Source organism: Mycoavidus sp. SF9855, assembly GCF_024582735.1.
Taxonomy (GTDB): Bacteria; Pseudomonadota; Gammaproteobacteria; order Burkholderiales; family Burkholderiaceae; genus Mycoavidus.
The window spans coordinates 230,686-335,000 of record NZ_CP102085.1; the positions used below are offsets into that span (position 1 = coordinate 230,686).

At 49.0% G+C, this 104,315-nt stretch carries 103 protein-coding genes, 5 tRNA genes and 4 pseudogenes (2 of these 112 only partly in view); 90 read left to right on the plus strand and 22 right to left on the minus strand.

Going from position 1 to position 104,315, the window contains the following annotated elements; all coding sequences use genetic code 11:
• Window positions 1-434 carry the 3' portion of an NUDIX domain-containing protein gene (locus NQD60_RS00960; protein ID WP_257101219.1) on the plus strand. 4 nt of this gene lie to the left of the window's left edge, so 434 of the gene's 438 nt are visible here — the last part of the coding sequence; its start codon lies off the left edge, out of view; it ends in the stop codon at window positions 432-434.
• Between the two features lie 37 nt (window positions 435-471).
• Here NQD60_RS00960 and NQD60_RS00965 read toward each other — a convergent pair whose 3' ends face one another.
• The 9 genes from NQD60_RS00965 to NQD60_RS01005 form a co-directional block, all read right to left on the minus strand.
• A complete protein-coding gene (locus tag NQD60_RS00965; protein WP_257100713.1) occupies window positions 472-660 on the minus strand; it encodes a DNA gyrase inhibitor YacG in 189 nt (62 codons plus the stop codon).
• Window positions 661-758: 98 nt separating this feature from the next.
• Window positions 759-1,517, minus strand: a complete 759-nt coding sequence (gene zapD, locus NQD60_RS00970) for a cell division protein ZapD (protein ID WP_257100714.1) — start codon at window positions 1,515-1,517, stop codon at window positions 759-761.
• Window positions 1,518-1,695: 178 nt separating this feature from the next.
• On the minus strand, window positions 1,696-2,319 hold the full coding sequence (coaE, locus tag NQD60_RS00975) for a dephospho-CoA kinase (protein WP_223693238.1): 624 nt from the start codon (window positions 2,317-2,319) through the stop codon (window positions 1,696-1,698).
• 126 nt (window positions 2,320-2,445) lie between these two features.
• Complete coding sequence (locus tag NQD60_RS00980) at window positions 2,446-3,441, minus strand: A24 family peptidase (protein ID WP_257100715.1); 996 nt, start codon at window positions 3,439-3,441, stop codon at window positions 2,446-2,448.
• A gap of 53 nt (window positions 3,442-3,494) precedes the next feature.
• Window positions 3,495-4,721, minus strand: coding sequence for a type II secretion system F family protein (locus tag NQD60_RS00985; RefSeq protein WP_257100716.1), 1,227 nt, complete (start codon window positions 4,719-4,721; stop codon window positions 3,495-3,497).
• Window positions 4,722-4,729: 8 nt separating this feature from the next.
• Window positions 4,730-6,001 carry a GspE/PulE family protein gene (locus NQD60_RS00990; RefSeq protein ID WP_257101220.1) on the minus strand — a complete coding sequence of 424 codons (1,272 nt, stop codon included), beginning with the start codon at window positions 5,999-6,001 and terminating at the stop codon, window positions 4,730-4,732.
• 227 nt (window positions 6,002-6,228) lie between these two features.
• Window positions 6,229-7,524 (minus strand): HlyC/CorC family transporter, encoded by a 1,296-nt coding sequence (locus tag NQD60_RS00995; protein ID WP_257100717.1) that lies wholly within the window; start codon window positions 7,522-7,524, stop codon window positions 6,229-6,231.
• A gap of 53 nt (window positions 7,525-7,577) precedes the next feature.
• Window positions 7,578-8,507, minus strand: coding sequence for a polyprenyl synthetase family protein (locus NQD60_RS01000; RefSeq protein WP_257101221.1), 930 nt, complete (start codon window positions 8,505-8,507; stop codon window positions 7,578-7,580).
• Between the two features lie 150 nt (window positions 8,508-8,657).
• Window positions 8,658-9,467, minus strand: a complete 810-nt coding sequence (locus NQD60_RS01005; protein ID WP_257100718.1) for a cytochrome c oxidase assembly protein — start codon at window positions 9,465-9,467, stop codon at window positions 8,658-8,660.
• A 100-nt stretch (window positions 9,468-9,567) separates the two neighbouring features.
• On the opposite strand from NQD60_RS01005, the gene NQD60_RS01010 reads away from it, so the two are divergent.
• The 51 genes and pseudogenes from NQD60_RS01010 (at window position 9,568) to NQD60_RS01255 (ending at window position 59,052) form a co-directional block, all read left to right on the plus strand.
• Window positions 9,568-9,653, plus strand: a tRNA-Tyr gene (locus NQD60_RS01010).
• 33 nt (window positions 9,654-9,686) lie between these two features.
• Window positions 9,687-9,760, plus strand: a tRNA-Gly gene (locus NQD60_RS01015).
• Window positions 9,761-9,779: 19 nt separating this feature from the next.
• Window positions 9,780-9,854, plus strand: a tRNA-Thr gene (locus NQD60_RS01020).
• Between the two features lie 76 nt (window positions 9,855-9,930).
• Entirely contained in the window at window positions 9,931-11,121 is a 1,191-nt protein-coding gene (gene tuf / locus NQD60_RS01025) for an elongation factor Tu (protein WP_223693252.1), read from the plus strand.
• A 91-nt stretch (window positions 11,122-11,212) separates the two neighbouring features.
• A tRNA-Trp gene (locus NQD60_RS01030) sits at window positions 11,213-11,288 on the plus strand.
• Between the two features lie 92 nt (window positions 11,289-11,380).
• Complete coding sequence (gene secE / locus NQD60_RS01035; RefSeq protein WP_223693254.1) at window positions 11,381-11,761, plus strand: preprotein translocase subunit SecE; 381 nt, start codon at window positions 11,381-11,383, stop codon at window positions 11,759-11,761.
• A 3-nt stretch (window positions 11,762-11,764) separates the two neighbouring features.
• Window positions 11,765-12,325, plus strand: a complete 561-nt coding sequence (gene nusG / locus NQD60_RS01040) for a transcription termination/antitermination protein NusG (protein ID WP_257100719.1) — start codon at window positions 11,765-11,767, stop codon at window positions 12,323-12,325.
• A gap of 190 nt (window positions 12,326-12,515) precedes the next feature.
• Window positions 12,516-12,947 (plus strand): 50S ribosomal protein L11, encoded by a 432-nt coding sequence (gene rplK / locus NQD60_RS01045; protein WP_223693258.1) that lies wholly within the window; start codon window positions 12,516-12,518, stop codon window positions 12,945-12,947.
• Window positions 12,948-13,643, plus strand: a complete 696-nt coding sequence (rplA, locus tag NQD60_RS01050) for a 50S ribosomal protein L1 (protein WP_223693261.1) — start codon at window positions 12,948-12,950, stop codon at window positions 13,641-13,643. It begins immediately after the preceding gene.
• Between the two features lie 302 nt (window positions 13,644-13,945).
• Window positions 13,946-14,467, plus strand: coding sequence for a 50S ribosomal protein L10 (rplJ, locus tag NQD60_RS01055; RefSeq protein ID WP_223693263.1), 522 nt, complete (start codon window positions 13,946-13,948; stop codon window positions 14,465-14,467).
• 57 nt (window positions 14,468-14,524) lie between these two features.
• The gene (gene rplL / locus NQD60_RS01060; protein WP_223693265.1) at window positions 14,525-14,899 is read left to right on the plus strand and encodes a 50S ribosomal protein L7/L12; all 375 of its coding nucleotides are present in this window, start codon (window positions 14,525-14,527) and stop codon (window positions 14,897-14,899) included.
• 312 nt (window positions 14,900-15,211) lie between these two features.
• Complete coding sequence (rpoB, locus tag NQD60_RS01065; RefSeq protein WP_257100720.1) at window positions 15,212-19,318, plus strand: DNA-directed RNA polymerase subunit beta; 4,107 nt, start codon at window positions 15,212-15,214, stop codon at window positions 19,316-19,318.
• A gap of 21 nt (window positions 19,319-19,339) precedes the next feature.
• Complete coding sequence (rpoC, locus tag NQD60_RS01070; protein ID WP_257100721.1) at window positions 19,340-23,554, plus strand: DNA-directed RNA polymerase subunit beta'; 4,215 nt, start codon at window positions 19,340-19,342, stop codon at window positions 23,552-23,554.
• Between the two features lie 181 nt (window positions 23,555-23,735).
• The gene (gene recQ / locus NQD60_RS01075) at window positions 23,736-25,601 is read left to right on the plus strand and encodes a DNA helicase RecQ (RefSeq protein WP_257100722.1); all 1,866 of its coding nucleotides are present in this window, start codon (window positions 23,736-23,738) and stop codon (window positions 25,599-25,601) included.
• 265 nt (window positions 25,602-25,866) lie between these two features.
• Complete coding sequence (locus tag NQD60_RS01080; RefSeq protein WP_306438074.1) at window positions 25,867-35,451, plus strand: hemagglutinin repeat-containing protein; 9,585 nt, start codon at window positions 25,867-25,869, stop codon at window positions 35,449-35,451.
• Window positions 35,452-35,461: 10 nt separating this feature from the next.
• Window positions 35,462-36,253, plus strand: a complete 792-nt coding sequence (locus NQD60_RS01085) for a hypothetical protein (protein ID WP_257100723.1) — start codon at window positions 35,462-35,464, stop codon at window positions 36,251-36,253.
• Window positions 36,254-36,595: 342 nt separating this feature from the next.
• Window positions 36,596-36,973: a 30S ribosomal protein S12 gene (rpsL, locus tag NQD60_RS01090; RefSeq protein WP_223693277.1), complete on the plus strand. Its 378-nt coding sequence runs from the start codon at window positions 36,596-36,598 to the stop codon at window positions 36,971-36,973.
• Window positions 36,974-37,150: 177 nt separating this feature from the next.
• Window positions 37,151-37,621 (plus strand): 30S ribosomal protein S7, encoded by a 471-nt coding sequence (gene rpsG, locus NQD60_RS01095; protein ID WP_223693280.1) that lies wholly within the window; start codon window positions 37,151-37,153, stop codon window positions 37,619-37,621.
• Window positions 37,622-37,711: 90 nt separating this feature from the next.
• Window positions 37,712-39,814, plus strand: coding sequence for an elongation factor G (gene fusA, locus NQD60_RS01100; RefSeq protein WP_257100724.1), 2,103 nt, complete (start codon window positions 37,712-37,714; stop codon window positions 39,812-39,814).
• A gap of 47 nt (window positions 39,815-39,861) precedes the next feature.
• Window positions 39,862-40,176, plus strand: coding sequence for a 30S ribosomal protein S10 (gene rpsJ / locus NQD60_RS01105; RefSeq protein ID WP_026922071.1), 315 nt, complete (start codon window positions 39,862-39,864; stop codon window positions 40,174-40,176).
• Between the two features lie 168 nt (window positions 40,177-40,344).
• Complete coding sequence (gene rplC, locus NQD60_RS01110) at window positions 40,345-41,004, plus strand: 50S ribosomal protein L3 (RefSeq protein WP_223693284.1); 660 nt, start codon at window positions 40,345-40,347, stop codon at window positions 41,002-41,004.
• On the plus strand, window positions 41,004-41,624 hold the full coding sequence (rplD, locus tag NQD60_RS01115; protein ID WP_223693286.1) for a 50S ribosomal protein L4: 621 nt from the start codon (window positions 41,004-41,006) through the stop codon (window positions 41,622-41,624). Before rplC ends, rplD begins: the two co-directional genes overlap by 1 nt.
• Window positions 41,621-41,935, plus strand: a complete 315-nt coding sequence (gene rplW / locus NQD60_RS01120) for a 50S ribosomal protein L23 (RefSeq protein WP_223693288.1) — start codon at window positions 41,621-41,623, stop codon at window positions 41,933-41,935. The genes rplD and rplW overlap by 4 nt, the downstream gene beginning before the upstream one ends.
• A gap of 2 nt (window positions 41,936-41,937) precedes the next feature.
• Window positions 41,938-42,765: a 50S ribosomal protein L2 gene (gene rplB, locus NQD60_RS01125; RefSeq protein ID WP_257100725.1), complete on the plus strand. Its 828-nt coding sequence runs from the start codon at window positions 41,938-41,940 to the stop codon at window positions 42,763-42,765.
• A 14-nt stretch (window positions 42,766-42,779) separates the two neighbouring features.
• Window positions 42,780-43,055, plus strand: a complete 276-nt coding sequence (gene rpsS / locus NQD60_RS01130) for a 30S ribosomal protein S19 (protein WP_223693292.1) — start codon at window positions 42,780-42,782, stop codon at window positions 43,053-43,055.
• An 11-nt stretch (window positions 43,056-43,066) separates the two neighbouring features.
• Window positions 43,067-43,399: a 50S ribosomal protein L22 gene (rplV, locus tag NQD60_RS01135; RefSeq protein WP_223693295.1), complete on the plus strand. Its 333-nt coding sequence runs from the start codon at window positions 43,067-43,069 to the stop codon at window positions 43,397-43,399.
• 13 nt (window positions 43,400-43,412) lie between these two features.
• A complete protein-coding gene (rpsC, locus tag NQD60_RS01140) occupies window positions 43,413-44,213 on the plus strand; it encodes a 30S ribosomal protein S3 (protein WP_257100726.1) in 801 nt (266 codons plus the stop codon).
• A gap of 2 nt (window positions 44,214-44,215) precedes the next feature.
• Window positions 44,216-44,632 carry a 50S ribosomal protein L16 gene (gene rplP / locus NQD60_RS01145; RefSeq protein WP_223693299.1) on the plus strand — a complete coding sequence of 139 codons (417 nt, stop codon included), beginning with the start codon at window positions 44,216-44,218 and terminating at the stop codon, window positions 44,630-44,632.
• 11 nt (window positions 44,633-44,643) lie between these two features.
• Complete coding sequence (rpmC, locus tag NQD60_RS01150) at window positions 44,644-44,838, plus strand: 50S ribosomal protein L29 (protein ID WP_223693301.1); 195 nt, start codon at window positions 44,644-44,646, stop codon at window positions 44,836-44,838.
• Entirely contained in the window at window positions 44,835-45,104 is a 270-nt protein-coding gene (gene rpsQ, locus NQD60_RS01155) for a 30S ribosomal protein S17 (protein WP_223693304.1), read from the plus strand. Before rpmC ends, rpsQ begins: the two co-directional genes overlap by 4 nt.
• A 203-nt stretch (window positions 45,105-45,307) precedes the next feature.
• Window positions 45,308-45,673, plus strand: coding sequence for a 50S ribosomal protein L14 (rplN, locus tag NQD60_RS01160; RefSeq protein ID WP_223693306.1), 366 nt, complete (start codon window positions 45,308-45,310; stop codon window positions 45,671-45,673).
• A 14-nt stretch (window positions 45,674-45,687) separates the two neighbouring features.
• Window positions 45,688-45,996 (plus strand): 50S ribosomal protein L24, encoded by a 309-nt coding sequence (gene rplX, locus NQD60_RS01165; RefSeq protein WP_257100727.1) that lies wholly within the window; start codon window positions 45,688-45,690, stop codon window positions 45,994-45,996.
• Window positions 45,997-46,012: 16 nt separating this feature from the next.
• The gene (rplE, locus tag NQD60_RS01170; protein ID WP_223693310.1) at window positions 46,013-46,552 is read left to right on the plus strand and encodes a 50S ribosomal protein L5; all 540 of its coding nucleotides are present in this window, start codon (window positions 46,013-46,015) and stop codon (window positions 46,550-46,552) included.
• 7 nt (window positions 46,553-46,559) lie between these two features.
• Window positions 46,560-46,865 (plus strand): 30S ribosomal protein S14, encoded by a 306-nt coding sequence (gene rpsN / locus NQD60_RS01175; RefSeq protein WP_257100728.1) that lies wholly within the window; start codon window positions 46,560-46,562, stop codon window positions 46,863-46,865.
• Window positions 46,866-46,878: 13 nt separating this feature from the next.
• On the plus strand, window positions 46,879-47,274 hold the full coding sequence (gene rpsH / locus NQD60_RS01180) for a 30S ribosomal protein S8 (protein WP_257100729.1): 396 nt from the start codon (window positions 46,879-46,881) through the stop codon (window positions 47,272-47,274).
• A gap of 31 nt (window positions 47,275-47,305) precedes the next feature.
• The gene (gene rplF, locus NQD60_RS01185) at window positions 47,306-47,839 is read left to right on the plus strand and encodes a 50S ribosomal protein L6 (RefSeq protein ID WP_257100730.1); all 534 of its coding nucleotides are present in this window, start codon (window positions 47,306-47,308) and stop codon (window positions 47,837-47,839) included.
• A gap of 11 nt (window positions 47,840-47,850) precedes the next feature.
• Window positions 47,851-48,216 carry a 50S ribosomal protein L18 gene (gene rplR / locus NQD60_RS01190; protein ID WP_257100731.1) on the plus strand — a complete coding sequence of 122 codons (366 nt, stop codon included), beginning with the start codon at window positions 47,851-47,853 and terminating at the stop codon, window positions 48,214-48,216.
• Between the two features lie 14 nt (window positions 48,217-48,230).
• Entirely contained in the window at window positions 48,231-48,749 is a 519-nt protein-coding gene (rpsE, locus tag NQD60_RS01195; protein ID WP_223693323.1) for a 30S ribosomal protein S5, read from the plus strand.
• A 24-nt stretch (window positions 48,750-48,773) separates the two neighbouring features.
• Window positions 48,774-48,956 (plus strand): 50S ribosomal protein L30, encoded by a 183-nt coding sequence (rpmD, locus tag NQD60_RS01200; RefSeq protein WP_223693325.1) that lies wholly within the window; start codon window positions 48,774-48,776, stop codon window positions 48,954-48,956.
• Between the two features lie 21 nt (window positions 48,957-48,977).
• Window positions 48,978-49,409, plus strand: a complete 432-nt coding sequence (rplO, locus tag NQD60_RS01205) for a 50S ribosomal protein L15 (RefSeq protein WP_223693327.1) — start codon at window positions 48,978-48,980, stop codon at window positions 49,407-49,409.
• A gap of 51 nt (window positions 49,410-49,460) precedes the next feature.
• The gene (secY, locus tag NQD60_RS01210) at window positions 49,461-50,801 is read left to right on the plus strand and encodes a preprotein translocase subunit SecY (protein ID WP_257100732.1); all 1,341 of its coding nucleotides are present in this window, start codon (window positions 49,461-49,463) and stop codon (window positions 50,799-50,801) included.
• A gap of 38 nt (window positions 50,802-50,839) precedes the next feature.
• Window positions 50,840-51,058, plus strand: coding sequence for a translation initiation factor IF-1 (infA, locus tag NQD60_RS01215; protein ID WP_026922050.1), 219 nt, complete (start codon window positions 50,840-50,842; stop codon window positions 51,056-51,058).
• Between the two features lie 15 nt (window positions 51,059-51,073).
• Window positions 51,074-51,190: a 50S ribosomal protein L36 gene (gene rpmJ / locus NQD60_RS01220; protein ID WP_223693332.1), complete on the plus strand. Its 117-nt coding sequence runs from the start codon at window positions 51,074-51,076 to the stop codon at window positions 51,188-51,190.
• A 13-nt stretch (window positions 51,191-51,203) separates the two neighbouring features.
• Complete coding sequence (gene rpsM, locus NQD60_RS01225; protein WP_223693334.1) at window positions 51,204-51,569, plus strand: 30S ribosomal protein S13; 366 nt, start codon at window positions 51,204-51,206, stop codon at window positions 51,567-51,569.
• A gap of 34 nt (window positions 51,570-51,603) precedes the next feature.
• On the plus strand, window positions 51,604-52,008 hold the full coding sequence (gene rpsK / locus NQD60_RS01230; protein WP_223693336.1) for a 30S ribosomal protein S11: 405 nt from the start codon (window positions 51,604-51,606) through the stop codon (window positions 52,006-52,008).
• A gap of 99 nt (window positions 52,009-52,107) precedes the next feature.
• Entirely contained in the window at window positions 52,108-52,737 is a 630-nt protein-coding gene (rpsD, locus tag NQD60_RS01235; protein WP_257100733.1) for a 30S ribosomal protein S4, read from the plus strand.
• A 112-nt stretch (window positions 52,738-52,849) separates the two neighbouring features.
• Window positions 52,850-53,827: a DNA-directed RNA polymerase subunit alpha gene (gene rpoA, locus NQD60_RS01240; RefSeq protein ID WP_223693341.1), complete on the plus strand. Its 978-nt coding sequence runs from the start codon at window positions 52,850-52,852 to the stop codon at window positions 53,825-53,827.
• Between the two features lie 150 nt (window positions 53,828-53,977).
• Window positions 53,978-54,382, plus strand: coding sequence for a 50S ribosomal protein L17 (gene rplQ, locus NQD60_RS01245; protein ID WP_257100734.1), 405 nt, complete (start codon window positions 53,978-53,980; stop codon window positions 54,380-54,382).
• 101 nt (window positions 54,383-54,483) lie between these two features.
• Window positions 54,484-56,169, plus strand: a complete 1,686-nt coding sequence (gene dsbD / locus NQD60_RS01250) for a protein-disulfide reductase DsbD (protein ID WP_257100735.1) — start codon at window positions 54,484-54,486, stop codon at window positions 56,167-56,169.
• A 1,000-nt stretch (window positions 56,170-57,169) separates the two neighbouring features.
• Window positions 57,170-57,259: pseudogene (locus NQD60_RS09145) on the plus strand (maturase); the annotation flags it as partial.
• Window positions 57,260-57,636: 377 nt separating this feature from the next.
• The gene (locus tag NQD60_RS01255) at window positions 57,637-59,052 is read left to right on the plus strand and encodes an ATP-binding protein (RefSeq protein WP_257100736.1); all 1,416 of its coding nucleotides are present in this window, start codon (window positions 57,637-57,639) and stop codon (window positions 59,050-59,052) included.
• Between the two features lie 215 nt (window positions 59,053-59,267).
• On the opposite strand, the gene NQD60_RS01260 is transcribed toward NQD60_RS01255, so the two are convergent.
• From NQD60_RS01260 to yihA, 3 genes are all read right to left on the minus strand, one after another.
• A complete protein-coding gene (locus NQD60_RS01260; RefSeq protein WP_257100737.1) occupies window positions 59,268-59,534 on the minus strand; it encodes a hypothetical protein in 267 nt (88 codons plus the stop codon).
• Between the two features lie 146 nt (window positions 59,535-59,680).
• Complete coding sequence (gene hemB, locus NQD60_RS01265) at window positions 59,681-60,679, minus strand: porphobilinogen synthase (protein WP_257100738.1); 999 nt, start codon at window positions 60,677-60,679, stop codon at window positions 59,681-59,683.
• 185 nt (window positions 60,680-60,864) lie between these two features.
• Complete coding sequence (gene yihA, locus NQD60_RS01270; protein ID WP_257100739.1) at window positions 60,865-61,503, minus strand: ribosome biogenesis GTP-binding protein YihA/YsxC; 639 nt, start codon at window positions 61,501-61,503, stop codon at window positions 60,865-60,867.
• Window positions 61,504-61,706: 203 nt separating this feature from the next.
• On the opposite strand from yihA, the gene NQD60_RS01275 reads away from it, so the two are divergent.
• Window positions 61,707-62,351, plus strand: a complete 645-nt coding sequence (locus NQD60_RS01275; RefSeq protein ID WP_257100740.1) for a cytochrome c — start codon at window positions 61,707-61,709, stop codon at window positions 62,349-62,351.
• On the opposite strand, the gene NQD60_RS01280 is transcribed toward NQD60_RS01275, so the two are convergent.
• Window positions 62,348-63,877, minus strand: a complete 1,530-nt coding sequence (locus tag NQD60_RS01280; protein WP_257100741.1) for a Fic family protein — start codon at window positions 63,875-63,877, stop codon at window positions 62,348-62,350. The two genes, NQD60_RS01275 and NQD60_RS01280, sit on opposite strands and share 4 nt — an antisense overlap.
• Window positions 63,878-64,265: 388 nt before the next feature.
• On the opposite strand from NQD60_RS01280, the gene NQD60_RS01285 reads away from it, so the two are divergent.
• The gene (locus NQD60_RS01285; RefSeq protein ID WP_257101223.1) at window positions 64,266-66,326 is read left to right on the plus strand and encodes a cytochrome c biogenesis protein ResB; all 2,061 of its coding nucleotides are present in this window, start codon (window positions 64,266-64,268) and stop codon (window positions 66,324-66,326) included.
• 84 nt (window positions 66,327-66,410) lie between these two features.
• Window positions 66,411-67,529 carry a c-type cytochrome biogenesis protein CcsB gene (gene ccsB, locus NQD60_RS01290; protein ID WP_257101224.1) on the plus strand — a complete coding sequence of 373 codons (1,119 nt, stop codon included), beginning with the start codon at window positions 66,411-66,413 and terminating at the stop codon, window positions 67,527-67,529.
• Between the two features lie 121 nt (window positions 67,530-67,650).
• Here ccsB and lysA read toward each other — a convergent pair whose 3' ends face one another.
• Together lysA and NQD60_RS01300 are read right to left on the minus strand one after the other, a co-directional pair.
• On the minus strand, window positions 67,651-68,919 hold the full coding sequence (lysA, locus tag NQD60_RS01295; protein WP_257100742.1) for a diaminopimelate decarboxylase: 1,269 nt from the start codon (window positions 68,917-68,919) through the stop codon (window positions 67,651-67,653).
• A gap of 102 nt (window positions 68,920-69,021) precedes the next feature.
• Window positions 69,022-69,126: pseudogene (locus NQD60_RS01300) on the minus strand (lipoprotein); the annotation flags it as partial.
• Between the two features lie 36 nt (window positions 69,127-69,162).
• Between NQD60_RS01300 and cyaY the strand changes: the two are divergent.
• Window positions 69,163-69,486 (plus strand): iron donor protein CyaY, encoded by a 324-nt coding sequence (gene cyaY, locus NQD60_RS01305; RefSeq protein ID WP_257100743.1) that lies wholly within the window; start codon window positions 69,163-69,165, stop codon window positions 69,484-69,486.
• 52 nt (window positions 69,487-69,538) lie between these two features.
• Here the strand turns inward: cyaY and NQD60_RS01310 are convergent, their stop codons facing one another.
• Complete coding sequence (locus NQD60_RS01310; protein WP_257100744.1) at window positions 69,539-71,929, minus strand: penicillin-binding protein 1A; 2,391 nt, start codon at window positions 71,927-71,929, stop codon at window positions 69,539-69,541.
• A 266-nt stretch (window positions 71,930-72,195) separates the two neighbouring features.
• Here NQD60_RS01310 and NQD60_RS01315 point away from each other — a divergent pair, with 266 nt between their 5' ends.
• From NQD60_RS01315 to NQD60_RS01340, 6 genes and pseudogenes are all read left to right on the plus strand, one after another.
• Window positions 72,196-73,239, plus strand: coding sequence for a hypothetical protein (locus NQD60_RS01315; protein WP_257100745.1), 1,044 nt, complete (start codon window positions 72,196-72,198; stop codon window positions 73,237-73,239).
• The gene (locus tag NQD60_RS01320) at window positions 73,236-73,775 is read left to right on the plus strand and encodes a hypothetical protein (RefSeq protein WP_257100746.1); all 540 of its coding nucleotides are present in this window, start codon (window positions 73,236-73,238) and stop codon (window positions 73,773-73,775) included. Before NQD60_RS01315 ends, NQD60_RS01320 begins: the two co-directional genes overlap by 4 nt.
• Entirely contained in the window at window positions 73,775-75,133 is a 1,359-nt protein-coding gene (locus tag NQD60_RS01325) for a type IV pilus secretin PilQ (protein ID WP_257100747.1), read from the plus strand. Before NQD60_RS01320 ends, NQD60_RS01325 begins: the two co-directional genes overlap by 1 nt.
• A gap of 13 nt (window positions 75,134-75,146) precedes the next feature.
• Entirely contained in the window at window positions 75,147-75,680 is a 534-nt protein-coding gene (locus tag NQD60_RS01330; RefSeq protein WP_257100748.1) for a shikimate kinase, read from the plus strand.
• 109 nt (window positions 75,681-75,789) lie between these two features.
• Window positions 75,790-76,899 carry a 3-dehydroquinate synthase gene (gene aroB, locus NQD60_RS01335; protein WP_257100749.1) on the plus strand — a complete coding sequence of 370 codons (1,110 nt, stop codon included), beginning with the start codon at window positions 75,790-75,792 and terminating at the stop codon, window positions 76,897-76,899.
• Window positions 76,900-77,023: 124 nt separating this feature from the next.
• Window positions 77,024-78,151: pseudogene (locus tag NQD60_RS01340) on the plus strand (deoxyguanosinetriphosphate triphosphohydrolase); the annotation flags it as partial.
• Window positions 78,152-78,263: 112 nt separating this feature from the next.
• Here NQD60_RS01340 and NQD60_RS01345 read toward each other — a convergent pair.
• A complete protein-coding gene (locus NQD60_RS01345; protein ID WP_257100750.1) occupies window positions 78,264-78,995 on the minus strand; it encodes an OmpW family protein in 732 nt (243 codons plus the stop codon).
• A 313-nt stretch (window positions 78,996-79,308) separates the two neighbouring features.
• Here NQD60_RS01345 and NQD60_RS01350 point away from each other — a divergent pair, with 313 nt between their 5' ends.
• The 17 genes and pseudogenes from NQD60_RS01350 to tatC all read left to right on the plus strand — a co-directional run bounded on the left by NQD60_RS01350 (window position 79,309) and on the right by tatC (window position 90,405).
• On the plus strand, window positions 79,309-80,130 hold the full coding sequence (locus NQD60_RS01350; RefSeq protein ID WP_257101225.1) for an ABC transporter ATP-binding protein: 822 nt from the start codon (window positions 79,309-79,311) through the stop codon (window positions 80,128-80,130).
• The gene (mlaE, locus tag NQD60_RS01355; RefSeq protein WP_223693393.1) at window positions 80,127-80,897 is read left to right on the plus strand and encodes a lipid asymmetry maintenance ABC transporter permease subunit MlaE; all 771 of its coding nucleotides are present in this window, start codon (window positions 80,127-80,129) and stop codon (window positions 80,895-80,897) included. Before NQD60_RS01350 ends, mlaE begins: the two co-directional genes overlap by 4 nt.
• 13 nt (window positions 80,898-80,910) lie before the next feature.
• Window positions 80,911-81,429 carry an outer membrane lipid asymmetry maintenance protein MlaD gene (gene mlaD / locus NQD60_RS01360; protein ID WP_257101226.1) on the plus strand — a complete coding sequence of 173 codons (519 nt, stop codon included), beginning with the start codon at window positions 80,911-80,913 and terminating at the stop codon, window positions 81,427-81,429.
• On the plus strand, window positions 81,430-82,374 hold the full coding sequence (locus tag NQD60_RS01365; protein WP_257100751.1) for a VacJ family lipoprotein: 945 nt from the start codon (window positions 81,430-81,432) through the stop codon (window positions 82,372-82,374).
• 69 nt (window positions 82,375-82,443) lie between these two features.
• Window positions 82,444-83,073 carry a phospholipid-binding protein MlaC gene (locus NQD60_RS01370; RefSeq protein ID WP_257100752.1) on the plus strand — a complete coding sequence of 210 codons (630 nt, stop codon included), beginning with the start codon at window positions 82,444-82,446 and terminating at the stop codon, window positions 83,071-83,073.
• A complete protein-coding gene (locus tag NQD60_RS01375) occupies window positions 83,073-83,345 on the plus strand; it encodes a lipid asymmetry maintenance protein MlaB (protein WP_257100753.1) in 273 nt (90 codons plus the stop codon). The genes NQD60_RS01370 and NQD60_RS01375 overlap by 1 nt, the downstream gene beginning before the upstream one ends.
• 172 nt (window positions 83,346-83,517) lie before the next feature.
• The gene (locus NQD60_RS01380; protein WP_257100754.1) at window positions 83,518-84,438 is read left to right on the plus strand and encodes an ABC transporter ATP-binding protein; all 921 of its coding nucleotides are present in this window, start codon (window positions 83,518-83,520) and stop codon (window positions 84,436-84,438) included.
• Window positions 84,439-84,450: 12 nt separating this feature from the next.
• Window positions 84,451-85,206, plus strand: coding sequence for an ABC transporter permease (locus NQD60_RS01385; RefSeq protein ID WP_257100755.1), 756 nt, complete (start codon window positions 84,451-84,453; stop codon window positions 85,204-85,206).
• A gap of 18 nt (window positions 85,207-85,224) precedes the next feature.
• Window positions 85,225-86,520, plus strand: coding sequence for a UDP-N-acetylglucosamine 1-carboxyvinyltransferase (murA, locus tag NQD60_RS01390; protein ID WP_257100756.1), 1,296 nt, complete (start codon window positions 85,225-85,227; stop codon window positions 86,518-86,520).
• 126 nt (window positions 86,521-86,646) lie between these two features.
• Window positions 86,647-86,751 (plus strand): annotated as a pseudogene (gene hisH / locus NQD60_RS01395) (imidazole glycerol phosphate synthase subunit HisH); the annotation flags it as partial.
• Window positions 86,752-86,772: 21 nt separating this feature from the next.
• Window positions 86,773-87,513, plus strand: a complete 741-nt coding sequence (gene hisA / locus NQD60_RS01400; RefSeq protein WP_257100757.1) for a 1-(5-phosphoribosyl)-5-[(5-phosphoribosylamino)methylideneamino]imidazole-4-carboxamide isomerase — start codon at window positions 86,773-86,775, stop codon at window positions 87,511-87,513.
• A 91-nt stretch (window positions 87,514-87,604) separates the two neighbouring features.
• A complete protein-coding gene (locus tag NQD60_RS01405) occupies window positions 87,605-87,982 on the plus strand; it encodes a phosphoribosyl-ATP diphosphatase (protein WP_257100758.1) in 378 nt (125 codons plus the stop codon).
• Window positions 87,983-88,068: 86 nt separating this feature from the next.
• Window positions 88,069-88,443: a hypothetical protein gene (locus NQD60_RS01410; protein ID WP_257100759.1), complete on the plus strand. Its 375-nt coding sequence runs from the start codon at window positions 88,069-88,071 to the stop codon at window positions 88,441-88,443.
• A 50-nt stretch (window positions 88,444-88,493) separates the two neighbouring features.
• The gene (locus NQD60_RS01415) at window positions 88,494-88,856 is read left to right on the plus strand and encodes a histidine triad nucleotide-binding protein (RefSeq protein ID WP_257100760.1); all 363 of its coding nucleotides are present in this window, start codon (window positions 88,494-88,496) and stop codon (window positions 88,854-88,856) included.
• 46 nt (window positions 88,857-88,902) lie between these two features.
• Window positions 88,903-89,145: a Sec-independent protein translocase subunit TatA gene (gene tatA / locus NQD60_RS01420; RefSeq protein WP_257100761.1), complete on the plus strand. Its 243-nt coding sequence runs from the start codon at window positions 88,903-88,905 to the stop codon at window positions 89,143-89,145.
• A 26-nt stretch (window positions 89,146-89,171) separates the two neighbouring features.
• Complete coding sequence (tatB, locus tag NQD60_RS01425; RefSeq protein ID WP_257100762.1) at window positions 89,172-89,624, plus strand: Sec-independent protein translocase protein TatB; 453 nt, start codon at window positions 89,172-89,174, stop codon at window positions 89,622-89,624.
• 28 nt (window positions 89,625-89,652) lie between these two features.
• Window positions 89,653-90,405 carry a twin-arginine translocase subunit TatC gene (gene tatC, locus NQD60_RS01430; RefSeq protein WP_257100763.1) on the plus strand — a complete coding sequence of 251 codons (753 nt, stop codon included), beginning with the start codon at window positions 89,653-89,655 and terminating at the stop codon, window positions 90,403-90,405.
• On the opposite strand, the gene NQD60_RS01435 is transcribed toward tatC, so the two are convergent.
• The gene (locus tag NQD60_RS01435) at window positions 90,398-91,606 is read right to left on the minus strand and encodes a trypsin-like peptidase domain-containing protein (protein WP_257100764.1); all 1,209 of its coding nucleotides are present in this window, start codon (window positions 91,604-91,606) and stop codon (window positions 90,398-90,400) included. The two genes, tatC and NQD60_RS01435, sit on opposite strands and share 8 nt — an antisense overlap.
• A gap of 20 nt (window positions 91,607-91,626) precedes the next feature.
• On the opposite strand from NQD60_RS01435, the gene NQD60_RS01440 reads away from it, so the two are divergent.
• From NQD60_RS01440 to NQD60_RS01470, 7 genes are all read left to right on the plus strand, one after another.
• Window positions 91,627-92,373: a Nif3-like dinuclear metal center hexameric protein gene (locus tag NQD60_RS01440; protein ID WP_257100765.1), complete on the plus strand. Its 747-nt coding sequence runs from the start codon at window positions 91,627-91,629 to the stop codon at window positions 92,371-92,373.
• Window positions 92,374-92,560: 187 nt separating this feature from the next.
• Entirely contained in the window at window positions 92,561-93,181 is a 621-nt protein-coding gene (petA, locus tag NQD60_RS01445) for a ubiquinol-cytochrome c reductase iron-sulfur subunit (RefSeq protein WP_257100766.1), read from the plus strand.
• Window positions 93,182-94,600 (plus strand): cytochrome bc complex cytochrome b subunit, encoded by a 1,419-nt coding sequence (locus tag NQD60_RS01450; RefSeq protein ID WP_257100767.1) that lies wholly within the window; start codon window positions 93,182-93,184, stop codon window positions 94,598-94,600. It abuts the gene before it with no gap.
• Window positions 94,601-94,627: 27 nt separating this feature from the next.
• Window positions 94,628-95,368: a cytochrome c1 gene (locus NQD60_RS01455; protein ID WP_257100768.1), complete on the plus strand. Its 741-nt coding sequence runs from the start codon at window positions 94,628-94,630 to the stop codon at window positions 95,366-95,368.
• A gap of 158 nt (window positions 95,369-95,526) precedes the next feature.
• On the plus strand, window positions 95,527-96,138 hold the full coding sequence (locus NQD60_RS01460) for a glutathione S-transferase N-terminal domain-containing protein (RefSeq protein ID WP_223693438.1): 612 nt from the start codon (window positions 95,527-95,529) through the stop codon (window positions 96,136-96,138).
• Between the two features lie 96 nt (window positions 96,139-96,234).
• Window positions 96,235-96,711: a ClpXP protease specificity-enhancing factor gene (locus NQD60_RS01465; protein ID WP_257100769.1), complete on the plus strand. Its 477-nt coding sequence runs from the start codon at window positions 96,235-96,237 to the stop codon at window positions 96,709-96,711.
• A gap of 154 nt (window positions 96,712-96,865) precedes the next feature.
• Window positions 96,866-96,941, plus strand: a tRNA-Thr gene (locus NQD60_RS01470).
• 275 nt (window positions 96,942-97,216) lie between these two features.
• On the opposite strand, the gene ychF is transcribed toward NQD60_RS01470, so the two are convergent.
• Complete coding sequence (gene ychF / locus NQD60_RS01475; protein WP_257100770.1) at window positions 97,217-98,311, minus strand: redox-regulated ATPase YchF; 1,095 nt, start codon at window positions 98,309-98,311, stop codon at window positions 97,217-97,219.
• A gap of 76 nt (window positions 98,312-98,387) precedes the next feature.
• Here ychF and NQD60_RS01480 point away from each other — a divergent pair, with 76 nt between their 5' ends.
• From NQD60_RS01480 to NQD60_RS01490, 3 genes are all read left to right on the plus strand, one after another.
• Window positions 98,388-99,551 (plus strand): UbiH/UbiF family hydroxylase, encoded by a 1,164-nt coding sequence (locus NQD60_RS01480; protein ID WP_257100771.1) that lies wholly within the window; start codon window positions 98,388-98,390, stop codon window positions 99,549-99,551.
• Window positions 99,548-101,338: a M61 family metallopeptidase gene (locus NQD60_RS01485; RefSeq protein ID WP_257100772.1), complete on the plus strand. Its 1,791-nt coding sequence runs from the start codon at window positions 99,548-99,550 to the stop codon at window positions 101,336-101,338. The genes NQD60_RS01480 and NQD60_RS01485 overlap by 4 nt, the downstream gene beginning before the upstream one ends.
• Window positions 101,339-101,414: 76 nt before the next feature.
• On the plus strand, window positions 101,415-101,858 hold the full coding sequence (locus NQD60_RS01490) for a CCDC90 family protein (RefSeq protein ID WP_257100773.1): 444 nt from the start codon (window positions 101,415-101,417) through the stop codon (window positions 101,856-101,858).
• 29 nt (window positions 101,859-101,887) lie between these two features.
• Here the strand turns inward: NQD60_RS01490 and NQD60_RS01495 are convergent, their stop codons facing one another.
• The 3 genes from NQD60_RS01495 to rpe form a co-directional block, all read right to left on the minus strand.
• Window positions 101,888-102,625: a uracil-DNA glycosylase gene (locus tag NQD60_RS01495; protein ID WP_257100774.1), complete on the minus strand. Its 738-nt coding sequence runs from the start codon at window positions 102,623-102,625 to the stop codon at window positions 101,888-101,890.
• Window positions 102,626-102,631: 6 nt separating this feature from the next.
• Window positions 102,632-103,207 (minus strand): aminodeoxychorismate/anthranilate synthase component II, encoded by a 576-nt coding sequence (locus tag NQD60_RS01500; RefSeq protein ID WP_257100775.1) that lies wholly within the window; start codon window positions 103,205-103,207, stop codon window positions 102,632-102,634.
• An 83-nt stretch (window positions 103,208-103,290) separates the two neighbouring features.
• A complete protein-coding gene (gene rpe, locus NQD60_RS01505) occupies window positions 103,291-103,965 on the minus strand; it encodes a ribulose-phosphate 3-epimerase (protein ID WP_257101227.1) in 675 nt (224 codons plus the stop codon).
• 266 nt (window positions 103,966-104,231) lie between these two features.
• On the opposite strand from rpe, the gene apaG reads away from it, so the two are divergent.
• Window positions 104,232-104,315, plus strand: partial view of a Co2+/Mg2+ efflux protein ApaG gene (apaG, locus tag NQD60_RS01510; RefSeq protein ID WP_257100776.1) — the 5' portion only. 291 nt of this gene lie beyond the right edge of the window; 84 of the gene's 375 nt are visible here — the first part of the coding sequence; its start codon is at window positions 104,232-104,234; its stop codon lies beyond the right edge, outside the window.

A 104,315-nucleotide genomic window follows, 5' to 3' on the forward strand; every position in this document is an offset into this window, starting at 1 on the left:
CGCAACAGCGGGCAGAATATATGCCGGATGGTCGGCTTGTCACGCAGGTGGCGGTTGGGATACTGGTGCGCAACGATGGACGTTTTTTGCTCGCGCAGCGTCCTTCTGGCAAACCCTATGAAGGCTATTGGGAGTTTCCTGGCGGCAAGCTGGAGGCCGGCGAATCAGTCGAAGCCGCATTAACGCGTGAGTTACACGAGGAGCTTGGGATTCAAGTAGAGGCGTGCCAGCGTTGGCGAGTGCTTGAGCACGATTATCCCCATGCTTACGTGCGGCTTTTCTTCTGCAAAGTAACTGCATGGCAGGGCGAGCCAACTGGGCGAGAAGGGCAAGCGCTTGCTTGGCAGCAGACACCGGTTGAAGTGGCTCCTGTGCTCCCTGCGACGATGCCGGTGCTTGACTGGCTTGAGGCCGATACTACATCCAGCCTATGACAGGCTGAGACTCAGTTAAAGCAATGACCGCATAGATTTAATCTAAGTCGTCGTTTGAGTCAGCTGTAGCGGGCGCTTCCTGCGTGCCGCCAATCACATACTTCTCGGCGGCCCAGGTGCCAAGATCGGTTTTTTTGCAGCGCTCTGAGCAGAATGGCCGATAACGATTCTCTGGCTTCCATTCAACTTTGATGCGGCAGATAGGGCAGTTAACGAGAGTGTTCATAGATAAGAGTGTATCTGAAATCTGGTGTGTGAAGCTAGCCTGAGTATTCAGGTTATGCCCCGGTCTCATTGCGACTTTTTATGCCGTTCTTAACCCAGTTATAAATTACACAAAGCGAGCTGAAAGGGCACATCCGTATCAACCGGCTGTGGACGCATATCGCCGTCTTGCGTGGTAAAGCGTACCCATAGCATGTATTTATTGGCGCTGGCCTCAGGAATGACGCCCAGCTCAGCGGGTACGCGTATTTGCATCAACTGGGAGGTGCGGCCAGATAGCATTTGCTGGTAGCGACCTTGGGTGGCGATGACTTTGGTGACTTGGCTGGATTCACGGGCGAATTTTAAGACAATCGCCATGGCATCGCGTAGCGGCAATAACGGTATGGCCCACTGTGCAATATCATGCCGACGGTATTCGAGCGGCCCCTGTTGCCATGCATAATAAGAAGGTAAATCAAAGCGGCAAGTGCCACCTGGGATGCTTGAGCGGCTGCGGATACTGCTGAGCCATTCATTATCCGCCAGATGTTGGCCTGCCTTACCGTGCATTTGGTTTAGCTGAGCAAGTGTCTGCGTAATTTCTACTAGCACGGTCTCTAACGTCGTTTGGTCAATCCCTGGATTATCTCGATATGAAATAAGGGTTTGGCGTTGACGCTCGAGTTCCTTGCTGAGATCAGATTTGAGATCAGCTCGGCCTGCTACGTCTGCAATTTCAAACAGCGTCATCAATGCGATATGGTGTTCCTTTGCATCTTCGCGAGACAAAAAGAACGTAAACCGGTCAAAAAGATCTTCAAACCGCAACAGTGTTCGGATGCGCTCGTTGAATGGGTACTCGTAGAGGAGGGTCAAGCTTAATGCCTATTAAAAGGAGCAAAGTGGCTAATAATGGTGTCTATTCTAGTCTGCATATTTAAGCGCCGCAATCTTAACCTGAATTTACCTGATATTCATTCATAGGCAGAAGCTAGATGCGGTCCACCCATTAAGTTTTTAGCTATGAAATAATCCCTTAATCGACATACACGGCCTAAGTTAGCTTGAGATAATATTGGTGCAATGCATCAACTTCATTATATAGGAAAGTCAGCGGCGTATCCTCGTCGTTAGAAATCACATCGTCAGCATGCGCTAGGCGTGTTGCTCGGTTTGCCTGGCGCGCGATGATGGCTTGCACCTGCTCGCGTGTTAAACCGTTGCGTTGCATCACGCGCTTAATTTGCGTGGCAGGAGAGCAATCAACCACCAGTATCCGATCGACACGGTCTTGCCAACTGCTGGATTCAATCAATAAAGGTACGACAAACATCAAATATTGACCGCTTGCGGCGTGCGCCGCGGATTCACATTCAAGGCGGATGAGTGGGTGCAGGATAGCTTCGAGGCGCAATTTGGCTTGTTCATCATTAAAGATGGTGGCGCGCATCTTTATGCGCTCAAGCGAGCCGTCTGGGGCGATGAAGGTTTGGCCGAAATGTTCAGCAATCAGCGGCATGGCCGCTCCGCCAGTTGCGGTTAGTGTATGCGCGATATGATCGGTATCGATAACGGCCACGCCGTGCTCGGCGAAGCGATTTGCAACGGCTGTTTTGCCACACCCGATGCCCCCCGTTAAGCCAACTGAAAATAAATTAAATTTTTGCTGATTCATCATCTTTGTTGTTAATTAAATGATAGGCGCCGTTTTAAGAACCGTGATGAGCTGGATCATTTTACTGTTGCACGTTATGTGGCAAGAAAATATTACATAATGCACAAACGCTATCCTTTTAAAGTGGCGTTAACTAGCAAAAAATGGTGTGCCACAAAATAGCGTGATCATTCCTGCTGCAACAAGAAATGGGCCAAATGGTAAAGGTTGTCCTTTTTTTAGGTGGCCGCAGGCCATTGCAGTGAGACCAAATAATGCACCTGTAGCAGAGGCCAGGAGCACGATTTGAGGTAGCGCCAGCCAGCCAAGCCAGGCGCCGAGCGCGGCCAGTAATTTGAAGTCGCCATAGCCAATCCCTTCCTTGCCGCGCAGCAAGCGAAACCCCCAATAGACTAGCCACAACGTAAGATAGCCGGCCGCCGCACCAATCACTGCGCTGTGCAGTGACGTAAAACTGGCGTCAAGGTTCACTAAAAGCCCGGCCCAAATCAGGGGGAGGGTGAGCGTGTCAGGCAGCAAGTGAGTGTCCATATCAATGAAGGCAAGCGCCAATAAGGTCGTGGCCAGCCCGAATGCGGCGAGGGCTTGCCAGCTTGCGCCAAATTGCCACAGCGCGCCTGCTGCTAAGCAGGCGCTGAATAGCTCAAGGGCTGGATAACGTAGGCTAATTGGAATGTGGCATGCAGAGCAGCGGCCACGGCACAGAAGATAGCCCAATAGAGGCAGGTTCTCAGTTAGAGTGAGAGTATGTTGGCATGATGGGCAATGAGAGCGCGGCAGGCAAAGGTTATAGGCGTGCTTGTCCCCAAGGCTTTTACCTGCCATCGGGGGGGGCGTGATGGCCTGGTCTATCATTTCGTTTGAAACGGCCGCGTGCGTCGCAGCGGCCGCTGCTTTGGCAGTGATGTTTGCATGAGCCGCAAAACTATGCCATTCGGCTTGCCATAGCCTATGCAGCATAATTGGCACTCGATGGACGACAACACTTAGAAAGCTGCCGATAATCAGGCCAAATAGCACGGTGCAGATATATTGAAAGCTGACGGGCAAAGCCGCGAAACTAGCCGCCCAGCCATTAAAGATGGCGGCAATCGGCTGAATTAGGATAGGGGCGGGTAAGGACATTTGGAAAAAGCGGCACAGAATATGAATAAATGAGTATCTATGCTACACCATCACTAGATGACATTGCCGAGTTCAATGATGGGTAGATACATTGCGACCACAAGGCCGCCAACTAATAGGCCAAGCACGATAATCATCAGGGGTTCGGCGCTATTGGCTAAAGTGGCGATGCGCATATCCACTTGCTGCTCGTTGAGGGTGGCGAGGTCGTTAAGCATCGTGTCAAGAGAACCAGATTCTTCAGCAATTGCAATCGGTTGCAAGACGGTTGGCGGAAAGCAGCCAGTAGCGCGCATGGCATTGGCCAGACGCTCGCCGCGCCGCACACGGTGCGAAATATTAAGCGTGGCCTGATCGAATACTGCATTGTTGGTGACCTTCGCCATAATATTAAATGCATCGGCCAGCGGCGTTCCGGTTTTTAATAGAGTTCCGAGGGCGCGGCTCCACCGCGTGATGGCGAGTTGCTGCAGCAGGGGGCCAATGATCGGTGGCATTAATATAAAGTGGTCATAGGCGGTGCGCAGCGTCGTTGAGCGGCGCAAGCCGATCCCAGCTAGCAGGGTTCCTGCGCTGATCAATAGGGTGATAGGCACAATGCAGTGTGCCATGGCTGACGAAAGAGATAATACAACCCGGGTTGGGACCGGAAGTGGTGTACCAAAACCATCGAAGATTTGCTTGAAAGTCGGCACCACCCAGATCATTAATGCGGTTGTAATCAGTAGAGATACGATCAATATGCCTGCTGGGTAACTGAGTGCCGCCCGCAATTTTGCTCGTTGCGCCGCGGCGCGCTCGCGTTGATCGGCAAGTTGCGCCAGCAAAGGCGCGAGTGCGCCCGAGGCTTCGCCAATCGCCACCAACTGGCAGTACATCGCGCCAAATTGCGGATAGTGTGCCAGCGCTGCTGAAAAATGTTGGCCTTGTGCAATTGCGCGCGCGAGTGCATGAATCACTCTAACTAAGGTTGGCCGCGTATTGCTGCTGGCCATAACGTCTAAGGCAGCTACCAGCGGCAGGCCGGCGTGTAAGAGGCCGGCGAGTTGACGTGAGAAGGTGGTGATATCCGCCGCGCGCAGCACAGCAGGCTTGGCGGGTCCTTGGTTAATGATTTTAAAAGCGGTAATGCGTTGTTGCTTGAGCAGCGCGCGTGCCGCGCCAATTCCAGTGGCGATTAAGACGCCATTCTTAGTGCCGCCTGTGGCGTTTATTCCTCGCCAGCTAAAGCGAAATTCTTGCCCCTGATGAACTGTAATCGGCGCCTCTGATTCGATCATGGCGTTTTTTAGAAAGTAGCCGGGCTGGCATCTGTGACGGCTAGAATTTCTTCGAGGCTGGTTGTGCCGGCGCGTACTTGCGCTAAGCCTGCCTCTCGTAAGCTTTTTACGCCTTCACGCAGCGCTTGTTGAGCGATTGCATCGGTGCTGCTTCGTGCCATGATGAGCCCGCGTATCGCAGCGGTAACCGGCATCACTTGATGGATGCCAATGCGGCCGCGATAACCAATGCCATGACACGCAGCGCAGCCGACGGCTCGATAGGGTTGCCAATCTTCTGCTAGGGTTGTTTCGTCAAAGCCCGCGCTACGCAGCATCGCCTCAGCAGTTGTCTGATGGGTGAAAGCTGGGGCGCGACAGGCTAAGCAGAGTTTTCTGACCAGTCTTTGCGCGATAATTAAGCGCATGGCGCAAGCCAAGTTAAAAGGCGCTATGCCCATATCAAGTAAGCGTGCGAGTGTGGCGGGAGCATCATTGGTATGCAGGGTGGATAAGACAAGGTGACCCGTTTGTGCGGCTTGTAGTGCAACACTGGCGGTTTCAGTGTCACGAATTTCTCCAACCATAATCACATCAGGATCTTGTCGTAAAAAGGCGCGCAGTGCGACGGCAAAGGTAAGGCCCGCTTTGTCGCGTACACTGACCTGATTAACGCCTGCTAATTGTATTTCAGCTGGGTCTTCGACCGAGCAGATATTGATTGATTCTCGATTTAAGTGCTGTAAAAAGCAATATAACGATAAAGTTTTGCCGCTCCCCGTTGGGCCTGTAACCAATACCATGCCGTGCGGGGCGTGAATAGCTGCGGCCAGAGTGGCTTGTTGTTTGAGGTCAAAACCGAGGTCAGTCAGAGTAAGCGTGGCTGGGAGGGTGTCAAGTCGCCGCAAAACGAGTTTTTCGCCCCACAAGGTGGGTAGTGTATTAACTCGGAATTCTTCAAATTTGTCTGCTGCAACGGATAGTTTGAGGCGTCCGTCTTGAGGTATGCGCCGCTCGGCAATATCGAGGCGAGCTAGCACTTTCACGCAACAGATGAACGGATCTCTTAGATAGGGCGGCGGGCGCATGGTTTCATGCAGCACCCCATCGATGCGTAGCCGAATGCGCCAATCATGCTCGCTAGGCTCAATATGCACGTCAGATGCGCCATGGGTGGCAGCATCAAGTAAAAGTTCACGCAATAGTCGCACAGCTGGAGCATTATCGTCCTCTTTGGGTCCAGTAGAGGATAAGGCGTTCGGAGGTGGTACCGCAGTTGCTGAATCCGCAAGCGTATTCATATCAGCTGTTTGCGATACGGTTTGGCCTAGATGAGAGGACATAACTAGAAAGGGCGGCGCCGTCCTTGATGAATAAAAATTAATCGTCGCCCACCGCGCTTAAATTTGCTATTCAGCCATTTGGCGAATCTTCATCCGAATATTATTTTTATTGCTGCAATGCTTTGTCAGAGCAAGTCAAGCGGCTTGCCTTATTGGTGTATGTCAGGGCCGCCTGCCGTTTTTTACTAGGGGGGGCTCATTTCATCTGCGTTGCTTTCTTGGGGGCGGAATAATTTGATCGTTTTAACCGTTTGATGGTCAATCTGCATGACTTCCATCCGGCAGCCGTTGATTTGTAAGCTTACATCTCCATCTGGGATTTCACGCAGTACTTCAAGGATTAGACCGTTGAGTGTTTTTGGTCCTTGTACCGGTAACTGTAGAGTGAGTAAGCGATTTAGCTCACGCAATGGGATGCTGCCCGCGACAATGCATTCGCCTTTAGCGTTCCAGCCAGCGCGTGTACCGCTTGTGCGTGGCATTGTCGTGGTAAATTCACCAATTAATTCCTCGATAATGTCTTCGGGCGTCACTAACCCTTGCACTTCGCCATACTCGTTGACGATGAGGCCCATTCTTTGCTGGTTTTCTTGGAAATAGTGGAGTTGCTGAAATACCGGCGTGCCGCTGGGTACAAAATAAGGCTCGTTGAGTAATTCGCGTATTGTTTCGTGTTTGAGGGTGTGACCATGCCTTGCGGCCAATGCTTTGCGTACCTGTAACACACCGAGGATATGGTCGGTATCGCCTTGATAAACAAGTAATTTGTTGTGATAACACGTATCAAGCTGCTGCAGCATAGTCTCAAGCGGCGCGTCAAAATCAAGTGCTTCAATCCGTGTGCGAGGCACCATCACATCATCGACAGTGATGTTTTCCAGATCAAATAGATTAAGCAAAATGCTCCGGTGTTTATGAGGTGCAAAATTAGCCGACTCAAGTACGATGGTGCGCAATTCGTCCATCGACAGGCGGTGTTCCTTTGCCTTGCGGGTATCGAGGTGCAATATACGGAGTAGCGCCGAGACAAATAAATTGACAAACCATACGAGTGGGCGGGTGACCCGCATCAAAGGGCTGAGCACTAGGCTTGCGGGTAAGGCAATTTTTTCTGGCCAGGCGGCGCCGATGATTTTCGGGGTAATTTCACTAAAGATAATGATCAGAAACGCGATGCCGCCGGTAGTCATCGACAAGGCTAAATTATTCGTGCCAAAGGTGCGCAATGCAATTGCGGTGGTGAGCACAGGAATAATCGTGTTAAGCAAGTTATTGCCAATCAGAATAACGCTTAATAATTTTTCTGTGCGTGCTAATAAGCGAGATGTCGTGCGCGCGCCGAGCGTGCCTTGTTTCACAAGGTGCTTGAGCCGGTGGCGGTTAAGCGCCAGCATCGAGGCTTCAGAGATCGAAAAAAAGCCAGATAGCAGTAGCAAGAAAGCGATTACGCTAAGCTGCGCCCATAAAGGAAATGATTCCACGTGGAATAAGGTTAAGTAGGGTTGAGAATTCGATTAAATTTGGCAAAACAGAGTTAACACCGGCGCGCGGTTGAATACGTACATAATTCTAGCAAGCTTTTTTTGTAAATAGAGTCTGGCAACGGTTGCAACGCCTTAGCTGCGGCGCTGGCTTCGCGCTGTGCGCACGCTAGCGTGTAGTCGAGCGCGCCGGAGGTGTGCATGGCGGCGAGAATTGTTTCAGCGTGATCGGTGCCGCCTTGTTCAATGGCTGCGCGGGCCAGCGCTTGTTGCTCAGTTGTGCCTCGTTCAATAAGATAAATCAGCGGCAGGGTAGGTTTGCCTTCATATAAATCGCAGCCGGCATTTTTGCCCATTGACTCAACATAGCCAGCATAATCGAGCCAGTCATCCATCAATTGAAAGGCGGTCCCTATGCGCTGGCCAAATTCCATGGTTGCCGCCTCAAGCGGGGGCGGCGCATCTGCCAAGATTGCGCCAAGTTGCGCGGAGGCCTCAAAGAGCCTTGCGGTTTTATAGCAAATCACCTGCATATAGCGAGTCTCATCGACTTTGGGGTCATGCATATTCAATAATTGCAACACTTCCCCCTCAGCGATCATATTGGTCGCATCTGACAAAATTTGCATCACGCGTGGACGGCCGACCTCCACCATCATTTGAAACGCGCGTGAGTATAAAAAATCCCCAACGAGTATGCTTGCCGCGTTGCCAAATAGCGCATTTGCCGTTTTTTTGCCACGCCGCAAATCAGATTCGTCAACGACATCATCGTGCAAAAGGGTGGCGCTGTGAATAAACTCAATGATTGCGGCGAGTTCATGGCATGGTTTGCCATGCGCGCCCAGGGCATTCGCTACAAGCAGTAAGAGCGCTGGCCGCAGCCGTTTGCCACCAGCGTTAATTAAATGTTCGGCAATCTGGTTGATAAGCACAACTTCGGAAGCCAAGCGCTGCCGGATGACATGGTTAAGTTGCTGCATATCGCCGGCGATTGGCGCGAAAATGCTCGAGCTATTTGGAGTGGTGTCAGTTGTAGTCAACGCAAACGGAAAAAATAAATAATATTGAATTATAAAGCGAATGGCCGCGAGTGCGAATAATAAAGGCCAACCTTAGCATAAAGTTCAGCCTTAGTGCGGGCGGTTTTTTTGTGAAAGCCGCGTCCAATGTCGCAAAGCGAGTAGACCACCGATTCCCTCTAGTAATGAGGCGGGTACCCACATAATTAACCCACCGATACTCTGATCGGTTAGCGCGGGTAAACCAAAAGCCCGGCCGCACAGATCGAAAATTGGATACAAGTCTCGTTGGGTAAAGGTAATAATCGCGCCGGCAAGGATTTGTGGCGTCATCGTTAAAAGCGGTGATAAGACGCGCAAGCCTGCTCCTAGGCGCGCGGGGGGGGCTGGCCGGTGATCCAGTAATAGCCACCAATATAGAAGGCCAGTCACGGCGACTGACCAATTCATGAACAAATACAAGCGCCAGTTAATCATCGATATAAACTGCACGGACGGAATTAACCAGACTAATACCGACGCGACAAAAAGCAATGAAATAAGTGTGGGGTGTAAGCAGATCTTGGCAAGTATCCGTATTCCCGCCTTTTTGCCTGTGGCTCGCAAGCGAGTGCGCCACGGGATGGGCAAGCCGGCACGCAGTACACTACCTGGATAAGATGCCATGACTAATAATGGCGCTAGGTGATGTAAAACAAGATGTTGCAGTCGATGCGCGAAAAACTCATGTTCTGCATAGTAGTCCACGCGTGTATGGAGGGCAATGTAGAAAAGGGCCAAACCGAACCAAAATGCCAATTGCCGCGCAACGCTTACGCGCGCGTGCCGCGTGCCGCGCAAATACAGCCCGCAGGTTATGGCAAAAATCGCAACAAGTAAGATAGATGGCTCCCAAGGAGCCAGAAAATGTAGCAATGACACGGTTATGAATAGAAAGATAAAATCAGCGTTGCTACAGGATTTTTTAGTATACAGCAGTTGACAATAAGGGGTCTCTACTTGATAATGCCCAATTCTCCGTGGAGGGGTGCCCGAGTGGCTAAAGGGGGCAGACTGTAAATCTGTTGGCTTACGCCTACGTTGGTTCGAATCCAACCCCCTCCACCAGGCTATTATGTATGGAGTCTGCTGAGTTAGGCTGCGGGTGTAGCTCAATGGTAGAGCAGAAGCCTTCCAAGCTTACGACGAGGGTTCGATTCCCTTCACCCGCTCCAAGTTGGATAGGCTAGGCGAGCCCATGTGGCTCAGTGGTAGAGCACTCCCTTGGTAAGGGAGAGGTCGGCAGTTCGATCCTGCCCATGGGCACCAGTAAATTTTAGTAATTTTGTTTTGATACGATTTGCGCGCGGCGCAATGAATGGAAATCCTATTTAGGAGTTGAGGAATGGCCAAAAGTAAGTTTGAACGAAGCAAGCCGCACGTGAACGTAGGAACGATCGGTCACGTGGACCATGGTAAGACAACTTTAACAGCGGCAATTACCACTGTGTTGTCAAGAAAGTTTGGCGGTGAAGCCAAAGCGTATGATCAAATTGATGCGGCGCCAGAAGAAAGAGCGCGCGGGATTACGATCAATACAGCGCACGTGGAATATGAAACGGAAGCTCGTCACTACGCGCACGTTGATTGCCCAGGGCATGCTGATTATGTAAAAAACATGATCACCGGCGCAGCTCAAATGGACGGTGCAATTTTAGTCTGTTCAGCCGCTGATGGCCCAATGCCACAGACTCGTGAGCACATTTTGCTCGCGCGCCAAGTGGGGGTGCCTTACATCGTCGTATTTTTAAATAAATGCGATATGGTTGATGATGCTGAGTTGCTTGAATTGGTTGAAATGGAAGTGCGCGAGTTACTCTCCAAATATGATTTCCCTGGCGATGACGTGCCAATCATTTGTGGTTCGGCAAAGTTGGCGCTCGAGGGCGATGAGAGCGAGTATGGCGTGCCAGCGGTAATGAAGTTGGCCGATGCGTTAGATTCATATATTCCAACCCCTGAGCGGGCGGTTGAGGGCGCATTTTTGATGCCAATCGAAGATGTATTCTCAATTTCCGGGCGTGGCACTGTGGTGACTGGCCGGGTTGAGCGTGGTGTAGTTAAGGTTGGCGAAGAGCTTGAAATCGTTGGTTTCAAAGACACTGCAAAAACCATTTGCACCGGCGTTGAAATGTTTCGTAAGCTGTTAGATCAAGGTCAGGCAGGCGATAACGTTGGGATTTTGTTACGCGGTACAGCCCGTGAAGACGTCGAGCGCGGTCAAGTGTTGGCTAAGCCTAAGTCTATTACGCCGCATACCCACTTTACGGCTGAAATCTATGTGTTGAGTAAAGATGAAGGCGGCCGTCATACGCCATTCTTCAGTAATTACCGGCCACAGTTTTATTTCCGTACGACAGACGTAACCGGCTCGATCGAATTGCCAGAAGGCAAAGAGATGGTGATGCCTGGCGATAATGTGAGTATCACTGTAAAATTGATTGCTCCAATCGCGATGGAAGAAGGTCTACGCTTTGCTATTCGTGAAGGTGGCCGTACTGTCGGCGCGGGTGTGGTTGCAAAGATTCTTGATTGAGTAAAATCGATATAAGCTGCACAGGCATGTTGCTGTGAGGCTTTCGGGGCTGGTTAGTTGATTGACTAGCCAAGTCCCGGATTTTTTGTTTAGGGGTATAGCTCAACTGGCAGAGCGTCGGTCTCCAAAACCGAAGGTTGGGGGTTCGATTCCCTCTGCCCCTGCCAATCTGAGATAATGCAAAATACAGTGAGCAGGCTTTGGTAGTTGCTTAATGGTTTTGTGATGATCTCATGTTTTATTTATTTTTCTGGCTGTGATGGCAAATCCTTCCGTTGATAACGTCAATACGGCGCAAAGCAAATTAATGCTTACGCTGGCAGTCTTGTTGGCGGTCGCCGGAGGCGCCGCCTTTTATTTCTGCGGCAATCAGCCATGGTATATACGTGGCGCATTGCTGTTTAGCGGCCTTGGTGCAGGCAGCGTTGTTGCGCTGTTTTCATCAGCTGGCAAAAATTTTATCGGCTTCACAAAAGAAGCTTGGCGTGAAATTCGCAAAGTAGTTTGGCCAACGCGCAAAGAAGCCGGTCAGACTACGCTCATTGTGTTTGTTTTTGTATTGCTGATGGCAGTTTATCTGTGGATTGGCGATAAAATAATTGAATGGGCGGTTTTTTCGCTGATTTTGGGCTGGAAATAATATATGAGCGATACCGCGGTAACTCCTGCCAGCAGTAAACGTTGGTATGTTGTGCACGCTTATTCCGGGATGGAAAAAAGCGTGCAACGTGCATTACAAGAACGTATTGACCGCGCAGGCATGCAGGACAAGTTCGGCCAGATTTTGGTGCCGACTGAAGAGGTTATTGAAATTCGTGGCGGCCAAAAAACCGTCACTGAACGGCGTTTCTTTCCGGGGTATGTGCTAGTTGAAATGGACATGACCGATGAAACCTGGCATCTCGTAAAAAATACGGCGAAGGTGACAGGTTTTGTAGGGGGCACGCGTAATCGTCCAAGCCCGATCTCGCAGCTTGAAGTTGACAAAATCATGTCTCAAATGCAAGAGGGCGTTGAAAAGCCTCGGCCGAAAACGCTTTTCGAGGTGGGCGAGCTAGTGCGGATCAAGGATGGTCCATTTACTGATTTCAATGGCAGCATTGAAGAGGTCAACTACGAGAAATCTCGTCTCCGAGTGTCGGTCACTATCTTTGGACGAGCGACACCAGTTGAGCTTGAATTTGGACAAGTTGAGAAGGTGTAATTGTTTTTGCGTACAGTCCGCTTAATGACTGAAGAGGAGCACTGAGAGAGGGGAAATTAAGTGTTGCCCCTATCGAGGATGCGCTACCACTCACCGAACGCTATGCGTTCAGCTTGAAAATTGCAAGATCGATGATACGTGCTGTGGCATAGCATCGTTAGTAATTTTTAAGTTTAACCGAGGTTTTAAAATGGCAAAAAAAATCATCGGCTTTATTAAATTGCAGATTCCTGCAGGTAAAGCCAATCCATCGCCACCGGTCGGCCCAGCTTTGGGTCAGCGTGGCTTAAACATCATGGAGTTTTGCAAGGCGTTTAACGCGCAAACTCAGGGCATGGAGCCAGGTTTGCCGGTGCCGGTGGTGATCACCGCTTTTGCTGACAAGAGTTTCACTTTTGTTTTGAAAACACCGCCAGCGACTGTCTTGATCAAAAAAGCAGCTAAAGTGGATAAAGGTTCACCAAAGCCGCATACGGATAAAGTCGGGCAAATCACGCTTGCACAAGCTGAAGAAATTGCTAAGGCTAAAATGCCTGATCTCACCGCTGCTGATTTGGCCGCCGCAGTCAGGACTATTGCAGGCAGCGCTCGCTCAATGGGCATTACGGTAGAGGGTCTATAAATGTCAAAGCTTTCAAAACGCCTACGTTCATTAGCGGGCAAAGTTGACCGAGCAAAACTCTATTCAGTCGATGAAGCGCTTAATTTGGTAAAAACCTGTGCTACAGCTAAATTTGATGAATCCATCGATATTGCTGTACGGTTAGGTATTGATGCTAAAAAATCTGATCAAGTTGTACGTGGCTCTGTTGTGTTGCCAGCAGGTACCGGTAAGGTAACGCGGGTCGCTGTTTTTGCGCAAGGTGAAAAGGCCGAACAAGCGCGTGCTGCTGGCGCCGATATTGTTGGCATGGAAGATCTCGCTGAGCAAATTAAAGCGGGTAACCTTAATTTCGATGTGGTTATTGCTTCACCAGACACGATGCGTGTCGTTGGCGCACTAGGGACAATTCTGGGTCCCCGTGGCCTGATGCCGAATCCAAAGGTTGGTACCGTAACAGCAGATGTTGCGACCGCAGTCAAGAATGCGAAGGCTGGACAAATTCAGTTCCGCGTCGACAAAGCGGGTCTGATTCATGCCACCATTGGCCGTGCATCATTCGAGCCGCTAGCCTTGCGGACCAACCTGGTCGCGTTAGTCGAGGCGTTGCAAAAAGCTAAACCGGCAACGAGCAAAGGGGTTTACCTGCGTAAGATCGCTTTATCAAGTACGATGGGCGTTGGTGTGCGGGTTGATCAAAATACGTTAGCCGCTTAAGCGTTACACAATTTTCTCAGGGTATGAGCTGCGTAAGGTTAATTCAATACAAAGCAGTATCCTGTAATCTAGGCTTTGGGCAGTCACGGTACGGCAAGTAATGAGTATCGTGCTGGTTATCAAAGACCGTTGGTGGACAAGTTGTAGTCAAGCAAGTTCTTAATTTTTTAGCCAACGCAGATGGCGACCCCGAAAAAGTTTCTGAATATTGAAACCGGTGGCATTAACGCTTAACCTCGGACGCCGATTTAACGTGGTGCGCAATGCTTTAGGTATTGTGCATTCAATTTGGAGTTTAAACCGTGCCACTTAATAAAGAAGATAAGCAGGCCGTCGTAGCTGAGGTCGCAGCGAAAGTTGCACAAGCTCAGACGATGGTCCTGGCTGAATATCGTGGAATTGCGGTAGGTGATCTCACCCGGTTACGGGCGAAAGCACGTGAGCAAAAGGTATATCTGCGTGTCTTAAAAAATACGCTGGTGCGCCGCGCCGTTGCGGATACGCCATTTGCCTCGTTGACCGAACAGATGACTGGTCCGTTGATCTACGGTATTTCTGATGATCCTATTTCTGCTGCAAAGGTCATTCATGACTTTGCCAAAAGCAACGATAAACTGGTGATTCGATCGGGTGTCTACGAAGGTAAGCTGATGGACAAAGCGGCGGTGCAAGCATTAGCTAGCATTCCAAGCCGTGATGAACTACTCGCTAAGCTGTTGGGTGTGATGCAAGCGCCGATTTCCGGTTTTGCACGTGCACTGGCTGCATTAAGCCAGCAAAAGCAAAGTGAGACTCAAGGTGAACCTCAAGGCGAACCAGCCTGAGTCCGACCACTATATAAGCTAAGTAGCCGAAGCTGATTTCAATTTAGGAGTTTTTAAATGGCAATAGTACAAGAAGACATTCTCGAAGCCGTTGGCGCGATGTCTGTTTTAGAGTTGAATGAGCTTGTTAAGGCATTTGAAGAAAAGTTTGGCGTATCTGCTGCAGCATTGGCAGTCGGTGGCCCGGCGGGTGGCGGTGCAGCCGCTGCTGCGGAAGAGCAAACTGAGTTTACAGTTACGCTAACCGAAGTCGGCAGCAATAAAGTTTCCGTCATTAAAGCCGTGCGTGAAATCACTGGTTTAGGCTTGAAAGAAGCTAAAGATCTAGTTGATGGCGCACCTAAGCCGGTGAAAGAAAACGTGCCTAAAGCGCAAGCTGAAGAAGCCAAGCAAAAGCTTGAAGCGGCTGGTGCTAAGGCTGAAGTTAAGTAATGTAGAGTGGTGCTTTCAGCGATTGCTGATATGAGCAGAAAGCACTACTAAGAATCGCATCAAGGCTGGCAGTTTATTCTGCCGGCCTTTTTGTCCGTGGTAAGTATTTTTGAGAAATTAAATTAAAGTAACGTGGATACATTCAAACACGGTATTTTTCTTTAATTTTTAAGCTAGAAATTGCGGTAAAGAGTAAGTTTGGTCGGGCAACGGATGAGTCCTTCGTTGCCGTCAGCCAGCGGTTGGTAGTGGCCAACCACCAAGCGATTATTTCGTTCATTTGTTGGCTGTCTTGATAGCGGATCGTATCATATGCAATATTCTTTCACCGAGAAAAAGCGTATTCGGAAAAATTTTGCGAAGCGCGTGAATGTTCACCAGATTCCATTTTTATTATCTACGCAACTTGAGTCCTTTAGTGACTTTTTGCAAGCGGATATTGCGTCCGGAAAGCGCAACCCTGAGGGTTTGCAAGCGGCATTTATGTCCGTTTTTCCGATTGTGTCGCACAATGGTTTCGCCCGTCTTGAATTTGTCAGCTATAGTTTGTCGTCGCCGGCCTTCGATGTTAAAGAATGCCAGCAACGCGGTTTGACTTTTTGCTCGGCACTACGCGCTAAGGTGCGTTTGGTGCTGTTAGACAAAGAGTCGCCAAGTAAGCCAGTGATCAAAGAGGTGAAGGAGCAGGAAGTGTACATGGGCGAAATGCCGCTGATGACACCGACCGGCTCTTTTGTCATCAATGGCACAGAACGGGTTATTGTGTCGCAGTTGCATCGCTCGCCGGGTGTTTTTTTCGAGCATGATAAAGGTAAGACGCATAGCTCCGGCAAATTGCTTTTTTCTGCGCGGATTATTCCCTATCGTGGTTCATGGCTAGATTTTGAATTTGATCCAAAAGACAATTTATATTTCCGGGTAGATCGCCGCCGCAAAATGCCGGTGACCATCCTCCTCAAAGCAATTGGTTTAAATGCTGAAGAAATCCTTGAGCGTTTCTTTATGTTTGACCAATGTACGTTGATGGACGAGGGCGCGCAGATTAAATTTGTCCCTGAAAGGCTGCGCGGAGAAGTCGCGCGCTTTGACATTCTTGATCGAGATGGCAAAGTCATCGTGCAAAAAGAGAAACGGGTCAATGCAAAGCATATCCGTGATCTTGAAAGTGCAAAGACTGAAACCATCTCAGTGCCGGAAGATTATCTCCTGGGCCGAGTGCTTGCTAAAAGCGTAGTGGATGCCCAAACCGGTGAAGTGTTGGCAGAAGCCAATGAAGAAATCACCGACAGCTTGCTCGCGAGATTGCGGGAAGCGGAAATCAAAGAGATTCAAACGTTATACACGAATGATCTTGACCAGGGTCCTTATATTTCGCAAACGCTTCGGATTGACGAAACCATTGATCAAACAGCCGCGCGCATTGCGATCTACCGGATGATGCGTCCGGGTGAACCGCCGACTGAAGAATCCGTTGAAGCGTTGTTTAACAGGCTTTTCTACAGTGAAGATACTTACGATCTGTCGAAAGTAGGTCGCATGAAGTTTAATCGTCGTGTGGGCCGTGAAGAGATCACTGGCCAAATGACGCTTGATAACGCCGATCTTCTTGCCACGATTCAAATTCTTGTTGAATTACGCAATGGTAAAGGCGAAGTTGACGATATCGATCACCTTGGTAATCGCCGGGTGCGTTGTGTCGGCGAACTCGCAGAGAATCAATTCCGCACGGGCTTAGTGCGTGTCGAGCGCGCGGTTAAAGAAAGGTTGGGACAGGCAGAAAGTGAAAATCTGATGCCGCATGATCTGATTAACTCGAAGCCGATTTCGTCGGCCATTCGTGAGTTTTTTGGCTCATCGCAGCTGTCGCAGTTTATGGACCAAACCAACCCATTGTCCGAAATCACGCACAAGCGCCGCGTCTCTGCGCTTGGGCCGGGTGGTTTGACGCGCGAGCGCGCCGGCTTTGAGGTGCGCGATGTGCATCCAACGCATTATGGCCGCGTGTGTCCAATTGAAACGCCGGAAGGACCTAATATTGGTCTGATTAATTCGCTCGCCTTGTATGCTCACCTTAACGAATATGGTTTTCTAGAAACGCCCTATCGTAAGGTTGACGAGGGCAAAGTAAGTAACAAGATCGATTATCTATCTGCGATTGAAGAGGGCCGTTATGTGATTGCGCAAGCAAACGCAGCGGTATCCAGTGACGGCACGCTCACGGATGAGCTGGTCTCTGCGCGTGAAGCGGGTGAAACGCTGATGGTAACCCCAGATCGTGTGCAATATATGGATGTTGCGCCATCTCAGATTGTCTCGGTGGCGGCTTCGTTGATTCCATTTCTCGAGCACGATGATGCTAACCGCGCGTTGATGGGATCGAACATGCAGCGGCAGGCGGTACCTTGTCTGCGTCCTGAAAAAGCGGTCGTCGGTACGGGTATTGAACGTACGGTGGCAGTCGATTCTGGGACAACCGTACAAGCCTTCCGTGGTGGTGAGGTTGATTACGTTGACGCAGGCCGGATTGTGATTCGGGTCAATGATGATGAAGCGGTGGCAGGCGATACTGGGGTGGATATTTATAACCTCATCAAATACACGCGCTCAAACCAAAACACGAATATCAATCAGCGCCCGATTGCGAAGGTTGGCGACCGGATCGTGCGGGGGGATGTACTGGCTGATGGCGCTTCGACAGATATTGGCGAACTTGCGCTCGGGCAGAATATGTTGGTTGCCTTCATGCCTTGGAATGGCTACAACTTTGAAGATTCGATTTTGATTTCTGAGAAAGTTGTCGCTGATGATCGCTATACCTCAATTCATATCGAAGAGTTGAATGTGGTGGCGCGCGATACTAAGCTGGGCTCAGAAGAAATCACCTGTGATATCTCTAACTTAGCTGAATCGCAGTTGGGTCGACTGGATGACTCGGGGATTATTTATATCGGTGCTGAAGTTGAAGCAGGCGATGTACTCGTGGGTAAAGTCACGCCAAAGGGTGAAACTCAACTCACGCCGGAAGAAAAACTACTGCGCGCGATTTTTGGCGAGAAAGCCTCTGATGTAAAAGATACATCGTTGCGTGTACCTTCGGGCATGAGCGGCACAGTGATTGATGTGCAAGTGTTCACGCGTGAAGGCATTGAGCGTGACAAGCGTGCGCAGCAAATTATTGATGATGAACTTAAGCGCTACCGCCTCGATCTCAATGACCAGTTGCGCATTGTTGAGGGAGATGCATTTCAGCGGTTAGAAAAAATGCTGGTTGGCCGGGTTGTCAATGGTGGTCCTAAAAAGCTTGCAAAAGGCGCAAAAATCACCGCTGATTATCTAGCTGAGCTGGATCACTACCACTGGTTTGATTTGCGTCTAGCGGACGAAGAGGCAGCCGCACAGCTTGAAGCGATTAAAGAATCGATTGCGCAAAAACGCCATCAGTTTGATCTGGCCTTTGAAGAGAAGCGTAAAAAGCTGACGCAGGGTGATGAATTGCCGCCAGGCGTTCTAAAAATGGTCAAAGTCTATCTTGCGGTCAAGCGTCGCTTGCAGCCCGGTGACAAAATGGCCGGCCGCCACGGTAACAAAGGCGTGGTGTCGAAGATTGTGCCGGTCGAAGATATGCCGTATATGGCAGATGGTACCCCTGCCGATATCGTCTTGAACCCATTAGGTGTTCCATCACGGATGAACGTTGGTCAGATTCTTGAGACCCATCTTGGCTGGGCCGCGAAAGGGTTGGGGCATCGCATCGGCGATATGCTGCGCGCACAAGCCAAAGCGACCGAGCTGCGAGAGTTCTTGAGTACCATTTACAATGAAAGTGGCCGCCGTGAAGCGTTAGATGAGCTCAGTGATAAAGAGGTGCTAGAACTGGCTTCTAATCTGAAAGAAGGGGTACCGTTTGCGACTCCTGTCTTTGATGGCGCCACCGAAGACGAAATTGCACGAGCACTTGAACTGGCTTGGCCGGATCATATTGCTAAGCAATTGGGGATGACCAAGTCAAAAAATCAAGTCACATTATATGACGGGCGCACAGGTGATGCGTTTGATCGCCCAGTCACCGTAGGCTACATGCATATGTTGAAATTGCACCATTTGGTCGATGACAAAATGCATGCTCGCTCAACCGGTCCTTATTCACTTGTCACGCAACAGCCGCTCGGTGGTAAAGCCCAGTTTGGTGGTCAGCGTTTCGGTGAAATGGAGGTATGGGCGCTTGAGGCCTATGGCGCAGCGTATGTGTTGCAAGAAATGTTGACTGTGAAATCAGATGACGTGGTAGGCCGCACGAAGATTTATGAAAACCTGGTCAAGGGCGAACATGTCATTGATGCAGGTATGCCCGAATCATTCAACGTGCTAGTGAAAGAAATTCGCTCGCTCGGTATTGACATCGATCTTGACCGGAATTAAGCCGACTTACGGAGAAAAGCCATGAAAGCTTTGCTCGATCTATTCAAGCAAGTTCAGCAAAATGAAGTATTTGATGCCATTAAGATTGGCTTAGCCTCACCAGACAAAATTCGTTCTTGGTCGTTTGGTGAAGTTAAAAAACCTGAAACGATCAACTATCGCACCTTTAAACCGGAACGCGATGGTTTGTTCTGCGCTAAGATTTTTGGCCCGATCAAAGATTATGAATGCCTGTGTGGCAAATATAAGCGCCTAAAACACCGCGGCGTGATTTGTGAAAAATGCGGGGTTGAAGTCACGCTGACTAAAGTACGTCGTGAACGTATGGCGCATATTGAGCTTGCCTCGCCGGTTGCTCATATTTGGTTTTTGAAATCGTTACCATCGCGTTTAGGCATGGTGCTCGATATGACCTTGCGCGATATTGAGCGGGTACTTTATTTTGAAGCCTATGTGGTGATTGAGGCTGGCATGACTCCGTTGAAGCGGGGGCAGATCATGACCGAGGAAGATTATTACAGTAAGGTCGAAGAGTACGGTGATGAGTTTCGCGCCGAAATGGGTGCGGAAGGCGTGCGTGAGCTATTGCGTTCAATCGACATTGATGCGCAAGCTGAAATGCTGCGCGGCGAATTGAAAACCACGGGCTCAGAGGCGAAGTTAAAGAAATTTTCCAAACGTCTCAAAGTATTAGAAGCTTTTCAACGTTCAGGGATCAAGCCTGAATGGATGATCTTCGAAGTCTTGCCGGTTTTGCCACCTGAATTGCGGCCACTGGTGCCGCTCGATGGCGGACGCTTTGCCACTTCGGATTTGAATGATTTGTACCGTCGCGTGATTAATCGTAACAACCGGCTTAAACGCCTGCTTGAACTCAAAGCGCCTGAGATTATTGTGCGCAATGAAAAGCGGATGTTGCAAGAGTCGGTTGATTCATTGCTCGACAATGGCCGCCGTGGTAAAGCGATGACCGGGGCCAATAAGCGCCCATTGAAATCAGTTGCCGATATGCTCAAAGGTAAAGGCGGTCGTTTCCGCCAGAATCTGTTGGGTAAGCGCGTTGATTATTCCGGTCGTTCAGTGATTGTGGTTGGACCTACCCTCAAACTGCACCAATGTGGCTTACCTAAGCTGATGGCGCTTGAGCTCTTTAAACCCTTCATTTTCCATAAACTGGAAGTGATGGGGATTGCCACCACGATCAAGGCGGCTAAAAAAGAAGTTGAAAGCCAAACACCTGTAGTCTGGGATATCCTCGAAGAAGTTATTCGCGAGCACCCAGTGATGCTAAACCGTGCGCCAACCCTGCATCGGCTTGGTATTCAAGCGTTCGAACCGGTCTTAATTGAAGGTAAAGCGATTCAACTGCATCCGCTGGTCTGCGCTGCATTTAATGCTGACTTTGACGGTGACCAAATGGCCGTGCATGTGCCGCTTTCGCTTGAAGCGCAACTTGAAGCACGGACGTTGATGCTGGCGTCAAACAATATCTTGTTTCCGGCAAATGGCGAGCCGTCGATTGTGCCCTCGCAAGATATCGTGCTAGGCCTTTATTATGCAACGCGTGAACATGTCAACGCCAAAGGTGAAGGTCTAACTTTCATCAATGTCAGCGAAGCGATTCTGGCCTATGAAAACAAGCAAGTTGAATTAAGTGCGAGTGTCCACGTACGCATTGTTGAGCAGGTACCTAACCCGGATGCCGCACCTGGAGCGCCGAAGTTGGTGCCAGCGTTGACGCTTTATAAAACAACGGTTGGCCGGGCTATTTTGTCGGAAATCTTGCCGCCAGGCTTGCCATTTTCGGCAATGAATAAGCCCCTCAAAAAGAAAGAAATCTCACGCCTGATTAACCTTTCATTTCGATGCTGTGGCCTGCGTGAGACGGTAATCTTTGCTGATCAACTGATGCAGCAGGGGTTCAAGCTTGCTACGCGCGCGGGTATTTCGATTTGCGTGGACGATATGTTGGTGCCGCCGCAAAAAGAAAAAATCGTTAACGATGCCGCCCAGAAAGTGAAAGAATATGACCGGCAATATATGTCCGGCCTGGTGACTTCGCAGGAGCGTTATAACAACGTCGTTGATATTTGGTCGGCCACTTCGGAAGCCGTAGGTAAGGCGATGATGGAGCAGCTTTCAACGGAAAATGTCATCGATCGCGAAGGCAAAACAGTCAGACAAGAATCGTTCAATTCGATTTATATGATGGCCGATTCCGGTGCGCGCGGTTCGGCAGTGCAAATTCGCCAGCTGGCGGGGATGCGCGGTTTGATGGCAAAACCCGATGGCTCGATCATCGAGACGCCGATTACCGCGAATTTCCGTGAAGGGCTGAACGTATTGCAGTACTTCATCTCAACCCATGGTGCGCGTAAGGGTCTAGCTGATACCGCACTGAAGACCGCGAACTCAGGTTATTTGACGCGCCGTCTGGTCGATGTAACGCAAGATTTGGTCGTGGTTGAGGATGACTGCGGAACTTCCAATGGCGTAGCGATGAAGGCCCTGGTTGAAGGTGGGGAAGTGGTTGAAGCGCTGCGTGATAGGATTCTTGGGCGCGTAGCGGTTGCCGATGTAGTCAATCCAGAAACCCAGGAAACGGTTTATGAAACCGGCACCCTGCTGGATGAAATGGCGGTTGAAGAAATCGAACGTTTGGGCATTGATGAAGTTCGTGTGCGTACCCCGCTTGACTGCGAAACGCGCTATGGCCTATGTGCCCAATGCTATGGTCGCGATCTTGGCCGCGGTGTTCTGGTCAACACGGGTGAGGCCGTCGGTGTGATTGCGGCACAGTCGATTGGTGAGCCAGGTACCCAGCTCACAATGCGTACTTTCCACATTGGGGGCGCTGCCTCGCGCGCGGCAATTGCGTCGAGCGTAGAAGCTAAATCAAATGGTACGGTACGTTTTACTGCAGCAATGCGTTATGTGATGAACGCAAAAGGTGAAGCGATCGCTATTTCGCGTTCTGGCGAAGTCATCATTACGGATGATCATGGCCGTGAGCGTGAGCGCCATAAAGTGCCTTACGGCGCTACTCTGTTGCAGACTGATGGAGCCCAGATCAAGGCCGGCACGCAATTGGCGACGTGGGATCCTCTGACGCGTCCGATTGTTGCCGAATATGGCGGTGTGGCGAAATTTGAAAACGTCGAAGAAGGCGTGACGGTTGCCCGCCAGATTGATGATGTAACGGGTCTATCGACGCTGGTTGTGATCGATCCAAAGCGTCGTGGTTCACAAGCCGCTAAGAGCGTGCGTCCGCAAGTCAAATTGCTCGATGCAAAAGGCGCTGAAGTCAAAATCCCCGGAACTGACCATGCGGTTATGATCGGTTTTCAGGTTGGCGCTTTGATTACGGTTAAAGACGGCCAAATGGTGAAAGTGGGCGAGGTGCTAGCGCGGATCCCAACTGAATCGCAGAAAACCCGTGATATTACTGGGGGTCTGCCGCGTGTAGCTGAATTGTTTGAAGCGCGCTCACCTAAAGATGCGGGTATTCTGGCCGAAGTGACCGGTACCGTGTCATTCGGTAAAGACACTAAAGGTAAACAACGTTTAGTCATTACTGACCTTGATGGCAACCAAAACGAATTCCTGATTCCGAAAGATAAGCAGGTACTCGTGCATGATGGTCAAGTCGTGAATAAAGGCGAGATGATTGTCGACGGCCCAGCCGATCCTCATGATATCTTGCGTTTACAGGGCGTTGAGGCGCTGGCGCGCTACATCGTTGATGAAGTGCAAGATGTCTATCGTCTACAGGGCGTGAAGATCAACGACAAGCATATTGAAGTGATCGTGCGTCAGATGCTGCGTCGGGTGCAAATCACTGATGCTGGCGATACACGCTTTATCCCAGGTGAGCAGGTTGAGCGTTCCGATATGCTTAACGAAAATGACCAGATGAATGCGGACGATAAGCGCCCTGCTAATTACGATAATATCTTACTGGGTATTACTAAAGCATCGTTGTCGACGGATTCTTTCATCTCGGCTGCGTCGTTCCAAGAAACAACCCGCGTCCTAACCGAAGCGGCAATCATGGGCAAACGCGACGACTTGAGCGGTCTGAAAGAAAACGTGATTATCGGTCGCCTGATCCCAGCCGGTACGGGTCTTGCTTTTCATAAGGCACGTAAAAATAAAGAAGCCTCTGATCGCAAGCGATTCGATCAAATAGCTGAAGCTGAATCCGAAACATTTGGGTTTGGGCCACCGGCTGCTTAACACTTAATACACATAAAGTGTATATAACACGGCCCCGCACTATTCATGCGGGGCCGTTTTTTTATGTGCGCGCACATTTTGCTAAGAGGGGCGGCTAACGAAAGTCATACGGCGCGTCTGAGCTATTGCTTTTATAATTCAGGTTTTACTCCCACCTTTTATACCCGCCGTGCGGGATGCTATGTCGCGTTGTCTTGCTATTCTGAATGAAATTTTCGGCTACTCTACCTTTCGTGCTCAGCAAGAGGAGATCGTTGAACATATCGCGGCGGGCGGAGATTGCTTGGTCTTAATGCCAACCGGCGGCGGCAAATCCTTATGCTATCAAATCCCCTCACTGGTACGACGTGAAGCAGGCTTGGGTCCAGGTATCGTCGTCTCACCGTTGATCGCGCTGATGCAAGATCAGGTGGCGGCGCTAACGGAGTGTGGTGTGCGCGCCGCCTATCTGAATTCTGCCCTGTCAGGCAGCGAAGCCGCGGCTACAGAGCGAGCGCTACGCAAAGGCCAAATCGATCTGCTTTATGTTGCGCCAGAAAGGTTGATGACGCCACGTTTTCTTGATTTGCTTGAGAGTATTCAGGTTGGCCTATTTGCGATTGACGAAGCGCATTGTGTTTCACAATGGGGTCATGATTTCCGCCCGGAATACATCCAACTCAGCGTTTTACACGAACGCTTTCCAAACGTGCCACGGGTTGCACTCACGGCTACTGCGGATGAACTCACACGTGCCGAGATCATTCATCGTCTAGCGCTAGATAATGCGCGCGTCTTTATCTCGAGTTTTGACCGACCTAATATTCATTACCGAATTGTTGAAAAGAACAATGCCCGTAACCAGTTGCTTGACTTTATCCGCGCTGAGCATATGGAGCCAGACCCTAGCGCTAAAAGCGGCAGCCAACGGTGTGACGCCGGCATTATTTACTGCTTATCCCGCCGCAAGGTGGATGAGACAGCGCAGTGGCTCCAAACCCAAGGTGTGCGGGCGCTGCCATATCACGCGGGCATGGACGCTGACATGCGGCGTCGGCATCAGCAGATTTTTCAGCAAGAAGAAGGCATTGTGATGGTCGCGACGATTGCCTTCGGGATGGGCATTGATAAACCGGATGTCCGCTTTGTTGCGCATCTAGACTTACCAAAGAGTGTCGAAGGGTATTATCAAGAAACTGGCCGGGCCGGGCGCGATGGACTCCCCGCGAATGCATGGATGGCCTATGGCTTAGGCGATGTCGTGCAACAACGTAGAATGATTGAGGAATCTGAAGCGGATGACGCACATAAGCGGATTGTCACAAGCAAATTAGATGCCCTGCTGGGTTTATGTGAAACGGCGAGTTGCCGGCGCGTCCAATTGTTGGCTTACTTTGGCGAAGCCAGCAGCCCCTGCGGCAATTGTGATACCTGTCTTGAGGCACCAGCGACTTGGGATGGCACGCGCGAAGCGCAAATGGCGCTGTCTTGCGTCTACCGGGTAGAGCGCATGAGTGGTTTTTATTTTGGTGCTGGCCATCTGATCGACATTTTGCGGGGTAATTTGACTGAGCGCGTTAAACAACGTGGACACGACCAGCTTTCAACTTTCGGCATTGGCGCTACGCTCACGGAAACCCAATGGCGACCAATTTTTCGCCAACTCATCGCCTATGGCTTGTTAACGGTTGACCATAACCTGCATGGCGCGCTTACTTTAACCTCGGCCAGCCGTGCTGTGCTCAAAGGCGAACAAAAAGTGACGCTGCGGCGTGAAATCAAGTCAGCCCGTGCGCCTCATGCCCCAGTTAAACAGCGGGCAAACTTAGTCAAAGAATTATCCGCCTCTGCGCGTGAATGCTGGGAAAGGTTGCGTGCTTGGCGCAGCAAGATGGCTAAAAGCGAAGGCGTAGCTGCTTACGTTATTTTCCATGATAGCACCTTAGCTGAAATCGCTCGGCTTGTGCCTTCAACAATTAGCGAATTACGCACAGTATCGGGTGTTGGCGCTCTCAAACTGGAACGCTTTGGGACCCAGCTACTAGAAGTGGTTGCGGGTGGGGATTAAAGCATCGAGAGTAAGCCTTAGAAAATCGCATTTATTAAAAATATTATTTAAATAAATGAAATTATCATACAATTAAAATTAAAAAATTATTTGGTATATTAAAAATCATCATTTAAACTCCTAAATTAATTATTACTAAATGGGGTGAATGATGTTAAAACCAATTAATGGAGTTTCGATTCAACACATTCGATCTGCTTCTATTGCCCCTAACAGACAAGAGCCAATAACACCCCGCTCTAGTGCGGAAGCAGACTCTCCGACTGTGAATACCGCCCAGCCCAATGCGGCAGGCATTTCATATAACGAACACCCAAATTTCAACGTTGATCCACCCGGCGTAACCTTGCAGAACGGCTCTACTGTTCGGATTATTTTGAATCACGTGATAGGGCGCACGCTTTCTCAACTGAATAGCGTGATAAAAATCGCCGGGGAGCCGGCTCAACTCGTTTTCTCCAATGCTAACGGCATTGATTGTTGGGGATGTAATTTTCTCAATACCAAACATCTTGTGCTCACCACAGGCGAGCCTATTTTAAATAGTGATGGCGAGCTTCAGGCCTTTCGCGTAAAGGCAGGTCAAATTACGATCAAAAGCAACACGACACTCAAACAGTTTGAGCAAATTGACCTGATTGCGTACTCTATTAAAGTAGAGGGAGAATTGTCCGCCAATAAGATCAACATTAGCACGGGGACGCACGAAATCAATTACGCGGATACGGGTCTGCCCATGATTACATGGCCACAGGAACTCTCTATCGCAAGTAGCGAGACCCGCCAAGGTTCGCGCCGCGCGAGTCGCTTGCAATTCATCGAGACAGCTAGAGTGTGGGCTAAAGAGCATCTGAATATTCAAGCTGATACGCTAGATAATGCCAGCCATCGGATTCAATCAAACGGTAATTTAACCGTCAAAGCAGTCAGTCTTACGGGGGCGGGAACGCTTAGCGCGGCGCTTGATCTTGCCGCAAAGCTTGAAGAAGACTATACACATAAAAATCAATTGAGTGCCGGCCGTCATCTATCGATTTCGACGACTCAGCGCTTAATCAATCAAGGTACTCTACAGACTCAAGGTGACGTTACACTGGAGGCAAAAGAACTTGAGAATGAATCAAAGTCTTTGATAGACGGCGTTTACCTTACGCTCAAAGCAGGAGAGTTGCTTAGAAACTACGGCGTAATTCGAGGTGGCAGCATAGCCATCGATGCACCAAGCTTGGTTAATGATGGTACGAATAATACCGCGGAGCATCAAGCTGGAGCAATATTGGCGCATCGCCAGCTTACAATTCAAGCACAGAGTCTGCGCAACCAAGAACACGGATTAGTGCGCAGCGATGGCGAACTGACCATAGGAGGTGCCCTCGGTCCCCAACGCAAACTGACTGACTCAACACAAGTGCTGGTGAATTCCGGCTCTTCTATGATTGAGTCAAGAGCAAGACTCTCGATCCAAGTTGGTAAGTTAGACAATCAAAATGGGCACATCACAGCACATTCTGACTTTATCCTAAACAGTCAAGTCATTCTAAACCAGGAGGGGCGCATAGACGCTCAGGGGGATCAAAGCGTGTTAGATGTTTACACCGCTGCGATTAATAATACTTCCGGATGGCTGCTTCATACAGGAATGGGGCCGACTCAGATTGTGGCGCAGGTAACGATAGCGAATTTTAATACTAAAGCGATACCAGGAGCTGGCTTAATCTTTGGTAAAGGTCCGGTTACTATTCACTCCCCCAAAATAGTAAATTATGAAGGTGGAGCAATTATTTCGGATCAAATGCTCAAAATAAAAACCCCCTACTTGGGCAATCAATTGAGCACCTTATCGGCTGGCCAGAAAATAGAGATTGACACCGATAAATTACAGAATGTAGGAGGCTTGATAACTGTTGGCGAAGATGAGAAATTCAAGGCGGAGGCTTCGCATAGCGTACAAGGTCTATCCCGTCACGCTCCTGACGTAGGCGTACTTGAAGTGAATGCGCAGGAGGTTATCAACACTGCGTATACGGGTGAAAAAGCCCAAGAGAGTTTAATTCGTGTTCAGGGCAAGGTAGTGATAGAAGCACAGAAAATCTACAATGCGAATAAAAGTCAGATTTTAGGGAAGGAGGTGGATCTGAACGCAAAAGAACTCATCTCCAACGCTGCGAGCACGGTGTACGCAAGTGACAAATTTTCGCTGAAGGCTCATTCTCTTGTCAATTTAGATAAAGGGATTTTGCAAAGTGAGGGCGATTTCCATATTTCAGTGGATGATGAGTTGGGCAATCTGAAAGGGCAAATCATAGCGAGCTCAGATCTTGTTCTGAAAAGTCAGGTGCTTGACAATCAAGAAGGTCATATCGAAACCAGGGGGGATCAAAGCGTATTGGACGTGCAGGTCAACCTGATTAACAATGCCTCTGGCCGACTGCTGAATACAAGTGCAGGACAGACTCAAATTGTGGCCCGTCAGACAATCCTGAATCGCAATATGGATGCGGTAAAAGGGAGGGGATTCATTTTCGGCAAAGGCCCTGTGAGTGTCACCTCCTCTCAAATAGTCAATGACAAAGGAGGGGTCATTTTTTCGAACCAAACCCTCGAAATAAAAGCTACCGACTATGTGTACAATAAATTTGCTACCTTATCGGCCTGCCAAAAAATCGACATTAACACCAGTAGCTTAAACAACTACGCTGGAGGGCTCATTAGTGTAGGAACGGAAGAAGCAGCCAAGACGGCGACTGCGACTGGCGCCCATAGTCCGGATAACCTTACCCATCACGCGGGCGTGCTTACAGTGCATGCGAAGGAAGTGCGTAACATGCTGGATAAAGGCGAGACGCAAGGTGGTCTGATCCGTTTGCAGGGCAAGATCGAGATGGAAGCAGAAAAAATCTTCAATGGAAATAAAAGTCAGATTTTAGCGAAAAATGTGAGTTTGAATGCAAAAGAGCTTTTTTTCGACGCTGGCAGTACGGTATTTGCAAGCGATACATTGGATTTAATGGCGTACATTTTCAAAATAAAGGGCGAAGTGCAGGCGCAGAGTATTCACCTGCTAAGCGGAGTCAGTCAAGTTTGTGACACGGAGGCAAGCGCTTGGAAGAGTATTGCCAGTACACAGCCTCCTGACAAGGAAGCGCAACCTAGCCAAAGCGGGCTGACTGTATTCCAACAGGCCAAGATGTATGCAAGCGGCAACCTATCGATTTCGAGTTCGGGTAGCTTACTGAATCAAGGGGAGTTAAAAATAGAGGGCGATATTTCGCTTAAGGCGAGATCCCTAGAGAATCAAGCAAGCGCTTTGATCGACGGACGATTTTTGACGCTAATCCTACACGATCAGCTTAGAAATGATGGAGTAATCCAAGGCAGCACTGTAGTTATCAGTGCGCAGAGCCTAGTCAATGATGGTAGCGAGGATACCGACGCGCATCAAGCAGGGGTCATCATGGCGCGCCGCCAGCTTGCCATCGGCGCACAGACCCTACACAACCAAGAACATGGCTTGGTGCATAGCGATGGCGAATTGACGATAGGGGGCTCCCTCAATGCTCAGCACAAAGTAGAAGGTTCAGCACAGACTCTAAACAACACCACGTCTGCCACCATTGCGTCAAGAAATAAGCTATTGATCCAAGCCGATCATTTGGACAATCAAAATGGGCAAATCACAACGAGTGCGGATCTTATTCTGAGGAGTAAAAATCTTGATAATACGCAGGGCCATATAGAAGCCAATGGCGATCAAAGCGTATTAGATATACAGGTCAACATGATTGACAATACCGCAGGCCGGCTGCTCCATACTGGCACAGGACAGGCTCAGATTGTGGCCCACTACGCAATAATGAATGGCGATGATGAAGGTGAAGGTGAAAAAGGAGCAGGTTTAATCTTTGCTCAAGGCCTTCTTTCTGTCACCTCACCTAAAATAGCGAATATTGAAGGTGGGAAAATTCTTTCGAATCAAGCGCTCAAAATAAAAGCCTCCTCTTTTTTAAGTAATCAAGCTGGCACGTTATCGGCCAGCCAAAAAATCGAGATTGACACCATCGGCTTAAATAACCTTAAAGGAAAAATCATTGTAGGGTCGGATGAGGCACACCCGTCGCAACCCACCCATCACGCTAACTTGCTTGAAGTGCATGCGAAGAAAGTGTTAAACCATGATGAAGGTCAGATCATCAACACCGGTATAGGTGAAATAAAGATTTTCTCGGATGCCATCAAAAATGGCGAGAGTATAGATCCAGAAACACAAGGCGGCCTGATCAGTGCTCAAGGCGGAGTCATGCTGGAGGCGCAAGGTATCTTCAATGGGGCTAACAGTCAGATTTCAGGGAAGAATGTCAATCTGCAAGCAGAACAATCCCTCGCCAACCTCAACGGTACAGTGTCTGCAAGCGATAGATTATCGCTGAAAAGTAAAATTTTTTTGAATTGTATAGAAGGGGTCTTACAAAGTGATGGAGATCTCCATGTTTCAGTAAATCGTTTAATCAACGATGGTATTTTGCACGGCAAGGGTCAAGTCTTGATCGAGGGTGACCAGATAGAGAATAATAAACAGGGATGGAACGACAATTACAAAACTATGCAGCCTCCTCAAAGGCACGTGTTGAAACCAGGCTCGGCTTTGATTGTTGGCGATACGGTTTCAATCGGCGCGCATGATCGGCTCAACTCTATGTTGCTTAACATGGCTGGTGTGATCTTCGCGCAAAACAGTCTTAAAATCGGTGTTAAGGAAGTTCAAAACTTAGAGCGCGGCGTGCTCTATAGCGGCGGTAGTTTAGCCATTGGCGGTGAGTTGGATGCTCAGTCCACAGCGCAGGGCAGCAGTGAACGCATCCTCAATAATGGATCAACGATTGATGCGGTAGGCGATCTCTCGATCCATTCAGAAAATCTAATCAATCGGAATTCAAGGTTCGAGACCCAGCAGAGGCTGATCGAAGAGCGGGAGATACACGAATGTCATGATCAGCATACCAACCAACGCTACGATGGATCTCAAATCGGATGGCATGGTGACGTAGGGGGCCTTTACCGAGTGCGCCACTCCGGTACAGAAGTGTTTTGTTTTACTAACTATAACTTTACCCGTCGTGTGTCAACGACCGTGGCCACGCACAGCGAACCCGGTAAAATTCAAGCGGGTGGGGCAATCCGCTTATCGGGAGTGGTCATTAATGATAAAAGCCGGATTATTGCAGGGGGAGCGCTCAGTGACCTCGAAGGTGGACCAGCTCAGATTGATAACCGTGATGTCAACGGTCAGCGTGTCACGACCGATCAGGGAACATCGCAATGGTCAGACAGAGACTGGCATGGTGGAATGTTCAGTCGGGGCTGGACTCGTGATTGGAGCGGGCATGTACCCTACCATCCAGCTCCGGTGATAGAACACCACAATCTGAATGTAGCCGTCTATCAACAACACACCGCGGTTGACCATCAAGCGCCCTCTACAGCGCTAGTGCTGAGCACCTCTGCCCTAACACGCAGCAGCCCTTTCTTAAATAGTGGTTTACAGCACTTTCAGTTCGATCCTGATCGACCGTATCTAATTCAAACCGATCCCCGTTTTACGCGTAACAGCGATACCGTTTCTAGCAATTTTTTGCTGAATTTACTCAATCTCGACCCCCAACGCGTGCCCAAGCGCTTAGGAGATGGCTTTTATGAACAGCAACTGATTCGCGATCAGATCATTGGCTTGACGGGTCACTACTATCTATCCGGCTATCGAAACCCAATTGCTGAATTCAAAGCTTTAATGCATAGAGGCGCAAACTGGGCCAAGCAACACCATCTGACCCTCGGCATGGAGCCCACGCCGCAGCAAATTGCCGCTTTAAGCGCGAGCCCAGTCTGGCTGGTGAATCAAAGCGTCAAATTACCCGATGGCTCAGAACAGACGGTCCTGACACCCAAAGTCTATCTGGCTAACAGAGATGCCAGTCCAGTTCCGCTGGGCGGCTCGCTGATTTCAGCTAACGCCATTGAACTGCACAGCGATCATCCACTCAAAAATGCCGGCACGATGCTCAGCCGCGGCAAGATGGATCTCACCGCACACAATATTGATAACCAGCGCGGCGCAATCGTCAGCTTGGACACCCTATCGATGCAGGCGAGCCATAACATCGATAGTCGCGCTGGCCAGTTGATTGCCGTCAAAAAAATGACTTTAAAAGCCGGACAGGATCTCCATCTGCAGAGCCAAACCCATACGACCCATGCCATCAGCGGCAGCCAGACGGCGCTAGATGGTGTCACCCAAATCCAAGCTGAGCAGTTGGAAGCGTATGCCGAGTCGGATATTCATTTGGCCGCGACTCAAATCAAGGTGGCTGAAAACGCCCGTTTAAAAGCCAAAGGTGACCTCACACTAGGGACGGCCACTGTAGGTGCTCAACGCCAATTAGCCTGGGATGAACGCAATTACTTAAGCCTAAGCAGAAAAACAGAAATCGGCACGCAAATTGAAACGGGCGGCTCACTTGAACTTAAGGCGGGTCGGGATCTCCATGCGGCTGGCGCTTATGTGAATGCTGGAAAAGAACTTTCTGTCAAAGCGGATCGAGATATTAACGTGGAGGCAGCCTATGAAGAGACGGATTTTAAGGAATCTCATTATCATGAATCGAGCAATGCATTTTCTTCTTCGAGTGAATTAACGCAAAACAAACTGTATAAAAAACAAGCATTGAGCAGTACCTTATCCGGGGGCACGGTACAGCTAGAAGCCGGACATGACCTGAATATCATGGGCTCAAACGTGATTGGGATGCACGATGTGGATCTCCATGCGGCCAACAATATCAAGCAAAAAGCGGTCGAGCAGGCTGAGAGAGGCCAGCACTATTCCGTTAAAGAACGCTCAGGCTTATTAGATAGCGGGAAATTCGGGGTGACGGTGGGCACACGGACACAAAAAGACACTCAAGAAAATGAGCACACGCCCCAGATTGGTTCGGTGATAGGCAGCGTATCTGGCCATGTTAGAGCCATTGCGGGTCATGAATACGAGCAAAGCGGCAGTCAGCTGGTTGTGCCGACAGGCGATATCCAGATTCAAGCTGGCAAGGCCAAGATCGATGCGACTTATGAAGAGAGCCGGGTCTGGCAGCGCAGTGAGTGGCAGCAATCGGGTTTGACGGTTTCGGTCAGTGCGCCCGTGCTTGCAGTGGCACAAACGAGTCAGCAGATGTTGCAGGCCAGTACCCAGGTCAGTGATCCACGGATGCAGGCGTTAGCGGCAGGCGCGGGTGCACTGGCGATGAAAAACGCCTACGATGCGATCCAGGCGGATCCCAAAGCGGTGGGTGGCGCGACAGTGAGCGTCATGATTGGCGAAGATCGTTGTGAAACAGAGCAGACGCAACTGAGCAAGACGGCGCTGAACAGCACACTGGCGGCAGGTGGGAATATATCGATCCAGGTCAGTGGCTTAGGAGAAGAGTCCACGCTGGATCTGATTGGCGCTCGCATAGAAGCCAAACAGGATATTACGCTTAACGTAGAAGGTCGACTGAATGTGGAAGCTGCGCCGAATAGCTTGATTGAGCAGAGTCAGCAGCAGAGCCGGAGTTTTGCCGTGGGGATGGCGGCAACGCTTGGCCGCCAGAATTCAGTGGGGGCCTCGCTGGCGGTGAGTGTTGGGCATGGCCATGCAGATGGAGCGCAACTCAGCTATACGCCAACCTTGATCCAAGCGGGTGGCAAGCTGACGCTCAATGCACAAAGCGATGTGCGCCTAAAAGACGCGCAGATAGCTGGAGAGCAGGTCAAAGCGCAGATTGATGGGGATCTTGAAATAGAAAGTGTGCAAAACACGGCGACTTACCATAGCCACTCTCAAAATATCAGCGGCAGCGTAACAGTAGGTCCAGTCTCAGCGGCCAGCCTGCATTTCTCGCAACGTAGGATGGACAGTCATTATCTGAGCGTCGCGGAACAGGCGGGGATTCAGGCGGGAGAGGGAGGCTTTCAGATAACCGTTAAGGGTGATACGAAGCTTGTCGGTGGCGTGATTGCAGGGGCTGAACAGGCAGTGCGGGAAGGGAGGAACACCCTGATGACAGGAACCTTGCAACAGACTGATCTGACGAATCAAGCGAGCTATGCTGCAAGCAGTATCAGTTTAGGTGTAGGGTACAGTCAAAGTGGCAAAGGGGTGGGCTCGAAGCAATCAGGAGAAGTGACAACGCCTGCTCATAGCGGCAATCAGCTGGCGAGCCGGGGTGGCATGAGCGCTGCGATACCGATTGTGATGAGTGCTTCGGGTCAGGCGCAGTCCACAACCCGCAGTGTGATTAGCGGTGCGGAGATTGTGATTACGGATGAGGCCCGGCAAATGGAACTGACGGGTCAAAGTGCGGCAGAGACAATTGCAGACATAAACCGTCATCCGGCACAGAGTCATCAGGCGTTAGCGCCGATTTTTAACCGTACTGAGATTGAGGCTAGCTTTGATATCGTCAATGCATTAGGTCGGGAAGCGGGGACCTTTATCGTCAATAGAGCTAGGGAAGCGGATCATAAGCTTGAGCGAGCCAAAAATATAGAGACGCAGGCTAATGATGAACTTATGCCTGTAGCGCAGCGGCAAGAATTGCTGGCAGCGGCGGCTGAGTTACGTGCGCAGGCACAGACCTTGAATAAGCAATGGGGAGCAGGAGGCACCTACCGTCGCATCGTCACTGCGCTGACGGCAGCGGCATCGGGCAATGTGATTGGGACGACCGCGCAATTCACCCAGGCAGCAGCGCTCAACTACTTGCAAAGCCTGGGTGCCGAAAAAATCAAGTATATTGCAGATAGCTTGCATGATGAAACGGTGCGTGCTGCCTTGCATGGAGCATTAGCTTATGGCGGCGCAGTCGCACGGGGGCAATCGGGTGGCTCAGCGGCCTTGGGCGCGAGTGCAAGTGTATTGGTGAATACTCTGCTAGGTCCTGTAGAAGGCGTGTCTGAAGAGGAGAAAGACGCGCGTAAGAATATAGTCACCAGCCTAGTGGCGGGGCTTGCGGATGCAGGAGGGGTTGATGCGACATCCGCGCAGCATGCGGCGCAGATTGAAACAGAAAATAATGCCATGGTGCTGGCAGCACCGTTATTGGTAACCCCACCTGGACTCGCTTTATTAGGCTTATTAGGCGCAGTGGCTGCAGGTGCGGTGGTGACGAAAGGAGCCATGGATTTTTATGAAGAGTATAAAAAGCGGGCAAACAATACCGAGCAGCCTGGAGAGGACGGTAATCAGTTAGTGCAACCGGCTCCGCCGCCGATGATAACGCTGATAGAACCAGAGCAGCCGCCCCATCTTCCCGGCATGGCATGGCATCAGGACGAAGAAGTGCGGCTTGAAGGCATGCCTAATCAATCTGGGGAGCATATCGTTCAGCCTTTGGCGAGGCCAAGAGAGGTTCAATCAGCAGGTAATGTGATGGAGAGGCCGATTGCCGAAGGGTTGGATATATTTGACACGGTTATTTTCAGTAAGGGGGCGAAAGCCAATAGAGATAAGAATTATGTGCCGAATGCAGGTTCTGTGGATAATATGGAGCAGTTTTTTAATGGAACAGAGTTTGGTAAGGAAGTAAAGCGCGTGACTATTCCTACTAACGAGTTCTATCATGGAGAAAGGATATACAAAGCAACTGAAGGAATTGGAGTCGAAATAAAAGATGGTGATTTGATGTATTTAGATAAGCAGCATAAAAATCATTTGGAGGTATATTCTGGGAATAGAGTTTCTAGAAACGTTTTAAATCTTGATGGAACAATTAATGTTGTTAAAACTAACAAAGCACAGGGCAGAAGATTAGTGAAATAAAGGGAAAGTAATGTTGGATTTTAATAGGTTTAAAGCACGTTTAATGGAATTTCTTCAATCTCATGGTTTGACATATTCTGATCTGAAGACTACGCATAAAAGAACTGGATATGCATCGTATATTGATTGGAGAGCTGACTATAACAAATCTTTTAAGACAGATTTTGAAAAATTAGAGAGAGCGATCGAACTGTATAACAAAGCCTTATCAAAAAAAGATATGCTGGCAGCTAAGGCAAGCTTTGTGTATGCCTATGTAAGAATGGGATCATTGGCAAGTAGTCCATTCGATGCAATTTCACACGATTTAACAAGGGTGCTTAACAATAAAAGTTTCAATTGGCCTTCTTTTAAAAAAGGTTACACTATTCCAAGCAAATATTTCTGTAAAGAAAAAAATGAAATTGCTCAAGAAGGATTAATAGATTTGAATATAATTAGAAATATCTTGATGGATCTAGTTCGGTCTCATGGCGTGGAGGGTGAGGAATTAGAGCGCATGGATAAACGAACGAGGAATTTAATATGGGGCATCAACCTAAAAAGTGACTTTAATCAATTTTTCAATGAGAAGCTGTTAGCTTTGCAGATTGCCTTTGATGCATATGAAAAAGCATCTATACAAGAGGACTGGCGAGCAGTTCGAGCAATCCTTGAGAGAATTAGGTTAGTAAATTTTCAGCTTTATAATTTTGCTAGTGCAATTAGAAAAGCCCTAGTAAATGCCTGCTCAGATGAACGCTTTTGGCCCGATTTCCCGGAAGATTATAAAGTGCCGGCGCATTATAAATTTAGAGAATGAGCTAGGTGTAGAGTTATGATGAGGCCCGCGTTGAGTAAGCAAAGCGAGCCTCCTTGGGCGACATCTCAAAATCAATTGTCTTGTAGAGCGGCAGAACTGCGCGCATAAGCGCTGAATGAGTCATTGGGACCAGGAGGCCTAGAAATGGCGAAGGGGGAGAGATTCGAGTCAATGCGGCTAAGCTAGCATTGCGGTTAGCGCATCGATGCCGACTTCCACGGCCCCGCCACATTCCCTATTGACTACACTCAAGCTTAGGCCTTATTATACGGGGTTCCGGTTTTCTAGGCCATTTGCCTGCTTTGTTCATTGAGCCCGGATCATTTTTTGCAGGATTACATAATGCCAACTACTAATCAGCTGGTTCGTAAAGGTCGCGTCTCGGCTCAATTGAAGAGCAAGAGCCCGGCTTTAGAGAACAGCCCACAGCGGCGCGGTGTGTGCACTCGGGTGTACACCACGACGCCGAAGAAACCAAATTCAGCGCTACGTAAAGTAGCTAAAGTGCGTTTAACGAACGGCTTTGAGGTGATTCCTTATATCGGCGGTGAAGGCCATAATCTGCAAGAGCACTCGGTGGTGCTGATTCGCGGTGGCCGGGTTAAGGATTTGCCTGGTGTACGTTATCACATTGTGCGTGGTTCACTTGATACGCAAGGCGTGAAAGATCGTAAGCAAGCACGCTCGAAATACGGTGCAAAGCGCGCGAAAAAAGCGTAATCTAAGAACTGCTCCATCGTTGTTGGAGTGGTTGAAATAGTTTTGAGAGCGGTAGCATCAGGTTAATGGTGGCTATCGAGTAAGCGGACACTCGACGTTATTTAGAAAAATTATTTTTAATTAACGTAGTTGGTGGCCGAGGGGATTTACCCCAGCTGAAACAGTAAAGGAAAAGAAATGCCACGTCGTCGTGAAGTCCCCAAACGGGAAATACTGCCAGATCCTAAATTTGGCAATGTAGAAGTCGCAAAATTCATGAATGTGCTGATGTTGTCTGGCAAGAAGTCTGTTGCCGAGCGTATTGTCTATGGCGCGTTCAAACACGTTCAAGATAAAAACGGCAAAGAGCCTTTAGAATTATTTAACGGCGCACTGAATAACGTTAAACCAGTGGTTGAAGTTAAAGGGCGTCGCGTCGGTGGTGCAAACTACCAGGTGCCAGTTGAAGTGCGGCCAGCACGTCGCGCAGCGCTAGCCATGCGTTGGTTGTGCGATGCAGCGAAAAAGCGCAGTGAAAAATCCATGGCGTTACGTTTAGCTGCTGAATTGCTCGAGGCTTTCGAGGGCCGTGGCGGCGCCATGAAAAAGCGCGATGAAGTGCACCGGATGGCAGAAGCTAATAAAGCATTTTCGCATTTCCGTTTTTAAGTATAGCTAAACCGTTTACGGTTTAGTCTAAATGATCAATCATCAAAAGCCGCATGCTTCTCCCGTGGCTCATTAAAACAGAGGTTTAAAGTGGCTCGCAAGACACCTATCGAGCGCTATCGCAATATTGGCATTAGCGCCCACATTGACGCCGGTAAAACAACGACTACTGAGCGCATTCTGTTTTACACGGGCGTCAACCATAAAATCGGTGAAGTGCATGATGGCGCTGCAACGATGGATTGGATGGAACAAGAGCAAGAGCGCGGCATCACCATTACATCGGCGGCAACCACAGCCTTCTGGAAAGGCATGGCGGGTAATTATCCCGAGCACCGTATTAATATCATCGATACGCCAGGACACGTCGACTTCACGATTGAAGTTGAGCGTTCAATGCGCGTGTTGGATGGCGCCTGCATGGTGTATTGTGCCGTCGGTGGCGTTCAGCCCCAATCTGAAACAGTTTGGCGGCAGGCCAATAAATACGGCGTGCCGCGGCTGGCGTTTGTCAACAAGATGGACCGCACGGGGGCTAATTTCTTTAAAGTGCACGATCAAATGCGTGCTCGCTTGAAAGCGAACCCGATTCCAATCCAGGTGCCAATTGGCGCGGAAGAAAATTTCAAAGGCGTGATTGATCTCGTCAAAATGAAGGCGATCGTCTGGGAGGACGCGAGTCAGGGTATTAAATTTGAATACCAAGAGATTCCTGCTGACCTCGCTGACCTGGCTCAAGAATGGCACGAAAAGATGGTCGAAGCGGCAGCTGAGTCATCTGAAGTACTGATGGATAAATACCTCAATGGTGAAACCTTGAGCGAAGAAGAAATCATGGCTGCGCTACGTGCTCGCACGATTGCCGGTGAGATCGTCCCAATGTTGTGCGGTTCTGCCTTTAAGAATAAGGGTGTGCAGGCAATGTTGGATGCCGTGGTTGATTATATGCCGTCGCCAGTCGATATCCCGCCTGTTCAGGGTGAGCTTGAAGAGGGTGGCACAACGGAGCGTCGTGCTGCGGATGATGAGAAATTCTCCGCGCTGGCGTTTAAAATCATGACCGATCCTTTTGTGGGTCAGTTGATTTTCTTCCGTGTCTACTCTGGTGTGGTGAATTCGGGTGATAGCATTTACAACCCAATCAAAGGTAAGAAAGAGCGCCTTGGTCGGATTTTGCAAATGCATGCGAACCAACGTGAAGAAATTAGGGAAGTGCGTGCTGGCGATATCGCGGCGGCAGTGGGTTTGAAAGAAGCCACCACGGGCGATACGTTGTGCGATCCTAGTCAGATCATTCTGCTTGAACGCATGGTGTTCCCTGAGCCGGTGATTTCGCAGGCAGTGGAGCCTAAAACTAAGGTTGATCAAGAAAAAATGGGGCTTGCGCTCAATCGTCTGGCACAAGAAGATCCATCTTTTCGTGTGCAGACGGATGAAGAGTCGAGCCAGACCATTATTTCGGGTATGGGTGAGTTGCATTTGGAGATTTTGGTTGACCGGATGCGGCGTGAATTTGGCGTTGAAGCAACGGTGGGTAAGCCTCAAGTTGCTTATCGCGAGACGATTCGTGCGGCCTGTAATGAAGTTGAAGGCAAATTCGTCAAACAGTCTGGTGGCCGTGGTCAGTATGGTCATGTGGTGTTGAAGTTGGAGCCCCAAGAACAGGGTAAAGGCTATGAATTTGTCGACGCCATCAAGGGTGGTGTTGTGCCTCGTGAATATATTCCAGCGGTTGACAAAGGTATTCAAGAAACGCTCAAGGCAGGGGTCTTGGCGGGGTATCCGGTCGTAGATGTCAAGGTCACATTGTTTTTTGGTTCATACCATGACGTAGACTCGAATGAAAATGCCTTCAAAATGGCTGGTTCGATGGCGTTTAAAGAGGGTATGCGACGCGCCAGTCCTACTCTGCTTGAGCCGATGATGGCAGTTGAAGTCGAAACCCCTGAAGAATTTATGGGTAACGTAATGGGCGATCTATCGTCACGCCGTGGGATTGTTCAGGGCATGGAAGATATGATTGGCGGCGGTAAGGTTGTGCGTGCTGAAGTTCCGCTTGCAGAAATGTTTGGTTACTCTACTTCGCTGCGCTCGCTGACCCAAGGCCGTGCTACCTATACGATGGAATTTAAGCATTATTCTGACGCTCCGCGCAATGTTGCGGAAGCAGTGATGAGTGCCAGAGGTAAGTAATAATTTAATCCGGCGGCGTGAGCCGCCTCGCTCTTTAAAGGAAAGTCATGTCAAAAGAACAGAAGATTCGTATTCGCCTAAAGGCGGTTGATAGTCGGCTAATCGACGTGGCATCAGCTGAAATTGTCGATACCGCGAAACAAACCGGCGCTATTGTATGTGGGCCAGTGCCATTGCCGACCTCGATTCAGCGCTTTGATATTTTGCGTTCGCCTCATGTCAATAAAACTTCACGCGATCAACTTGAAATTCGTACACATCTGCGTCTGATTGACATTGTTGATCCGACGGACAAGACAGTTGATGCTTTAATGAGACTTGATCTATCGGCAGGTGTGGATGTCGAGATCAAATTGCAGTAAACAAGACAATCTTTATTGCGGGAAGCGGAAGGCCCAGTTATAATTGAGGGCTTTTCGCGCTTTTGCGTAAATTATTGAGTTCGTTGTGATTAGTTGAGCACAGCGAGCATCGGTTTAATTATCAAGCGATTTAATCCTGGCCAATCGTAGCTGGGAATGGAGAAAATAATGAGCCTTGGACTTTTGGGTCGCAAGGTTGCGATGACGCGTATCTTTACACCGGAAGGCGTTTCAATTCCGGTGACAGTGGTAAACGTATCAAGCAACCGCGTGACACAGATCAAGACCGTTGCATCTGACGGTTATACCGCCGTGCAACTCGCATTTGGCGAGCGCCGCGCTACGCGTGTGACTAAGCCTTTGCAAGGACACTTTGCTAAAGCAGGTGTCGAAGCTGGCCAGTTCCTACAAGAATTTCGTACTGATGAAACTCAAGCCACGGCTTTGTCTATTGGCAAAGTACTCGGTACCGAGTTATTTGAAGTCGGACAAAAAATCGATGTATGCGGACGCTCGATTGGTAAGGGCTATGCGGGCACGATCAAACGCTACAATTTTAGCTCGGGTCGAGCATCCCATGGTAATTCACGCTCACATAACGTGCCGGGCTCAATCGGGATGGCGCAAGATCCAGGTCGTGTCTTTCCAGGTAAGCGTATGACCGGACATATGGGGGACCGCAGGGTTACCACGCAGAATCTAGAGATTGTGCGGATTGATGTAGAGCGTCAATTATTGTTTGTAAACGGCGCAATTCCGGGGGCAAAGGAAGGCTTCGTGGCGATCACGCCAGCGGTTAAGTCACCTGCCCAAAAAGGAGCAAAATAATGGAAATTAAGCTCCTTAATGAAGTCGGTCAGGACGCAGTTGGCATCAATGCATCTGATTCAGTATTTGGCCGTGCCTACAATGAGGCTTTGATTCATCAGGTCGTTGTAGCGTATCAAGCCAATGCGCGCAGTGGTAATCGGGCGCAAAAAGATCGTGAGCAAGTTAAGCACTCGACTAGAAAACCGTGGCGTCAAAAAGGCACAGGCCGGGCGCGCGCGGGGATGACCTCGAGTCCACTGTGGCGTGGGGGTGGTCGTATTTTCCCTAATTCGCCAGAAGAAAACTTCACGCATAAAGTCAATAAAAAGATGTTTCGTGCTGGGCTTTGCTCAATCTTCTCGCAGTTGGTCCGTGAGGGTCGACTCTCGTTAGTTGAGGAGATCACGCTCGAAGCGCCAAAGACAAAATTGCTTGCTCGTAAATTTCAGTCGATGGGCCTTGAATCAGTGTTAGTGATTACTGATAATGTAGATGAAAATCTGTATCTTGCGTCGCGCAACTTGCCTAATGTGGCGATTGTTGAGCCGCGTTATGCCGATCCATTATCGTTGATCCATTTCAAGAACATCTTGGTTACCAAAGCCGGGCTCGCCCAGATTGAGGAGTTGTTGTCATGATCGACGCCCGTAAAAATGACCATCGTTTACTGAAAATCTTGATTGAACCTCGGGTTTCCGAGAAAGCGACGCAAGTTGCTGACAAGAATAATCAGAACGTGTTTGTAGTGACGCCTGATTCGACTAAGCAAGAAGTTAAAGCCGCGGTTGAATTGATGTTTAAGGTTGAAGTGGCTTCCGTGCAAATTTTGAATCAAAAAGGTAAAGTTAAGCGTTCTGGCCGCATCAGCGGACGCCGTAAGACTGTGAAAAAAGCCTATGTGTGTCTGAAGCCAGGACATGAAATTAATTTTGAAGCGGAGGCCAGATAATCATGGCACTCGTTAAAGTCAAACCGACTTCACCCGGTCGCCGGGGAATGATTAAGGTGGTGAATAAGGATTTGCATAAAGGCAAACCTCATGCGCCACTCTTAGAAAAACAAAGCAATACTGCGGGCCGTAATCATAACGGTCATATCACTACGCGTCATCGCGGTGGTGGTCATAAGCAGCACTATCGGATGGTCGATTTTTGCCGTAACAAAGATGATATACCAGCAAAAGTTGAGCAATTGGAATATGACCCAAATCGTAGTGCAAACATTGCCTTGTTGTGTTATGCCGATGGTGAGCGGCGCTACATTATTGCACCGAAAGGTCTGGCAGTAGGCCATCAGCTCTTATCGGGTGCGCAAGCGCCGATTCGTGCGGGCAATACGTTGCCGATTCGCAATATTCCGGTCGGGACCACGATTCATTGTATCGAAATGCAGCCAGGCAAAGGTGCGCAGATTGCTCGTTCAGCGGGTGCTTCAGCGATGCTATTGGCGCGTGAAGGCAGTTACGCACAAGTTCGTTTGCGCTCTGGCGAGATTCGCCGCGTGCATATCGAATGCCGTGCGACTGTCGGCGAAGTGGGCAATGAAGAGCATGGTCTGCGTCAAATTGGTAAAGCAGGTGCTGCCCGTTGGCGCGGTATTCGTCCGACCGTACGTGGTGTGGCAATGAACCCGGTAGATCACCCGCATGGCGGGGGTGAGGGCAAAACTGCTGCTGGTCGTCATCCAGTGAGTCCAACAGGTGTCCCAACTAAGGGCTATCGGACTCGTCGCAATAAACGCACGACCAATATGATCGTGCAGCGTCGCAATAAACGTTAAGAGAGTGTAGATAAATGGCACGTTCTATCAAAAAAGGCCCGTATTGTGAGGCCCACTTGCGGCGAAAGGTTGATGCGGCTATCGCTACACGCGACCGCAAACCAATCAAAACTTGGTCACGCCGGTCGACAATTCTGCCGGATTTTATCAGTTTGACCATTGCGGTGCATAATGGCCGTCAACATATTCCGGTTTATATTTCGGAAAATATGGTCGGCCATAAACTCGGCGAATTTGCCTTGACCCGCACATTCAAAGGTCATGCAGCCGATAAAAAGGCTAAGAGATAAGGGGCAAGAAGATGGTAGCCAAAGCAATTCACCGCGGCGCCCGGATTTCGGCGCAAAAAACACGTTTAGTCGCAGATCAGATTCGCGGCCTAGCAGTTGGTAAAGCCTTAGATTTATTGGCTTTTTCGCCAAAGCAAAAGCCTGCAGGCATTATTAAGAAAGTCGTCCAATCGGCAATCGCAAACGCAGAGCATAATGTGGGCGTGGATATTGACGAGTTAAAGGTGACTAGCATTTATGTCGATAAAGCGACTTCGTTAAAACGTATTATTGCGCGCGCCAAAGGGCGTAGTAATCCGCTCGAAAAGCAATCCTGTCACATCACCGTGACGGTTGGAAATTAAAGGGCCACACACGATGGGACAGAAAATACATCCGACCGGCTTTCGGCTGGCCGTTCGTCGCAACTGGGTTTCGCGTTGGTACGCGAGTAATACTCAGTTTGCAAATATGTTGAAAGAAGACATTAGTGTTCGAGAGTATTTGAAGAAAAAACTCAAGAATGCGTCTGTCGGCAAGGTAATCATTGAGCGACCTGCGAAAAACGCGCGCATTACCATTCACAGTTCGCGTCCAGGTATTGTGATCGGTAAAAAGGGCGAGGATATTGAGCTCCTGAAGGCTGAATTGCAACGCCGCATGGGCGTGCCGGTGCATGTCAATATCGAAGAAATTCGCAAGCCGGAAATCGATGCGCAATTAATTGCAGATTCGATCTCGCAACAGCTTGAACGCCGGATTATGTTTCGCCGTGCAATGAAGCGTGCGATGCAAAATGCGATGCGTCTTGGCGCTCAAGGCATCAAGATCATGAGTTCCGGCCGGTTAAATGGAATCGAAATTGCGCGTACGGAGTGGTATCGTGAAGGTCGTGTGCCATTACATACATTGCGTGCTGATATCGATTACGCAACGTCCGAAGCGCAGACAACTTATGGCATTATTGGCATTAAGGTCTGGGTTTATAAAGGCGATATAGTAGGCCGTAACGAAGCGCCGGTTGTCGATGAAGCACCTGAAGAAAAACGGGGGCGCCGTAATTCCCGTCCGGGCGAACGCCGCGGTCGTGGTGACGGTGGCGATAAGCCGGGCCGTTGGGCGGGTTCGCGTCGTGCGGGAGCTGCCAAATCTGATGGCGATGCCAAGATTGGAGAATAAAGATGTTGCAACCAAAACGCAGAAAATACCGTAAAGAGCAAAAAGGTCGCAATACCGGTGTGGCGACTCGCGGCAACGCCGTATCATTTGGCGAATTTGGCTTAAAAGCAATTGGCCGTGGTCGCCTGACAGCACGTCAAATTGAGTCTGCGCGTCGTGCGATGACTCGTCATATTAAACGTGGTGGCCGGATTTGGATTCGTATTTTTCCGGATAAACCGATTTCCCAAAAACCGGCTGAAGTCCGGATGGGTAATGGTAAAGGGAATCCGGAATATTACGTGGCCGAGATTCAGCCAGGTAAGATGTTGTATGAAATGGATGGTGTAGACGAAGTGTTGGCGCGGGCGGCATTTCGCCTGGCAGCGGCAAAACTGCCAATGAAGACAGCATTTGTCGCGCGCCAGATTAGCGCTTGATGGAGAGATGAATGAAAGCCTCAGAATTCCGAGTAAAAGACCGGACTGAATTGCATAAAGAGTTGTCTGATTTGCTTAAAGCATGTTTTAGCGTGCGTTTGCAATTGGCAACTCAGCAATTAAGTAACAACAGTCTATTAAAGAAAATACGGCGTGATATTGCGCGCGTGCATACTGTATTGACCGAAAAGGCAAGCCAAAAATGAACGATGTTAAAACTTCGCTCAAGCGAACGCTGATCGGTAGAGTTGTCAGCAATAAAATGGATAAAACCGTGACGGTCCTTATCGAGCGTCGTGTCAAGCATCCACTTTATGGTAAATATGTTGTGCGCTCAAAGAAATATCATGCGCATGATGAAGTTAATACTTACAATGAAGGTGATCTTGTTGAAATTCAAGAAACACGGCCGCTTTCAAAGACAAAGGCTTGGACGGTATCTCGTCTAATGGAGGCTGTGCGGGTTGTTTGAGTGGGTGGATGTTAAAATTGTAACGAATAGATTGCAATTTTCGGATAATTTGCTATAATCCTCTGCTCTGCTTTTAACGGACATTTATGTCCTTGTTCCTAACCCAAGCGGCCTAAGGTCGGCGGGGCCAAAACTGACCGGAAAGCGCTGTTGAGCTTTTGCTGATAATTGGCGCAGCCGGATTAAGTTGGAAAAGAGAAATTATGATTCAGAACGAAACTCGGCTTCAAATCGCAGATAACACAGGTGCACGTGAAGCGTTGTGTATTAAAGTGTTGGGCGGTTCAAAGCGTCGTTACGCGAATATCGGTGACGTCATTAAAGTGACAGTCAAAGAAGCGATGCCGCGTGGGCGCGTGAAAAAAGGTGAAATATTTAATGCCGTGGTGGTACGCACTAGAAAAGGTATGCGCCGCCCGGATGGTTCGCTGATTAAGTTTGACGGCAATGCAATAGTATTGCTCAATGCTAAACTCGAGCCAATTGGTACTCGTATTTTTGGGCCTGTTACGCGTGAATTGCGCGAACATTTCATGAAGATCGTGTCACTTGCTCCAGAAGTGCTGTAAGGGATTGCATCAAAATGAAGACAATTCGTAAAGGTGATGAAGTGATTGCGATCACCGGTAAAGATAAAGGCAAACGCGGCGTTGTGCTAGCAGTTGCAGGCGATCGAATCACGGTTGAGGGTTTGAATTTGGTTAAGAAGCATGTCAAACCAAACCCAATGAAAGGAACGCCAGGTGGCGTGGAAAGCAAAGTCATGCCGATCAATCGGTCAAATGTGGCTTTGGTTGACGCGAACGGTAAACCATCGCGTGTGGGTATCAAAGTCGAGAATGGTGAGAATGTTCGCTTTCTAAAAACGACCGGTGCAGTACTTAGCGCTTGACGGAGTGATTAAATAAATGGCTCGTTTGCAAGAATTTTATAAACAGAAAGCAGTTCCCGAACTGATGCAAAAGTTCGGTTACAAATCTGTTATGGAAGTGCCCCGTTTTACCAAAATCACCTTGAATATGGGTGTGGGTGAAGCGGTTGCTGATAAAAAAGTGATTGAACACGCAGTGGGTGACCTTACGAAGATTGCCGGCCAAAAGCCAGTGATCACCGTAGCACGCAAAGCAATTGCGGGCTTCAAAATTCGTGAAGGCTATCCAGTAGGTGTGATGGTTACGTTGCGTGGCCGTATGATGTTTGAATTTTTAGATCGTTTGGTGAATTTAGCATTGCCACGCGTTCGAGATTTTCGCGGCGTATCTGGCCGTGCATTTGACGGCCGTGGCAATTACAACCTCGGGGTCAAGGAGCAAATTATTTTTCCTGAAATTGAATACGATAAAATTGATGCGTTGCGTGGGTTAAATATCAGTATTAACACCACCGCGAAAAATGACGAAGAAGCGAAGGCATTGCTTGCTTGCTTCAAGTTTCCGTTCAAGAACTGAGGTTGCCGTGGCTAAAGTAGCATTAATTGAACGTGAAAAAAAACGTGCGCATTTAGCGCAAAAATACGCTGCTCAGCGTACTGCTCTTAAAGCGATCATCGATGATTCAAAAAAATCAGATGAAGATCGTTATGCAGCACGCTTGCAGTTACAGCAGTTGCCGCGTAATGCGAATCCAACCCGTAAGCGTAATCGCTGCGCATTGACTGGTCGTCCGCGTGGCACTTTTCGCAAATTTGGTCTTGCCCGTGGCAAGATCCGTGAAATCGCCTTCCGTGGTGAAATTCCGGGTCTGACAAAAGCGAGCTGGTGAGGGAGTAATATAAATGAGCATGAGTGATCCTATCGCCGATATGCTGACTCGCGTTCGCAATGCGCAGATGGTCAACAAAGTATCTGTTGCGATGCCGTCTTCTAAAATTAAAGTTGCGATTGCGCAAGTATTGCGGGACGAAGGCTATATCGAAGATTTTTCGGTTAAAGCAGAGGGTGGTAAAGCAGAGCTGCAGGTTGGGCTAAAGTATTATGCAGGCCGCCCAGTTATTGAACGTATAGAACGTGTTTCACGTCCAGGTTGTCCTGTGTATAAAGGGCGCCACGCTATTCCTCAAGTCATGAATGGCCTTGGGGTGGCGATTGTCTCCACCACTCAAGGTGTGATGACAGATCGTAAAGCGCGTGCGGCTGGAGTCGGCGGCGAAATTCTTTGTTACGTCGAATAATTTTTGAGGCCGCCGCTAAGGAGAAACAAGGATGTCTCGAGTAGGTAAGAGCCCCGTTGAATTGCCAGCGGGCGTAGATGTGTCACTAGATAGTGGCATGATCACGAGCAAAGGGCCATTGGGTTCAATGTCGCTAGCTGAGAATCAGTTAGTTAAGATTCATCAGGCTAATGGCAAGATAACATTCGAGCCAGCTAATGATAGTAGCGAAGCGAATGCTATGTCGGGTACGATGCGCGCGCTTGTTGCCAATATGGTACTGGGTGTGTCGCGGGGATTTGAGCGTAAGCTCAATTTGGTCGGCGTTGGTTATCGTGCGCAAGCTCAAGGCGATAAATTGAATTTATCAGTGGGTTATTCGCATCCGGTTGTGCACCAAATGCCAGAAGGCATTAAAGTGGAAACGCCAGTTCAGACTGAGATCCTGATTAAAGGGATCGACAAACAGAAAGTCGGACAGGTTGCTGCAGAGGTGCGTGCTTATCGTCCACCTGAGCCATATAAAGGCAAAGGTGTGCGTTATGCTGATGAGGTTGTGATCCTCAAAGAAACCAAGAAAAAATAAGGTTGCTCGTTATGGATAAAAAACAATCTCGTATACGCCGTGCCCGTCCGACGCGAAGCAAAATTGCTGAGTTAAAGGTTCATCGGCTAGCGGTTCATCGCACCAATACGCACATTTATGCGCAAGTATTCTCGCCATGCGGGACCCAAATACTAGCCAGTGCGTCAACGGTTGAAGCAGAAGTGCGTCAACAGCTGGCAGACCAAAGTGGTAAGGGTGCTAATGTCGCCGCGGCTACAGTCATTGGTCAGCGGATTGCGCAAAAAGCTAAGGTGGCTGGTATTGAAACCGTTGCCTTTGATCGTTCGGGTTTTCGCTATCACGGCCGTGTTAAAGCACTCGCCGAAGCTGCGCGTGAAGCTGGCCTCAAGTTTTAAGGAAAAGATTCGTCATGGCAAAAATGCAAGCGAAAGCTCAGCTTGAAGAACGCGACGATGGCCTTCGCGAAAAGATGGTCTCCGTCAAACGCGTCACTAAAGTCGTTAAAGGCGGTCGTATTTTAGGCTTTGCTGTTCTAACCGTGGTTGGCGATGGCGATGGGCGCATTGGTATGGGCAAAGGCAAGGCAAAAGAAGTGCCTGTTGCTGTCCAAAAAGCCATGGAACAGGCCCGTCGCAATATGTTTAAAGTCCAGTTGCATAATGGTACTTTGCAGCATGAGGTGCCGGGTAAACATGGTGCCACTACCGTTTTGATGGCTCCTGCCAAAGAAGGTACGGGGATTAAAAGCGGTGGCCCAATGCGTGCTGTATTTCATGTGGTGGGTGTACGTAATGTGATGGCTAAAATTTACGGCTCTACCAATTCGTACAATGTCGTGCGAGCAGCGCTTGATGGTTTGCGTAAGCAGTCTACCCCAGCGAATATCGCGGCCAAGCGTGGCAAGACAATTGAACAGATTTTGAATTAAGAGACCTGCAGAGACCGTAGCAAAATGTCAAATCAAACTGTCAAAATTCAGCTCGTTAAGAGCGTGATCGGTACTCGTGAATCGCATCGTGCGACGATACGGGGGCTAGGTCTGCGTCGTATCAACTCAGTCAGTGAGTTGCAAGATACCCCCGCGGTACGCGGCATGATTAACAAGGTATCTTACCTTGTTAAAGTCGTTAGCTAAGCGAAGGCCCAAGGAGTTTTAATGGAATTGAATCAACTTAAACCTGCCGCTGGCGCCAAACATGCGAAGCGGCGTGTAGGTCGCGGCATGGGCTCTGGCATGGGTAAAACTGCCGGCCGAGGTCACAAAGGACAAAAATCGCGATCTGGCGGTTTCCATAAAGTTGGCTTTGAAGGCGGGCAAATGCCATTGCAGCGGCGTTTACCAAAACGTGGCTTCAAATCGCTGACAAAAGAATTTAACAGTCAAATTCTACTTTCTGACTTGCAAAAATTGCCAGTCGATGAGATCGACTTATTGGTCTTGAAGCAGGCTGGCTTGGTCGGTGAGATGGTGCGTAATGTCAAAGTTATTGCTACAGGTGAATTGACACGTAAAATTACGTTAAAAGGCCTGACCGCAACAGCGGGTGCGCGTCGTGCAATAGAAGCCGCGAATGGTTCGCTGGTCTAAATAAGCGCCCATTAATGAATCAATTAGTAGCATTGGCATTGGAGAGGATTTTTGGCTAAGAGCCCGAATCTTGCGAAAAACGGTAAACCAGTAGCAAAATATGGCGATCTATTTAAGCGCGCCATATTTTTATTGCTAGCGCTTGTTGTTTACCGGATTGGTGCGCATATTCCTGTGCCAGGCATTGATCCTGATCAGTTGGCTAAGCTTTTTCAGAGCCAGCAAGGCGGGATTCTGGGAATGTTCAATATGTTCTCGGGTGGAGCACTGTCGCGTTTTTCAGTGTTTGCGCTAGGGATCATGCCGTACATTTCGGCTTCGATTATTATGCAGTTGATGGCGATTATCTCGCCGCAACTAGAAGCGCTTAAGAAAGAAGGGCAAGCAGGCCAGCGTAAAATGACGCAGTACACGCGGTATTTTACTGTGGTGCTCGCTACTTTTCAGGCATTTAGTATAGCGCTTGCGCTGGAAAGCCAGGTAGGTCTCGTGCTTGACCCAAGCTTTATGTTTCGCTTGACGACCGTCGTGACTTTGCTGACGGGTACGATGTTTTTGATGTGGTTAGGCGAGCAAATTACTGAACGTGGTTTGGGTAATGGTATTTCAATTATAATCTTCGGCGGGATTGCTGCGGGTCTACCCAATGCCATCGGCGGACTGTTTGAATTGGTCCGGACTAATTCGATGAACATTATTTCCGCCTTGATTGTGATTGTGCTGATTGTTGCAGTCACCTATTTTGTTGTATTTGTTGAACGTGGTCAGCGCAAAATTTTGGTGAATTACGCCAAACGTCAGGTTGGTAACAAGCTGTATGGTGGACAAGCCTCGCATTTGCCTCTAAAGCTGAATATGGCAGGTGTTATTCCGCCGATTTTTGCCTCGTCGATTATTTTATTTCCAGCGACCATCGCAAGTTGGTTTAGTTCTGGCGCTGACTCTGGATTGCGCTGGTTGCATGATGTGGCGGCGATGTTAGCCCCCGGGCAGCCAGTTTACGTGATGTTGTATGCCTTGGCGATCGTGTTCTTTTGTTTCTTTTATACCGCATTGGTATTTAACAGCAAAGAAACAGCGGATAACCTAAAGAAAAGTGGTGCTTTTGTACCCGGTATTCGGCCAGGAGATCAAACTGCGCGCTATATCGATAAAATTCTGACGCGTCTTACACTGGCGGGTGCTGTTTACATTGTATTCGTGTGCTTATTGCCTGAATTTTTAGTATTGCGCTGGAATGTACCGTTTTATTTTGGTGGGACATCATTACTGATTATTGTTGTGGTAACGATGGATTTTATGGAGCAAGTGCGATCATATTTGATGTCGCAACAATATGAATCCTTGCTCCGTAAGGCCAATTTTAAGGGCGGCAATCTCCCGATCCGTTAAGATAAGGATCTAATAAGAGTTTTTGGGTTTAGGGGCTTATGGCCAAAGATGATGTAATTCAAATGCAAGGGGAAGTGCTTGAAAACCTTCCAAATGCCACTTTTCGAGTTAAGTTGGAAAATGGTCATATTGTATTAGGGCATATTTCTGGCAAAATGCGGATGCATTACATTCGGATTTTGCCAGGTGACAAGGTGACGGTGGAATTAACCCCTTATGATCTGTCTCGTGCACGGATTATATTTCGAGCAAAATGATTAACAAGGTATTATATGAAAGTCATGGCATCAGTTAAGTGTATTTGTCGTAATTGTAAAGTTATCAGACGCAAAGGCGTTGTGCGTGTGATTTGTAGTTCTGATCAGCGTCACAAGCAACGTCAAGGTTGATTGAGGAATAGCAATGGCTCGTATCGCTGGGGTAAATATCCCGAATCATAAGCACATCGTAATTGGACTGACAGCTATCTACGGCATTGGCCGTACGCGTGCGCTCACGATTTGTGAGCAGTCTGGCGTGTCCCTTTCGAAAAAAGTTAAAGATCTTGATGATAAAGATCTTGAAAAACTGCGTGAGCAGGTGGGCAAGTATGCCGTTGAAGGCGATTTGCGCCGTGAAGTTTCGATGAGCATCAAGCGTCTGATGGATCTTGGCTGCTATCGTGGCATGCGGCATCGCAAAGGCTTGCCAGTTAGAGGCCAGCGTACTCGCACCAATGCGCGTACTCGTAAAGGTCCACGGCGTGCTGCTGCTTCCCTCAAGAAGTAAGCATTAGATCGTTAAGTACAGCACAGGAAAATGTATGGCTAAGGCTTCAAATAATTCTGCGACACAACGTGCTCGCAAAAAAGTCAAAAGAAATATCGCGGAAGGCGTGGTGCATGTTCATGCATCATTTAATAACACGATTATTGTCTTCACCGATCGCCAAGGTAATGCTTTTGTATGGGCGACAGCAGGCGGTCAGGGTTTTAAAGGATCGCGTAAATCGACCCCATATGCTGCTCAAATTGCGGCTGAATCCGCGGGTCGGACAGCGCTTGAGTATGGCTTGAAAACGGTTGAAGTTAGAATTAAGGGTCCCGGTCCAGGCCGTGAATCCGCAGTGCGCGCGCTACATGGCCTGGGCATCAAAGTCACAGAAATTTCTGATGTGACACCGATTCCCCATAATGGTTGCCGCCCGCCAAAACGCCGTCGTATTTAAAGTAAAAATTGTATTAATCGCCATAAGCCCACCGTCTAGCTATTAAGCAGGACTAACGCGGACTCCGGTTCGCGTGACTTATTTGAAAAGGAATGAAAAGTGGCACGCTATATAGGCCCTAAAGCTAAATTATCTCGCCGGGAAGGAACGGATCTTTTCCTGAAAAGCACACGCCGTTCGCTGGCAGATAAATGTAAGCTCGATACCAAGCCCGGCCAACATGGCCGTCCTTCTGGTAACAATAATCGTACTTCCGATTACGGTAACCAATTGCGTGAAAAGCAAAAGGTGAAACGTGTTTACGGGGTGCTTGAACGCCAATTCCGTCGCTATTTTGCTGAGGCTGGCCGCCGCAAAGGCAATACCGGCGAAATGCTTTTGCAATTGCTTGAATCCAGGCTTGACAATGTGGTGTACCGGATGGGCTTTGGCTCAACCCGTGCTGAGGCACGGCAACTGGTTAGCCATTGCTCGATCGTGATTAATGGTCACGTCGCTAATATTCCATCTTTGCAAGTCAAGGCTGGCGATCTCATTGCCGTTCGCGAAAAAGCTAAGCAGCAAACTCGCATTCAAGAAGCTGTCGGACTGGCGAGTCAGATTGGCTTTCCAGCCTGGGTTACAGTCGATGAGAAGAAATTAGAAGGGACCTTCAAGCAAGCGCCGGAACGCAATGAAATTGCCGGCGATATTAATGAAAGCTTGATTGTTGAATTGTATTCACGGTAATTGAATCAAGGTTGACGCGCTCCTATGAGGGAGCGCTTCGGCCGTGTTTTTTCAGGTTATCACCTGTCAGCCCTACAGACGTAACGAGCTGCGGGCATTAAAAGGAAAACCTATGCAGAACAATCTGTTGAAGCCCAGAATGATTGCGGTTGAGTTGATGGGCGGCAACCATGCAAAAGTGGTCATGGAACCATTTGAGCGTGGCTATGGCCACACTTTAGGGAATGCGCTGCGACGCGTGTTGCTGTCTTCAATGACTGGCCATGCGCCGACTGAAGTCACCATCGGTGGCGTGGTACACGAATACTCTACGATTGATGGCGTGCAAGAAGACGTGATCAACCTGTTGCTGAATTTAAAAGGCATTGTCTTTCTATTGCATAACCGTGATGAAGTGACTGTGTCATTGCGCAAAGAAGGCGAAGGCGCGGTGACGGCCGGGGATATTGAATTACCGCATGATTGTGAAGTGATTAACCCGGAATATGTGATCGCGCACCTCTCCAAAGGCGGTAAGCTTGACCTACAAATTAAGGTTGAGAAAGGTCGCGGATATGTACCTGGGAACGTTCGTCATTATGGTGAAGAAGCCACTCGATCCATCGGTCGAATTGTGCTTGATGCTTCATTCTCTCCGGTCAGGCGTGTGAGCTATACGGTAGAGAGCGCACGGGTCGAGCAACGCACCGATCTCGACAAGCTAGTGATGAATATTGAGACGAATGGTGCACTTTCACCAGAAGAGGCAATTCGTCAAGCGGCCAGCATTTTGGTTGATCAATTATCAGTGTTTGCTGCATTAGAAGGCTCTGAAGTGAGCACAGAAACTCCTTCGCGTGCACCGCAGGTTGACCCGATTCTGTTGCGCTCTGTAGAAGACCTAGAGTTGACGGTGCGTTCCCTGAATTGTTTGAAGGCCGAAAATATCTATTACATCGGTGATTTGATTCAACGTACTGAAAACGAGTTGCTGAAAACGCCAAATCTCGGCAGAAAATCACTTAATGAGATTAAAGAAGTACTCTCGTCGCGTGGTCTTATGCTGGGTATGAAACTTGAAAATTGGCCGCCTACGAATCTTGATCGATAAACGGCTCTCACGCCCGTAGATAGCTCGGCTATTTGCGGCGTGTTTTGAGTGAGCGTTATCTGTCGAGTTGAAGCTTTTATTAATTACCGGCCCGTTATCCTTGGATAGCAAAAAGAGCTGGAACAAAACTTTTAATGTAAGGATGTAAATATGCGTCATCGTCACGGTTTGCGCAAACTGAACCGCACCAGCAGCCATCGCTTGGCTATGCTGAAAAATATGTCTGTCTCGTTGATCGAACATGAACTGATTAAAACCACCTTACCTAAAGCGAAAGCCTTGCGTAAAGTGTTCGAACCATTGATCACAATGGGTAAAACGCCAACTCTTGCCAACCATCGTTTGGCATTTAGTCGTTTACGCGATCGCACTGCGGTGCTCAAACTATTTGAGGTGTTGGGTCCCCGTTATGCTAATCGACCAGGTGGTTATTTGCGCATTCTAAAATGCGGTTTCCGTAATGGTGATAATGCTCCTATGGCATTGATTGAATTGGTTGACCGTCCTGTCAATGATGACGCCGAGGCGACCAACATGGTTGTAGAACAAGAATAAAATACGTAAACAAACGCGCTTAAAAGCGTAATACATAAAATAGAAAACCAGGCCAAGTGCCTGGTTTTCTATTTATGGTGTAGCCAAAGCATAAAAAAACCATGACGTTCAATGACTCTAACCCGCGCTCGCCATTGATTGGGACGATTATTTTTCTGGTGAGTGCGCTGTTTTACATGGCACAGACATGGGCCAATGAGCCTCTTCTCGATGCCGAAACAGCTTTTAAAATAAATACGATAGAACGGCCAGCTGGAATCGACGTGCATGTCTCGATTGCTAATGGGTATTACATGTATCGTGAACGTTTTGGGTTTAGCGTCAAGCGAGGGGAGGCAACCCTAGGTGAGCCGATGCTGCCGCAGGGCCAGATTAAATTCGATGCGACCCTTCAAAAAAAGATTGAAACCTACCGGCACGATATCATTATTCATCTCCCTGTTACGCGTGCCGTGGGATCTTTCGAGCTTGCTGTGCATGCACAGGGCTGCGCTGATCAGGGGCTCTGTTATTCCCCGATAACGCATTTGACATCAATCAAAGGCATTGCGTTACAGTCACCGTTAATTGCCGCAACTCCGTCGGCAATAGCCGCAGCTCGGCCGGCAATCTTAGATCAAGCTCCGCGTATGCTAGGCGATGGTTTAGGCATAACCGAGAGTGGCTACCGTATGACGGGCTATATCACTCGCCTGTACAGCCCTCAGTATGCAGAAGCGGTGCTGGCAGGGCATGATTTATTCACCATGCTGATTATTTTTTTCATCCTGGGTGTGGCACTCAGCTTATTTCCGTGCTCATTACCGATGATCCCCATTCTATCGGCGCTGATTGTGGGTGAGGGAATACAGCTCTCGCGTTGGCGCAGCTTTATGTTGTCCGCGGCTTATGTGCTGGGGATGGCGGTAGTCTATACGATCTTCGGCATGGCAGCCGCTTCTGCTGGTTATAGTCTTGGCCCAGATTTACAAAGCCCATGGGTGCGTGGTGCTGTTGCGCTGTTATTGTTTGTGTTTGCACTTTCGCTATGGGGTTGTTACGAATTGCAGTTGCCTCAATCTTGGCAAAATCGTATTAATACTGTGCTGTTGCAACATAAACTAAGAGGTGGCAAATGGCTTGCTGTATTTACCATGGGTGCATTATCAGCACTGATTGTTGGCGCGTGTATGACGGCGCCGCTATTTGGTGTGCTGACTTTTATTGCGCATACGGGTAATCTGGTAATCGGCGGTGGTGCCCTTTTTTCAATGGCGTTAGGGATGGGCGTACCCTTGTTGCTGGTGGGGATTGGCGCGGGTCATCTATTGCCTCGTGCGGGTGCTTGGATGAGCGCGATTAAGCGTACCTTCGCATTATTATTGACCGCCGTTGCGCTCTGGTTGGTCTGGCCCCTGCTTAAGCCGCTACAGCCACTGCCGGCGCAGATAGAATTTACCCGTATTCAATCAAATAACGAGCTCCAGCATAGAATTAAAACCAGTGGGCGGCCAAGCTTGCTCGAATTTTATGCAGACTGGTGCGCCAATTGCCGAGAAATGGAAAAAATCACCTTCACAGATAGCCGGGTCCAAACACAACTACGGCAATTTAATCTGTTGCGTGCCGATGTGACAAACAATAATTTAAACGACCGTGCATTGCTTAAGCAATTCGGTTTATATGGACCCCCTGCAATAATTTTTTTCGATGCAAATGGTGATGAAATCCAGGCATTACGGATGGTAGGATATCAATCACCGAGCACTTTTTTAAAAAAGCTCGAGCCTATTTACCGGGCTCCATAAGGTTGGTTATAAGCGCAGGATTACCCACAAATTTGTCGGAAGAATCGCCAGAGAAGTTGTAAATAATTGCAGCCTGTATAAACATTGTAGTTTTACCTGCTAAAAAGGCAAAGCAAGTGTGCCGTAGGCACACAGAGCAGAAGCTCGCATGTTAGAACTACTGCTCTGTGGCTAAGCTGCATAAAAGATGGAGGCAGGCCCTCCGAAGTCGGCTTTCAGGAGCAGAAATCAAACCGCCCGGTGCGGCCGCGTTCAAAAGATGTGGTCGTGAGCGACTGTGGAAAAGGCATCATGAAGATGTCAGGTACGTGTTGAGAAGATGAGCGTAAGCAAACCGTCCGATGACGCATCGTTAGCTCTAAAGAACTGTCAAAACCGGGGTCGTGATATAACTTCGGGATCAGTCGGAACGACACCTGTTTACGGACCCGATGGCAGTCGGTGTATAGGCGGCATGAGCTCAACACAGGCTCTGGTATGGAACGTGAGAACCTTGTTCTGGATGTGAAGGGAAAAGACAAATGGCAGAAACCATAAGGATGAATACCGATGCCAGAACGAGGGGCGGAGCCGCTCGTAGTAGTGACGAAGCCTTTGTAACGAAGGTGGAGCGAAGGGGCGGCGTTATCCGGTTGACGAATGTCATCAACCTGCTCTGCGGGGATGAATGACATGACATCAACAAAATCCTATTGCATTGCGAAGCGTGTGGTGTGGGAAGCCTATCAACTGGTGAAGGCCAACCGTGGAGTTGCGGGTGAGGTAGGATTGGATGACAGGAGCCGTATGAGGCGAGAGTCTCACGTACGGATCTGTGAGCACCTAAGGGGGAGGCTCCCTTGGGTGACTCGACAACCGCCCGGTGCGGCTGCGTTCAAAAGACGTGGTCGTGAGCGATTGTGGAAAAGGCATCATGAAGATGTCAGGTATGTGTTGAGAAGATGAGCGCAAGCAGACCGTCCGATGACGCATCGTTAGCTCTAAAGAACTGTCAAAACCGGGGTCGTACTTCCCGCCACCAGTGAAGCAGGTGGAAATTCCGAAGGCCAAGGGCGGTACGAGAAAGTTGGGAATTTCCACAGTAGAAGATGTGGAGGGTCATCAATACGGCGCGGGATTTTGAGAGGTTTCATCGCCTTTCTTTTTTTGTAATGGCGATATTGTTAGGCAAGGCAGTACCTTTTTAAGTGGGGCTGTTTTCCCTTTTTTGGAAAGCCAGGTAATTTTATGGGCAGAGGAATGTGCGAGAGTGGCTGTAGGCTAGAAAAAACGACGGCTTTTAGTGAGCGGGTACTGTGGAATAAAAATTTGACAGCACCTCACAAATGAAATATAAAAGCTATTTTTTGCTTGTATAGTTTATTTTTTGCTATGCGATTGCCCCAGTCAATTGACTAAATGCATGCAAAGAAAGCTTGGATATGCAATAGTTTGCGCTGGATATCATGACGAATAAAGGCTGTATTAATGGACATTGATCAACTTAGATCCTTGATCACGCGGGGAGAATCTGAAACGGTTGAATTTAAAACTTCAACAGCCCAATTAAAAGCCGCTTTTGAAACACTGTGTGGCTTCTTAAATACTCAAGGGGGAACGGTTTTAATTGGAGTTAAAGATAACGGCGAAATAATAGGACAGAACGTCACCGATCAAACGCACCAAGACATCGCACGCGAAATTAACAAAATAGAGCCGTATGCTGAGATCAAGACCTACTATGTCCCGCTAAAAAAGGACCAAGAAATCCAACTTATTGTGCTTGTTGCAACGTCTGGAGCAAATGCTCCCTATTTTTACGATAGTCGTCCTTTTTTGCGTAATCAGTCCACCACAATTCGCATGCCAAGAGAAAGATATGAACAACTGCTATACAACAGAAAATCCACAGTGCTCACTTGGGAAAAATTAACAAATAATGATTGCACTATTGCAGATTTAGATGAGGAGCGCATCCTGAGTACGGTCAGTATCGCCGTTAGCGAACAGCGTTTGGGGCATATCGCAGCGCGTGCTAGTATTCAAGAAATATTAGAGAAACTAAATTTAATTGCACATGATTCACTAACGAATGCTGCAGTCATTTTATTTTGTAAAAATGAGCGTAAGCAATTTATTCAATCTGAACTGAGATTAGCGCGCTTTAAAGGAATCCATAAAAAAGAATTCATTGATAACAAAGCCATACGCGGGAATATATTCGACCTTTATGAACACGCGATTATTTTTCTACGCAATCATCTGCCAGTAGCAGGTAAGGTAGAAGAACACAGTCCCTTTAGAATAGACACATCCGCTATTCCTTATCAGGTATTGCGAGAAGCGTTGGTTAACGCGCTATGCCATCGAGATTACAGTTCTCCTGGCGGTGCTATCAGCTTAGCTGCTTATGATGATCGAATAGAAATATCGAGCTCAGGACGCCTTCCAGCCGATATCGCACTTGCTGAGTTAACCCAGCAACACACTTCCCATCCGCGCAATCCTATTATTGCGAATGTCCTCTATATATGTAGGATGATTGAGCGTTGGGGGCGTGGCACGCAGGAAATGATAGATTTTTGTAAAGCAGCAGGCAATCCGTCACCTAGATTTGTAGAATCAACAGGTAGCTTTACGGTTATTTTGACGTTTAAAAATCCTATTCATATAAGCCCATCTATTGAGCTTCCTACGCCGACTCCACGTCAACAGGAGATATTAAAAGTGTTAGAAGCATTACCGCTCAATAGCGCTCAAGTGGTAGAAAAATTAGCGAATGCACCTAGCAGGAGAATGGTACAAATTGATTTGGCGAAATTAGAAGAAGCAGGGTTCATTAAACGCGAAGGTGATAGCCGCTCCCTCGTCTGGCATGTAGTCAAAGCATTGCGTGAAATATAGTGAAATTGCGTGAAATACAGTGAAATTGTGTGAAATGATTTAACCTAAACTTGATGGGGTTGCCACAAATTTTATGGCCAGTTGAGTGATGCGCTATGCACAGTTGCTACGAGCAGGCACGTTAAGTTCTATACGGCCTAATTCGGGAGCAGATGCCATCGCTTTCCACAAGTATTGATCAGGATGATCCACTTTGCGATTCCAAGAGGCACGAATTAACCAATCGACTCCATCTGGACGCGGTGCAACAAATAATTCGTAAATATCTGCTCGCGATCACACACGCTAATCATGTGCGTTTTAGGGCATCCAGCTTTGAGGGCCGTCAATTGCTTTACGCCCTCGAGCCACTTCACGCTTTCTTTTTTATCAATCGGCTTCTTAACGTGCTGTTTCTTTTTGCCCAACTCACTCAGATTGCGTGCCCACGCTTTCATTCCCAGTATGCCTAGTGGCAATCCTTTCGGGGTAACTGCCAACATACTGTGCATCATGAATCCACGTACATGTTTGTTGCTGCAATAGCTCAGACCTTCCGTGGCCGGTAGATGCGTTAAATTAAATTCTGACTTCTCTAGCGATTCTTCCGACAAATTTGTGGGTAATCCTGAGGGTTATAAAGGGTTTTTTATCCAATGGCGCGCAAGTATTTTGCCGCATCTAATGCAAAATAAGTTAAGACACCGTCTGCCCCTGCCCGTTTAAAAGCCAGTAACGACTCAAGCATGACTTGATCATGGTTAAGCCAGCCATTTTGAGCGGCCGCTTTTAGCATCGCATATTCACCGCTTACTTGATACACATAAGTTGGGAAACGAAACTCATCTTTCACGCGCCGCACGATATCGAGGTAAGGCATACCTGGCTTCACCATCACCATATCAGCGCCTTCTTCTATATCCATCGCCACTTCACGCAATGCTTCATCGCTATTGGCCGGATCCATTTGATACGTCATTTTGTTGCTTTTGCCAAGCTGGGCGGCCGATCCTACGGCATCCCGGAATGGACCATAAAAGGCAGAAGCATATTTGGCGGCATAGGCCATAATTTTTGTGTTGCGATATCCTTCGCTCTCAAGCATTGCGCGAATCGCTCCAATCCGGCCATCCATCATATCCGATGGGGCAATGATATCGGCGCCGGCTGCAGCGTGCACAGAGGCTTGTTTAACTAAAATTTCAATGGTTTCGTCATTGAGAATATCGCCCATTTCATTGATCACACCATCCTGCCCATGGCTGGTGTAAGTATCGAGTGCGACATCGGTCATCACACCTAATTCTGGAAACGCCTTTTTCAATTCACGTACGGCGCGCGGAATTAAACCATCAGCCTGTGTTGCCGCTAGGCCATCAGGTGTTTTCAAAGAGGGCTCAATCATTGGAAAAAGCGCCAACACGGGGATGCGCAACTCAACACATTGCTGCGCCACCGGTAGCAACAGATCAATTGACAGTCGTTCAACCCCAGGCATTGACGGCACAGCTTGCCGTACCTGATGACCGTCAACGATAAAAACTGGATAAATCAGATCGTTACTGGTCAAAACATTCTCACATAGCAAGCGGCGAGAAAATTCGTTGGCACGCATCCGGCGTGATCGATAGACAGGGTAGGCGCTCATAGCATAAATTGGAAGGTAAATTCTGAATTTCTTGGGAAAATTGATATATTATGGAAGACGAGCGTTGTAGATAGTACATACGCTCCCCGCTTCTCCTCCCTGAGCGGGAGCCTGCTACTTAATTGACAGGCTTTTTCCCGCCGCTTTGACGGCGGCTTTTTTTTGCTCATTTTTACACCATTATTTTAGGTTTGATGAGCCGGTTTCAACCATGCTTCGATCGTGTGTTGCGCATCATCGAGACCCACCCGCTTTAGAGTTGAAAAGAGTTGTACCGTGAGTTGATTCGGCAGGCCTAATCGCATGGTGTATTCAGCGAGCTTTTGCTGTACCGTGCGGAGCGTATTAATGCTGGCTTGCCGGGTCAATTTGTCGGCTTTAGTGAGCAGCATATGAATCGGCTTGCCGGTTGAGGCAAACCAATCGATCATCTGCCAATCAAGCTCCGTGCATGGGCGGCGTGCATCCATCAGTAAAATTAAACCGCATAACTGTGTCCGTGTCTGTAGATAGCCGCCGAGTAATTGCTCCCAATGTATCTGCACGCTAGCCGGGACTTCAGCGTAGCCATAGCCGGGTAAATCAATCAGATGGGCGCGAGGTTGATCGGCCGGGCCGACTGAGAAATAATTAATATGCTGCGTACGTCCCGGCGTTTTGCTAGCAAAAGCAAGCCGCCTTTGATTGCACAGTACGTTAATCGCACTTGACTTGCCAGCGTTAGAACGGCCGGCAAAAGCGACTTCTGGTAATGGCGATGGAGGCAGATCGCGTAAATGATTGACGGTAACAAGAAACCGCGCTTGGTGAAGCAAGAAAGACATAAATGTGTGCCTTGAAGGCGGTAGAAAAAACTTACCCCCATTTGACGCCAGCTGCCACGTGGTGGTTTAACTTAAACCGGCATAAGCTTATGGTGGCTGTTTATAAACCTTGGAAAAGTCCTTATTGTATAATATAAAAATCAAGTAAAAAGCCTATTAGACCGGTTTTGAGAGGCAACAACAAAACGAGACAAGGAGGTTCTATGAGCCGGCCATACAAGTTCTGGCGAGTGATGTGGGTGGGATTAGTGGCGTACACAACGGCGGCCTACCCGCACAATATGTCAGTAAAAATAGATACTGCTCGTGGTCAAGCAATTGCAAGCCAGGTATGTATCTCCTGCCATGGCGTAGAGGGCGGCGGGGCAACCGGTCTCGCGCCTAATCTTACTGGTCAGCATGTTGAATATCTGTATAAACAGTTACTTGATTACAAAACTAAGTCCGGTGACAAAGCGCCAAAACGCAACAATCCTATTATGGCAAGCTTTTCCTCAGTACTGTCTGAACAAGACATGTGGGATGTCTCAGCTTATTTTGCTGGCTTGCCAGAAAAGCTCGCTTTTGCGCACAGCCAGAAGATGGCAGCGCATGGCCAGCAAATCTGGCGTGGCGGCATCGCCGAGAGAGGCGTGCCAGCCTGTGCCGCATGCCATGGCCCAACGGGCGCTGGCATGCCAGTACAATATCCGCGCTTAGCTGGCCAATGGCAAGATTACACGATCACGCAATTGCAGGCCTTTCAACAAGGTGAACGGGCTAACAATGATCCTATGCAGGCGATTGCAGAGCGTTTATCAGACAAAGAAATTAAGGCGCTGGCAGAGTATATTGCGGGTCTGCGCTAAGCTTCTGGAGGCATGGCTTTGAAAACATCGTCATAAATTTCCTCAAATCTTAAAATCTCAGTATCTTCTAGATAAGAGAAATATTTATCACGTTTAGCTTTGGACAACTTTCCTTGATTTTGATGGACAAAAATAATAAATTTATCAAGCGCTGTTCCTGGCCAATCGAATTCTTCATTTAGCTTTGCATAGAGGGTGTCGCGTTTAAGTAAAAATTGGAGTTCCTGTTCAAGATCTTTCTCGATCACTTGCTTTAAACACAATAATAAAAACTCGACCTGTGGAGTTGCATCGAAATACCGATACAGTAATGCATCGTTTCCTCGTGCTGGAATATCGGGTGTGATCGGATAGTAATCGGTTAAGCGTTTTAATGGTTTTGAGAAGGCTTCTAGCGCACAAATATACTCATCTAGCCGAGCTTTCATCACGGCTGATACGGGTAAGATAAACCCACGTGGAGTAAAGCCTCGGCGTGTCAGTACTTCATGCACGAGGAAGCGGTGAATACGGCCGTTGCCATCCATAAATGGATGCAAGAAAACAAAAGAGAAAGCAGCTAATGCAGCCGCGATGGGGGCCGCTATTCCGTCTTCTTCGGCTAGGTGATTGGTCCAAGCGATCCAGTCCTCCATCAGTGAAGGAATATCCTCGGGGCGAGGTGGCAGGAAATCGACGCGATGGAGCCCATTATTCAGTTCTCGGCCAACATAATTTTGGCTGTTACGATAGCCTACCTCGCGAAAACGTGCATCAACCACAATATTTTGGAGTAAGCACAAACGTTCTTGTGTCACCGGCTGGGGGTCGCTTGCTTCACGCAGTGCTTGCATGAAACGCTCGGTTTTGTTGCCGCTTGGTTTTTCTCGTTCAATATCAAATGAATATTGGGTTTCTTTCAAATAGAGCCAGGCAGCGGCTCGCTCGAGGCTACGTGGGTTGTAGCGCATGAGCGCGCGATTGACGGCACCTGCCAGATCTTGCTCTAAGAGTTTTTGGATAGTAGGTGTGCGCCGTACGATTGGGCAAAATTGGAAGCTCCCTATAAGGTTATTTTCAATGCGGAACCGTTCGCTACGAACGGATTTGTTGTAATTCACATAGAGTTTGTTGTCAGCTAGTTTAATGTAAGCACTTTTTTTATTTGTATCTGGTGCGTTAAGCCGTGTGTTGGTCAATCCTTCATACAAGAAGCCGAGCCGTCTTAAGCTATGCGTTTGAGCTGATTTTTGTAAGGCCGTTTCCAATTGTGTTTTGCCGTCTTGGATAAAGAGGCGGCTTAAAATTTCGAGATTGATGCCTTCATATCGCAAAGCAAACTCAAGATGACCTAAAATAGTGTTTTCTGGCGCGTAACTTTGACGAAAATTTTGCTGTAAATGGTCGGCACGATTGAGGGTTTCACGTGATTGAACGTTGCTTTTGATGAAAGACTGGCGCCAATGGGGGCGTGTTTTCAATTGATATGCTTCAACTAGCCACGTATATCCTACAGGCTGTTGGGTTGATAAGTCATAATAGGTCATTGAATTGACTCAACAATGGATGCGAAATAGCAAAAGTAAGCGTGTTTAATATTTTTATCGCAAAAATGAGCGCGAAATCGCAAAAATGTGCGCATTCGACAATTTTATCGCAAAAATGTGCGCATTCGACAATTTTCCCGCAAAAATGTGCGCGATTTAGTCTATCTGAACCAATCGAATATGTTCTGTGGCAGCATCGAAAAGCCGTGAACGGCTACACTCCAATTGGCAAAGGCCGAATTAAATTAGGTGCCGATGCTTGCCTGGCTCAGCGGCGATCAGCGATTTTGTGCAGAGCAGGCGAGGCTAGTCTGTGAAATTGAATTCAAATACTCCGCTCAAGACAAAACGCCCTATATCGAAAAACACCATTGAATTACTCAGTTCGATGCGTTTTGCGATTGCCTTATTGGTGGTGCTCGCGATCGCGAGCATTATTGGCACAGTGCTTAAGCAACAAGAGCCCTATCCTAATTATGTTGCTCAGTTCGGCCCATTCTGGGCTGAAATTTTTCATTCACTGGGCCTATACAATGTCTATAGTTCTTGGTGGTTTAGCGCAATCCTCTTGTTTCTAGTTGTCTCGCTCTCGTTGTGCTTATGGCGTAATGGCCCACACATGATTGCTGAGATGCGCAGTTGGAAAGATCGGGTGCAAGAAAATAGCTTACGCGCATTCGGGCATCGGGCTAATTTTGAGGGGGCTCATGCTCCTGCGGAGACCGCCGCACGCCTTCAAAGGTTGATTAAGGCGAGTGGCTATCGCTATAAAGTAAAACAAAACGACGGTGGCTTGCTGATCGCCGCCAAGCGTGGCGCCTTGAGCAAGTTGGGCTATATCTTTGCGCATCTGGCGATTGTGGTGATTTGTATCGGTGGGTTACTTGATAGTAATTTACCGGTGCGTCTACAAATGTGGCTATTTGATAAATCCCCATTGCAAGGCAATGCAGTGATTGCTGAAATTGCGCCTAAGCACCGGCTAAGTACGTCGAATCCAAGCTTTCGTGGCTATGCGTGGGTACCTGAAGGTCAGCATGTATCCACTGCCATTCTGAATCAAGTGGATGGTACGCTGATCCAAGATTTGCCATTCACCCTCCAACTTAATCAATTTATCGTTGAATATTATTCAACTGGGATGCCCAAACGCTTTGTCAGCGATATTGTCGTTTTGGATAAAACGAGTCAGCAGCCTATTGCAGCTCGTATTGAAGTGAACAAACCTTTTATTTACCGTGGTATTGCCATTTATCAATCGAGTTTTGAGGATGGTGGGTCAAGTGTGCAATTCACGGCTTATCCGATGGTGGGTTCAAAGGTGCGGTCTTTTCCGTTAAAAGGGCACATTAATAGCTCGCTGTCCTTAACGAGTGACGGAGCAACCCTCGAATTGACCGATTTCCGCGCCATTAATGTTGAGAATATTGCCGATGCCGACGGTAAAGCCGATGTACGTGGCGTTACCCGCCGCTCATTGAAAGAGGCCTTTGATGAGCGGCTGGGGTCTGGCGCTAAAACGTCTAAACCGCAAACGCTACGCAATATAGGCCCTTCTGTACAATATAAGATACGGGATACCACAGGCCAAGCGCGGGAATTCAATCATTACATGCTGCCGCTTGAAATTGATGGCGAGTGGGTGTTTTTAGCGGGTATGCGCGAAAACCCGCAGCAGCCTTTTCGCTATCTGCGCATTCCAGCCGATACGGAGCATACGGTGAAGACCTGGATGCAATTGCGCGCAGCGTTGCAAAACCCGCTCTTGCGCATAGCTGCCGCCAAGCGTTTTGCGGCGCGTTTAGCTCAGCCGGGGACACCATTGCAATTGCAGCTGGAGCGAAGTGCGGCGCGTGTATTGGGTCTTTTTGCTGGGGATCAGGCGCTGGCTCAAGCCATCCAGAATGACGGTGCAGATACGGCAGGAGGATTTGCTGCGTTGGCGAAGTTTATCGAATCCTCTGTGCCTAAAGCCGAGCAAGCAAAAGCGGTAGAGTTATTATTGCGTACGCTAGAAGGGGCGTTTTGGGACCTTTGGCAAATTGTGCGTGAGCGAGCGGGACTGATACCTAATGTAGAGAATGCGGCTAATGGCCGCTTTGTGCAATCAGCCATCAACGCTTTATCCGATAGTTTTTTCTACCGCGCTCCGGTTTTTTTGCAACTTGACTCATTTAATGAAGTAAAAGCTTCGGTTTTTCAAGTGACGCGTTCGCCGGGAAAAAAGATTGTTTACTTTGGTAGTCTGTTACTGGTGCTCGGTGTGTTCGCTATGTTTTATGTGCGCGAACGACGTGTATGGTTTTGGCTAAAAGAGAGTGAACATGACGCTGGCACAACAGTATTAATGGCCATGTCTGCTGCTCGTAGAACCCTCGATTTTGAAAACGAATTTGTCCAACTACGTCATCAAGTTGGCAGAACCCTCAATATACCTGACACTCTTTGAAGTTAAATGATGGAAAATTTACATGCCACTAAGTCGCCTATCAAAACCGGCCTGTCTACGCCGTCAAGCCCAGAAGCTTTTCCTATGCAAACGCGATTAAACCGACTTACGCCGTTTGATTGGCTCTATTTAGGAGCGCTGATTGCCGGTGCCATTTTTACACTCATGCAGTATGGTCATAGTATGGACTACTACGAGCAGGCTATTTTACTGGCAGCGGTACCGGTTTTTGGGGTGCTGGGTTGGTATTGGAAGCCAGTGCGCGTGTTGCTGACACTCATCGCAGTTCTATCCTATTTAGCTATTACTTTTTATCACGGTGAGCTGGCGCGAGCGGATCAAGTTTTTTTCTTAAAGTATCTCTTATCGAGCCAATCCGCAATTTTGTGGATGAGCACCCTTTTTTTACTGGCAACGGTGTTTTATTGGGGCGGCTTACTGGCGCGCTCAACCGTGGGCGCTAAGCTTGGCTCGTGGCTGTGCTGGGCAGCTGTGTTATTAGGCTTTACGGGGATGATGGTGCGTTGGTATGAGTCTTATTTGATTGGTGCAGATATTGGCCATATCCCAATTTCAAATCTCTACGAAGTTTTTGTATTGTTCTGTCTGTTGACGGCACTTTTTTACTTGTACTATGAGATGCATTATCAAACGCGCGCATTAGGCGCCTTTGTGCTGCTTGTGATCAGTGCGGCCGTGGGTTTTTTAATATGGTACGCTGCTGCGCGCGAGGCTCAACAAATTCAGCCTCTGGTACCCGCCTTGCAAAGTTGGTGGATGAAAATTCATGTGCCAGCGAACTTCATTGGTTATGCCAGTTTTGCGCTAGCCGCGATGGTTGCCGTCGCGGCCTTGCTCAAACGCTACGGCGTATGGGTTGATCGTTTGCCAGCTTTGGTTGTGCTAGATGACTTGATGTATAAATCAATTGCTGTGGGTTTTGCCTTTTTTACCATCGCCACCATTCTTGGTGCGCTATGGGCAGCTGATGCATGGGGTGGATACTGGAGTTGGGACCCTAAAGAAACCTGGGCGTTAATTGTCTGGCTAAACTATGCAGCATGGCTACATATGCGGCTGATTAAGGGCTTGCGCGGCGCCTTGGCGGCTTGGTGGGCGCTGATTGGCTTACTGGTGACGATGTTTGCTTTCTTGGGGGTGAATATGTTTTTGTCTGGTCTGCATAGTTATGGGCAGCTGTAATTATCTGTATCTTAACGTGGTGTCGATGCGGTGGTAAAGGCATATCAACCATGTCTTGATTGCTGAGCGGGAGGGCAGATGGGGTGTACCAACCCCATCTGCCGGAGTTTCCCTTACAGTTTTAATCCGGTAGTCTTATTTCAGCCGCGAATAATTGTTCAACTGTTTCGCGTGCACGCACTAAATAGGCGTGTTCCCCTGCCACCATCACTTCCGCTGCGCGTGGCCGTGTATTGTAATTTGAACTCATCGCAAAGCTATACGCGCCAGCCGAGCGCGCAGCAAGTAAATCTCCAGACTTAAGAGCCAGAGTCCTATCGCGACCAAGCCAATCGCCACTTTCGCAAACCGGCCCGACCACATCGTAGAGCACCTGTGGCGTGTTGTCGCGGTGTTGAAGAACGGGGATTAAATCATGATAGGCTTGATACATTGCGGGCCGGGCAAGATCATTCATACCGGCATCTACAATCGCAAAGTTCTTGGCTGCGCCAGGTTTTAAATATTCAACTTTTGTCAGCAAGATACCTGCGTTGCCAACTAATGAGCGGCCTGGCTCAAATAGAATTTCACGATGTCCGTGACCTCGCTTGGCAAGGTGACTCAGTAGAGTGTGCACAAATGTGCTAATCGCTGGCGGCGTTTCGGCGTCATAGCAAATGCCAAGGCCGCCCCCCATATCGAGATGAGAGATTTTGATGCCGTCTGCTTCAATCGATTCAATCAGCTCGAGCATTTTATCTAGCGCATCGAGATAAGGCGCGATTTCAGTGATTTGTGAGCCAATATGGCAGTCGATACCCATGATTTCGAGCGATTTCATTGACGCCGCTGTACGATAGGCCGCACGCGCTTCATCAAAAGCAATGCCAAATTTATTTGACTTAAGCCCTGTCGAAATATACGCATGCGTTTTTGCATCTACGTCTGGATTGACGCGCAATGACACCCGTGCTGTTTTACCTGTATTGGCTGCAATGTCGTGCAAGCGGTGTAGTTCAGGGAGCGATTCAATATTAAAACATTTGACGCCCGCAGTCAGTGCCGCTTGCATTTCGCTGACACTTTTACCGACGCCTGAAAAAACAATTTTGTCGGCGTGTGCGCCAACCTTGAGCACACGCGCTAACTCGCCGCCTGATACGATATCAAAGCCCGCCCCTAGCCTTGCAAAGACATCGAGCACAGCGAGATTGCTATTGGCTTTGACGGCATAGTAAACCTTTGCGTTATGGCCTGCGCACGCATGCGCGTACGCTTGATACGCGCGGGTCAAGGCGGCACGCGAGTAAACGTAAAGCGGTGTGCCAAATTGTCGTGCAAGCAGTGTAAGCGGGACGCTTTCTGCATGCAGTTCGGCGTTAATATATTCAAAAGCGTTATCAAGCATTTATTAGTGACTGCTGGAAGAGAATGGAGCCAGTGGTTTGAGCGGTGATGCGGCTGGCGTATTTTTTAACGGACTCGCCGCCTGTGGGGCGGCAGCAGGCTCGGGTAACGGCGGCACGGTTGGCAAATACAGTGCCCCGCGTTGTCCACAAGCGGCAAGCGCCATGAAAACCGTTACAATTGCGCTGGCTTTGCAAATAGTCTGCATAGCTAAACTCGGAAAATTGAAGCGGGGAAGTGTAGCATGACCAATCATAAAGAATACCTTGCGTTTGCTGAGGCAACGCTAGATGCAATCGAATCCGCGCTGGATGCAAGCGGGGCTGAGGTCGAATATGAGCGTAATGGCAATGTATTAACTCTAGAATTTGAAGACGGTAGCAAGATCATTGTTAATTTACAAGCGGCCATGCAAGAAATTTGGTTGGCGGCGAAAGCCGGCGGTTTTCACTACCGGCAACAAGACGGAGCTTGGCTTGACACGCGCAATGGCACTGAATTATTTGCCGCCTTGTCACGCTATGCAAGCGAGCAAGCGGGCGTAACTATTGAGTTGTCTGAGGGTTGATGGGTGGCGGTTGCCCCTCAAAATGCAAAGAGGCAAGCCACCTTCAGCGACTTTATTGACCCTTAAACAAGTCCATAATATCCCGTTTTTCTGTCTCACTCACGCCAATGTTTGCGCCAGAAATTGCCCCTCCCTCGCCGGTAAGCAGGGATTGGCTCGTATCAATATGGGCAACAAAACCATGCCCTGGCAAAAAATCATCATAAAAAAGTTCACCGTCGATTTCGGTAATCCCGCTACTGGGCCGGGGCCATGAATATACGGCAAGACGTGGCAAGGCGCGGCTCATGTAGTCGATCCACATGGGCAGGGCTAGGCCGCTGCCCGTTTCTCGATCGCCTAGGCTTTTAGGGTGGTCATATCCTAGCCAAGAAATTGCGACCAACTCATGCTGAAAGCCCGCAAACCAAGCGTCGTGCGAATCATTAGTGGTGCCAGTTTTGCCTGCCAGGTCGGTGCGATGAAGCACATTGCTACGTGCGCCGGTACCTCTTTGCACCGCAGAATGTAATAGATTGGTCATCAAGTAAGCATTGCGAGCGCTGATGGTGCGGGGGGCGTTGCTTTCGGCAACCAGTGGTTGTGCTTGTGAAATAACGATCCCGCGCTGGTCGGTGACAGTGGCAATCAAATAAGGATTGACGTGGTAGCCGCCATTTGCAAAAACAGCATAACCGGTAGCCATCTGCAGCGGCGTTACGAGTCCAGCGCCAAGCGCCATGGGCAAGTAAGCAGGATGCTTATCGGCATCAAAGCCAAAGCGCGTAAGATACTCTTGCGCATATTTAGGGCCAATGTAGTCTAGGATGCGGATCGAGACCAGGTTTTTTGATTTTGCTAGGGCGGTGCGTAGGCTAATTGGGCCATCATAGCGGCCACCATAATTTTTGGGTTCCCAAGGCTGGCCACCGGCTTGTTTCGCAGCGAAATACAGCGGAGCATCATTGATCAGTGTGGCTGGGCCCAAGCCTTTATCGAGCGATGCTGCATAAATAAAGGGTTTAAAGCTCGAACCCGGTTGCCGCCAAGCCTGCGTGACATGGTTAAATTTATTTTTATTGAAATCAAACCCGCCGACTAAGGCGCGGATTGCGCCATTTTGCGGGGTCAGTGATACCAAAGCACCTTCTAACTGAGGGAGCTGGGTGATTGACCAATTAGCATTAGCTGCCTGAGTGACCCGAATCACGGCTCCTGGTTTGATGCGCTTAGTGTTTGACGCTTGTGTCGTGAGCGCACGCGCGGCAAAGGCTAAACCTTCACCGGTAATTGTGATGGTGTCGCCACTTAATAGCTCGGCCTGTACTTCTTTTGCGCGGACGGCGGTCACGACGGCTGCCTTGAGTTCTCCATTATCGGGTTCATTTAGTAAGGCATTCGCAATGGCTTGATCGCGCGCTTCCGGTTCAGCCGGTAAATCAATATAGGTTTCTGGCCCACGATAGCCATGGCGCCGCTCATAGGTTAAGACGCCTTTACGGACTGCTCGGTACGCCGCATCTTGCTCGGCAGAGTCAATCGTTGTCACTACGTTAAGCCCGCGCGTGTAAATTTCATCCTGATATTGTGCATACATCATTTGGCGCACCGTTTCTGCGACGTATTCTGCATGAACGCTAAATTCTTTACCTGAGCCTTTGACTCGCAAGGTCTCCCGTAACGCTGCCTGATATTGTGCCGCATCAATGTATCGTAAGTCATGCATGCGCTTTAAAATATAGGTCTGCCGAATTTTTGCCCGTTTTGGATTAACAATTGGGTTATAGGCGGAAGGGGCCTTAGGCAGTCCAGCTAGCATGGCTGCCTCGGCCACCGTAATATCTTTGATATCTTTGCCAAAATAGACCCGCGCAGCAGCGGCAAATCCATAGGCACGCTGGCCCAGAAAAATCTGGTTCATATAGACCTCAAGGATTTGATCTTTGGTCAGCGTTGCCTCAATCCGATAGGCGAGCAGCATCTCATAGAGTTTGCGCGTATAGGTTTTTTCGCTTGATAAAAAGAAGTTGCGCGCAACTTGCATGGTAATGGTGCTCGCGCCTTGGGCTGCGCTACCATGCAAAATATCCGCTAAGCCGGCGCGCAAAATACTGATGAAATCAACTCCGTGATGATCGTAAAAGCGGAAATCTTCAATGGCGAGCACCGCTTTTTTCATGACCTCAGGGATTTCTTCAAAGCGTACAGGATGGCGTCGCTCGGCGCCAAATTCACCAATTAGCACATGATCGGCCGTATAGACTCGCAAGGGCACTTTGGGCTGGTAATCAGTCAGTGCTTCAAGTGAAGGTAGCTTGGGCAGCATGACGATCAGCATATAAGCAATCAGCAATGTACCGATTGTCGCCAGCGTAGCGGCTGCTCCGCTTAACCAAAGAAACAGAACCAGCCAAGGCGAGCGGGCAGGGCGTGGGCGCGAGGAGGGGGGAGATTTTGAAGCCATAAAAATGATAAAAGAGGGACAGTGGATTATAGCCACCTGCTGTCAGGTTGCGTGTACTTTTAAAGTGATTTTAGTCTGGTTAACGTCGCTATTTTGTAATTTTCTTCTCAAATCTACTCTTATCGGGGATTTTGACGGTTCTAGCTGGCTCTAATACGCCACCGATAAACTAGCCATTTAGCTGAGTATTTCTTGTCCCTATTTATTGGCAAAATTAAGTCAATAAATGAAGAGCAAATTTTTATTTTAAAACTCAAGGACACTTGATGCGAATTTCTATGGCTAGCGTTGCGCGCCGTTTTGCACTAGGGATCGAAGCGGGTCCCAAGCAATTGCGGGTCATGGTGCTAAGCCGTCGGTTGCTGGCTGCCGCAAAAATCCGCATTGAACATATTGGCGTTTGTGCGCTGCCTGCCGGGATGGTGGCGGGGGCGGATTTTATGGATCCTGCTGCCATCGCAGCAGCATTAACTGAAGCGCTGCTTGCCTGTCGATGTAAGCGAGCCTTATCTGCTGCCCGCGTTGCTATGGCGTTGCCTGCTACGGCGGCATTGTTACAGCAGCTATCGATTGCCATGCTCGCGCCGCAGAGCGTGATGACGACACAATCCGATACAGCACTTGACGCGCTTGAGTCAGCAGTGTTGGCTCAGGCAGAGCATTTAGCTGGTATTGAGGCGGCTGCATTATCAGTGGATTGGTTCCGCGCAGACCCCGCCGGTGCGCCAGATCAGCTCACCATTGTGGCCACTCCGCGTCGCTATGTGGAAGTGCGGCTTGAAGCCGCGGCTCAAGCAGGGATGATGTTGCATGCAATCGACGGGGCAGATGCTGCTGCCTTACGCGCCTGTCGTTTTGCCGGTATGCAGACCGGTCGGGCAGACATGTTCTACGGAGCCATTTGGCTAGGTACGGATAGTGGGCGCATGTGGTTGCTATGCGGGGGGGCGATTGAACGTGAACTCAAATTTTCACCTGCTGATTTAGCTACCCCGGCTTTTATGACAGCATTACACGACTTGATCAAAATGATCCAGCCTGTATATGTCTTAATTGCAGGGGAGGTTGAGACGTTGCTGATGGCCGGCAGGACAATCGATGAATTGAGCGTTGTGTTAGGCTGCCCAGTGATTGAATTCGATCCGCTAGCCTGTTGCAATCGGCATTATGGCAATCGCCGCGGCATTCATGGCAGCACTGGGGTGCGGAGCCATAGAGGCACCGGCAGTGCGCAATGGGCCAGGCCTGAATTGGGAGCTACCGCACCCTTTGCGGTGGTATTTGGTCTTGCATTGCGCTGGATGTTATGAAATTATCCAGTCGCATAAACTGGCTAGAAGGTTCTCGTTTATTGCGGCGCCGCATAGCGAGCGAGGATTTTGCGGTAGGCGGTTTTAATCTGCTGCCGTATCGATATGTACGGGCGCGTTGTTTGCGTCAGTACCGTAGGTACAGCATGTTGTCAGCAGCGTTAGTCTCTTTAATTTTCATTGGCGTGATGCAATCTAGGCCAGCACCGGCGGTTGCATATGACCCATTACACCCGTTGATCCAGGAGCACCGTGGCGTTGCATCTCAAGCTTCATCTTCTATCCATCGCCAACTCAATCCGTCTACCTTAACGCAAATACCACCGCCATCGGCCAATTTAACATTACGGCTCATTGGCATACTTGAACGTGGGCGTACGCGGGCGGCGCTGGTGCATTCGCCTGCGGGTTCTGTTCTACTGCGCACAGGTGAAAAATTAAATGGTGAGGTGGTGACAAGAATTGATACCTCTTCGCTATTCTTATCGCAAGGGTCAGGTTTGATACGGACACTTTCGCTACGAGAGGCCAGCTGATGGCCTTTATGCCGCATACGCTACGCCAGGCGATGCCTCTTATATGGCTATGGGTGGTGGCAGCAGGCATTGGCTTAATCCCCTGTCAAGCACAAGCCAATCTCGATGAAGATAAAGGTGATGCTAGTGCACCGCTTACGATTGAGTTTCATCAGGCTGAATTATCAGCCGTATTAAAAGCCTTTGCGGACTTCACGGGTTTGAATATCATTGCGAGTGAGCAGGTGCGAGGTACCGTATCAATGCGGCTTGACCGGGTGCCGTGGCGTCGTGCATTTGATATGCTAATGGATGTGCATGGCTTAGTGGTGCAAAATCGTGACAATATTATTTGGGTCGCTACCGTAGAAGAGTTGGCTGGCCGAGAGCGGCAGCGTCTTGAAGCTCATGCGCGTGCGACTGAGCTTGAGCCATTAATCAGCCATCTCTTTGAGTTACATTACCAACGCGCAAGCGAGGTTGGCAAACTGCTGCACGGAGCCGGTATCCAGCGCGTTTTATCAAAACGCGGAACCGCCATAGCGGATGCCCGGACCAACCAGCTTTTAGTGACCGACCTAGCTAAGCATATCGAGCACATTCAGGTACTGTTAAAAGCCATTGATCGGCCATTACGGCAAGTTGCCATTGAGGTGCGGATTGTCGAAGCAGAAGAAGGATTCTCCCGCGAGTTAGGGGCGCGGCTAGCGCGCTTAGGTGCGACTGCGGGTGAAAATGTGCCGAGAGGATTACTGGCCGCTAACAATGGTGCAATTTATGATTTGCCGGCAGGCCCCCTTTCAGGGTTTGATGCAATGAGTGCAGGACTCACCCTTTTTAGTGCTGGCGCTAACCGGCTGCTCGCTCTAGAGTTAAGCGCGCTGGAAGCGGATGGATATGGGAAAATATTGTCCAGCCCCCGCGTGGTGACAGCGGATCGAGTGCAAGCCCTGATTGAGCAGGGTACGGAGTTGCCTTACCAGGCGAAAGTAGGCAATGGCGTCTCGGCTGTGCAGTTTCGCCGGGCTAGCCTCAAGCTTGAGGTAACGCCCCATATTACGCCGGATGGTTATGTTGTACTTGATGTCGATGTCTCTAAAGACAGTATTGGGACGCAGACACAATCGGGTCCTGCAGTAAATACGAAACATGTGCGCACACAGGTCCAAGTTGAAAACGGCGGTACGGTAGCCATGGGTGGTATTTTTATTCAGGATGAACGCACCGATGTTGCGCGGGTTCCCTGGCTTGGCGAGATTCCGCTATTAGGCACCTTGTTTCGCCATAGCACTCATAATCAGCGTAAGAGTGAATTGCTGGTTTTTATTACACCGAACGTAGTGACGCAGTTACCTTTGCCGTACCATGACGGAATCTAAGCCAAGATGAGAGATGATTTTGCAAGACTCCAAATTTCACTTTAACCTTTTTTTTATCGGCCTGATGGGCGCAGGCAAGACCACGATTGGGCGAGCCGTGGCCAGACAGCTGCACAAACCTTTTTTCGATTCCGATCATGAGCTTGAAGTACGGACAGGCGCCTGTATCCCGGTTATTTTTGAGCATGAAGGTGAAATAGGATTTAGGCAGCGTGAAGCAAAAATGATCAATGAGCTTACACAACATACCGGGATTGTGCTAGCAACGGGCGGCGGCGCAATCTTAAATGCCGAAAATCGTCAGTGCTTAAAAAGCCGCGGCACAGTCATTTATTTACATGCGCACCCGCATGATTTATGGTTACGCACGCGTCGCAGTAGAAATCGGCCATTATTGCAGACCGATGATCCACGCACGCAACTCGACAATTTATATGCAATTCGCGACCCCCTGTATCGTGAATGTGCGCACATTGTCATTGAGACCGGCCGGCCGGCTGCAAGTCAATTGGTTGATACTGTGCTAGCACAACTCGAATTGCTTTAATTACAGTCCATTCTAGGATTTCTATGCATACTTTGCTTCATTTGATTCTACAACGCACGGCTGTTACAGATCCGAGGACCGCCAATAAAAATCCTGGCGATCTTTAACCATGCTGACAGTTAACGTTGATCTTGCTGCGCACGCTTATCCGATTCACATTGGTAACCATCTGCTTGATCGCACCGAGCTTTTTGCCCCGCACCTAATGGGCTCTACCGTTGCGCTCATCACAAATGCGACCATTGAGCCGCTCTATGCAGCACGGCTTAGGTCAACTCTTGCGCCGCTTGGTAAGCGCTTGATCCAGATCGTGCTACCAGATGGCGAAGCACATAAGCACTGGGAAACCCTCAATCTTATTTTTACCAAACTGTTAGCGGAGCATGCTGATCGTAAAACCACACTGATTGCACTGGGGGGGGGCGTAGTGGGCGATATCACCGGTTTTGCCGCGGCTTGCTATATGCGTGGCGTACCCTTTATCCAAGTACCCACCACCTTACTGGCGCAAGTTGATTCATCAGTAGGAGGCAAAACAGGCATTAATCACCCGCTGGGCAAAAATATGCTCGGCGCTTTTCATCAGCCGCAGGCGGTGATTGCCGATACGGCAGTGCTGCGTACGTTGCCCGCGCGTGAGCTTGCAGCAGGACTTGCGGAGATCATTAAAGCGGGTGCGATTGCCGATGCCGCATTTTTTGACTGGATTGAAACACATATTGATGCACTCAACCGTGGTGATGAGGCAGCAACAATTGAAGCGGTGCGTCGTTCCTGCGAGATTAAGGCGCAGGTGGTCGCGGCTGATGAGCGCGAGCAAGGAAGGCGTGCGCTGCTTAATTTTGGCCATACTTTTGGTCATGCGATTGAGGCTGGCTTGGGCTATGGCAGATGGCTGCATGGTGAGGCAGTGGGGTGTGGAATGGTGATGGCGGCTACTTTGTCGCAACAGCTTGGATTGATTGATAGCGCAACACGTACACGCCTTAAGCGGCTTATTGCGGCAGCGCACTTACCGACGCAGGCCCCTACATTAGGCTCTGATCGTTATCTAGATTTAATGCGCGTTGATAAAAAAACTGAGGCTGAGCACATTAACTGTATCTTATTAAAGCGCTTGGGAGAGGCGTTTGTAATGCGTGTCACGGATCATACTCTGCGGGCGGTGTTAACGGCCTCGACCCAGCCTGATACTGCTGCTGAAAAACCTAACACGTAGTCCGAATCATGATGGGTCTGGTATCTGCTGGGCTCCTATGCAATGGTCTTTTTGATGAATGTGGAGCGCAATGAATTCTGTTGACAAGACATCCCGCTATCTAATCACCCCGATTGATTTGGTGGCGCTTGAAGCGCACCTTGCACCCTATGCCGCACGCTCATCTGCTTCGCGTGGTCGCCGTTATGCAGAGCCTGCGCCTGAAGCACGCACCGCATTTCAGCGAGATCGCGACCGCATTATTCATTCTGCTGCATTTCGGCGGCTTGAATATAAAACACAGGTTTTTGTGAATCATGAGGGCGATCTCTTTCGCACGCGATTAACGCATAGCCTGGAGGTTGCCCAAATTGGGCGCTCTATCGCACGTAATTTGCGGGTGAATGAAGATTTGATTGAGGCGATCTCGCTCGCGCATGATTTGGGTCATACGCCATTCGGCCATGCCGGACAAGACGCGCTTAACGAATGTATGCGCGCATATGGCGGCTTCGAGCACAATTTGCAAAGCCTGGTGGTCGTGGATGAATTAGAGGAATGCTATGGGGGCTTTAATGGCCTCAATCTTACGTTTGAAACACGCGAAGGTATTCTTAAGCATTGCTCTCGCGAAAATGCACAACGCTTGGGGGACGTCGGCGAGCGTTTTTTACGCGCAGAGCAGCCCACGCTAGAGGCGCAAATTGCAAATTTTGCGGATGCAATAGCGTATAACAATCACGATATTGACGATGGCGTGCGTTCCGGTTTGCTGACGGTTGAGCAACTGGATGAACTTGAACTGTGGCGCATGCATCACCGTGAGGTGTTATCTACTTGGCCGGCTTTAAGTGGGCGTCGTTTGGTGCATGAAACGATCCGGCGCATCATTAACACCCTGATCGTTGATTTGATCACGGCCACCACGATCAAATTACAGGCCCATGCGCTACTCTCGCCTGATGAAGTGCGGCGCGCGCCGGCGCTGGTTGGACATAGCGCATCCATTGCCGTACAAGCGCTAAAACTCAAGCAGTTTTTATTTAAAAATCTGTATCGCCATTATCAGGTCATGCGGATGACAAACAAAGCGCAGCGCGTGGTTACTGGGCTTTTTGATGCATTCAAAAGTGATCATCGATTGTTGCCTCCGCCGTATCAAAGTCATGATCCTGAGTTGCAACCACGGCTTATCGCCCACTATATTGCTGGTATGACAGATCGTTACGCACTTAAAGAATATCGTCGTCTTTTTGTAATGGATGAGGGTTAAAAAAGGCTGCGCAAAACATATTCATTTAATTGTGCTTTGGCTGCATATAGAAAAATGCCACCAGGCTTAATAGCGTGGTGGCACAGATAAGTTAAATTAAGTCTGGCAAAGGTTAAAAGCGATAACCAACGTTAAGATAGGTAATAATTGGATTCACTTTAATTTCTGCCTCATTTGTCATTCTTATTGGTCCCATAGGCGTATTGGCAGTCGTATTTATCTTGGCGGTTGTGCGCAAAGGTAAGTACGAGACTGAGAGACCCGCGAACCAGCGCTTTGTTAACTGATATGAGAAACCGGCATTAAATATAGGTGTCCATTGGCTATCGGCCGAGACGTCAGTTGCCGTGCCAGGGAGTTTGTATAATCTTTTTTGCTCGAAATTGGTGTTAGTCAGTTTTGCATCAGTGAACCAGACTCGGCTAATTCCAAGGCCTGTATAGGGACGGAATTTTGCCTGTGCATTGAAAAAATAATACTTGAGCAATAACGCAGGGCTCCATTGCTGTGCTGAACCGAGTTTACCGTAGCTTGCATATTCACCTTCACCTTTCAAATCGAAACGCGGCGGAATGCCTACTATGAATTCACCTGCAATGTTATCTGTAAAGAAATAATGACCCGATAAGCCAAACGTGTTTGCGTTATTAACTGAGGCGCCTGTATTCCCGTAGACTTTAGCGAGCGCTGCCGGGGACGTCGTCCGCATGGGGTGGCTGCTATCTCTAGTGTCCAAATGGAGCCAGCCAGTACCAAGTATAAAATTACCAGCGGTTTGGGCATGAGTGGTGGCCGCGCCCACCAATAAGACGGCACATGTTGCAAAAATACGGGTCAGTTTCATTTTTCCTCCTTGGTAAATGATTCTTTGATACCTGCATTCTGCTTTGTGGGCAGTGGCAAAAGTGTAACCAATTTTCAACAGCTCTAGCGGAAAAATATGAACTATCCCATGATATTACAGGTGAGGGGGCGTATTTTCTGGCTAGGTTTGTTGCACGCATGTCCTCCTCAAATTTGATCATCCTCTCAACCATGCTATCGTTACTCCTAACGAAATAAAGCACACACAAACGAAAAGAAAAGATAAAGTGGCTTCCTTTATAATCTACAGTTCCCTAATCTGAACTCAAAATTCGGGTGATACAGTGCCTCATATCCACTCTGACAACTTGCTTGAACTGCGCGGCATAGATTTCGGCTATGGCGAGCGGCTTGTGCTTAAAAACTTAAATATATGTTTTAAGCGCGGCCAGGTGGTGGCCGTTATGGGCGGCTCTGGTTGCGGTAAAACAACAATTTTGCGCTTAATTGGTGGCTTGGAGCGAGCTCGGCGCGGGCAAGTGCTGTTCGAGGGCGCAGATATTGGCAAGCTTGATACGGCCGGGATCTATGCATTGCGCCGCAAAATGGGCATGTTATTTCAATTTGGTGCGCTGTTTACGGATATATCGGTATTTGATAATGTCGCGTTCGCTTTGCGTGAGCATACTCAATTGTCAGAAACTGTGCTGCAAGATTTAGTGCTGATGAAGTTAAATGCAGTGGGTTTGCGCGGCGCCCGCGACTTGATGCCCGCTGAGATTTCCGGCGGCATGGCGCGGCGTGTTGCATTGGCCCGCGCAATCGCACTCGATCCTACATTAATTATGTATGATGAGCCGTTTGCTGGTCTTGACCCGATTTCGCTTGGCATTACTGCAAATTTGATTCGCACTTTAAATCAGGCGCTTGGCGCCACCTCCATTCTAGTGACTCATGATGTACCGGAATCATTTGCCATTGCCGATTATGTCTATTTCATTGTAGATGGTGCTCTCCATGCTGAAGGCAGCCCAGATCAGTTGCGTGCCTCAACTGATCCGACGGTGCGCCAGTTTCTTGATGGTGCGGCAGAGGGGCCGTTTGGCTTTCACTATCCGGGCGCGCCGCTGGCCGCTGATTTTGGTCTGGCGGTGGCTGCAGGAGCACGCTCATGATTAGCGTGCTCGGTCGCGCAGTGCTCAATGGCCTAAGTCGCGCGGGCTATGGTACGCGGATGTGGCTACGGTTGCTGAGTGAGGGTTGGCGCTTATTACAGCGGCCACGCTTGGTGATGCAGCAGATTCATTTTGTGGGGAATTATTCGCTTGTCATTATCGCCATCTCAGGTCTTTTTGTAGGATTTGTGCTGGGTTTGCAAGGCTATTACACTTTAAGCCGCTATGGCTCGGCAGAGGCGCTGGGCCTGCTTGTCGCATTGTCGCTCGTGCGCGAGTTGGGGCCGGTCGTCACCGCACTGCTATTTGCTGGGCGCGCGGGGACTGCATTGACGGCTGAAATTGGCCTAATGAAAGCGGGTGAGCAATTGACGGCAATGCAAATGATGGCGGTTGATCCACTATCGTTTGTGGTTGCGCCGCGCTTTTGGGCCGGGGTGATTGCAATGCCGATTTTGGCTGCTATTTTTAGCGCGGTTGGCATTCTTGGCGGTTATGGCGTTGGGGTCTTAATGATTGGTGTCGATAGCGGGGCATTTTGGTCACAGATGCAAAGCGGCGTCGATGTCTGGCGCGATATCGGCAATGGTGTGGTGAAAAGTTTTGTGTTTGGTTTGGCAGTGACCTTTATCGCTTTATATCAAGGCTATGAAGCTAAGCCTACGCCCGAAGGCGTAGCGCGGGCGACCACACGCACTGTTGTCTTCGCTTCTTTGGCCGTGCTGGGGCTTGATTTCTTGTTGACAGCATTGATGTTTAGCAATTAAACGGATCAAAATGATGAAAAAAAATACGCTTGATTACTGGGTTGGCTTGTTTGTTGTGCTGGGCGCTTTGGCGCTGCTCTTTTTAGCGCTCAAAGCAGGTAATATGAGCTCGCTATCATTCCAATCTACGTACCCAATTGAATTGAAATTCGATAATATTGGCGGCCTTAAGCTACGTGCAGCGGTGAAAAGTGCCGGGGTGAACGTTGGCCGGGTTGCGCGGATTGATTTTGATAGCGTGACCTATCAAGCAGTGGTTACGCTTGATCTTCAACGGCAATACCAATTTCCAAAGGACAGTTCAGCGCAAATTTTGACAGCTGGGTTACTTGGCGAGCAATACATTGGGCTTGAGCCAGGTGGCGACGAGCAGATGCTGCAAGCGGGTGATACGATTACGATGACGCAATCTGCTGTAGTGCTCGAAAAACTGATCAGTCAATTTATTTACGGTAAAGCCGCAGACGCTGGCGCAAACAAGCCGGCGCCGGCTGTGCCGAGTGAGTCCGGGGCAATGCCCGAAGGTCAATAAATGAAACAACTCTCCAAAGCCGCTACAGATCTCGGCTGGCAGCTTAGCCGGATGGCGATATGCGCACTAGCATTAGGGCTTGCAGCGTGTACTAGCGTGCGTGCGCCTTCAAAATCTGACCCACTTGAAGGTATGAATCGTACCATTTTCGAGTTTAACGATACCGTCGATCGTTTTGCGCTTAAGCCGGTGGCAAAAGCATATAACCGGACTCTACCTAAGGCGGTGCGCGTAAGTGTATCGAACTTCTTCTCGAACCTGGGCGATGTATCTGTGATGGTGAATAATCTGCTGCAAGGTAAACTCACCGCCGGCACTGAAGATTTGATGCGGATCTCAATCAATACCTTGTTTGGCGTTGGTGGCTTATTCGACGTGGCAAGCGCCGCCGGGCTGCCAAAACACCAAGCCGATTTGGGGCTTACGCTGGGCTATTACGGCATATCAACCGGTCCTTATCTGGTGTTACCGATATTGGGTCCAAGCACGCTACGGGATACTGCAGGGTTGCTGGTTGGCCGTGAGGTGGATCCTATGAGCTATATTGATCCAGTTTCCCTGCGCAATCAGTCATACGGTTTGCGCGTGGTCAATGCGCGCGCTGCCTTATTGCAGGCGAATGATTTACTTGAAGATGCTGCGCTCGATAAATATTCTTTTGTGCGCAATGCTTACCTGCAGCGCCGTCAATATTTAATTTATGATGGCAATCCGCCGCCACCGGAGTATGAAGATGATGAGGGGGATATACCGCTATATGAAGACCCAGAAGAGCGGGCTGCATCTGCTCCGCTTGCTCCTCAGCTAGAGGCGGTAAAAGATGAACTAGCGCCGCAAGGGGCGGTGACCAATACGCTAGACGAGAAAACAACGCCAACTGATAGGCGAGTTCCAGCCCAGCAAGTCATGCCGCCTCTGAGGAATTTTCCAAATTTGCGTTTTTGATAGTCTATAAATTTTGACGATAGGTCTTTTTTAAGGGTGAGTCATATGAAGAAAAGTACTTTAAGATTAATGCTCCTGCCAGTATATGCGGCACTATGCTTGTTTTGTAACACGGCCCTGGCGCACACTGCCGAGGCCAGTACAGCTAACACCAGTACTCCTGATGGCCTGGTTAAGGCCATCACGACTGAAGTGCTCGATAGCATTAAAAAAGACTCTGGCATTAAGCAGGGGGATATTGGTAAAATTTCTCAGTTGGTTGATCAAAAAATTTTGCCGCATGCCGATATTGGGCGTACTACTCGTCTAGTGATGGGACGCCATTGGCGAGCAGCTACGCCACAGCAACAAGCAGAATTAGTCAAACAATTTAAAGATTTATTGTTTTATACCTATTCGGGCGCTGTATCGCAGATTCGTGATCAGAAGATTGAGTACTTACCTTTCCGTATGGCGCCGGATGCAACTGATGTAGTGGTGCGCACCAAGGTTGTTAACCAGGGGCAGATCATCGGTCTTGATTATCGCTTAGAGAAAAAAGGGAATGTATGGAAAGTCTACGATCTCAACGTAGGCGGTGCTTGGTTGGTGCAAACCTACCAGCAGCAATTTAGTGAGCTTATTTCGCAACGCGGAGTGAGCGGTTTGCTTGAATTTTTAAAGCAGCGCAACCAGAAACTCGCGAGTGGGCCGCATTAATGGCAGCGTTTTCAACCGGAACAGCGCTTACACATGTAAGCGCCATGGCTGAACTTGAAGCGGGTTTAGCCTATATCACAACAAACTCAGCAGAAGCGATGCGCATCGACTGCACGTCAGTGGCGCGGTTTGATTCGTCTGCGCTGGCGGTTTTGCTTGCTTGGTTCCGAGCAGCTCAAGCAGGGGGAAAGACGCTTGAGGTGCTTAATTTGCCGGCCAAGCTTAAGAGCTTGGCGCGGGCTTATGGGGTTGATGAGTTATTGAAATTATAAAAGTAGTGTGCCGCGCTTCAGTCAGCGTGCTGAATTAAATGAGACATTGCTCAAGTTTTTCTTCGTTGAGCTGAATGCCATCACGGCGCGCTAGCGTAGATTTCGCCTATAATCAGGTGTTTCGCAACCTTCAAAAGCAACTTATTCCACTCCAGAAATTGCTCACATTCCCATGCCAGCCATAGAAATCCGTAACATTAAAAAGCGTTACAAAGCCCTCCAAGCGCTCAAAGGCATTAATTTGTCGATTGAGGAGGGTGAGTTTTTCGGTTTACTGGGCCCTAATGGGGCGGGTAAAACTACTCTAATTAGCATCCTCGCCGGCCTTGCCCGCGCCGATGAAGGCGACGCGCTGGTGCTCGGACACAATGTCGTGACTGACTTTCGTGCGGCGCGCCAGGTATTAGGCGTGGTACCGCAAGAATTAGTGTTCGATCCTTTTTTTACGGTGCGTGAAACGCTGCGTATCCAATCTGGCTATTACGGGCTTAAACGTAATGACGATTGGATCGATGAAGTCATGACTCACCTTGATTTAACTGAGAAGGCTGAGGTCAATACGCGCGCGTTGTCCGGTGGTATGAAGCGTCGCTTACTGGTGGCGCAGGCATTGGTGCATCGGCCGCCGGTGATCGTGTTAGATGAACCCACTGCAGGCGTGGATGTTGAGTTGCGCCAAGGGCTGTGGAAATTTATTGCGCGCTTAAATCGTGAAGGGCATACGATTGTATTAACCACGCATTACCTTGAAGAAGCGGAGCAATTGTGTGATCGCATCGCGATGCTTAGAAGGGGCGAGGTGGTGGCGCTAGATAGTAAGCAGGCAATGCTGCAACGCTTTTCTAGCGCTCAGCTGTTGCTGCGCTTGACCAAAGGTGTCTTGCCTGCAAATCTGCAGGCGTTGGCAACCGGACAACAGATAGACATTAATCAATATGCGCTACGACTTAGCTCTTATGCTGAAGTCGAGTCGATTCTTGCTCAGTGCCGTGCGGCAGAGTGTGAGATTGAGGAAATTAGCATCCGTAAAGCGGACCTTGAAGATGTGTTTATCCAAGTGATGAATGGTTCATCAGCGACTGAGAAAATTTGAGAGGAACGCGTGATGATTGGTTTTTATACTTTATTTTGTAAAGAAGTTTTGCGTTTTTGGAAGGTCAGCTTGCAAACGCTTACCGCGCCGCTTATTACGGCTTTTCTGTATTTGGTGATTTTTGGTCAAGCGTTGCAAAATCATGTGCAGGTATACCCAGGGGTGGGCTATAAGAGCTTTTTGATTCCCGGTTTGGTGATGATGAGCGTGCTACAAAATGCTTTTGCCAATAGCTCATCGTCGCTGATTCAATCGAGAGTGAGCGGTAACCTTGTGTTTATGTTGCTATCGCCGCTAGGCGCGCGGGAAATATTTAGTGCTTATGTGCTTGCTTCTACTGTGCGTGGCATGTGCGTGGGGCTCGGGGTATGGTTGGCAACGGCTTGGTTTGTGCCGATGAGTTTTGCTTCACCGCTTTATATCTTCGCGTTTGCGGTGCTGGGGGCGGCTACTCTTGGCACAATGGGGTTGGTGGCGGGTATTTACTCAGAAAAATTTGATCAATTGGCCGCGTTTCAGAGCTTTTTAATTATTCCATTGACTTTTCTGGCAGGGGTATTCTATTCGACCGAGGCATTGCCGGATTTCTGGAAGCACGTATCTAGGCTGAATCCATTCTTTTATATGATTGATGGTTTTCGGTATGGTTTTTTTGGGGTGTCGGATATCGCACCACTTAAGAGTCTGGCAATTACTTTGGGCTTTTTTATTGCGCTTGCCGGCTTGGCGATGCGTATGTTGGTGAGCGGTTATAAGCTGCGCCATTAAGACGATAGGCGAAAAATAATGGATAAATTGCTGATTCAAGGCGGACAACGCTTGGTAGGTGAAGTTAACGTTTCGGGCGCTAAAAATGCGGCTTTGCCGATTTTGTGTGCAAGCTTATTGGGTGCCGGACAACTTGATTTAGGCAATGTGCCGAATTTGCAGGATGTACGCACCATGCTTGCCCTGCTTACGCAAATGGGGGTACGGGCCAAGGTGTCTGGCCAAGCCATGACTCTTGATGGTAGTTGCGTGGATCAGCCGTTGGCGCCTTATGAGCTAGTGAAGACCATGCGCGCTTCAATTTTGGTATTGGGGCCGCTGGTGGCGCGTTTGGGCGAGGCGCGGGTATCGTTGCCGGGCGGCTGCACGATTGGTGCGCGGCCGGTTGATCAGCATATCAAAGGCCTACAGTTGATGGGGGCGCAGATCGAACTTGAGCATGGCTATATTAATGCGCGCATCAAGCAAGGCACGCGGCTCAAAGGCAGTCGCATTACCTTTGATATGATCACGGTGACCGGTACAGAAAACCTGCTTATGGCAGCGACCCTGGCCGAAGGCGAAACGGTGCTGGAGAACGCGGCGCGTGAGCCGGAAGTGGCTGATTTAGCCCATCTCTTGGTTGCGATGGGTGCAAAAATCGATGGCATTGGCACCGATCAGCTGACGATTCAAGGGGTAGACCGGCTGCATGGTGCGCGTCACCAGGTGATTCCTGATCGGATTGAAGCGGGTACTTTCCTCTGTGCCGTCGCCGCAGCAGGCGGCGATATTATGCTGCGCAATATCGAACCCATGTTGTTGGATGCGGTGCTGAATAAATTGTGCGAGGCAGGTGTGCGGATCGAGTCAGGGTCTAATTGGATTCGCGCCACGATGAACCAGCGCCCGTCGGCAGTCAGTTTTCGTACTTCTGAATATCCTGCCTTTCCGACGGATATGCAGGCACAGTTTATGGCGCTTAATTGCATTGCTGTCGGTGTCGCTCAGATCGTCGAAACAATTTTTGAAAATCGCTTCATGCATGTGCAAGAGCTTAATCGGCTAGGGGCTAATGTCGTGGCGGATGGTAATACTGCATTTGTTACCGGGGTTGAGCATCTGTCTGGCGCAACGGTCATGGCGACTGATCTGCGGGCCTCTGCAAGCCTTGCAATTGCCGGGCTGGTGGCCGAGGGCGAAACGCTCATTGAGCGTATCTATCACCTTGATCGTGGCTATGACCAGATGGAACAGAAGTTATCTGCTCTTGGTGCACGGGTAAGCCGTGTGCTGGAAACGGAAACGGCGCCGGCGGTGCATGCAGTGTCATAAACACTCGATTAATGACGCAGCAACCTCAGCTGATCTCGGCACCGCTTATGCTGGCCTTATCTAAAAGCTGCATCTTCGATGCAACAGCCCCCTTTCTTAGCGACGGCGGGCATTACAGTTGTGCGCTCTGCGTTCGCACACGATAACATTTTTGCTACGCAATTTCACCCAGAAAAAAGTACAGCTGTAGAGCTACAGCTGTACTACAATTTTATCCATTGGAACCCATAACCCTATCTATTGAAGACTGCTATGTTGTTGATCCCAGCCATCGACCTAAAAGACGGTCAGTGCGTGCGTCTAAAGCAAGGCGATATGCAACAAACCACGGCATTTTCCACAGCGCCGGCAGAGATGGCCCGCCATTGGGTCAATCAAGGTGCGCGCCGTTTACATTTGGTTGATTTGAATGGCGCTGCCGCGGGCAAACCAAAGAATGAAGCGGCGATTCGGGCGATTATTGATGAAGTCGGTGAAGAGGTCCCGATTCAACTGGGCGGTGGAATCCGTGATCTTGGCACCATCGAACGTTATTTGGACAGTGGGCTATCGTATGTCATTATTGGCACAGCGGCGGTCAAAAATCCTGGCTTTTTACGTGAGGCATGTAGCGCATTTAATGGGCATATCATTGCTGGCCTTGACGCAAAAGCAGGCAAAGTGACTACCGATGGTTGGAGTAAACTCAGTGGTCATGAAGCGACCGATCTAGCGCGCAAATTTGAAGAATATGGCTGCGAAGCTTTGATTTATAAAGATATTGGCTGGGACGGCATGTTACAAGGAATTAATCTCGACGCCACGGTGCAGATCGCGCAGAAGGTCAAAATTCCAGTGATTGCTAGCGGTGGGTTAGCGAGCTTAGTCGATATTGAGGCACTGTGTGCGGTTGCAGATCAAGGCATTGACGGCGTAATTTGCGGCCGTGCAATCTATACGGGCGAGCTAGCTTTCGCCGCAGCGCAAAGTCGGGCGGATGAGATAAGAGGTTGATACTCTTGTGATGGCTTTACCCAAGCGCATTATTCCTTGTCTTGATGTAAACGCTGGTCGTGTGGTCTTAAACCCCCGGAGAAAATCTCAAATGCCTAAAAGCGATGCTCTAACCTCTAATGATATCTTGCAGCGCTTAGCTGTTCTCGTCGATACTCGCAAAACAAGTCCCCCGGAGCAATCCTACATTGCTCGTCTTTTTCATCAAGGTGATGATGCGATTTTGAAAAAAATTGGTGAAGAGGCCACTGAAGTTGTGATGGCGGCAAAAGATGTACGACACGGAGATGCGCCTTCAAAGTTGATTGGCGAAGTGGCTGATTTATGGTTTCATTGTTTGGTGATGCTAGCGCATTTTGAGTTGAGTCCAGCGGCGGTGCTAGCCGAATTAGAGCGTCGTGAAGGGATCTCTGGGCTTGACCAAAAAGCATTGCGTAAAGCGCTTGCGCGTGCTGAGAATGACGCATAGATTTCTATATTAAGTAACGCTTAAACGCTAACCCGTTAATGATAAACTTTCGCACCACAAATTTGAGAACTTAGGGAAACTGAACCATGAGTAACGATCAATTTGGAAGTAGGCCAATATTGGCGGCCAGTGATGTGCTCTCGGTCGAGCAAGAACGCCGTTTACGGACCTTGACGCACGTTCTGTATGGACTGTATGCGCTATCCTTGTTAAGCGGCGTGAGCGCAGTGGTTGCTGTGATTATTAATTATGTGAAGCGCAGGGATGCAAGCGGAACCCTCTATGCTAGCCATTTTAGTTGGCAAATTTGCACTTTTTGGTGGTCTTTGGGATTGGGGGCGCTGAGTTTGTTATTTCAGGGCATATTTCTTGGCAAACTGATATTGTGGGGGACTGTACTTTGGGTAGCGTACCGGATTATTCGGGGTTGGCTCCATTTAAATGATCGTAAGCCAATATAAAATGCAATAAGATAGGGTTCTTTCATCATCCATAGTGTTAAGCGAATATTATGAACCACGACGATTGTCTTTTTTGCAAGATTGCAGCCGGCAAAATACCGAGTAAAAGAGTGTATGAGGATGATGAGTTCTACGCCTTTCACGATATCCGGCCGGCCGCTCCTGTGCATGTGCTGGTGATTCCGCGTCAGCATATTGAGACGCTCTCTAATTGTGGCCTGCAAGAGGCACCGCTGCTTGGTAGAATGATGACGTTATTGCCGCGGCTCGCAGCGCAGCTTGGAGTTGACTATACTGGAGGTAACACAGGTTTTCGTACGGTGATTAATACCGGTCCGGGTGGCGGTCAAGAAGTGTATCACTTGCATGCGCATATTCTTGGTGGGCCTGGACCATGGTCGCGTATGGGGTGAATGCGCACATTGCGCGTAGCATGTGTGACGTAAAAGGAAAATGATTATGTTTACAGGTTTAGGCAGTCCTTTGCATTGGTTGATTGTCCTTTTGATTGTTGCGCTTGTATTTGGCACTAAAAAGCTGCGCAACATTGGCAGTGATCTGGGTAGTGCAATTAAAGGCTTCAAAGATGGTATGCGTGAGGGTGGAGACGCTTCGCCTGAGCGCAAACAGCAAATAGTATCGGGCCTTGATACAACTCAGCTTGAGGCAAAAAATAAACCCCTAGAGCGCGATATATATTAATCTAATAAACCGGCTTCGTTTTTCATATGTTCGATCTCGGTTTGGCAAAGCTTGTAGTGATTGGTGTGGTTGCACTGATTGTACTTGGCCCGCAACGTCTGCCGCGTGTTGCACGCACGGCTGGAACCTTGCTTGGGCGGGCGCAACGCTATATAAGTGAGGTCAAAGCTGAGGTAAGCCGAGAGATTGAAGTCGAAGAGTTGCGGAAAATGCACGCTCAGTTTGAGCAAGCGGCGCAGCAGGGAGAGCCGTCTTTCTATGATGCGGTGAATCTATCCCCCGAAAAAAGTGCTACGGTAGACAGTACTTTACCATCGATTCGGCGGCCAGCAACTTTGCCTAAACGTAGCAATTGGCGCATTAAACAGTCGGTGCTGCCAGTCTGGTACAAGCGTACAGCCCGTAAGCGGGTGCATGTGCAGTCGGCGGCGGCGCGTATGGTGCGTTACAAACCGGCAAGCTTGCGCCGGTTTTTCTAAATATTTCCCCCTATTTATTGACCTTGGCGTGAACCATCCTCAATCCACTACAACAGGCGAAGACACGTTTATTTCCCATCTGGTCGAATTGCGCAGTCGGGTCATGCGGGCAGGGGCTGCCGTGCTCATTGTATTTATTGGGCTTATCTATTGGGCGCCGGATATTTTCCGGCTGTTGGCGCGCCCTTTACTGATCAATTTGCCTAAAGATGGCAAAATGATTGTGCTGGATGTCACGGGTTCGTTTTTTGTGCCGGTCAAGGTTACGCTGTTAGTCGCATTGGTAATTGCATTACCGTTTGTGCTCTACCAGTTATGGGCGTTTATTGCGCCTGGGCTTTATCAGCATGAGAAGACGCTGATTGTGCCACTTGTTGGCAGTAGTTATGCACTATTTTTAAGCGGGATGGCGCTCGCTTATTTCTTGGTGTTTCCAGCAATTTTTCGAGTCATGGCGCATTATAATGAGCCGCTTGGCGTACAGATGGCAACCGATATCGACCATTATCTAAGTTTTGCGTTAACTCTGTTTCTAGCTTTTGGGATAGCATTTGAAGTGCCGATCGTGGTCGTGTTGCTAGTGCGCATGGGGGTGCTGACTTTGAGCAAGCTTAAGCAAATCAGGCCTTATATCATCGTTGGCGCTTTTATTATTGCAGCCGTTGTGACCCCGCCAGATGTGTTTTCGCAATTTTTGTTGGCGGTGCCACTGATTGTACTCTATGAAATAGGCTTGCTCGCTGCGCGACTATTGCTCAAAAAAGAAGAGAAGGTTAGTTAACTTCATCGCTGCGTGACGTATTTTTAGGCGGCGGTGGACGTTTGCCAATTGTCACAATGATATCTAAAGGCTTGTTTTTACGCACAATATGTAATTTTGCCTCGGTGCCTGGTTTAATTTGCGCAATCACATCTAGCAATTCAGTCGTGTCATCGATATGAGTGCCATTGACGTCAACCAAAATATCGCCTGGGCGTATGCCGGCTTTATGGGCTGGGCCGCTTTGCAGCACGCCGGCAACGATGGCGCCAGATTTACCCTTTAGATCAAATGATTCGGCAATTTCTGGCGTAATATCCTGAGGTTCGATGCCGATCCAACCGCGTGTAACAGCGCCCGTGGTGATAATGCTTTCAAGTACGCTACGCGCGGTAGAAATTGGAATCGCAAAACCGATGCCTAATGAGCCGCCACTACGCGATGCTGAGTAAATAGCGGTATTAATGCCGAGTAAATTCCCTCTACTGTCAACTAATGCGCCGCCAGAATTGCCTGGATTAATCGGTGCATCGGTCTGAATGAAATTTTCAAAGGTATTAATGCCGAGATGGTTGCGCCCGAGCGCGCTAATAATGCCCATAGTGACGGTTTGGCCAACCGCGAAAGGATTGCCGATAGCGAGCACGACATCGCCAATGCGCGCCTCTTCCATGCGGCCAAGCGTGATGGCAGGGAGATTAGGTAAATTGACCTTTAATACGGCAAGGTCGGTTTCTGGATCAGTGCCAATCACCTGTGCGGGCGCTTTGCGGCCATCTGCGAGGGCGATTTCGATTTCATCTGCGCCATCGACCACATGATCATTCGTTAGAATGTACCCTTCTGGGCTGACAATGACGCCTGAACCTAGCGTTGCTTCGGGTTGCTCCCGTGGCCGCCGGCCACCATGATCGCCGAAGAAATAGCGAAAAAGCGGGTCTTCCATGCGGGGGTCTGGGGTGGGAGGGGTGTCTGCACTTGAAAATATATTCACCACAGCTGGCATGGCTTTTTGGGCAGCATCTGCATAAGACCATTCTGGCTTGCTGCGGATATGAGCCGCGGGTGCGGTTTCACGTAAGGCAACAATGGTTGAGCCCAACTGCTGGCCAAATTGGCCTTGCCTTTGTAGCCATTCTGGCTTTAATGTGGCGACAATAAACAAAAGCGCCAAGAGCAAGGTAACCGTTTGCGCGAAGAGGAGCCAGAAACGTTTAAGCATGGAAAGAGATTAGAGCTAATATGGATCGTAATGAACTTAGATTGTACTTGAACCGGCTATTGGCCGCGGATTGTTTTCAGGATTACTGCCCCAATGGGTTGCAGGTTGAAGGGCGACGGCAAATCAACAGGCTTGCAACCGGCGTGACGGCTTCATTGGCTTTACTTGAGGCCGCACTTGCTTGGGGTGCAGATGCGATTTTGGTGCATCATGGTTTTTTCTGGAAAAACGAAGCATTACCTATCACGGGTTGGAAATACCGGCGGCTACGCTTGCTGTTGGCGCATGATATTAATCTATTTGCGTATCATCTACCGCTCGATGCCCATCGTGATCTAGGCAACAATGCGCAATTGGGGGAACTCCTGGGTTGGTTTGTGGACGGGCGTTTCGGGGCCAATGAGTTAGGCTGGCTGGCGACTTTGCCGGCGCCGGTTACTTTAGACGCTATGGCGGCGCATGTAGCTCATCGATTAGGTCGCCAGCCACTGGCCTTAGGTGACGCGCACCATAAGGTGCGTCGTGTAGCGTGGTGCACAGGAGCTGCGCAGGGTTTGTTTAACGACGCCATTGAGGCCGGTGCCGATCTGTATCTGAGTGGCGAAATCTCCGAGGCCACGACTCATTTATCCCGCGAATGCGGCGTTGCCTATTTGGCTGCGGGTCATCACGCGACGGAGCGTTACGGAGTGCAGGCGCTAGGCGCGCATTTAGCGAGTACCTTTGAGATCGAGCATTGCTTTATTGATATTGATAATCCGGTTTAAGCAAAGCCGCGCATATAAGTTTTAAGCCTGTGCCGTAACGTGGAATTTTTATTGGGAAAAGCAGACATTTAATGAAGCTGCCAGTGAAAATAAAAATTTTCCCACAGACTGGGTATGCTCTCGATTAGGCTGATTGGTATAATGAAAGGAGAAGCAAAAATACGGCCTAAAAAACGGGGGTATGTTGATGCGAGACAAGCAAGGGAAAACGGTTAATAGTGAGCGCCGGCACTGGCTGATTGCGACTTCTGTCGCGGGTGGCATAGGAGGGATAGCGACTTTATTGCCTTTTGCGGGGTCATTAGCCCCGTCAGAGCGTGCTAAGGCGGCTGGAGCACCGGTCGAAGCGGATATTAGTCACCTGCAAACGGGTGAAGTGATGACGGTTGCCTGGCGCGGCAAACCCGTATGGATTATCAATCGTAGCGATGAGATGTTGGCTGATGTAGACAAGGCTGACCCTATGATTGCTGATCCTGATACCAAAAACCCTTTCTCGATGCCACTGCCCGATTACTGTAAAAACAAATATAGAGCGCGGGTTGAACATCCTCATATACTCGTTTTAATTGGTATCTGCACGCACTTGGGATGCTCGCCAGTGCCACGCTTTCAAACCGGACCGCAGCACAGCCTGCCCAACGATTGGCCGGGCGGTTGGTTATGTCCTTGTCACGGTTCCACTTTTGATCTTGCTGGCCGGGTTTTTAAAAACAAGCCCGCTCCTCAAAACCTGGATGTGCCTCCTTATATGTTTCTCTCATCCACCCGAATCGTAATTGGAAAAGACGAAAAAGGAGAAGCATAAATGACCCATCAGCATTCTAAACAACCCGCTGAATCTAGCCTTGAGGCTCCAGTCGAAACCAACGGCGTATTAGCTTGGATTGATCACCGTTTCCCATTATCGGTGTTTTGGAAGAATCATTTATCAGAATACTACGCACCCAAGAATTTTAACTTTTGGTATTTTTTCGGCTCGCTCGCCTTACTTGTGTTGGTGATCCAGATTGTAACTGGCATCTTTCTGACGATGAATTACAAACCGGAGGCCAATCTTGCATTTTCTTCGGTTGAGTACATCATGCGCGAAGTGCCATGGGGTTGGTTGATTCGCTATATGCACTCGACCGGCGCATCGATGTTTTTTGTGGTGCTTTATTTGCACATGTTTCGCGGGCTTTTATATGGCTCATATCGTAAGCCGCGCGAACTGGTTTGGATTTTGGGCTGTCTGATTTTTTTATGCTTGATGGCGGAAGCATTTTTTGGCTACCTATTGCCGTGGGGTCAAATGTCGTATTGGGGGGCGCAAGTTATTGTCAACCTTTTTTCGGCTATTCCATTGATCGGTCCTGATCTGGCGCTGTGGATTCGAGGCGATTATGTGGTGAGCGATGCCACGCTAAATCGCTTCTTTGCTTTTCATGTGATTGCGATTCCATTGGTGTTGCTGCTGCTGGTTGCTCTGCATCTGATTGCATTGCACCAAGTTGGCTCGAATAACCCGGACGGCATTGAGATTAAAGATAAAAAAGATGAGCATGGCGTGCCGCTGGATGGGGTGCCGTTTCATCCATACTACACGGTGCACGATTTCATGAGTGTGTCGATTTTCTTGTTGATTTTTAGCGCGATTGTTTTCTTTGCGCCAGAGATGGGGGGGTATTTTCTTGAGGCCAATAATTTTATTCCGGCTGATTCATTAAAAACACCAACTGAAATCGCTCCAGTTTGGTATTTCACCGCATTTTATTCGATGCTGCGCGCCACCACGGACGACTTCAAGCTCGTTTTAATGATCGTGCTTGGCCTACTGGGTTTATTAGGCGTAGTGCGCGCGCGTACCCTTAAATATAGAGCCGTATCGGCGATTGGTATGGCACTTGTGATTGCGGCAATGCGGGTAACAGAAGCGAAACTTTGGGGCGTGGTCATCATGGGAGGGGCGGTGATGACACTTTTCTTTTTACCCTGGCTGGACCGTAGCCCGGCAAAATCGATCCGATATCGGCCTTTTTTTCATAAAGTCTTATATACGATATTTGTTTTAGTGTTTTTAACCCTGGCAGTGCTTGGCACTAAACCACCGTCCACAGTGGCTAACGTGATTTCGCAAATATGCACGTTGTTGTATTTTGCCTTTTTCTTTGGCATGCCATATTGGAGCCAGCGTGGTGTTTTTAAGCCAGTGCCGGACCGTGTCACTTTTTCACGTAAATCGTGAGTTGACAGTCAAAAAAGGCGGATTTAAATGAAAACACTGCTCTCAATATTGATCTTGGCTGCTGTTATAGTGACTTCAGCGGTGGCAAATGAGCAAACGGTCGCACTGGATCGAGCTCCTGATCGCACGCGAGACCTTGCAGCGCTGCAGCGCGGTGCTCGGTTCTTCGTGAACTATTGTTTAAATTGTCATAGTGCGAACCAAATGCGCTATAGTCGGCTGCGCGACATTGGTATTTCTGCGCAAGAGGTTGAAAGCAATCTGTTGTTTACCGCTGACAAGGTTGGCAAGATGATGAATATTGCCATGCGCGTGGACGATGCTAAAGCATGGTTCGGCACAGATGCGCCAGACCTATCCTTGGAGGCCCGAGCGCGCGGGCGCGACTGGTTATATACCTACTTAAGAAGTTTTTACCGGGATGATACTCGGCCTACTGGCTGGAACAATTTGGTCTTTGAGAATGTTGCGATGCCTCATGTATTATGGCAGTTACAGGGACAACGTACGCTGCAAAGCGAAGGGGAGAGTAGTGTGGGGCACGATATCGGTCAAAAAAATATAGGCTACCGGCAACTTACACCGGGCACCTTGTCGCCAATGGATTATGATTCGGCAGTGGCTGATTTAGTCTCTTATTTGGTCTGGATGGCTGAACCTGTACAACAGCAGCGCAAACGGCTTGGGGTGTGGGTGATAGTGTTTTTGAGTGTGCTCAGTCTTTTCGCATGGCGGTTGAATGTAAACTATTGGAAAGAAATTAAATAGACATTCTCTAAGCGGATTGCTATAAGGCTAAAGTGAATTGATAGCCTCTGCAAGCAGTCATAAGCGAGTTAAGTGGTTTTGACTTTTCGCAGGGGCGAAGAGTGAAGTGAATGGGCAGCAAGCAGTGCAGCCCTTTGGTTTTTTAAGGAAAGTAAAAAATGATGATTTTATATTCCGGCGCGACGTGCCCGTTTTCTCAGCGTTGCCGGGTGGTCCTATTTGAAAAAGGGATGGACTTTGAAATCCGAGATGTTGATCTTTTCAATAAACCGGAAGATATTGCAGTCATGAATCCATATGGCCAAGTGCCAATTTTAGTGGAGCGTGACCTGATTCTATACGAGTCAAATATCATTAACGAATATATTGATGAGCGGTTTCCTCATCCGCAGTTGATGCCCGCAGATCCAGCACAACGCGCGCGCGCTCGTCTTTTTCTGTTTAACTTTGAAAAAGAATTGTTTGTGCACGTCACTACGCTTGAATCGGCTAAAGGCCGCTCAACTGACAAGACCCATGAAAAAGCGCGTCATGCCATTCGCGATCGTTTAACTCAATTAGCGCCGATTTTTATTAAAAACAAATATATGCTGGGCGAAGAGTTTTCGATGTTGGACGTAGCTATTGCGCCATTGCTATGGCGCCTTGATTATTTTGGCATTGAACTTTCAAAGAATGCGGCGTCACTAATGAAGTACGCGGAGCGGATCTTTAGCCGTCCAGCCTTCATTGAAGCATTGACCCCTTCAGAAAAGGTCATGCGTCGTTAATCTGGTTTAAGGTGTATGCGATATAGCTGTATATGCATATAGCCCAGTGCGCTTTGCTTGTGGCAGGCGCACTGACCATCATTTCAAGGATGTCGAATGCAGCAAGCGATTTCAACCAAACCTTATCTATTGCGCGCACTTTATGAATGGTGCACCGATAATAGTTATACCCCGCATATTGTGGTGCGAGTAGATAACCAAGCTCGAGTTCCGCGTGAGTTCGTCCATGACGGCGAGATTGTGCTTAATATCAGTTTTAGCGCAACGAGCGGGTTGCAAATGCGCAATGACTGGATTGAATTCAATGCACGATTTTCTGGTAGAGCCCATAAAATAGAAGTGCCGGTTGAGAATGTGCTGGCTATTTATGCACTAGAAAATGGTCAAGGTATGGCCTTTCCAGTAGATGCGTCGTCGTCGAACAACGCAGCGGATGCGTCTAGCGCGGAAAATACTGATCTACTCTCTGTATTGGACGAGCCATCAACGGAAACCTTACTAGCTAAGGAGAAGCAAGATGATAATAACGGTAAGAAAAAAAGTGGGCGCTCGCATCTAAAGATTGTTAAATGAGGAAAAATATTGGCTATTAAATTGGCGGTATAGGTTGCTGTGCAAGTTTAATCTCCATTGAGAAACGGGGCAGCTGATTGAAATTGCTGGATAGTGCAATTTCAGCATAAATTAAGTGAGCAGATTGCTCGCAATGCGTTATAATTCGGGTCTTGCCGGCTTAGCTCATCTGGTAGAGCAGTTGATTTGTAATCATCAGGTAGCGGGTTCGAGTCCTGCAGCCGGCACCATAAAAATTCTTATAAATCAAAGATTTACGTTTTTTGAGAAGTTACTTTTTACCCCTGACTTTCCTCCATTTTTGATCGGAATGGTAGCATTCCTTTAGCAAAAAGCGCGACAGCTTTTTTCCTTCTGGCTATCTAGTAAATTTCCAAAGAAAACTTTTCTTAAATTCTCTTAATAGTCAGAATTTAGCCTGATTATTACTCTAATGCGGCTGCTTTAACTTAATCGCTTTGTCAAAGCAGCCGCACATCTTCACAACTCAGATACGCGCGTTTGCCTAAACATTAAACAAAAAATTCATCACATCTCCATCGCGTACTTTGTACTCCTTCCCCTCAGCTCGCATTTTGCCTGCCTCTTTTGCGCCTTGCTCGCCTTTATAAGCAATGAAATCGTCAAATGCGATTGTCTGCGCACGAATAAAGCCACGCTCAAAATCAGTGTGAATCACCCCAGCTGCTTGAGGTGCAGTATCCCCTATGCGGATGGTCCAAGCGCGTACTTCTTTAACGCCTGCCGTGAAATAAGTTTGTAATCCAAGCAATTTAAAGCCGGCACGAATCACGCGGTTGAGCCCTGCTTCATCCATCCCCATATCGGCCAAGAAGATGGCTTTATCTTCGTCAGGCAGCTCAGAAATTTCTGCTTCAATCGCCGCACATACTGCAACGACTGGCGCTTTTTCCGATTCTGCATGGTGTTTGACCATGTCAAACAAGGGATTGTTATCAAAGCCATCCTCTTTCACATTGGCGATATACATGGTTGGCTTGGCGGTGATTAGACATAAGGTTTTGAGTAAGACGCGTTCATCGTCCGACAAATCAAGTGCGCGCACAGGCTGTACGGCATCTAGCTGTTTTTGTATTTTCTCGAGCAAAATGACATACTTTGCTGCTTCCTTATCGCCACCTGATTTCGCTGCTTTTGAATAACGTGATAACGCTTTTTCAACCGTGCCTAAATCCGCTAGCGCAAGCTCAGTATTAATCACTTCAATATCCGCGAGGGGATTAATTTGACCTGCGACATGCACTACATTCGGGTCATCAAAGCAGCGTACAACATGGGCGATAGCGTCCGTTTCACGGATATTGGCTAGAAATTTATTGCCAAGTCCTTCACCTTTCGAGGCGCCTGCAACTAAGCCTGCAATATCGACAAATTCAACAATCGCAGGCACGGTACGCTCGGGCTTGACAATATCGGCGAGGGCCGTCAGTCGTTCATCGGGTACTTCGACTATCCCCACGTTTGCTTCGATCGTGCAAAATGGGTAGTTTTCGGCGGCAATGCCGGCTTTGGTTAGGGCGTTAAAAAGAGTCGACTTGCCGACGTTAGGCAGGCCGACGATGCCGCATTTGAGACTCATGACATCCTTTCAGAGATAAGGCCTGTTTTACAGGCGAGCAATAAGAATAAGTAAAATGGATGGCTATAATAGCAGGATGATCGAATCTCAAAGTTTTCAGATAGTTGTAGTGGGGGGAGGGCTGGTTGGTAAAACAGCTGCTCTGGCATTTGCGCAATTGGGGTTGCGGGTGGCTTTGCTCGCTCCGACAGTGAGTGTACCGGCGGCTTTTAATTCCCGTGTTTATGCGCTTTCGGCAAGCGCTCAAACTTTATTTGAGCAATTACGGATCTGGCAGGCCCTCGATCCTGCGCGCTTGGCTCCTGTCTACGATATGCGTATCTATGGCGATGCATTGGCTGAGTTGCACTTTTCCGCTTTTCAGGCGCATGTGCCGCGGTTGGCATGGATCACTGAAGCCTCGTTGCTTGAGTTGGCATTGGATACGGCGCTGCGGTTTCAGCCGAGTTTGGTTTGGCTAGATCGCCGTGCGCATCATTTTTCGGTTTTGCCTGAGCGAGCTTTACTTGAGTTGGATGATGGCCAAGTGCTCAACACTCAGCTTGTGGTTGGCGCGGATGGCGCCCAATCGTGGGTACGTACTCAAATGGGGGGGAAGCTTGTGCGGCGCGATTATCAGCAAATAGGCATTGTCGCTAACTTTAAGACTGAAAAGCCACATCGTGAAACGGCTTATCAATGGTTCCATAAGGGCGAACTTATTGCCTTATTGCCATTGCCGGAGAATCATGTATCGCTTGTCTGGTCAGCGCATGAGCAGCATGCCCAAGACTTGCTGGCACTGGATGAAATTGCTTTTTCAGCTGAGCTTGAAGCGGTCGTAGGAAATCGGTTTGGTGCCCTTAAGTGTGTGTCTCAGAGACAAGGTTTTCCGCTCAGTTTGCAAAAGGTTGAGCGTCTGATTGCACCACGGGTCGCGCTGGTCGGGGATGCTGCGCATTTGATTCATCCTCTGGCGGGCCAGGGGATGAATCTTGGTTTACGCGATGTGGCGGAATTAGCTCAGGTTCTCGCCGGCAAAGAGCCATTTCGGGATTTGGGCGACATGACGCTACTACGCCGTTATGAACGTTCTCGGCGCGAGGATATTCAGAAATTGTCGCTCGTAACAGATGGTTTGCATCGACTTTTTTCATGGCCTGGTGGGTTTGTGCGCGGCATACGCAACGCCGGCCTGACGTTATTGAACCAGCAATCTTTTATCAAGCGCAAATTGGTTGCCTCCGCACTGGGTTTATGAAGCCAATACACTATACGATTATTCCTAAACATCCCGCAGCACATCTTTTTGAAGTGACGCTCACGGTGCTTGATCCTGACCCGGTAGGGCAGCGTTTTATGCTGCCCGTGTGGATTCCAGGCAGCTATAAGGTGCGTGAATTCGCGCGCCATATCGTGACCATAAAGGCGCACTCGGTAGCCACAGGGCGCCAGGTTCCGCTGCAGAAAATTGATAAGCATAATTGGCAAGCAGCGCCGGTTAAAGGGGCGTTGATACTGACTTATGAGGTGTACGCGTGGGAGCTGTCGGTGCGTGCTGCCCACCTTGATGACACCATTGGTTTTTTTAATGGCACGAGTGTTTTTTTAGCCGTGCTTGGCCAGCAGGCGGCACCTTGTTGTGTTGAGATAAAAGCGCCGCTTGGAACGGCATATCACGACTGGCGGGTTGCAACTACATTGGCTGAAGCCGAAGCTACACACCGCCATGGTTTTGGTGAATATCGCGCAGCTAACTACGATGAATTGATTGATCATCCAGTCATGTTGGGTGAGTTTGCGCTAGCGTGTTTTAACGCTTATCAGGTAGCGCATGAAGTCGTCATTGGGGGCAAGGTTTCAGCGCTTGATTTGGCGCGTTTAACGCAGGATTTGCAGCGTATCTGCGAAACGCAAATCGCATTTTTTGAGCCGCAGACAAAAGGTGCGCCGTTTAAGCGTTATATGTTTATGACCATGGCGCTGACCGACGGTTTCGGTGGTCTTGAGCATCGCGCTTCGTCAGCTTTGATTTGTAAGCGTAGTGATTTACCGGCTATCGGGTGTGCGCCAGACAAGATAACGGATGGGTATCGCGATTACCTTAGTTTGTGTAGTCACGAATATTTTCATAGTTGGAATGTGAAACGGATCAAGCCGACTACATTTGCACCCTATGATCTTGCCCATGAAAATTACACGACGCTACTCTGGTTATTTGAAGGTTTCACCTCTTATTATGATGATCTGATGCTGGTGCGCAGTGGGCTCATGAGCATGCCGGATTATTTTGCGTTGCTGGGTAAGACCCTGGCAAAAGTGTTGCGCGGTAGTGGCCGGTTTAAGCAAAGTGTTGCTGAGAGCTCATTTGATGCTTGGACTAAATATTATATGCAAGATGAGAATGCAGCCAATGCGATTGTGAGTTATTACCAAAAGGGGGCGTTGATTGCGCTGGCTTTTGACCTTGCCATCCGAGCCCAGACTAAATCTACTCGATCGCTGGATGACGTGATGCGGTTGCTATGGCAGCGCTATGGCCGCGATTTTTATCAGCACCAACCGGTGGGCATTACTGACGATGAAATTGAGGCTCTATTACATGAAGCCACGGGTGTTGATCTCTCAGAGTTGTATCAGGAAGCAGTGTATGGCACTAATGATTTGCCACTAACAGAGTTATTGGCGCCATTCGAGGTGACGCTTGAGGCTGAGGTGGCAAACCATTTGCCGTCACTTGGCATGCGCGTGCGCGAGGGTGTGTGGGTTGAGGTTGTATATGAGGGCGGTGCCGCGCAACGAGCTGGCTTGTCAGCAGGGGATAGATTGGTTGCGCTTGACGGCTTGCGCGTGCATGGCAGTAATCTCGATGCGTTGCTTGCTCGCTACCAAACAGCAGATCAGTTTGACGTGCATATTTTCCGGCGTGATGAATTGCGTTGCGTGCAGCTCACACTTGACCCGCCAGAGGTTGCGAGTTACCGCTTACATCCTTCGGAGTCGCGCAGTGAGGCGTGCAAATGGCGCGCTGCATGGTTATCTGGATAAGCGTACTTAAATTGCTTGCATATCTCCCAAATTTGGTTAATAATTAAACCGATCAGATTATTCTGTGAGGGAAAAAATGGCGCATGCGCTCAATTTGAAAGAGCTGAGGAACTTGGTGATGGCAATAGCAATATTTGATACTTTAAAGTTTTCTAAGCGCTTAAAGGAAGCGGGTGTTCCAAGTGCTCAAGCTGAGGCTGAAGCAGAGGTTCTGTCAGAGATATTTGCCGTCAATTTGCAAGAATTGCCAGCCAAAGAAGATTTGCATGCAGTCAAAGAAGAACTGCGGCATGAGATTAGTGATTTACGTAAAGATATGGACCTCAAGTTTGAGCAAACAATATCTACTCTTCGAGGTGAAATATCAGGCTTAGGTAATAACCTTCGAGGTGAAATATCTGGTCTGCGAGAGGAAGCATCTAGTAATAAGTTTGAGCTTCTAAAATGGTTTATTGGAATCGCTATTGCGCAGGTTGGTTTGATTATCGGCATATTGAAATTTTTGCCGGGCAATATTTAGTCTGATGCCGCGGTTTAGGACAATTCAGACTAATAAGACAAATCTGCAGTTGCGGGCAGCCGCCAATTAATTGCGGGCCGTTGAGTATTGACTAAATATTCGTTGGCGAGCTTAAAATGCTGGCAGCCGAGAAAACCTCGATACGCAGAGAGTGGGGATGGATGAGGGGCTTCGAGTATTTTATGCTTGCTTGGATCTAGCAATACGCGTTTAGTTTGCGCGTGTGAGCCCCAAAGTAGGAAAATCAAACGCTCATGTTGGGCGGCAAGCTGCTGAATTAGCGTATCAGTACACGATTCCCATCCCCGTTTTGCATGGCTACCCGCGCGGCCGCGCTCTACGGTTAAAACGGTATTCAATAAGAGTACGCCCTGACGCGCCCAACTTTCTAGGCAGCCATGCGAGGGTATTGGGTGGCCAAAGTTAGCGTTAAGTTCTTTGAAAATATTGCGTAATGACGGAGGAGGGCGGACGCCAGGCGGCACTGAAAATGCAAGCCCATGCGCCTGAGGAATGCCGTGTTCTTCGCCGTGATAGGGATCTTGGCCGATGATCACTACTTTTACCTCGGCTGGCGATGTCAAATTTAATGCATGAAACACATCGTTTGGATAAATCGTCTTACCTTGTGCGCGTTCGCCATCCACAAAACGGCACAGTGCCGGATAACTTGGGCTGCCGATAAATGGCGTCATGCAATCGCGCCATGCAATCGGCAGCGCGGTAAATTGAGAGGCTAAGCCGGTTTCAAGTTGGGTAATACACATAATCAATTAATAAGTTGCCGCGCGATCCAGAAAATTCTTCAATAAAGCGTGTCCATGTTCCGTCAGAATCGATTCAGGATGAAACTGTACACCTTCAAGCGCCAGTGTTTTATGCCTGATGCCCATAATCTCTCCATCAACGGTGGTAGCCGTGATGTCTAGGCAAGCGGGTAAAGTCGCCCGTTCTAGCGCGAGGGAGTGATAGCGGGTTACCTTAAAGCGCCTTGGTAAATGCGTAAAGATGCCCTTGCCATCGGTTTCAATCTCGCTGGTTTTGCCATGCATGATGGTTTGTGCGCGGACCACGCGACCACCGCAGGCGGCACCAATCGCCTGATGTCCAAGGCAGACCCCAAGAATAGGCAGTTTGCCAGTAAATTCACGCAGTACCTCAAGGGTGATGCCGGCGTGATGCGGATCGCTTGGGCCGGGCGATAAGCAGAGATAAGTAGGATTTAAAGCCGCGATTTCAGCCAGCGTAATTTCATCATTGCGTACAGTCAGAACTTCTTCGCCTAACTCGCCAAAATATTGCACGAGATTGTATGTAAAGGAATCGTAATTGTCGATCATCAGCAACATCTTAAAACCCCATGTCTAATCACCGCCAATCACCAGAATCCGGTTGTAGCCTTTAGCGGCAAGGGAGAGGAATTCAATTTTGGTCATTTTGATAACTGATGACGCATGGCCTCGATGACGGTTCGATAATCGGGTTGTCCAAAAATCGCCGAGCCAGCGACAAAGGTATCTGCCCCCGCTGCTGCAATGGCTGCGATGTTATCAAGCTTGACGCCGCCATCTACTTGAAGGCGGATCTCGCGTCCGGTTTTAGCCGTATGCGCGTCAATGCGAGTACGCACGGCCCGCAATTTATTGATCGCTTCAGGAATAAATGATTGACCGCCAAAACCAGGGTTCACCGACATAATCAAAATCAGATCAAGTCGATCCATCAGATGATCAAGGTAATGCAGCGGAGTCGCTGGATTAAAAGCAAGACCTGCTTGGCAGCCATGATCTCGAATGAGCGTGAGAGTGCGGTCAATATGGTCAGAAGCTTCTGGATGAAAACTAATAATATTAGCGCCTGCTTTAGCAAAATCAGAGGCAATTCGATCTGTTGGTCGCACCATCAAATGCACATCAATTGGTACTTTAGCGTGTGGGCGGATGGCCTCGCAGACCATCGGGCCGACAGTTAAATTCGGCACATAGTGGTTATCCATCACATCAAAATGAATCCAGTCGGCGCCAGCGTCAATGACTTGACGCACCTCTTCGCCAAGACGGGCAAAGTCGGCAGATAAAATGCTTGGGGCGATTCGATATTGCTTCATAAAATGGGTGTGAGTAAAGAGTGTGTCAGCAGGGAAAAACAACACTCGGTATTCTACCTGCCTTAGTCGACAACAGTTTTAAAGAACATGGATAGCGTTGATATTTGAGGATGTATGAGGATGTATCGGTTCAATCAAAGGGGCGAGCGCATCGTTTATCCTGCTATTCCATGAGAAGCTTGAGGCCGTGTAATGAAGGGTTGCGGCTAGGCGCTGCTTCAAGCACAATTGAAATTTTTCCTTGCTCCACAATCCGAACAAAACAAATGAGCCAATACGAATTCAGCGTTTCAGCGCAAGCTAATTATTTACCAGAACAATCAGAACCCGATCAGCATCAGTTCGCTTTT

Coding starts and splice junctions, on each gene's coding strand:
- NQD60_RS01345 (WP_257100750.1), bottom strand. CDS start 78,995: ATGAAACTGACCCGTATTTTTGCAACATGTGCCGTCTTATTGGTGGGC.
- yihA (WP_257100739.1), bottom strand. CDS start 61,503: ATGTCTTTCTTGCTTCACCAAGCGCGGTTTCTTGTTACCGTCAATCAT.
- rplX (WP_257100727.1), top strand. CDS start 45,688: ATGAAGACAATTCGTAAAGGTGATGAAGTGATTGCGATCACCGGTAAA.
- NQD60_RS01450 (WP_257100767.1), top strand. CDS start 93,182: ATGACCCATCAGCATTCTAAACAACCCGCTGAATCTAGCCTTGAGGCT.
- rplF (WP_257100730.1), top strand. CDS start 47,306: ATGTCTCGAGTAGGTAAGAGCCCCGTTGAATTGCCAGCGGGCGTAGAT.
- NQD60_RS01375 (WP_257100753.1), top strand. CDS start 83,073: ATGGCAGCGTTTTCAACCGGAACAGCGCTTACACATGTAAGCGCCATG.
- NQD60_RS00985 (WP_257100716.1), bottom strand. CDS start 4,721: ATGATCGAATCAGAGGCGCCGATTACAGTTCATCAGGGGCAAGAATTT.
- NQD60_RS01285 (WP_257101223.1), top strand. CDS start 64,266: ATGCGTTTTGCGATTGCCTTATTGGTGGTGCTCGCGATCGCGAGCATT.
- ychF (WP_257100770.1), bottom strand. CDS start 98,311: ATGAGTCTCAAATGCGGCATCGTCGGCCTGCCTAACGTCGGCAAGTCG.
- NQD60_RS01410 (WP_257100759.1), top strand. CDS start 88,069: ATGAGTAACGATCAATTTGGAAGTAGGCCAATATTGGCGGCCAGTGAT.
- rpsL (WP_223693277.1), top strand. CDS start 36,596: ATGCCAACTACTAATCAGCTGGTTCGTAAAGGTCGCGTCTCGGCTCAA.
- rpmD (WP_223693325.1), top strand. CDS start 48,774: ATGTCAAATCAAACTGTCAAAATTCAGCTCGTTAAGAGCGTGATCGGT.
- rpsH (WP_257100729.1), top strand. CDS start 46,879: ATGAGCATGAGTGATCCTATCGCCGATATGCTGACTCGCGTTCGCAAT.
- rplK (WP_223693258.1), top strand. CDS start 12,516: ATGGCAAAAAAAATCATCGGCTTTATTAAATTGCAGATTCCTGCAGGT.
- rplV (WP_223693295.1), top strand. CDS start 43,067: ATGGTAGCCAAAGCAATTCACCGCGGCGCCCGGATTTCGGCGCAAAAA.
- lysA (WP_257100742.1), bottom strand. CDS start 68,919: ATGCTTGATAACGCTTTTGAATATATTAACGCCGAACTGCATGCAGAA.
- rpoB (WP_257100720.1), top strand. CDS start 15,212: ATGCAATATTCTTTCACCGAGAAAAAGCGTATTCGGAAAAATTTTGCG.
- rplE (WP_223693310.1), top strand. CDS start 46,013: ATGGCTCGTTTGCAAGAATTTTATAAACAGAAAGCAGTTCCCGAACTG.
- aroB (WP_257100749.1), top strand. CDS start 75,790: ATGCTGACAGTTAACGTTGATCTTGCTGCGCACGCTTATCCGATTCAC.
- nusG (WP_257100719.1), top strand. CDS start 11,765: ATGAGCGATACCGCGGTAACTCCTGCCAGCAGTAAACGTTGGTATGTT.
- rplN (WP_223693306.1), top strand. CDS start 45,308: ATGATTCAGAACGAAACTCGGCTTCAAATCGCAGATAACACAGGTGCA.
- NQD60_RS01370 (WP_257100752.1), top strand. CDS start 82,444: ATGCTCCTGCCAGTATATGCGGCACTATGCTTGTTTTGTAACACGGCC.
- rplD (WP_223693286.1), top strand. CDS start 41,004: ATGGAAATTAAGCTCCTTAATGAAGTCGGTCAGGACGCAGTTGGCATC.
- infA (WP_026922050.1), top strand. CDS start 50,840: ATGGCCAAAGATGATGTAATTCAAATGCAAGGGGAAGTGCTTGAAAAC.
- NQD60_RS01500 (WP_257100775.1), bottom strand. CDS start 103,207: ATGTTGCTGATGATCGACAATTACGATTCCTTTACATACAATCTCGTG.
- rpmC (WP_223693301.1), top strand. CDS start 44,644: ATGAAAGCCTCAGAATTCCGAGTAAAAGACCGGACTGAATTGCATAAA.
- tatA (WP_257100761.1), top strand. CDS start 88,903: ATGTTTACAGGTTTAGGCAGTCCTTTGCATTGGTTGATTGTCCTTTTG.
- NQD60_RS01385 (WP_257100755.1), top strand. CDS start 84,451: ATGATTGGTTTTTATACTTTATTTTGTAAAGAAGTTTTGCGTTTTTGG.
- hisA (WP_257100757.1), top strand. CDS start 86,773: ATGTTGTTGATCCCAGCCATCGACCTAAAAGACGGTCAGTGCGTGCGT.
- rplR (WP_257100731.1), top strand. CDS start 47,851: ATGGATAAAAAACAATCTCGTATACGCCGTGCCCGTCCGACGCGAAGC.
- NQD60_RS01275 (WP_257100740.1), top strand. CDS start 61,707: ATGAGCCGGCCATACAAGTTCTGGCGAGTGATGTGGGTGGGATTAGTG.
- NQD60_RS01460 (WP_223693438.1), top strand. CDS start 95,527: ATGATGATTTTATATTCCGGCGCGACGTGCCCGTTTTCTCAGCGTTGC.
- NQD60_RS01415 (WP_257100760.1), top strand. CDS start 88,494: ATGAACCACGACGATTGTCTTTTTTGCAAGATTGCAGCCGGCAAAATA.
- NQD60_RS01310 (WP_257100744.1), bottom strand. CDS start 71,929: ATGGCTTCAAAATCTCCCCCCTCCTCGCGCCCACGCCCTGCCCGCTCG.
- petA (WP_257100766.1), top strand. CDS start 92,561: ATGCGAGACAAGCAAGGGAAAACGGTTAATAGTGAGCGCCGGCACTGG.
- rpsJ (WP_026922071.1), top strand. CDS start 39,862: ATGTCAAAAGAACAGAAGATTCGTATTCGCCTAAAGGCGGTTGATAGT.
- NQD60_RS01495 (WP_257100774.1), bottom strand. CDS start 102,625: ATGTGTATTACCCAACTTGAAACCGGCTTAGCCTCTCAATTTACCGCG.
- rpsM (WP_223693334.1), top strand. CDS start 51,204: ATGGCTCGTATCGCTGGGGTAAATATCCCGAATCATAAGCACATCGTA.
- NQD60_RS00990 (WP_257101220.1), bottom strand. CDS start 6,001: ATGAATACGCTTGCGGATTCAGCAACTGCGGTACCACCTCCGAACGCC.
- mlaD (WP_257101226.1), top strand. CDS start 80,911: ATGAAAAAAAATACGCTTGATTACTGGGTTGGCTTGTTTGTTGTGCTG.
- rplP (WP_223693299.1), top strand. CDS start 44,216: ATGTTGCAACCAAAACGCAGAAAATACCGTAAAGAGCAAAAAGGTCGC.
- rpsG (WP_223693280.1), top strand. CDS start 37,151: ATGCCACGTCGTCGTGAAGTCCCCAAACGGGAAATACTGCCAGATCCT.
- rpsS (WP_223693292.1), top strand. CDS start 42,780: ATGGCACGTTCTATCAAAAAAGGCCCGTATTGTGAGGCCCACTTGCGG.
- NQD60_RS01480 (WP_257100771.1), top strand. CDS start 98,388: ATGATCGAATCTCAAAGTTTTCAGATAGTTGTAGTGGGGGGAGGGCTG.
- rplW (WP_223693288.1), top strand. CDS start 41,621: ATGATCGACGCCCGTAAAAATGACCATCGTTTACTGAAAATCTTGATT.
- tuf (WP_223693252.1), top strand. CDS start 9,931: ATGGCCAAAAGTAAGTTTGAACGAAGCAAGCCGCACGTGAACGTAGGA.
- recQ (WP_257100722.1), top strand. CDS start 23,736: ATGTCGCGTTGTCTTGCTATTCTGAATGAAATTTTCGGCTACTCTACC.
- hemB (WP_257100738.1), bottom strand. CDS start 60,679: ATGAGCGCCTACCCTGTCTATCGATCACGCCGGATGCGTGCCAACGAA.
- NQD60_RS01255 (WP_257100736.1), top strand. CDS start 57,637: ATGGACATTGATCAACTTAGATCCTTGATCACGCGGGGAGAATCTGAA.
- NQD60_RS00965 (WP_257100713.1), bottom strand. CDS start 660: ATGAACACTCTCGTTAACTGCCCTATCTGCCGCATCAAAGTTGAATGG.
- rpoA (WP_223693341.1), top strand. CDS start 52,850: ATGCAGAACAATCTGTTGAAGCCCAGAATGATTGCGGTTGAGTTGATG.
- NQD60_RS01405 (WP_257100758.1), top strand. CDS start 87,605: ATGCCTAAAAGCGATGCTCTAACCTCTAATGATATCTTGCAGCGCTTA.
- rpsC (WP_257100726.1), top strand. CDS start 43,413: ATGGGACAGAAAATACATCCGACCGGCTTTCGGCTGGCCGTTCGTCGC.
- NQD60_RS01325 (WP_257100747.1), top strand. CDS start 73,775: ATGGCCTTTATGCCGCATACGCTACGCCAGGCGATGCCTCTTATATGG.
- cyaY (WP_257100743.1), top strand. CDS start 69,163: ATGACCAATCATAAAGAATACCTTGCGTTTGCTGAGGCAACGCTAGAT.
- tatB (WP_257100762.1), top strand. CDS start 89,172: ATGTTCGATCTCGGTTTGGCAAAGCTTGTAGTGATTGGTGTGGTTGCA.
- coaE (WP_223693238.1), bottom strand. CDS start 2,319: ATGATGAATCAGCAAAAATTTAATTTATTTTCAGTTGGCTTAACGGGG.
- rpsQ (WP_223693304.1), top strand. CDS start 44,835: ATGAACGATGTTAAAACTTCGCTCAAGCGAACGCTGATCGGTAGAGTT.
- NQD60_RS01485 (WP_257100772.1), top strand. CDS start 99,548: ATGAAGCCAATACACTATACGATTATTCCTAAACATCCCGCAGCACAT.
- rplC (WP_223693284.1), top strand. CDS start 40,345: ATGAGCCTTGGACTTTTGGGTCGCAAGGTTGCGATGACGCGTATCTTT.
- ccsB (WP_257101224.1), top strand. CDS start 66,411: ATGCAAACGCGATTAAACCGACTTACGCCGTTTGATTGGCTCTATTTA.
- rpe (WP_257101227.1), bottom strand. CDS start 103,965: ATGAAGCAATATCGAATCGCCCCAAGCATTTTATCTGCCGACTTTGCC.
- rplQ (WP_257100734.1), top strand. CDS start 53,978: ATGCGTCATCGTCACGGTTTGCGCAAACTGAACCGCACCAGCAGCCAT.
- NQD60_RS01280 (WP_257100741.1), bottom strand. CDS start 63,877: ATGACCTATTATGACTTATCAACCCAACAGCCTGTAGGATATACGTGG.
- NQD60_RS01380 (WP_257100754.1), top strand. CDS start 83,518: ATGCCAGCCATAGAAATCCGTAACATTAAAAAGCGTTACAAAGCCCTC.
- NQD60_RS01315 (WP_257100745.1), top strand. CDS start 72,196: ATGCGAATTTCTATGGCTAGCGTTGCGCGCCGTTTTGCACTAGGGATC.
- mlaE (WP_223693393.1), top strand. CDS start 80,127: ATGATTAGCGTGCTCGGTCGCGCAGTGCTCAATGGCCTAAGTCGCGCG.
- NQD60_RS01320 (WP_257100746.1), top strand. CDS start 73,236: ATGAAATTATCCAGTCGCATAAACTGGCTAGAAGGTTCTCGTTTATTG.
- secE (WP_223693254.1), top strand. CDS start 11,381: ATGGCAAATCCTTCCGTTGATAACGTCAATACGGCGCAAAGCAAATTA.
- rpoC (WP_257100721.1), top strand. CDS start 19,340: ATGAAAGCTTTGCTCGATCTATTCAAGCAAGTTCAGCAAAATGAAGTA.
- rplA (WP_223693261.1), top strand. CDS start 12,948: ATGTCAAAGCTTTCAAAACGCCTACGTTCATTAGCGGGCAAAGTTGAC.
- dsbD (WP_257100735.1), top strand. CDS start 54,484: ATGACGTTCAATGACTCTAACCCGCGCTCGCCATTGATTGGGACGATT.
- NQD60_RS01490 (WP_257100773.1), top strand. CDS start 101,415: ATGGCGCATGCGCTCAATTTGAAAGAGCTGAGGAACTTGGTGATGGCA.
- NQD60_RS01260 (WP_257100737.1), bottom strand. CDS start 59,534: ATGTTGGCAGTTACCCCGAAAGGATTGCCACTAGGCATACTGGGAATG.
- NQD60_RS01365 (WP_257100751.1), top strand. CDS start 81,430: ATGAAACAACTCTCCAAAGCCGCTACAGATCTCGGCTGGCAGCTTAGC.
- NQD60_RS01330 (WP_257100748.1), top strand. CDS start 75,147: ATGATTTTGCAAGACTCCAAATTTCACTTTAACCTTTTTTTTATCGGC.
- rpsE (WP_223693323.1), top strand. CDS start 48,231: ATGGCAAAAATGCAAGCGAAAGCTCAGCTTGAAGAACGCGACGATGGC.
- rpmJ (WP_223693332.1), top strand. CDS start 51,074: ATGAAAGTCATGGCATCAGTTAAGTGTATTTGTCGTAATTGTAAAGTT.
- rplL (WP_223693265.1), top strand. CDS start 14,525: ATGGCAATAGTACAAGAAGACATTCTCGAAGCCGTTGGCGCGATGTCT.
- NQD60_RS01085 (WP_257100723.1), top strand. CDS start 35,462: ATGTTGGATTTTAATAGGTTTAAAGCACGTTTAATGGAATTTCTTCAA.
- murA (WP_257100756.1), top strand. CDS start 85,225: ATGGATAAATTGCTGATTCAAGGCGGACAACGCTTGGTAGGTGAAGTT.
- rpsK (WP_223693336.1), top strand. CDS start 51,604: ATGGCTAAGGCTTCAAATAATTCTGCGACACAACGTGCTCGCAAAAAA.
- NQD60_RS01000 (WP_257101221.1), bottom strand. CDS start 8,507: ATGCAGCAACTTAACCATGTCATCCGGCAGCGCTTGGCTTCCGAAGTT.
- rplB (WP_257100725.1), top strand. CDS start 41,938: ATGGCACTCGTTAAAGTCAAACCGACTTCACCCGGTCGCCGGGGAATG.
- rplO (WP_223693327.1), top strand. CDS start 48,978: ATGGAATTGAATCAACTTAAACCTGCCGCTGGCGCCAAACATGCGAAG.
- NQD60_RS00980 (WP_257100715.1), bottom strand. CDS start 3,441: ATGTCCTTACCCGCCCCTATCCTAATTCAGCCGATTGCCGCCATCTTT.
- NQD60_RS01465 (WP_257100769.1), top strand. CDS start 96,235: ATGCAGCAAGCGATTTCAACCAAACCTTATCTATTGCGCGCACTTTAT.
- NQD60_RS01435 (WP_257100764.1), bottom strand. CDS start 91,606: ATGCTTAAACGTTTCTGGCTCCTCTTCGCGCAAACGGTTACCTTGCTC.
- NQD60_RS01440 (WP_257100765.1), top strand. CDS start 91,627: ATGGATCGTAATGAACTTAGATTGTACTTGAACCGGCTATTGGCCGCG.
- NQD60_RS01455 (WP_257100768.1), top strand. CDS start 94,628: ATGAAAACACTGCTCTCAATATTGATCTTGGCTGCTGTTATAGTGACT.